The organism is Actinopolyspora lacussalsi subsp. righensis (genome assembly GCF_900116555.1).
GTDB classification, from domain to species: Bacteria; Actinomycetota; Actinomycetes; order Mycobacteriales; family Pseudonocardiaceae; genus Actinopolyspora; species Actinopolyspora lacussalsi.
In genome coordinates this window covers 57,672-173,014 of record NZ_FPAT01000009.1, presented here as the reverse complement: position 1 = coordinate 173,014, position 115,343 = coordinate 57,672, and the positions used below count along the sequence as shown (strand labels likewise).

Sequence of the window (115,343 nt, the reverse complement as noted above, 5' to 3'; positions counted from 1 at the left end):
CCGTTCCCGGTGTTGATGTGCCAGTTGCCGCCCGACTCGCACTCGGCCAGCTTGTCCCAGACACCGCTGTTCGGCGGCTGCTTGCCACCGACGCGCACGACCTTGGGCTCGGCCTCGGTGACCACTTTCTCGCCGACGGTCTCCCGCTTGACCTCTTCGCCGTTGCGGGTGGTCACCCGGGTGAAGACGATCTTCTCCCCGGCAGTGCCCTGTTTTTCGACCCTGCGCTCGCCCTTGAACATCGAGTCGTCGACGATCTCCTTGACCGGCGGCTCGATCTTCTCCCGGACGTTGACGGTCGAGATGCCGGTGCGGTCGATCCGCACCTCGGCACCTTCGCTGATCCGCTTCCCGGAGCCGGGCGTGACCTCGTCGTTCTCGTCGACCCGAAGGCCCTGCTTATCGAGCAGTTCCTCGACCGTGACGGCGGTGGTGGTCAGCTGCCTGGGCTTGTCGCCGCCGTCGACGATCGTGATCGACTTGGCGGTCTTGACCTCCAGGCTCATGCCCTCCTCGGGCACGGGCATGGTGCGCTTGGCGGAGACCGAGGCCCCGTCGGTGGGGACGCCGAGCTGACGCAGCGCCTGGCCCACCGTGACCGAACGAACCCATTCCTCCCGGGTCTGTCCGTCGACGGTGAGTTCGATCTTCCTGCCGCGGTCGAGCGAGATGGTCTCGCCGTGCTCGACCTTGGAACCGAGCGAGGGGCTGAGAGCGTCGTGCTTGTCGACCTCGATGCCCTCGTCCTCGAGCACCTCGCCCACTGTGGACTCGTAGGTGCTGACCTCGCGTTCCTTGCCGTCCACCTCGACGGTGACCGACTTGTCCATCGCGGCGGCCGCGCCGCCCGCACCGGTGATGGACAGGATCACGGCCGCCACCGCGCTCTTGAGGAAACGCCGTTTCCAGGTGCCGATCGCCTCGGACAGTTCCGGCGAGGGCGCTTCCAGGTCCTCGTAGGAGATCGAGTCGGACAACGGCAGCGGCGGCATCACCGTCGTCTCGGCGTTGAGCAGCCTGATCAGCTCGTCGACCTCGAGGTCGGCGTCGGCCATCAGGTCCTCGACGTCGGGACCGATGATCTCGTAGAGGTCCTGCGGGGTGATGCTCAGTGCGCCCGGGGGAAAACTCGGGTGATCCTGCGCCGGGTAGGGCGGTATGTTCCCGGTCCGTTCCTCGGGGGGTTCCAGCACGCCGACGGCGGTGTGCCGCTCGCCGGGAACCGCCGGGGTGAACCAGTCCGTCCCGTCGAGTGTGTTCTCCCGGCGGGCGTGCTGCCCGTGGCCCGAGGGCTGCTCACCCAAATAGCCGCGTTCGTTCACAGGGTCGTTACCTCCCGAAGGCGGGAAAGACGTGCCCGAGACGTCCGGAGGGAAACCGCCCCTTCGGCTTCCGACCGGCACGCGCGAGCGCGTTACCTTCGTGCTTCGTGTCCGTATCCGACTCCCGTAGCCAGCGCCGCCAGCCGACCATCGCGCCCGTAATTCGTGTTCCGAGCGGCGAGGGCAGGCTACCCCGACGTACACCGGCGAAGACTGCGGGCGTAATCCGTGACCGTGGTCATCGGTTTACGAGTTCGAGACTCTAGCGTGATGATCCGCGCGCTGCCAAGGATCACGAAATCGCTGTGACCTGAGTTACCGACACGAAATCGACTTCCCCAGCGCACAGGGCATCGATGAAATTCACACGATCGAACCGAAATATGTTCGGCCATTGGCCGCCACACGTCATAACGCGCAGATCTCGACACCGCGCGTGATCGTCAGTATCGGGTTCCTCGCACTATCGAGGGTTATCGATTACCCATACAGCGGTTTCCCGCCCGCACTGGGTTTCCCGCCCGCACGGGGCCGCGGAACGGCTCGCGGCCCCGCCGCGACATCCCACTAGTGCGGCAATCCCAGCCGGCGGGCGCAGGAGGGCCATGCTCCGTAATCGCCGCGGGCCTCGCGCAACCGACTCGCGACCTCGATCTGTTCGGCGCGCGCGGCTCGGTGGGGATAATGCGCGTAGCGCTCACCGCCGTAGGCGGCCCAGGTGCTGCGCAGGAACTGCAATCCACCGTAGTAACCGTTTCCGGTGTTGATGTGCCAGTCACCGCCCGATTCGCACCGTGCCAACCGGTCCCACACTTTTCCCGGGGTGCGCTGGTGCTCGGCCGCGGCGGCGGGGGAACCGGCCCCCATGCTCGCGGTCAGGGCCGCCGCCAACAGGATCGCGCCGCGTGGAACGTGTCGAGTTCTCATGACCACCTTCTCGGCCGTGGTTCCGGGCAGCGGAACGTCCCCGTGGAACCCCGTGACAGCGGCCCGCCCGAGCGGCTCGGCCGAACTCACGCCGAAGGCCCCGAACGGGGTTCACGGTGCGCCGATCGAACCGGCGAGCACCGTCGAACTCCCCATCCCGGCTTCCACTTCGGACGGTAGGAGGACGCGGAGTGGTCGCAAGCCGACATCACCGCGGCTGATCGAGAAGGTGGCCGGAGAGTTACCGAGACTCAGCCAGCTGCTACACGATCGAGTTGAAAAACTCGTTCGGTAGTGGCCGTCAGCGCGACCGCGAGTTCCGCGACACTCGTCTCACGCAGTTCAGCAAGGTCACGAACGGTGTAATTTACGCAGTACGGTTCGTTGGGCCTGCCGCGAAACGGGTGCGGTGTCAGGAACGGCGCGTCGGTCTCGACGAGCATCTGCTCCACCGGCACTAGGGCCGCCGCTTCCCGGAGACCGCGCGCGTTCGCGTTGCGGAAGGTGGCCGTACCCGCGAACGAGAGCACGTAACCGGCTGCCACGCAACGGCGGGCGAAGTCGGCGTCACCGGAGAAGCAGTGGAAGATCACCGTCTCGGGAGCGCCCTCCTCGTCCAGGATGCGCAGGATGTCCTCGTGCGCGTCCCTGTCGTGGATCATGAGCGGCTTGCCGATCCGCTTGGCGAGGTCGATGTGCCAGCGGAACGCCTCCTGCTGCGGTTCCGGCGGGGAGTAGTCCCAGTAGTAGTCGAGCCCGGTCTCCCCGACCGCGACCACCCTGGGATCACGGACCAGCTCGGCCAGCGTTTCCCGCTCGTACTCGCCGAAGTCCTTGGCCCTGGTGGGGTGCAGCGCGACCGCGGCGTGGACCCGCTCGTCCCAGCCCGCGGCGGAGAGCGTCCACTTCGCCGACTCGATGTCGTCGGCCACCGTCACCACCCGGCCGACCCCCGCGGCCTCGGCCCGGTCCACCATGCGGCGAACATCCGCCGCCTCGACCGCGCCACAGGCGTCGAGATGGGTGTGCGCGTCCACCACCGGAGCGGGCAACGGCTCCGGCTCCGGTGGCGGGGTTCGTTTGTCGCCCTTGCTCACTCCGCCCATTATTCCCGTGAGACGCCCGTCACACCCCGGCCCCCGGCGAACCGAGGGCGCGCGGGCGAAAGGCCCGGCCGCTCCGGTGGGAACGACCGGGCTGGGAACGATCGGGCTGGGAACGACCGGACTGGGAAGTCCACCGCCGGATCAGCTCTGGATCGGCGCCCACTCCGGTCCGGTCTCGGCCAGCTCGGGGTCGAGCTTGCCGAACAGCGGCGTCGGCTTGCTCAGCGGTGTGCCGACCCCGATCGGCCGGGACTCCCAGCTGGCCTGCTCGGAGCCGTAGTCACCGGTCAGGATCGGATAGGAACGGTCGGACACGTCCAGGTCGTCGACCTCCCGCAGCTGCGGCTGCGCCGCCCACGTTCCCGTACCGCCCAGCAGCTCGTGCACCCGCTGCGCCGAGTGCGGCAGGAACGGGGTGAGCAGGGTGTTAGCGTCCGAGACCAGCTGCAACGCGGTGTGCAGGATGGTGTCGCGGCGTTCCGGATCGTCCTTACGCTTCCAGGGTTCCTGCTCGGACAGGTACTTGTTGGCCGCCGAGACGACCCGCATCGCCTCCTGGGTGGCGGCGCGGAACCTGGAGCGCCGCAGGTGCCCGCCGACCACGTCGAAGGCGTCGCGGGCCATCGTCTTGAGCTCCTCGTCGGCGGCCTCCGGAACGCGGGGTTCGGGAACGGCGCCGACGTTCTTGGCAGCCAGCGAAACCGCCCGGTTTACCAGGTTCCCCCACTCGTTGGCGAGTTCGAAGTTGATCCTGCGGACGAACTCGTCCCAGGTGAAGTCGACGTCCTGGGTCTCGGGACCGGCCGCCGAGATGAAGTAGCGCAGCGCGTCCGGCCCGAACTCGCGCACGAAGTCACGCACGTAGATCACCGTTCCCCGGGAAGTGGAGAACTTGGACCCGGTCATGGTCAGGAACTCGCTGGAGGCGATCTCGGTGGGCAGGTTCAACTCGCCGTAGGGACCGGCGTTGCCGCCGCGATCCCCGGCTCCGTTGTGCCCCATCAGCAGGGTGGGCCAGATCTGGGCGTGGAAGGTGATGTTGTCCTTGCCCATGAAGTACACCCGCAGCGCCTCCGGGTCGTTCCACCAGGCACGCCACGCCTCGGGATCACCGGAACGCCTGGCCCACTCGACGCTGGCCGAGAAGTAGCCGATCACCGCGTCGAACCAGACGTAGAGTCGTTTCATCGACTGCTCGTCCCAGCCCTCCAGCGGGACCGGAACCCCCCAGTCGAGATCGCGGGTGATCGGCCTGGGCCGCATGTCCTCCACGAGGTTGCGGGTGAAGTTCAGGACGTTGGAGCGCCAGTCGGTACGCGTGGACAGCCACTTGCCCAGCGTCTCGGTGAAGGCGGGCAGGTCCAGGAAGAGGTGTTCGGTCTCCACGAAGCGCGGCACTTCCCCGTTGATCCGGGAGACCGGGTCGCGCAGCTCGGCCGCGTCGAGCTGGTTGCCGCAGTTGTCGCACTGGTCGCCGCGGGCACCGTCGTGATCGCAGATCGGGCAGGTGCCCTCGATGTAGCGGTCGGGCAGGGTGCGGCCGGTGGAGGGACTGACCGCTCCGGTGGTGGTCTTGGGGATGATGTAGCCGTTGCGGTACAGCGCCAGGAAGATCTGCCGCACCACCTGGTAGTGATTGCCGGTGGTGGTCCGGGTGTAGAGGTCGTAGCTTACCCCGAGCGATCCCATGTCCTCGGCGATCACCCGGTGATACTTGTCCACCAGCTCACGCGGGGTGATGCCTTCCTTCTCCGCCTGGACCTGGATCGGGGTCCCGTGCTCGTCGCTGCCGGAGACCATGAGCACCTTGTTCCCGGCCATTCGGTGGTACCGCGAGAAGACGTCCGAGGGGACACCGATTCCGGAGACGTGACCGATGTGTCGCGGCCCGTTGGTGTAGGGCCAGGCCACTGCGGTAAGGACGGGGGTACTCATGGTTCACAGCCTACGTAAACCCGCGTCGGGAACTCGAGCGGGTTTGTCGTGTGACGGCATCACCACTTTCCGGAGTCGCGGCAGGGCAGCCGGAACGCGCCACCGCCGGAACCGCTCGAAGCGCCACCGGGAGAGTCCGTAGGGGGAGCGTCGAGCAGGCGCGCCGTTGAGCGTGTCGGTGACGACGTGGAGCCACCGGGGCCGAACGCGGACCGCGCGGTGAACATTGGTCACGGCGGAGCGGCACCGTAGACTGCTCCGCATGGCCGATTCGCCGTCATCCAGCCCACCGAGAACGGGACCACCGGGCGAGCTGGCCGAGGCCACCCGCGACGAAGCCGCGTTGACGCGTTTCCTGCGCGGGCTGCCCGGCATCGACGCGGTGGGACTCGAACAGCGGGCCACCGCGCTGGCCGGGCGCGCCGTCAAGGGAGAGGCCAAGCTGCGCGCCATCGACCGCGCGGTGAGCATGGTGGACCTGACCACGCTGGAGGGTGCGGACAACGCGAGCAAGGTGCGTGCGCTTGCGGCCAAGGCCCGCACCCCGGACTCGCGGTTCCCGGACGTCCCCCGGGTCGCCGCGCTGTGCGTCTACCCTGATCTGGTCGCCGAGGCGGTGACGGCACTGCGCGGCTCCGGGGTCGGGGTCGCCTCGGTGGCGACCGCGTTCCCCTCGGGCCGCTCCACGCCGCGCGCCAAGCTGGCCGAGGTGGAGCTGGCGGTTGAGTCCGGCGCCGACGAGGTGGACATGGTCATCGACCGCGGTGCTTTCCTCGCGGGCGAGTACGGCCGGGTCTTCGACGAGATCGAACAGGTCCGGGCAGCGTGCGTGCCCGCCCACCTGAAGGTGATCCTGGAAACCGGCGAGTTGGGCGGCTACGACAACGTGTGGCGGGCGAGCTGGCTGGCGCTGCTGGCGGGGGCCGACTTCGTCAAGACTTCCACCGGCAAGGTCTCCCCCGCCGCGACCCTGCCGGTGACCCACGTGCTGTTGCGGGCGGTACGCGAGTGGCGGGAGCGAACCGGGCAGACGCGCGGTGTCAAACCGGCGGGCGGAATCCGCACCACCAAGGACGCGATCCGCTACCTCGTGGCGGTGCGGGAGGTGGCGGGACCTGACTGGTTGAGTCCCGAACTGTTCCGGTTCGGGGCGTCCGGACTGCTCAACGACCTGCTGATGCAGCGCGAAACGCAACTTCACGGCCACTACAGTGGCCCCGACCAGGTGACGGTGGATCTTTGACGGAGCCCGACGCGAATCCCCTGGAGTACGCGCCCGCCCTCGAATCCGCGACGGTCGCCGCGCTTCGGGAACGCTACCGCCCGTTCATCGACGGGGAGTTCACCGACGGCACCGGTGCGGTTTTCTCCAGCGTGAATCCGGCGACCGGAGAACCGCTGGCGGAGATCACGAGCAGCGCGGAGTCCGATGTGGACCGCGCGGTCGCCGCGGCCGAGAACGCCTTTCGGCACCGCTGGGCGGCGATCAGCGGTACCGACCGGGCCAAGTACCTGTTCCGGATCGCCCGGCTGCTGCAGGAACGTTCCCGGGAACTGGCGGTGCTGGAGACACTGGACACCGGCAAGCCCGTCAGGCAGGCGACGGAGTTCGACCTGCCCAACGCGGCGGCGTGGTTCCTGCACTACGCGGGCTGGGCGGACAAGCTGGACCACGCCGGATTCGGGCCCTCCCCCGCACCGCTCGGGGTGACCGGGCAGGTGGTCCCGTCGAACTTCCCGCTGCTGCTGCTGGCGCAGCGAATCGCTCCGGCTCTGGCCTGCGGGTCCACCGTGGTCGTCAAACCATCCGAACGGACACCGCTGAGCGCGCTGGTGTTCGGCGAGATCTGCGAGCAGGCCGGTCTACCCCCCGGCACGGTCAACATCCTGCCCGGCGACTCGGGGACCGGAGCGAGCCTGCTGACACATCGCGGGGTGCGGCACGCGGTTTTCACCGGTTCCACCGAGGTGGGCGAACGGGTGCGGCGCGACCTCGCCGGCCGGGGCAAACGAGTCACGTCCGAACTGGGCGGCAACGGGGTGAACATCGTGTTCGCCGACGCGGCGCCGGAGGAGGCGGTGCGGGGCGTGGTCGAGGGTGCCTTCTTCAACCAGGGACGGGTCCGCTGCGCGGGCTCGCGGCTGCTGGTGGAGGAGTCCGCGGCCGAGGAGTTCGTGGCACGGCTGCGCGACCGCATGGCGGAGCTGCGGGTGGGCGATCCGATGGATCGCAACACCGATGTGGGGTCACTCGGCTCGACGGCCGAGGTGGAGCGGCTCTCCGAGCTCGTGGAGCGTGGCGTCGCGGAGGGGGCGAGTCGTTGGACCGTGCCGGCGACGCTGCCACGGCACGGCGATTTCATGGCTCCCACCCTGCTGACCGACGTGCAGCAGTCCATGAGCGTGGCGCGAACGGAGGTTTTCGGCCCGGTTCTCTCGGTGCTGACCTTCCGCACCGCGCGGGAGGCCGTGACCAAGGCCGACAACACGCCGTACGGTCTGGCCGCGGGCGTGTGGAGCGAGAAGGGCTCCCGCGCGCTGTGGACGGCGCGCGGGCTGCGTACCGGTGTGGTGTGGGCCAACACGTTCCACCGGTTCGACCCGACCGCTCCGTTCGGTGGGCGCGGTGAGTCCGGGAACGGTCACGTCGGCGGTGCCGCGGGTCTGGAGGCCTATCTCGATGTCTGAAGACGAGGCGCGGGTGAGCACGCGGAAGAGGGTGACGGTGCCCAAGACCTACAAGCTCTACGTGGGCGGGTCCTTCGCCAGATCCGAGTCGGGCCGGGTCGTCGCGGTCGCCGACGCGGACGGGACGTTCCGGGCGAACGCGGCGAAGGCCTCGCGCAAGGATCTGCGCGACGCCGTGGCCGCGGCCCGCAAGGCGTTCGACGGCTGGTCCGGTGCCAGCGCCCACAACCGTGGGCAGGTGCTGTTCCGGGTCGCCGAGATGCTGGAGGGGACGCGGGACCGGTTCACCTCCGAGGTGGCGGCGACCGAGGGGCTGTCCGCGACGGAGGCGGAACGGGCGGTGGATACCGCCGTGGACCGAATGTTCTGGTACGCGGGCTGGACCGACAAGCTCGGCGTCCTGCGGGGCGGTGTCGGCCAGGTCGCCGGTCCGTACACCGTGCACAGCACGCCGGAACCCGTGGGCGTGGTGGGGGTGGTGGCGCCCCGGCGCTCCTCGCTGCTGGGTCTGGTCAGCGTGCTGGCCCCGGTGCTGGCGGCGGGCAACAGCGCGGTGGTACTCGTGGATGCGGAACTGGCGGTGCCCGCCGTGAGCCTGTGCGAGGCACTGGCCACTTCGGACGTACCAGGTGGGGTGGTCAACGTGCTCACCGGAGATCCCGCCGAACTGATCTCACGGCTGGCATCGCACTCCGATGTGGACGCGCTGGATCCGAGCGGGGCGGACGAAACCCTGCGTGGCGAGCTGGAGGAGACGGCCGCCGGGAGCGTCAAGCGGGTACTCGACGCTCCGCTCGTGGAACCGGACTGGAACACCGCGCCCGGCACGGGGCGGTTGCGTGCCTTCACCGAGCTGAAAACGGTGTGGCACCCACTCGGGGAGTGACCCCGGCGCTCCGCGATTTCTCGCGAAATCGCGGAGCGGGCGGTCGACTGGCGGGCGGTCGCTCGGGAGGACCGCCCGGCACGCTCAGGAACTCCCGACGACACCGGGCCTGGGATCCACGATCCGGTTGCCGCGAATGGTCCGGGCCAACAGGCCCACCGTGCCGAGCAGGAACACCGCGGCGAAGACGAAGGCGATCCAGCGCGGCATCGTGACCAGCACCGGCTCGGCGCCGACCACCCGCTCGATCCAGTTCGCCACGAACGGTGCGAGCACCAACGTCGCCAGCGCCCCCAGCCCGAACCACACTCGCCGCCCGACGCTGTGAAGCTCGGTCGCGGCACGCATCGCCAACAGCAGCGGCACCACCAACAGTGCCAGCAGGGCGACGATCCCGACGAGGCTGCCGGTCGTCAGCGTGACCTCGTTCGCGGTGGCGGCGGAAGTCGCCAGTTCCGCTCCGCACAGTGCCAACGCGGCGACCAGCAGCACACCCGGGCGCAGCACGGCCCGCCGAGGCGAACCACCGGTCGTGCCGAACTCCTCGGCCACCCGCACCGCGTACTCCCCCGGTGTGCCGAACGCCTCCACCGGATCCTGCCCCGTTTCGGCCACGTGGGACTCCACCTCGGCCAGCACGTCGCCGACCCGGTCCCCCGGCACCTCGCGCATCCGCAGCGCGAACATCAACTCGTTGCGGTACTTCTCCGACGATACCGCGGTCATGAACTCATCCCCCGTTCGAGTACAGCGGTGGCGTTCTCGGCGAACTCGGTCCACTGCGGCCCGTGTTCGGCCAGCACCGCACGGCCCCGCTCGGTGAGCAGGAAGAACTTCCGGCCCGGCCCACCGGAACCCGCACGCCACTCGCTGCGCACCAGCCCTTCCGAATCGAGGCGGTTGAGCAGCGGATACAGCGTTCCCGGTTTCATCCCCGGAAGTCCGGCCTCGTCGAGACGCCGAACCAACGTGTAGCCGTAGTCCTCCCCGCTCTCGGCCAGCAGTGCGAGCACGGCGAGATCGAGCACCCCGCGCAGCCACTGCGTCTGTCGTTCCACCGGTTTCCGCTCCGACACGACTAGAAACTAGCACTGACTAGTATGCCTCGCAAAGTAGTAAATCACGAAGCATACCGATCGGCACTTGACTTTGCGTCGCAAAGTAAGTGAAACTTTGCGCCACAAAGTTCGGCTACAGGGGGCAGGAAATGAGCGAGGAACACACCTCCGACACCTCGACTCCGTCACCGGCGGAGATGCTGGCCATCACCGAGCGGCAGCAACAACGCGCAGAGCGAGCCCTCGACATCAACCCCGGCCTGCTGTTCGGCGTCTGGGGCGCGGCCTGGATGCTGGGATTCGGCGAGCTGTACCTGACCATCGGGGACGATCCGGCACTGCTCGTCCCCCTCTGGCAGGCACTGGGCATCTTCTTCGGCTGCCTGGGCGTGGCGGGCTTCATCACCGTCTGGCACCTCGCGAACAGCCTGCGTGGGCTGCGCGGCCCCACACAGAAGTCCGGGGCGATGCACGGCTGGTCCTGGACGCTGGGCTTCGTCGCGCTGGGTGCGCTGATCGCCGCGACCTCGCGGATGGGCATCTCCGAGGAGGTCTACGCCATGCTCTGGGCCAGCGGCTCCGGCCTGCTGGTGGGAGTGCTCTACCTCAGCGGCGGCGCGCTGACCGGGAGCTGGACGCAGTACGGCGTGGGGCTGTGGATCCTGGCGATCAACGCGGCCGGCGCCTTCACCGGCATCCCGAACCACTACCTGGTCATGTCGCTGGCCGGCGGCGGTGGTTTTCTGGTGGCAGGAACGGTGCTGACGCTGCGCGCTCGCGCGAAACCGTCCCCCAGTCACGAACGCCTGCCCGGAGAACCGGAATGAACCCTGCCGACGTCCGACTCGATCCGGTCATCCACGCCCAGGCCAGGCTGCGGGTGATGACCACTCTCGCGGCACTGCCCACCGAGGACCGGATCGCTTTCGGCCGGCTGCGGGAACTGCTGGACATGACGCCGGGAAACCTGATCACTCACCTGCGCAAGCTCGACGAGGCGGGCTACACCGACAGCACCAAGACGGGCCCCGGCCGCGGCACCACCTACGTGTACCTCACCGAAGCGGGACGCACGGCCTTCGACCAGTACATGCGGCAACTGCGGGCCCTGTTGGAACCGGTCACCGACGAGGGGGACTCTTGACCCGATACCAAGCACGTGCCATCGGCGTGTCACGCCGATTCGGTTCGCTGAACGCGCTGGACGACATCGACCTCGACATCTCTCCCGGAGAGCTCCTGGGACTGCTGGGGCCCAACGGAGCGGGCAAGACCACCCTGCTGAGCCTGCTCACCGGTCTGCGCTCTCCCGGTGCGGGCCGCGTCGAGCTGTTCGGTGGTGATCCCCGCCAGCCACGCAACCGCGAACGGCTGGGAACCACCCCGCAGGAAACCGGCCTGCCGGACACGCTGCGCGTGGGCGAGATCGTGGAATTCGTCGCCAAGCACTACCCGGAACCGCTGCCGGTCGGTGAACTGCTGGAGCAGTTCGGACTCAGCGAACTCGCACGCAGGCAGGCCGGTTCGCTGTCCGGCGGGCAGCAACGACGGTTGAGCGTGGCGCTGGCCTTCGTGGGCGATCCCGCCCTGGTGGTGCTCGACGAGCCGACCACCGGGTTGGACGTGGCCGCGCGCGACTCGCTGTGGGAGGCGCTGCGCCATCACCATCAGCGCGGAACGACACTGCTGTTGACCAGCCACTACCTCGCCGAGATAGAGGCCCTGGCCGAGCGGATCGTGGTGATGGACCGCGGCAGGGTGCTGGCCGACGGGCCGCAGCGGGAGATCAAGTCGCGGGTGCACACCCGGACCGTGACCGTGCGGGGAACGAACCTACCGGAGCTGCCGGGGGTGGTGCGCTCCGAACTCGACGACGGGGCGCATCGACTGTTCACCCGCGACTCCGACCAACTGGTCCGCGACCTGGTGCGCAGCGGAGCGGACTTCGAGGACCTGACCGTGACAGGGGCTTCGCTGGAGGAAGCGTTCACCGCGCTGACCGCCGAGGCGAACCCGATCGACGAGCACGCCGGGGGAAGAGCATGAGCGCAGTCCTGCTTTACACGCGGTACCAGTTCCGCGAAACGGTCCGGATCCCGATGGCCGCGCTGGGTACCCTCGCGTTTCCCACGCTGTTCATGTTGCTGTTCGTCGTCTCCAACCGCTCGGTCTCCGGCAACACCGTCGCGGCCACCGAAGCGGCGGGGCAGATGTCGATGTTCGCGGTGATCAGTGCTTTCGTGTTCAACCTCGGCGCCGGGGTCGCCGAGGACCGCGCCAAGGCATGGCACAGCTACCTGCGGACGCTGCCCACCGGCCCGATGGCGCAGCTCGGCGGCAGGCTGTGCAACGCGCTGTGCTTCGCACTGCTGTCGCTGATACCGGTGGGGCTCACGGCGGTGCTGTTCACGGCGGCCGAGGCTTCGGTGGTCGAGGTGGGCGCGACGGTGTTCGCACTGGTCCTCGCGGGCGTACCGTTCGCCTTCCTCGGGCTCGCGGTTGGGTACTCCATGCCGCTCAAGGCGGCCATCCCCACTGTCCAGCTGATACTTTTCCCGCTGGCGTTCGCGGGTGGCCTGTTCCTGCCGCCGAGCGTGTTCCCGGACTGGCTGGACGGGATCTCGACCGTACTTCCGACCAGGGCCGCCCGCGAGCTCGTACTCGGCGCGCTGACCGGAGGCGGGCCGCCGCTGACCGCGTTGGCCGTCGCCGTGGGCTGGACGGCCGCGCTCGGAGCGCTGGCGGTGTTCACCTTCCGGCGCGACGAGGGAAGGCGGTTCCGCTGAGCCGGATCCGCTACCGCCCACCCGGGTGCGTGAATTTCGCGAGAAATCGCCGCGCCCCGGGTGGGCGTTCGGCGGGTTCAGCGGATCTGCCAGTCCAGTCTGCCGTCCTCGGTCACCGTCGGCCTGCTGTAACCGGCGGAACCGCCCTCGGTCAACGCGCGGTGCACATCGGCCAGCATCGAGGCCAGATCGGCCCACAGCGGTGGGCCGACACGGCTCATCTCCTGCTCCCACTCCAGTACACAGCCACGCAACGGGCCGGGACGCAGGTCCACCACCAGTTCGTCGGCGAACCCGTCACCCGCGATCGGGATCCAGGCCGGATGGAAGCTGCTTCCCGCCGAACCGGCGTAGTAGTCGCAGGCGGGCCGGTGCCACTTGGCCGCCCAGGTCTCACGGAACTCGCACCAGACCCGCCACGCCCCCGACGCGCCGTAAGGCGTGTAGAACGGCGGCAGCACATCGGTCAACGATCCGGATTCGGTTCCACCGCAGCAGGTCCACCACTCCTTGAGCTGCTGGGGAAGCGTGAGCTCGAACTCCGATTCGAACGCGGCCATGTCCGGGGGCGGTAGTGCCTGCTTGAGTTCGGAGGCGGTCGTCGGCGCGTACTCGGCGAGCCAAAGTGTGATTTTGGTCCACAGCAACGTGACATCCATTCACCTCATGCTCGGCGCGGAAACCGCTGAACGGTACCGCCGACCTTGAGGTGAGGGCGGTCCGTTCGGCGTGTTCGATCACGGTTGAACCGACCGCCCGATGCGGGAAGGAGTGTTGGGCCGAGCGGTTCCGCGGTTCCACCGCGCGGAGGAGAGCGGGAGGTAACTACCCGAGACCTCCGCACCAGGAGCGAGAGCCGGCTGGAGGTTCCGCCGAGCGAGCACCCCGACAACCCGACCGGAAAACCTCGATGAGGTAGCTTGGGGTTCCTTGCTTCGATGCGTCCCGGTTCGGACGCTCGGTGCGCCGAGCGTTCGGGCACCACCAGGGCGAGCCATTGAGCAGGGAATCCGGTGCGAGTCGGCTACACACGGTACGACACCGTATCGGCAATCGAATCCCCGTCCAGTAGGCTTCGGCAGCGTCCGCTTCGGCGACCGGAGGTAGCAAGATGGCGCAGGACATCGTCCCGATCGAGCTCGGGCTGCCGCAGGGCGATCTGGTCACCCTCTGGGCTCCCCGATGGCGCGAGGAAGGCGAGGAGTGGGAGGCCTTCCTCGGCCACGAAGAGAATCTGTACGCGTTCGCCGACCCGGCACACCTGGCCGCCTTCGTGCGATCCGGCGCGGCCAACGACCTGGATGATCACCCGGCCTGGCACGTGGTACCCGCCCTCTCCGCTGTCGACCTCAGCCCGGACGAGGACCATCAGTACGACCTGGTCGGTGTTCCGGAACTCATCGCCGAGCCCCCGGACACCTGGACCATCAACGAGCTCTCCGAGATCGTGGAGATGGCGCGTTCGCTGGCCGAGGTCTGCGAACTCGACACGGTCACCGAGGTGCTGCAGGACGCCGAGGGCTTCGATCTGCTCGGTGAGGGCACCTTGCCGTTCAGCGGCAAGGAGGGCCAACGGCGCTGGAACCGGATCTGCCGCGTGGTGGCCGACCGGTGGGACGAGCTGCTGGACGCGATCGACGGTGTGGTGGCGAGTCCCGAAGTGGATGCCACCGCCGTTTCCGAGGCCGAGAACGAACTGGCCGAGGAACTACCGGGTGAGGACGAGGACGCCGAATCGGACTCGGCCGCGGCATCAGAGCACGAGGAGCCCGGGGAGACCGAGGACAGCGGGGACACCGAGGACGACGAGCGGGAACAGGGCTTCTGGCGCGAGATCGGCATCGATCCGATCAAGATCGTCACCGGTGGCCGCGAGTACTACTCACTACGCTGCTTCCTGGGTGAGGACCCGGTCTTTCTCGGCTCGGACGGCAGCATCGACGTCTGCACCTCACCGAGGGCGCTGGCGCGCTACCTCGCCGAGGACAAAGTGGACAACACCGATCTGGCGCGGGTCGCGACGTGGCAGACGGTCAAGAACGCGGCCACCGCGGGCGAGCTGGAGATCGACGTCGAGCCGGACAACACCTACGTGTTGAGCGGACTGGACGACGACCTGGCCGAGGGACCGTCCGAGATAGACCCGAACCAGCTCGACCTGGCCGAGGAGCTGCTGACCGACGCTGCTTCCTGGGCCGGGGACGAGAGCGTGGAGAACGCGCTGGGTTCCTCGGAACGCCTGGGCTGGATGCTGTCCTACGTGCTGCGCCCCGACCCGAACCGGCTGCCCCCCACCCCGCCGTTCGACCAGGAGGTGGCCGCGTGGCGCGAATTGGTGGAGAGCTTCGAGGCGAGACTGCGGGTGCACTGAGCGGCGTCCTCCGATCCGTTCGCCCGTGGCGCGGTTGTCGAGCTCTCCCAACGGTTCTCGCTCCGAGAACCCGGTGATGAGTGGACACCCGCGCCACCGCGTTCCTCGCTCGTTGGAGTGCACCGTGGACGAACCCGCGGCGGCACGAGAACCGATGTGCTCGTCCCGTCGCCGGAAGGTGGCGGGACCACGCCTCGCTCGGCGAGCGACTCCAACCACACGAATGACTCCGCGCCATGCTTTCGGGGCGGCGACCCGGTTCCCCATCAGCTCGTCGGCATCGCCTGTCCGCTCCACTGTTGAGCCCGCGGCCACTTTCGTGCAAGAATTGATCACGCTGCGCGATCACAGCTCGTCGGAGATGTCGGGACAGGGGATCGTACAGCGCGAATCGGACTCACGATCGCCCTGGCGGAAAGCCGCGAAACTGGCGCAATTACTCCGTTCGAGGGAACAATCGCCACCGTATTCGTGGAAAATGCCGGGGGGCGTATGCCCAACTGACCCCCTACTCGCTACGCTCCAATAGTCCTCTCCCTCCCCCTCGACGAAGGACGACCTTTGCCGTGAACGAGAACAGCCAAGACACGGTGTCGTTCGACCGTATGCGGAACATGCTGACGCGGGCAGCGGAGATCCGCGAAAGCGAACAGCAGCAGATCTTCGACGCTCTCGACGAGATCAACGCCCGGATGTCGCCGCTGGAGTCCCTCGGCTCCGTACGCAAACGGCTGTCCGAGCTGCCGGATCGCACCGAAGTCAGCGTGCTCGCCGAACGACTCGACGAGGCACTGTCCAAACTGGAAGCCCAGGAGAACGCGATCTCCGGCCTGAACAGCCAGGTCGAAGGTCTCGCCGACAAGCTGGCCAAGCCGTTCGCGCAACTGGACGGCAGGTTGGACGGCATGGCGGGACGTTTCGACGGCGTCACGGGCCGCATGGACGGTCTGGAGGACAAGCTCTCCCACGTCCACAATCGACTCGAAGAGCTGGGGCAGCACCTGGACCAGCAGGATACCCGCCTGCAGGAGGTTCCCGGCTCGGTCCAGGAACCGCTCAGGGAGCGTCTCGACCAGATGGAGACCAGCCTGCGCGGTCGGTTCGCCGAGATCGACGAGGGTGTCCACGAACACCTCGACGGCACCAGGGAATCGTTGCAGCGCTCGGTGAGCGACGCGGCCCAGGAAGTCCGCAACGGGATCGGCGAGACCCTGTCCGAGAACGCCGAGAAGGTCAACGGCAAGCTCGACGCGCTCGCGGAGCGTCCGGCGGTCGACCCGACCGAGCGCCTGCAACAGCTCGCCGACCGACTGGAATCGCTGGCGAGCCGACTGGACCAGGTGTCCGGCCGGATCGACTCGGTCGAGGAGAACGTCAACACTCGCCTCGACTCCGTCGAGAGCGGTGTCACCGAACGGATCGGCGACGTCGGCAGCACCCTCGGCGAGGACCTCTCGCAGTTGCGGGGCACCCTCTCCGAGCGTCCGGACTCGGAATCGCTGGACTCGCTGGTGCGCAACGCCAACGAGGAGAGCGAGCGCAAGCACGCCGGCCAGCTGGACGAGGCCATGGCCACCTTCGCCGAACTGATCCTCGGCGGCGGTGCTCCCTCGAACAACAACGCGGTCTCGCCACCGACGACACTGCCCCGACAGCAACAGCAGCGTCGCAGTCGCTCCAAGAGCGCCAAGCGCGACTCGGACAAGGCGAGCGGTTCGGACGAGCCGGACGACGACTACACGGCCGACAGCGCCTGATCGCACGTGAGTACCGGCTTCCACCGGAGCACGCACCGGGTAGGCCCGTGGCATGCCCTAGGGGCGCCGCTCCGGCGATGTCGGCACAGTGAACGGGGATCGACGGGGACCACACGGTGTGGCGCCCAGCGGGGCGGAAGCGGCCCCGCGGGTGTCACACCGCCACGTCGGAACCGGTCACCCGCTCCAGCACCACCGGCTCGGTCCGGACCTCACCGCGGGTGATCTCGTAGGCATCGTGCAGTCGACGTGACGCGTCCTCGACCGTGCCCGGATCGTCGGTGTGCAGTTCGAACAATGGCTCGCCCCCGGACACCCGGTCCCCGGGTTTGGCCAGGCAACGTACGCCCGCGGCGTGCCGCACCTCGTCCTCCTTGCGTGCCCGTCCCGCGCCCAACAGCCACGCGGCGGCACCGACCGCACGGGCGTCCAGCGTGGCGAGGTTTCCGCTCCGCGGCGCGCGCAACGTGTGCACGTGCGCGGCGACGGGAAGGTCCGCGTCGGGATCACCGCCCTGCGCGGTGACGAGAGCACGCCACTTCTCGTACGCCGCCCCGGATGCCAGCACCCCGGCCGGATCCACATCGGACAACCCGCTGCTCGCCAGCATCTCGCGGGCCAGCGCGAGCGTGAGTTCGGTGACGTCGGAAGGGCCCTCTCCCCGCAGCACGCTCACCGCCTCGGTGACCTCCAGAGCGTTTCCCACCGCCACGCCCAACGGCGCCGACATCGAGGTCAACAGCGCACTTGTTCGCACCCCGTTGTCGTTGCCGGTGGCGACCAGCGTCCTGGCGAGACGTCTCACCCGCTCCGGTTCGGTCAGCAGGGCCCCCGAACCGCACTTGACGTCCAGCACCAGCGAGGCGGTGCCCTCCGCGAGTTTCTTGCTCAGGATGGAACCGGCGATCAGCGGCACCGACTCGATTGTGCCGGTCACGTCCCGGAGGGCGTACATCCTGCTGTCGGCGGGGGCGATCCGTTCCGTGGCGGCGCAGATCACCGCTCCCACCTCGTCGAGGTTGCGGTACAGCTCGGCGGTGCTGAGCCGAGCGCGCCAGCCGGGGATCGACTCCAGCTTGTCGAGCGTCCCTCCGGTGTGCCCGAGGCCGCGGCCGGACAGCTGCGGCACGGCGGCCCCGCAGGCCGCCACCAGTGGCGTCAGCGCGAGGGTGATCTTGTCCCCCACGCCGCCGGTGGAGTGCTTGTCCACCGTGGGACGGTCCAGAGCGCCGAGATCCAGCATCTCACCGGAGGCGGCCATCGCCGCCGTCCAGCGGACGGTCTCGGCGTCGTCCATCCCCCGCAGCAGGATCGCCATCGCCAGCGCCGACATCTGTTCCTCGGCGACCTCACCCCGGGTGTAGGCGTCGATCACCCAGTCGATCTGCGCCGCCGAGAGCCTGCCCCCGTCCCGTTTGGCGCCGATGATCTCCACGACACTGTGCGGCATGACACGCTCCGGTTCGGGCGTTGGTGCGATGGGTGAAGAGGTTACCGGCCGATTCAGGGCGGCGGCGCGAAGGGATGCGGCAGCAGCTGCCGTATCGGCAGGATGCCCTCCTGGGTGTCGACCAGGCACTCCGGCCCGCCCATCTCGTTGAGCAGTTGCCTGCACCGACCGCAGGGCATGAGCGGGTTGCCCTGCCCGTCCCGAACCGAAACGGCGACCAGACCGCCACCCCCGCTCATCCGGAGCTCGCCCACCAACGTGCACTCGGCGCACAACGTCACACCGTAGGAGGCGTTCTCGACGTTGCACCCCACCACCACGCGCCCGTCGGTACAGTTAGCCGCCGCCCCCACTGCGAGCCCGGAGTAGGGGCAGTAGGCGTGCTCGGCGGCGAAGGTGGCGGCTGCCCGCAGGGCGGGCCAGTCGACGGAGTTGGGTTCGACCAAGTTCCCCGATCACCACCCGTACTCACTCGTTCGGGCACTACTCAACGTAATCACCCTTCGTTCGTGTCCCAATCGCACCGCCCACTGCCCAAAAAGTGAAATATGTCAATGACGAACAATGGCGGACCTGCGCACACCGCTCGACACGTGCGTTAATACGATAAGGGTGACGCTAATCTCGGACCAGCCGGTTGACGCCCGCGCCACGACGAGGTGCCTGCCCGGGGCAGAACGGATCTACATCGATCAACCCACCCCCGGTAGTTGTCTGCTCGATCACAGCGGGCACATGCGAGTAGGACAGCCGGCGGGCGCGGGTCTAGCATCCGATGGGTCAAGGGTCCGTTCGGGTAATCGGCGCGGGCGCAGGGTGCTGCGGTTACGGGCCGTTCTCCGCGCAGCATCCGGAACGGGCCCAGAGTCCACCAGCGACGTTGGAGGCCTTCCGTCATGGCCAGCACAACCGCCACCGCGGCGGAGGGACGCCCTCGCGGGGAAGCACCTCGTGCCAAGGGCACCCTCTATCGCGGCGACCTGGGCATGTGGTCGTGGGTCGCCCACCGCATCACGGGCGTGCTCACCTTCTTCTTCCTGTTCGTACACGTCCTGGACACCGCGTTGGTGCGGGTCTCACCCAACGCGTACGACACGGTGATCGAGACTTACAAACATCCACTGATGATCGTGTTCGAGCTCGGGCTGCTCGCGGCGGTGCTGTTCCACGCGTTCAACGGAATCCGCGTGATGCTCGTCGACTTCTGGTCCAGGGGACCGGGGCTGCAGCGACCGATGCTGTGGACAGTCCTGGTGCTGTGGCTGGTGTTGATCATCCCGGCCGGCATCAGCATGATCACCCGCGCCGCCACGGAACTGTTCGGGGGTTAGTACGACCATGACCACTACCGAAGCACCACTGTCAGTCGACAAGCCGCGTTCCCCCGGGCGTCCCGCGGCCAGGCGCAGCAACTTCGAGCTCTACAGCTGGGTCTTCATGCGGCTGTCCGGAGTCGTGCTGCTGTTCCTCGTCCTCGGGCACTTGCTGATCATGCTCTTCCTGGACGGCGGGGTGCACCGGATCAACTTCGCCTTCGTGGCGGGCCGCTGGGCATCACCGTTCTGGCAGCTCTGGGACCTGACGATGCTGTGGCTGGCGGGTCTGCACGGCGGCAACGGGCTGCGAACCGTCATCAACGACTATTCACGTTCCGACCGTACCCGCTTCTGGCTGAAGATGCTGCTGTACTGCTCGATCGTGCTGACCGTGGTACTGGGAACGTACGTGCTGTTCACCTTCGATCCGAACATCAGCTGACGCGCGGCCCAGCAGGCGACGAGCCAAGGAGACCACCATGCAATTCCACAAGTACGACGTGGTCGTCGTCGGCGCGGGCGGCGCGGGAATGCGCGCCGCCATCGAGTCCGGCCAGCGCGCCCGCACCGCCGTACTCACCAAGCTCTACCCGACCCGCTCGCACACCGGTGCGGCGCAGGGCGGGATGTGTGCAGCACTCGCCAACGTCGAGGAGGACAACTGGGAGTGGCACACCTTCGACACCATCAAGGGCGGTGACTACCTGGTCGACCAGGACGCGGCCGAGGTGATGGCCAAGGAGGCCATCGACGCGGTGCTCGACCTGGAGAAGATGGGGCTGCCGTTCAACCGCACCCCGGAGGGCCGCATCGACCAGCGGCGCTTCGGCGGGCACACCAGGGATCACGGCAAGGCACCCGTGCGGCGCTCCTGCTACGCGGCCGACCGCACCGGCCACATGATCCTGCAGACGCTCTACCAGACGTGCATCAAGCACGGCGTGGAGTTCTTCAACGAGTTCTACGTGCTCGACGTCAACATGACCACCGACGAGGACGGGCAGCAGCGCTGCACCGGGGCCGTGGCCTACGAACTCGCCACCGGCGAGATCCACGTCTTCCAGGCCAAGTCGGTGATCTTCGCGACCGGCGGTTTCGGCAAGATCTTCAAGACGACCTCGAACGCGCACACCCTCACCGGCGATGGCATGGGCATCGTCTACCGCAAGGGACTGCCGCTGGAGGACATGGAGTTCTACCAGTTCCACCCGACCGGTCTGGCCGGACTGGGCATCCTCATCTCGGAAGCGGTGCGCGGCGAGGGCGGAATCCTGCGCAACGTCGACGGCGAGCGCTTCATGGAGCGCTACGCCCCCACCATCAAGGACCTCGCACCGCGCGACATCGTGGCACGGTCCATGGCGATGGAGGTGCTGGAGGGCCGCGGCGCCGGACCGAACAAGGACCACGTGCTGCTGGACGTCACACACCTCGGTGAGGACGTGCTGGAGAGCAAGCTGCCGGACATCACGGAGTTCTCCCGCACCTACCTGGGCGTGGAGCCGTTGCACGAGCCGGTCCCGGTCTACCCGACCGCGCACTACGCGATGGGCGGTGTTCCCACCAACATCGACGCCGAGGTGCTCGGCGACAACGACAACGTGGTTCCCGGCCTGTACGCGGCGGGCGAGGTCGCCTGCGTCTCGGTGCACGGCTCCAACCGGCTCGGCACCAACTCGCTGCTGGACATCAACGTCTTCGGGCGTCGTGCCGGTATCGCGGCCGCGGAGTACGCCCAGCGGCACGAGTTCCTCGAACTGCCGGAGAATCCGGCTCAGCTGGTCGAGGGAATGGTCGATCACCTCCGCACCGCGGAGGGCGGCGAGCGGGTAGCCAACATCCGCACCGCGCTGCAGGAGACGATGGACGCCAACGCCTCGGTCTACCGCACCGAGGAGACCCTCAAGCAGGCGTTGTCGGACGTACAGCTGCTCAAGGAGCGTTACGGCCGCGTAGCCGTGCACGACAAGGGCAAGCGCTACAACCACGACCTGCTGGAAGCGGTCGAGCTGGGCTTCCTGCTCGACCTCGCCGAGGCACTCGTCAACTCCGCGTTGGCGCGCAAGGAATCACGTGGCGGACACGCACGCGAGGACTACACGACCCGCGACGACACCAACTTCATGCGGCACAGCATGCAGTACAAGCAGCTGCCCGATGAACAGGATCCGAACGCGCCGCTGGGCCTGACCGGTTTCCTCTCGGACATCCGCTTGGACTACAAGCCCGTCACCGTAACCCGGTACCAGCCGATGGAGCGTAAGTACTGATGACCGCCCCCACCACCGACGCGAACAGCGACACGACCGCCGTCGACCTGCCCTCGGACGCTCCCCCGATCCCGGAGGGCGCGACGATGGTCACGGTCAAGATCGAGCGCTACAACCCGGAGGTCGACGACGACCTGCACTGGGAGTCGTACCGCATTCCGGCGCTGCCCAGCGACCGCGTGCTCAACCTGCTGCACTACATCAAGTGGTACATCGACGGCACGCTGACCTTCCGGCGTTCCTGCGCGCACGGCGTGTGCGGTTCGGACGCCATGCGGATCAACGGTGTCAACCGGCTGGCGTGCAAGGTCCTGATGAAGGACATGTTCGCCAAGAAGGGCGAGACCACCATCACGGTGGAGCCGATCAAGGGCCTTCCGGTAGAGAAGGACCTGCTGGTCAACATGGAGCCCTTCTTCGAGGCGTACAAGGCGATCAAGCCCTACCTCGTCGCCACCGGGAACGACCCGACGCGGGAGCGGATCCAGTCGGTCGCCGAGCGGGAGCGGTTCGACGACACGACCAAGTGCATCCTCTGCGCGGCCTGCACCACCTCGTGCCCGGTCTACTGGTCGGAGGGCTCCTACTTCGGACCGGCGGCGATCGTCAACGCGCACCGGTTCATCTTCGACAGCAGGGACGAGGCCGCCGAGGAGCGGTTGGACATCCTCAACGACATCGACGGGGTGTGGCGCTGCCGCACCACGTTCAACTGCACCGACGCCTGCCCGCGTGGTATCCAGGTGACCAAGGCGATCCAGGAGGTCAAGCGGGCGCTGATGTTCCGCAGGCGCTGATTCCGAGGCGCTGACCGGACTCTCCGCGGTGCCGCGTTCCGGTGGGCGGTCGATCTCGTGCGGGATCGACGGCTCGCCGGAACTTTCCGCACGCGGTTGATGGTCCGTACGGTCTCCCCCGACCGGGAGACCCCGTACCTCGTTGTACGGGGTCGTGGAACGTGTGTGCCGCGGCGAGTGGGAACACGACGGCGCACACTCCCGGGCCCCTGGACAGCGGGCGATCACCGCCGCTGCCTCGGCGCACGGAAACACGGAGCCACCGGCCCGGTGGCGTTCGTGACCCCGCGCGATCACGATAGCCGGATTCGTGGCGGAAGTCTCCTCCGGCTCACGAAGCCGGACCTAAGTCACAAATCGCACCGCCGCCGAGCGGCCGAGCGCGCTCGCGCGCACCCCTCACCGGTCCCGTTCGCCCCCCCGGTTCCCGGGGGACCCGCCCCGAGGAGTCAACCTCTCCTGCTCGCGAAGTAGGCGCGCAAACCGAACACGCCGATCACGGTTCCCAGCACGAGCGAGACCACCGCGATCACCACGTGCACCCACAGGAACGCCGTCGGCGCTCCGTCCGACCACGACTGCTCTTGACGTGCTCCCCGCCCTGAGGGGCTGGGATTCCGGCGCGGCTCACGCCGCGTGCGGAGCGGTGGCCCCTCGCGGGGTTCCGCTGCTTCCTGCTTCGTCCCCGTCTGCCCCGGTGTGGGGTCTTACGTCGGGTCCACAGGCGTTTTGCCTCTCCGCACGCCCTGCGGCGAGGATGTTCTTGGCGGCGTTGTGGTCGCGGTCGTGGGTCGCGCCGCAGGGGCATGTCCAGGTGCGCACGTCGAGCGGCTTGGGGCCGTCGATGCGCCCGCAGTCGGAGCAGGTCTGCGACGTGGGTAGCCACCGGTCGATAACCACCAGCTGGCGGCCGTAGCGGTGAGCTTTCTCGTCCAGCAAGCGCCGGAACGTGCCCCACGACGCGTCGTGCACGGACTTCGCCAACCGGGTGCGGGCCAGGCCGGAGACCGCGAGGTCTTCCAGCACGATCGTTTGGTTCTCACGAACGATGCTGGTCGTGGCCTTGTGCAGCCAGTCGGACCGAGTGTCGGTGACCTTCACGTGCTGACGCGCCAATTTGCGGCGCGCCTTGTTGCGGTTGTTCGATCCCTTTTTCTTCCTGCTGAGTTCCCGCTGTGCCCGTTTGAGTTTGCGTTCGGCGCGGCGCAGGAAGCGCGGGTTGTCGAGCACTCGGCCGTGCTGGTCGACGGCGAACGCGGACAAGCCCAGATCCAGGCCGAGTTCTACGTCCTGGCCGTGCTGGTCGACGGCAGCCGGGAGAGTTTCGTCGCCGACCTCGACCACGAACGAGCAGTAGTAGCGCTCGTCGGCGGTCTTGACGACGGTGACCGAGCTGGGCGCGCTCGGCAGGTCCCGCGACCAGGCGACCTTCACGTCCCCGATCCGGGCCAGACGCAGTTTCCCGTTCGGTCGGACCGAGAACCCGCCGGTGTGCAGCCGGATGGCCTGCTGCAACACGATGTTCGAGCACTGGCCGAGCCAGCCACGCTCGTCGGTGCGCTTGGCATCGGTGATCAGCCGCTTCTGAAGCACGGTGCCGGTCGGGAACTTCTCCCCCGCCGCGTGGGCGTCCTGCCGGGCACGCACCGCGTCGTTGAACACCACACGGGCGTTGCCGAACGCCTGCGCCAGCGCCCGACGCTGCCCCGGTGTGGGGTAGAGCCGGTAGCGGTACCGCAGCTGCATAAGCTGATCACCTCCCTCCGCCAGAGCACTGCACCATGTTGATCTATGGCAACCACCGAGAACTACCGCGCTGGCAGACACCGTGTTTTCGGAACGCACGTCCACTTAATCTTCGTGACGAAGTACCGCAGAAACGTGCTCACCGGCCAACACCACGACTTCCTGCATGAGGTGTTCTCCAAGGTCTGCACCGACTTCGGCGCGAGCCTGTCCGAATGCAACGGGGAAGACGACCACGTACACCCGCTCGTGGAATACCCACCACAGATAGCGGTATCAAAACTGGTGAACAGCCTCCAAAGCGTGACCTCGCGGCGACTGAAGCAGCACTTCCCGACGCGGACCTACCGAGGACACGTGTGGTCGCCGTCCTACTTCGCCGCCTCCTGCGACGGAGCGCCGCTGTCGATCACCCGACAGTACGTGGAAAACCAACGACGCCCCGCCTAGCGTGCCCAACCACGAACACTCCAGAACGGCCCACTCCGACCCGAAGGCCGGAACTCGCGCCGATTCCCCGGTCACCGAGGATGTTGCGGAGAAAGGTCGGCCACAACAGCCAGGACCAGATCCCGAAGACCAGCAGGAACAACGCCATACCACGGGTAATTCGCACGTCCCCAGTATCTACTGTGCCCGCGACCACAACGTCCTCGGGCGCACCCCGACTAATCCAGCACAACCGAGCTTCTCGAACACTCGGCGGATTCGCACCACCGTGCGAGTGCCCTAGGGTGGTCCGCGTGTCCACAGCAGCCACTCGCCTACCGGTCCGACTCGCCACGGCAGTGCTGGCGGCGATCCTGTCGATGGGACTGTTCGTGCCCACGGGCACGGCGACGACGAACCGGACGCGATCGAGCTGTCCGAACGCCACGCTGCCTCCCTCACCTGTGGACAGCTCGGAGGTCCCCGCGCCGGGAGAACCCACACCGAAGCCGCTTCCGGTCCCGGAGGCACCGATCGGCGGGCCCGGAATGGGGCACTGCGGCGTCGTGATCCCGCCGGAAGCCCCCGCACCGCCGAAGCGGGTGAGCTCGGCCACCTGGATCGTGGCGGAGCTGGACAGCGGGAAAGTGCTGGCTGCCAAGAACCCGCACGGCAGATACCGTCCCGCCTCGGTGATCAAGATCCTGACGGGGCTCGTCGCCGCACGCGAGCTGGAGCTCTCCGACACGATCACGGCCACCGAGTCCGACGCGGCGGTCGAGGGCAGCGCGGTGGGGCTGGAGCCGGGTGTCGACTACACGGTGCGCCAGGTGCTGACGGGACTGATCCTGCAGTCGGGCAACGACGCCGCGCACGCGCTGGCACGGAAGATCGGCGGCACCGAGGAAACCGTGCGGCGCATGAACGAACTCGCGGAACGGCTGCGCGCCCGGGACACCAGAGCCGCCACCACCTCCGGGCTCGACGGTCCGGGTATGAGCACTTCGGCCTACGACATGGCACTGATCCTGCGCGCCGCGCTGAACGATCCGGAATTCGCGCGCCCGGCGGGCACCAGACGCACCCGGCTCCCCGCGCCGTCCGGCCAACCGCCGGTGCGCATCGCCAGCGACAGCGACGTGATGCGCGACTACCCCGGGGCGGTTTTCGGCAAGACCGGTTTCACCAACGACGCCCGGCACACCAGGGTCGTCGCGGCGGAGCGGAACGGTCGCGAACTGGTCGCGGTGCTGCTGCGTGGCGAACACCGCCCGGTGGACCTGTCCGAGCAGGCTGCCGCGCTGCTCGACTACGGCTTTCGCCTGAACGGGGACCGAGTGGTCGGCAAACTCGTAGCACGACGGACACCCGAACCGAGCACCACCTCCACCGCCGACACCGCGGTCGAAGCGGCGCAGCGGACGTCGGAGCCGGAAAGCGACCGGTTTCCACGCACGGGGGTCGGTCTCCTGATACTGCTGGTGGTGGCGATGCTGCTGCTCGTGGCCGCACTGCGGCTCCAGCGCGCCCGCAGGAGGGCCGAGAGCGCTACCCGGCGGGACGATTCGGAAGACAGCGGCTGACGGCCGGTTGCCACGCCCGCAGCTTGCCACGCCCTCAGCGCCGCCCGCGCAGCAGCCAACCGAGCAGGGTGCCGAGCCCGAACACCCCCACGGCCGCGCCCGTGCCGCGTCGGGGCGGCACCACGGGGCGGATCACGGCCGGTGGTGGCGGCTCCGCGGCCGCCACGGGCTGGTTCTCCCTGGCGGAGGCGGTCCAGGCGGTGACGAACAGCAGGAACCGGGAAGTCAGGTAGGCGAACACCAGCAACCCGAGGATGGGGCCGAACGCGGCTGCCGCCGGTGAGCCGCTGAGGCTGTTCAGGTACACCACACCGACCTGTTTGAGCACCTCGAACCCGACAGCGGCGAACAGCGCCCCCCACACCGCGCTGCGCAGCGTCACGGGTTGTCTGGGGAGCCGGGCGAGCACCCACAGGAAGACGAGCCAGCTGGCCGCCAGCGACAGCAGCACGGCCAGCAACCACAGCACGAGGCCCACCCAGGCGTTGTTCTCGATGCCCGCCAGCCGGAACAGCATCCTACCCACCCCGCCGCCCAGCGCGCTGATCCCGAACGATACCGCCATAGCCACCCCGAGCCCGATCAGTGAGAGCAGATCGGCGAGGGTCCGCTTGAGGAAGGACAGGGCCGTCGGACCCTGTCCCCACTGGGCGGTGAGCGCCTCACGCAGGTTGGTCATCCATCCCAGACCCGAGTACAGCGCGGCCAGCAGGCCGATGATCCCGACCGCGCCCGCCTGCTTGATCGCCTCGTCGACGATGTCGTTGATCAACTGGCTCAGCTGTGGGCTGGGCACGGCTTCGGAGATGGCAGACTGGAGGCGTCGCAGCAGGTCGGGATCGCTGGTCAGCACGAAACCGGCCACCGCGAACACGATCATCAGCAGCGGCACGAGCGCCAGCACGCTGAAGTAGGTGATCGCGGCCGCGTAGTAGTCACCGTAGTGGCTCTGATACCGCTGCGCGGCCCGGACCAGCCGATCCAACCGGGGGTAACGCGCCCGCAGCAGCTCGAACCTGCCGGGGCTCGGCTGCTCCCGGGCGGTGCGTGCCGGTTGACTACGGTCGACCACCTGCTCCTACCTCCGCGGTGTCGCTCGTCGGTGGCAGCAGGTTACCCCGAAAGGATCAGTTCAGCCCGCCGGAGGTAGGAAACCCACGCGATCGTAGGCGTCCCGCAGGGTCCGCGAGGCCACCGCCCGAGCACGCTCGGCACCGCGCCGCAGGACCTTGTCGAGCTCGGCCGGATCATCCAGGTACTCGGCCACCCGCCGCTGGAAGGGGGTGAGGAAGTCGACGAGCACCGCGCCGAGGTCCTTCTTCAGGTCGCCGTAGCCGCTGCCCTCGTAGGCCGTCTCCAGCTCGGCGACGGACCTGCCGGTCATCCCCGAGTAGATCACCAGCAGGTTGCTCACCCCGGGTTTGTTCTCCGGGTCGTAACGGATGTCGCGTTCGTTGTCGGTCACCGCCGAACGCACCTTCTTGGCGGTGCGCTTGGGGTCCTCCATGAACTCCACGACGCCGGAGGGGATCGACTTGCTCATCTTCGAGGTCGGGTCCTGCAGATCGAAGATGCGGGCCGTGTCCTCGGGGATGTGCGCGTCGGGGACGACGAAGGTGGAGCCGAACCGGGAGTTGAACCGCTGCGCGAGCGTGCGGCTGAGTTCCAGGTGCTGGCGCTGGTCCTCACCGACCGGCACCACGTCGGTGCCGTAGAGCAGGATGTCGGAGGCCATCAGCGCCGGGTAGGTGAACAGCCCGACGCTGACGTGCTCGTCGTCCTGCCGCGCGGACTTGTCCTTGAACTGCGTCATTCGGGAGGCCTCGCCGAAGCCGGTGAGGCACTCCAGCACCCAGCCCAGCTGGGTGTGCTCCGCGACGTGGCTCTGCACGAACAGCGTGCTGCGTTCGGGATCGATCCCCAGCGCCAGCAGCTGGGCGGCCGCGTTGCGGGTGTTGGCGCGCAGTTCCTCGGGGTCCTTGGCGATGGTGATCGAGTGCAGATCCACCACGCAGTAGAAGGCGTCGTGGGTTTCCTGCAACGCTATCCAGTTGCGCAGCGCTCCGAGGTAGTTACCGAGCTGGAAGGAACCGGCCGTGGGCTGGATGCCGGAGAACACGCGGGGACGCGCGGTGGTCCCGCCGGATTCGGTGGTCACGGAGCCGGACTCGGTGGTAACGGAACTCTCGGTGTGCACGTGGTCGATTCTGGCAGAACCGCGTCCACGGCGGTCGGGCGAGGGTGGCGATCCGCGCTCTCGTGCGGACTCCCCGACGTCGCGCAGGTCGCCAACCGATGTCGCGGTCACGGAGCCGAAGCCGGCGGGAGGCCCCGCCGAACGAGCGACCCGCCAACCCGACCGGAAACTCCGATCAGCTCCGGCGCTGGTTCTCGGGCTGAACCGGGATCTTCTTGCGCCGCAACGTGCCCGCGATCATCCCGATCACGCCGATCACGACGGCGCCGAGGCCCACCGGAGTGCTCAACGCGTCGAGCGGGGTGGCCTGCGCCCGCACTGTTTCGGTGGCTGCCTGCGCCGGAGCACCGGTGATCAACAGCGTCATCGCGAGCATCGACGACCACGCGCCTGCGCGCACCACAAGTCTACGCACGAGCCGTGCCTTTCTGGTCGGACTTCGATCGTTGCATCCCACGGAGAACGCCGCGCGTTCCGTGCCGCCACCCGGACGCCCCACCGGTTCGGATCCGGTGCCGAGAACGTCCCACGATCGTGCGGTGACAGCGGAGAGCGTATTGGTCGACACGGGAACGGCGACAACGGGGCCGCACACCACAGCCGGCCATCGGACCGGACACCGGCCCGCCCCGATTCCCGGCCACACCCCGTGAGACGCGTGGCGGAATCCAGGGTTGCGAACGAACCCGAAAAAACGGGAACCGATACGTTGCGGACGCGGATGAACGCGTTCGGTGTTCAGAGTGAGGCCATCAATCGCGCCCGGGACAACCGACAGTCACCGAGCTGACCCATCGGCGAGAGTTTCTCGGAATTCGACGACTATGCTTCACAACTTCGCGAAACTCACTCCACGCCAGGTCCAACCACAATCGGTGACGGCTTTTCGGAGCGGATTCTTCATTTCCGAGGTCGAAAAGGTCGCCTGACGTTCCCAGCGTCGCTTTCCGTCCTCACCTTTCCGCAGCGCACACACGGCTTTGACGCTCTTGGCCTGTCCTCGTTCGAACTCGGCCCCGTGCACGACCTGTGGAACACCGCGGACCCAGTCGAACAACCCCATACTCACCTCCCGCCGACGACAGTTGGTTGCTCACCCTATCGAGCGAGTGCACCGCTCCGCCGGAAGATCGGTGAAAATCCGCCCACCCCGAAGAACGGGATGGGCGGAAATCACGCTTCGTGCGAAGTGCCCCGACAAGGTCAGTGTTCAATCATCCCCGGAGCCGTCGGAACCGCTTCCCGAACCACCACCGGGCGCGTTTCCGAAACCGCCGGAATCACCACCCTGGCCGCTGTTCCCGCCCCGACCGGGAAAACCGCCGTTTCCGGTGCTGTTCCCCGAACCGTTCCCGGACTGCTGACCACTGATCGTGATGGCCGTCGCGTCGTCCCCCGACAACGTCGCGACGACCGTGACGGACCGCCCCTGTTCCAGCTCGTCGAGCGAGGTCTGACCGCTGTCGACGACGGTCTCGGAGTTCACGGTGTAGTCACGCAGGTAGTCGTCACCGCTTCGCACCGTGATCTCCGTGTCGCCGACGGCGGTGAGCGTGCCACGCTGCAGCCGCTTCGTGCGGTAGCTCCCCTGCTCGGTCCGCACGGTGAACTCACCGTGCATCGCGTCCGACAGGACGGCCCCGGACCCCGCGGTGTCCCCGTTCCCCGCACTGCCCGGTTGGCCCATTCCCCCGAAGCCACCACCGCTGCTCCCGCTGAAGGCGGCACCACCTCCGGGACCACCCAGCTGCCCCGAAGCGGAGCCGGAAGTGATCGCGGTGACCGACAGACTGCCCGCGACCCCGACCGCGAGCGCGATCGCGACCACGGCGAGCGTACGGCGTGGCCCCCACCGCGCGGGGCCTTCCGCACGACGGGACGGTTCCGGCTCGGCGGTTTCGCGCCACTCCTCGTCCGCCGCGGCGCTGTCTGTCATGCTCTGCTCCCAACTCACGACTGGTCACGGAACCGTGGGTCTCACCCTGCCGTGCGCGACTGGGCACCCGCCGGGAGCGAGGTAAGAATTCGCCGGGAACCGGATCCGGGAGGGCGATACTCGGCGAACACCAAGGAAACACTCGGACTCTCGTAAGGTCGCGCTGCCAGGCTCGATCACGATGGACACACTCCTGGCAGGGCGGCTGTCGAGCCCGTCCCCGACCGAACCGACCCGGCGTTCACGCCCGTGGCGAGCACTGCGCGGCCGTTCGTCCGACCCGGTATGGGTTCGCCCGGCACTGCTGCTCCTGCTCGCGGCGGCGGCACTGCTCTACGCGTGGGGACTGGGCTCCTCGGACTGGGCCAACGGGTTCTACTCGGCCGCGGTGCAGGCGGGCACCCAGAGCTGGCAGGCATGGCTGTTCGGCTCCAGCGACGCGGCCAACGCGATCACCGTGGACAAACCGCCCGCCGCGTTGTGGCCGATGGTGCTCTCCGCACGGACATTCGGGCTGAGTTCGTGGAGCATCCTGCTGCCACAGGCGTTGGCCGGGGTGCTGACGGTGGGACTGCTCTACGCCACGGTGCGCCGTTGCGCGGGACCGACGGGGGGACTGCTGGCCGGTGCGGTGCAGCTGCTCACCCCGGTGGGGGTGTTGATGTTCCGCTTCAACAACCCCGACGCGCTGCTGGTGCTGTTGCTGGTCGCCGCGGCCTACTGCGTGGTGCGCGCCACCGAACGGGCGAGCCCGCGCTGGCTCTCCCTCGCCGGAGTCGCCATCGGGTTCGGCTTCCTGACCAAGATGCTGCAGGCGTTCGTGGTACTGCCCGTGTTCGCGGCCGTGTACCTGCTGGCGGCACCGACCGCGTGGTGGAAGCGGCTCTCGCACCTGGCGACCGCCGGACTGAGCGTGCTGGTCTCGGCGGGTTGGTACATCGCGCTCGTCGAATTCTGGCCGAGTTCGAACCGCCCCTACATCGGAGGGTCGCAGCACGACAGCCTGTGGGAACTGACCGTCGGTTACAACGGAATCGGGCGACTGACCGGCGAGGAGACCGGCGGGCTGGGCAACACCAATTCCGACATGGGCTGGAACCGGCTGCTGGGAGCCGAGATGGGCGATCAGATCGGCTGGCTGCTTCCCGCGGCGCTGATCCTGCTGGCAGCCGGGCTCTGGATGACCCGACGAACACCGCGCACCGAGCCGACCAGGGTGAATCTGCTGGTGTGGGGTGGCTGGCTGGTACTGACCGGGGCGATCTTCAGCTATGCCAACGGCATCATCCACTCGTACTATGCGGTAGCGCTGTCGCCCGCGGTCGCGGCACTCGTCGGAATCGGCGGCACCATGCTGTGGCACAACCGCGAGGACCCGAGAACGCGGATCACGCTGGCGGGAACCGTGCTGATCACGGTGACGGTCGGTGCGCTGCTGCTGCGGGAGAGCACCGAGCGGCACCAGTGGCTCGTCCCCGCCGTGGTCTTCCTCGGAACGGCGGCCGCCTGCCTGCTGCTGGTGGTGAGTCGAACCTCCCGCGCGGTGGCGCTGTCGGCCGTGGCCGCCGCGCTCGTGGCGTGCCTGACGCTGCCCACCGCCTACTCGGTGGCCACCGCGGCCACCCCGCACACCGGAGTACTGCCGGCGGCCGGTTTCGGTGGTTCCGGCGGCTTCGGAGGCGGCGGGGGCGCTCCCGGTCGCGGGGGTGGCACACCGTTCGGCAACGGCGGCAGCAACACCGCTCCCGGCAACAGCGGTTCCAACAACACGGGATCGGGCAACAACGGCTCCGGCAACAGCGGTGGAGCGGGCCGAGTGGGCGGCAACGGTGGCTTCGCCGGGGGCGGCGGCCCCGGCGGTGGCGGTGGCGGCGCGTTCGGCATCAGCACGCCGGGTGATCAGCTGCGCGAACTGCTGCTGGAGGACGCGGAGTCCTACAGCTGGGTGGCCGCGACCACCGGCTCCAGCAATGCCGCCGGGTATCAGCTCGCCACCCGCCAACCGGTGATGGCGATCGGCGGCTTCAACGGAACGGATCCCTACCCCACTCTCGCGCGGTTCCGGGAACTGGTCGAGGCGGGTCGGATCCACTACTACATCGACGCCTCGATCCTCGGCGGCATGGGCGGTATGACCACGGGGTCCGACAGCGGCTCCACCGGGACGGCGGACCGGATCAGCCAGTGGGTGGAGCGGAACTACGAGGCGCGGACCGTCAACGGAACCACCGTCTACGACCTGAGCGATTGAGCACGATCGGTCCGACGTGGACCCGTGGAACCGGTCCCGTCCACCACCGGAACGGGCGGGACCGGTTCGACCTGGTCAGCCGTGCGCCGAAACGCCCAACGACATCACGGGGACGGGACCGTAATCGGTGCCGCGTTGCCGTGCCCGCCTTCCGGCGGCGGCGGAGACCTCGTCCAACTGCTCGATGGTTCGCTGGGAGCCGTGCTCGGAACCGGCCATCCTGCTGATGGTCTCCTCCATCAGCGTTCCGCCGAGGTCGTTCGCGCCGCCGCGCAGCACCTCGACCGTGCCCTCGTCACCCAGCTTGACCCAGGAGCACTGCACGTTGTCCACCCTGCCGTGCAGTGCCAGCCGTGCCATAGCGTGCACCGCACGGTTGTCCCTGCGGGTGGGGCCGGGGCGGGCCAGCCCCGCGAGATAGATGGGTGCGTTGCGGTGCACGAAGGGCAGCGCGACGAACTCGGTGAACCCGGCCGCGCCGTTCTCGCGCGCGGTGTCCTGCACACCGGCCAGCGTGCGCAGATGCCCCAGCCAGTGCTCGGGGGTGTCCACGTGGCCGTACATCATGGTCGACGAGGAACGGATTCCCAGCCGGTGGGCGGTGCTGACCACGTCGATCCACTCGGCGGCGGGCAGCTTGCCCTTGGTCAGTATCCAGCGGACGTCGTCGTCGAGTATCTCGGCCGCGGTGCCGGGGATGGTGTCCAGCCCGGCATCGCGCAGCTCGGTCAGCCACTCCGCGACGCTCACGCCCGCCTTGGACGCGGCGCTTACTATCTCCATCGGGCTGAAGGCGTGCACGTGCATGTCGGGCACCCGGTTCTTGACCGCCCGCACCAGGTCCGCGTACGCCCCGACCGGCAGCCGGGGGTCGATACCTCCCTGCATGCAGACCTCGGTGGCACCGGCACGGCGGGCCTCCTCCGCTCGGTCCGCGACGTCCTCGGGCGAGAGCCGGAACGCGTCCGCGTCGCGTTCCCGCTGTGCGAAGGCGCAGAACCTGCATCCCACGTAGCAGACGTTGGAGAAGTTGATGTTGCGGTTGACCACGTAGGTGACGTCCTGCCCGACCACGTCGGCACGCAGCGCGTCGGCGAGTCGCGCCATCTCGTCGAGCGCGGCTCCGTCGCAGGTGAGCAGCGCCATCGCCGCGTCGGTGTTGCCCGGTTCCAGCAGTGCCGCCGGATCGTGCTCGGCCAGTCGGAGTCCCGCCGCGACATCCGAGTCGAGCCGTTCCGGCTCCCTGGCGGCGGGCAGCTTCTCCCGCAGTTCCTCCCAGTCGCCGTAGACACTGTCGAAGTCACTACGGCGGTCGGCGCTGCGTCCCTCGGTGTCGATGCTGCTGTTGAGATCGGTGCGGCCGATCGATTCGAGACCGCCGTCCGGCTCCTGCCACTCCCGACCGACCGGTTGCGCCTCCGGATCGGCCATGCCCTCCGAATCGGCCAGCTCGGCGACGTGGGTGGCGATCCTGGGATCCAGCCAGGCGGTGCTGTCGCCGGCCAGCCCGGCACGCACGTACTTCGGGTACGCGGTCAGCCGCTGCCGCAGCTCGAACCCGCCCGCCGCGGTCTGCTCCGCCAGTTCCTCCACCCTGGGCCAGGGGCGCTCCGGATTCACGTGATCCGGCGTCACGGGTGAGACCCCGCCCCAGTCATCGATCCCCGCGCGCAGCAGCAGGCCGTGCTCGTCCCCCACCAGGTTCGGTGGGGCCTGCACGCTCACCCCGGAGGGCATGAGCAGCCGGGCGACGGCCACCGTCGCCGCGAGTTCGTGCAGATCCGCGTCCGGCATGCCGCGCATGGCCGTGTCCGGTTTGGCCCGGAAGTTCTGCACGATGACTTCCTGCAGATGACCGTACTGCCTGGCGCTGGCACGCAGTTCCAGCAGCGAGTCGGCCCGTTCCGCGAGCGTCTCACCGATTCCGATGAGGATTCCGCTGGTGAACGGCACGGCCACCCGGCCCGCGTCGGCGAGCACCCGGAGCCGCACCGAGGGTTCCTTGTCCGGACTCGCGTAGTGCGGATTGCCCGGTCGGCTCCACAGTCGCTCCGATGTGGTCTCCAGCATCATGCCCATGCTGGGGGCCACCGGTTTCAGCCTGGTCAGCTCCGACCAGCCGAGCACGCCTGGGTTGAGGTGCGGCAGCAGACCGGTCTCCTCCAGCACCGCGATCGCGCAGGAGCGCAGGTAGTCGACCGTGGACGAGTAGCCGCGTTCGTGCAGCCAGTCGGCCGCGTCCTGCCAGCGCTCCTCGGGACGGTCGCCGAGGGTGAACAGGGCCTCCTTGCAACCGGACTCGGCCCCTCGTCTGGCGATGTCGAGAACTTCCTCCCGTTCCAGGAAGGGCGCGGACACCTTGTGCGGCACCGTGGCGAAGGTGCAGTAGTGGCACCGGTCCCGACACAACCGGGTAAGCGGAACGAAGACCTTGCGGCTGTAGCTGACGACGCCGAACCGTCCCTCGGCACGCAGATGCGCGTCGCGGACCCTGCCCGCTGCTTCCAGCAACGTCCCGAGGTCCTCGCCACGGGCGTGCAGCAGCACTGCGGCCTCGGTGCTGTCCAGCGCCACCCCTTCGGTAGCTCTGCGCAGCGCACGACGCATCGCGGACGGGCTGGGGGCTGGTTCGGGCGGTGGCACTTCGAGATCGACCGACACGCCAACACCGTAACCGTCCGGCGAGCACCGCCACACCGAGAACAACGGCGCGATGCGTCACAGCACCTACGCGCGGTGTAACTCGATTACTCCATAAAGGTCTATCCACTAGCCGTATCGGGGCGCAGACTCCCACATTCAGTAACCCTGTTCACCTGTTCGGGAGGCTCGGTGTCACCCAAACCTCTGAGACTCAAACCATTGCGGACTATCGGCTCCGCACTGGCCCTGACCCTGCTGGCGCCCGCGGTAGCCGCGGCCGGGCCGTCGGACTCCGCCGGCACCGGAGACCCCGCCCACTTCATCGTGGTCGGACCCCAGCACGGCGGTCTGGAACGCACCGCCGATTCGGTACGCGCCGCCGACGGCGAAGTCGTGCAGAGCTGGCCCGAGATCGGCGTACTGCTGGCCACCTCGCGCGATTCGGAGTTCGCCGAGGCCGTACGTGGTGATCCCGGCGTACGAGCGGCGGGGGCGAGCCGCAACCTCGCCGAACAGCTCCCCGAGAACAGCGGTGAATCCGACTCGGAGACGCTGGAGAAACGCCGGGGCACCCTCGCGGCCGACACCGCGACCCGCTCCAGCGAGGACGGCGAGGAGCCGCTCGCCGCCGAGCAGTGGGACATGCGGATGATCAACGCCGACGAGGCCCACGAGAACTCCGACAGCGGCAAGGGCGCGACCGTGGGCGTGCTCGACTCGGGCATCGACCCGGAGCACCCGGACCTGGCGGCCAATCTGGACACCAGCCGGTCGGTTGGCTGCACCGAGAACGGCACACCGGACCGTTCGCGGCAGGCTTGGGCCCCGACTACGAGCGGGCACGGTACGCACGTCGCCGGCACGGTCGCCGCCGCGAACAACGGCGTGGGCATCTCCGGGGTCGCCCCGAACGCGACGCTGGTGTCGATCAAGGTCGTCAACGACGAGGGCTTCATCTACCCCGGCTCGGCGATCTGCGGGTTCATGTGGGCCGCCGAGCACGGCATCGACGTGACCAACAGCTCCTACTTCATCGACCCCTGGTACCTGTGGTGCCAGCGTGACCGCGACCAGGCGGCCGTGGCGGAGGCGGTTCGCCGGGCGGTGAACCACGCCAGGGGCAACGACGTGCTCAACGTCGTCGCGGCGGGCAACAGCAACTGGAACCTGTCGAAGCGGATCCACGACACCAACAGTCCGAACAACGGCGGTCCCACCGAGGACCGCTGGGCGGGCAACGGATGCCAGGTGCTGCCCGGTGAGCTGCCCGGCATGGTGACGGTTTCGGCCGTGGGGCCGGAGTCGAGCAAGTCCTTCTACTCCAACTACGGCATCGGTTCGGTGGACGTGGCCGCACCGGGCGGCGACAGCAGGCAGACCGCCGACACACCCTCCGGCAACGGCAGCGTGCTGTCCACGCTGCCGGACGGCGAGTACGGCTTCTACCAGGGCACCTCGATGGCCTCGCCGCACGTCGCCGGGGTCGCCGCCCTGATCCGGGCGGAGCACCCGAGGTGGGACGCGCGGATGGTCGACGCCGCCCTGCGCTGGCAGGCCGACAGCGTGCCGTGCCCGAAGAGCTACGACACCGACGGTGACGGCGAGGACGACGCCAAGTGCCGCGGCGGCAGGACCGGCGCCGGCTTCTACGGCGCGGGCATCGTCGACGCGCTCAAGGCAGTGCGCTGACGAGCGGAGTTCGTTCGAAAAGCACGCACGCGGGGTCTTCTCGGGCCGATTCCGGGAAGACCCCGTTCGCGTCTCGGCCCGCCCCGACTTCCGCGGGGCGACTCCCGAGGCGAGCTGTCGCCGCCCCTCCACCGAGGTCTGTGGCGACGTTCGCGGTTTTTACCGGGGAGCCGAAGTTCACCGACGGGTTCGTCGCGGCATCGCGGCCGTTCGGAAGCGGACACCGATCCGGGCGCTCTTGTCCGGACAGATGCAGAAGTGCATCCCGCAGACGGGGCATCTCGGGGGCGTTCGGTGTTGCGGCATACCCTCTCCTCACTGCGCTGCTCGAGTTCCGAGCCGCTCGGCGTCCACGAGTACCGCTCGTCGTCCGGCTTCCCGAGGACTTCGGCCACGGTTCACGAACGGCTTTGATCAACGGTGCCACCGGTCGACCGAACGGATCGCTGCTCCGTTGGGACGCAGGGGGTACGGCGGAGGTTGCACCGGCCGGGCGTGGTTCCACGAACGGAGGTTCGGACGAGGGTTCGGACGCACCCCGGCGTCGATTTCTCGCGAAATCGACGCGCCCAGGGCCGCGGGTCAAAGCAACGATCAGTAGTACCAGGGGAACTCCGACCAGTCGGGGGTCCGCTTCTCCAGGAACGAGTCGCGCCCCTCGGCCGCCTCGTCGGTCATGTACGCGAGCCGGGTCGTCTCCCCCGCGAACACCTGCTGGCCGACCAGTCCGTCGTCGATGGCGTTGAAGGCGTACTTGAGCATGCGCTGCGCGGTCGGGGACTTGCCGTTGATCTCGCGGGACCACCGCAACGCCGTCTCCTCCAGCTCACCGTGGGGAACCACCTCGTTGACCATCCCCATCCGGTGGGCCTGCTCCGCGTCGTAGGGGCGACCGAGGAAGAAGATCTCGCGGGCGAACTTCTGTCCTACCTGGCGCGCCAGGTAGGCGGAACCGAACCCGCCGTCGAAGCTGCCGACATCGGCGTCGGTCTGCTTGAACCGCGCGTGCTCGGCGCTGGCGAGCGTGAGGTCGCAAACCACGTGCAGGCTGTGCCCGCCCCCGGCAGCCCAACCGGGAACCACCGCGACGACGACCTTGGGCATGAACCGGATCAGCCGCTGCACCTCCAGGATGTGCAGCCTTCCCGCCCGGGCGGGGTCGACGGTCTCGGCGGTCTCGCCCTCGGCGTACCGGTAACCGGAGCGCCCCCGGATTCGCTGGTCACCGCCGGAGCAGAAGGCCCAACCACCGTCCTTGGGGGACGGACCGTTCCCCGTGAGCAACACACAACCGACGTCGCTGGTCATCCGGGCGTGGTCGAGCGCGCGGTATAACTCGTCGACGGTGTGCGGACGGAAAGCGTTCCGTGACTCGGGGCGGTCGAACGCGATGCGGACGGTGCCCTTGCCCGGGCCGTCCTCGACGCAACGGTGGTAAGTGATGTCGGTGAAGTCGAAACCCGCCACAGGCTGCCACACGGCCGGATCGAACAGTTCGGAGATAGGCTGCATGTGTGTCGTCACGACCACGACGATAAGCCACCGCGTCCGTCACGGGCCGTCCGGTCACGCATCGAGGCCGTCCGGTCACTTGTCGATCGCGAGTGCTCCCTCGTGGGAGCCGGGACTTGCGCACCCACCAACGGAACTTCGTAGTATCGCAAAATCGGGCCGATCCCGGGCACCGGCCGGAGCGGAAGCACTTCGCGAGAGGAACACGAATGCCACTGTCCCGCATCAACGGACACGACCTGTACTTCGCGGACACCGGGGGCGAGGAACGTCCCGCCGTACTGCTGGGGCACGGCTTCTTCCTGGACCACACCATGTTCACCGCACAGGCCGACGCTCTCGCGGCCCGCGGCTACCGCGTGGTTACCTGGGACGCACGTGGTCACGGCGACAGCCCGGCCGGGGACGAGCCGTTCACCTATTGGGACATCGCTCGCGACCTGATCGGCCTGATGGATCACCTGGGCATCCAGGACGCGGTCGTCGGTGGTCTGTCGCAGGGTGGGTTCACCGCACTGCGTACGGCACTGCTCGCACCGCACCGGGTCACCGGCCTCCTGTTGCTGGACACCGAGGCGCACCCACTGTCCGATGCGGATTACCACGACTACACCGCCCTGTTCGGCGGACTGACCGAGCAGGGCCCCGTGGACGAGCTACTCGTTCCGCTGTCACAGCAGATCATCGGGGACCACCCGCGAGCGGCCCACTGGAGGGAGCGCTGGAAAACCCGCCCGCTCCCCCTCGGCCACCCCGTGCGGTGCCTACTCGAACGCGACGACATCACCGCTCGCGCCGGTGAGATCACGTCCCCCACACTGCTGATACGCGGTTCGAAGGACGTCTCCATCCCCCGGGAACGTATGGAGTTCCTCGCGTCCGCCATCCCGCGGGCGAGTTCGCCGCACGAGGTGGACGGGGCGGCCCACGCGCCACCCGTGACGCATCCCGGGGAAACCACCTCGCTGCTGCTGTCCTTCTTGGACTCCCTGGGTCGTCGGTAACGCCCTAGCGTGCCGGAATTCCCAGGTAGAGCTGCATTTCCTGGCTCGGGTCCGGAATCGGGTAGACCTGTGCCAACAACTCGACCCGTCGCCCGCGATCGAGGTCGTGGACCAGGAAATGCGGCTTGTGACGCCCCAGGATCACCTCCTGCAACTTCCACATCCGCACGAACTCCGTCGACCGCGAGAGCATGTCCAGAACCTCGTCGAACACCGGGTTACCGGGCCTGCGTGCCATGAGGGCACGTAGCCAGGCCACCGTCAGCCGCGCCTCGTGCTCCCACTCGACCATGACAGCCTTGGACTCCGGCATGAAGAAGAACCAGGTCAACACGTTGCCGACCTCGGTGATACGCCGAAACACCCGGCGGTACTCCGCGTTGGAGTACAACACGTTCCAGCCCTCGTCGACGTAGGCGGCCAAACTCGGATGCAGCCCGTCGGCCGCCTCGCGCTGCACCGACGTCACTTCCTGTAGCCGCGTCGGTTCCGTCTGGTCACCGCGCTGGACGCCGGCCAGGTCGTGGAGGTGCTGCCGTTCCACCGAGATGCTCCCCAGCGCGTCGGCCAGGCGATCCACCACCGCCGCGGAGGGATTGTCCGCGTGGCCCTGTTCCAGCTTCTGGACGTACCCCACGCTGGCGCGCGCGGCCGTCGCCAACTCCGCCCGGTTCATCGCGGGGCGCGGTGTCCGGTAAGCCGGGTCGGGCGCGAACTCTGCCGGTGGAGCACCTGATCTCAGGTGGCGTAAATAGCTACCGAAGCTCGGCGGTTCGATGATCACGTCACGATTCTATGCCGAAACCCGCCGTGCACGGTGACAGGTTGACTACCAGCAGTGGCCGAAATGAGGACCGTGCGGCGCGAGGCCGCTCCCGAACGGGCCGCTCGACCTCCACGAGGGCCACCTCCGGACCCATCAGGCAGGACGGACACCCACCGTGGCCGGTGTCCCTGGCAGGGATATCCCCGACGGGGGTATCCCCACTGGTCACAGTTGTCCGCCGGAGCCGCCACCGCCCAGAATCCAACACGTGGCAGGCGAACACGACACCGGGCGGAACTCCGACCACCGGGAGAACCGCCCAATGGGGTACTCGAACCGACCTCGGTCGGCGAGATACACGGGGTCACGGGTGTCACGGAAAACCTGCCCCTGGGGGAAAGGTCTCGGCACCATGTCACTGTCGAGACCGACGGCCGGGGAGTAACAGCTCCCCGGCCCTGGGGGATTCTTCGGCGCGGTTACGGCTTCGGCCAGTCGAAGGAGACAGTCACCGGTGCGTGATCGCTCCAGCGCTTGTCATAGCTCGGAGCCCGCTCGACCCTCGCCTCCGAGGCGCGCTCGGCCAGCCGCTCGGTGGCGACGTGATAATCGATCCGCCAACCGGAGTCGTTGTCGAAGGCCTTGCCCCGGTAGGACCACCACGAGTACGGCCCGGGCCCCTCCGGGAACCGGCGGCGTACCACGTCCGCGTACTCCGCCTCGTCGAACACCCTGCTCAGCCAGGTACGCTCCTCCGGCAGGAACCCCGCCGACTTGCGGTTGTTCTTCCAGTTCTTCAGGTCGATCTCCTGGTGCGCGATGTTCCAGTCACCGCAGACCAGCACTTCCTTGCCCCGCTGCCGCGCCCGGTCGCGCAACTGGTGCAGGTACGGCAGGAACTCCGCCATGAAGCGTTCCTTCTCGTCCTGCTTGGGCGTGCCCGCCTCCCCGCTCGGCAGGTACAGGCTGCCCACCACCAACCCGTCCAGCTCCGCCTCGGCGTAACGGCCGCTGTCGTCGAACTCCTCGGAGCCGAATCCGATCCTGGTGACCTCGGGTTCGGTACGGCTGTAGATGGCGACCCCGCTGCGCCCCTTGTCCGCGCTCGGCGCCAGCAGCGTGTACCAACCGGCGGGCGCACGCGCGGCCTCCGGAAGCTGGTCGTATTCCGCCCGCGTCTCCTGCATGCAGACCACGTCGGCGTCGGTGGCGGCCAGCCACTCGACGAAGCCCTTCTTGGCGGCGGCACGCAGGCCGTTGACATTCACCGTCGAGACAGTCAGCACGCGGCCGAGCATAACCACCGCCCGCTGCCGCGCTACCCCCGGCGGCCGTTCCGATTCGTCCGCATGGCCGGAGTCGGTGCTGCCGGAGAACCAACTTTCGGGGGCTCGACCTTCCTCCCACCGGATGAAAATACGTCCTCCGGACTGGTTATGGAGATCATGATCGGGGATCGTCGGCGGGTCGTGTGTGTCGTGCACGGCCCAGAGAACGACTTCCCCAGGGAGAATCTTTGATGAAGCCGCTCGGTGGGAGCGCACGCTCCCGGACGGCAGGAAGACGCCGACGCGCCACCGGCACGGGAGGCATCACGCTCGCGGTACTGCTCACCGCCGCCTCGCTTCCGATGCTGATGGCGCAACCGCGATCCGCCGAGGCGGAGACCACCCCGGGCGAGAAGGCCCCGGCGTGCGCACCGTGGGACCGGGAGTGCCGGGTTAACCGGTACCTGGACCGGATACGCGATCGCCCGGAGAAGCTCGACGAGTTCCTGCGCGGAATGCCGAAGGGAGGTGACCTGCACAACCACCTCTCCGGCTCGGTCTCCACCGAGTCGTTGATCCGCTACGCCGCCGAGGACGGACGCTGCATCGACGCCGAGACCATGCAGTCCTCACTCGCCCCCTGCACCGAGGGACAACGTCCCGCCTCGGACGCGATGAGCGATCCGAAGTTTCGCGAGCGGGTGATCGAGACGTGGTCGATGGCCGGTTTCGAGCCCGGCGGCGAGGAGTCGGGGCACGACCACTTCTTCGCCACCTTCGGCAAGTTCTGGGCGGCCACCGAGGGACGTGACGGCGACATGCTCGCCGAGGTGGCGGGTGACCTCGCCGAGCAGAACCAGTTCTACCTCGAAACGCTGCTGTCCAGGCAGTCCGAGGCCCGCGGGGAGCTCGTGGAGCGCGTCGGTTTCGACCCGCGTTCCGAACGGGATTTCCGGCGGCTGCGCACCACGCTGCTCCGCGAGGGCATGGCGGAGGTCGAACGCGACGCGCGGCGTGCGACGGATCGGGACTTCGCGCGCTACCGCGAGCTGCTGAACTGCGGCACCCCGAGTGCCCGCCCCGGATGCGATGTGGAGATCCGGCTGGACTACCAGGTGGCGCGGGCGAACTCCCCCGCGAGCGTGTTCACGCAGTTGCTGCTCGGGTTCGAGCTGGCGCAGAGCGATCCGCGATTCGTGGGCGTCAACATGGTCCAGCCCGAGGACCACGAGATCTCGCTGCGGGACTACACCCTGCACATGCGGATGATCGACTACCTGAGCGGGCAGTACCCCGGCGTGTCGATCACACTGCACGCCGGTGAGCTCGTTCCGGGGCTGGTCAAGCCCGAGGAGCTGACCTACCACATCGACCAGGCCGTGCGGATCGCCGGAGCCGACCGGATCGGCCACGGGATAGATCTGGTGCACGAGGACGACTGGCGGGCGCTGGCCGATCACATGGCCGCACGCGACATCGCGGTCGAGGTGCCGCTTACCAGCAACTGCCAGATACTGCGGGTCTGCGGCCCGGAGGAGCACCCGCTGCCCGAGTACATGGCGCACGATGTTCCCTTCGCACTGGCCACCGACGACCCCGGTGTCTCCCGCAGCGACATCACCGCCCAGTACCGGCGGGCCGCCACGGACTTCGGGCTGAACTACTCGCAGCTCAAGGCCAGTGCCCGGACCTCGCTGGAACAGGCTTTCGTGCAAGGGGAGAGTCTGTGGGCAGCCTCCGAGTCCCGGCGGATGAAACCGGCGTGCGCCTCGGACACGCCGGGCTTCGGCGAGCCGGACGCGGCGTGTGCCGAACTGCTGTCGAACAGCACGAAGGCGAAGTCGCAGTGGCGGCAGGAGGCCGCGTTCCAGGCGTTCGAGACCTACTACGCGTACAAGTGACAGTCCCGCGATGAGTAGCACTTCGTCGACTCGGTTTTCCGCCGCGCTCGCTCGGCGGAACCTCTCGCGGGCTCCCGCTCCGGCGAGGCCCGACATCGAATAGGTGCCTCCGGTGGCGACCGCCGTCGATGTCGAGTCCGCTGTGGACCAACCACGGCGGCGGTCGCCCCCTCACCTGTCCGTCCCCGTCGCCTGTCGGTCTCGGCGCCCCAAGCGGGCGGGCCACCAAATGGTTCTGCCGATGTCCAGGGACAGCGCGGGTACCAGCAGCGAACGTACGACCAGCGTGTCCAGCAGCACCCCGAACGCCACGATGAACGCGAGCTGGGCGAGGAACAGGATCGGCAGTACCGCCAGCGCCGCGAACGTGGCCGCCAGCACCACTCCGGCAGAAGTGATCACACCACCGGTGACCGACAGCGCACGCAGCACACCGGTCCGGTTGTCCGAGCGACGCACTTCTTCCCGCGCTCGAGTCATCAGGAAGATGTTGTAGTCGATTCCCAGGGCGACCAGGAACACGAAGCCGTACAGCGGGACGACCGGGTCCGCGCCGGGCATGTCGAAGACGTGGTTGAACACGAGCGCGGACACGCCCATCGTCGCCGCGAAGGAGAGCACCACGGTGGCGAGCAGCACCAGTGGAGCTACCAGGGCGCGCAACAGCAACGCCAGTACCACGAGGATGACCAGCAGCACGATCGGAATGATCACGGAGCGGTCGCGCTCGGCGGTCAGCCGGGTGTCGAGCTGGATCGCGCTCGTTCCGCCGACCAGCGCGTCGGCCCCCTCGACGGGGTGCACCGAGTCGCGGATCCGCTGGACGGTCGCGAGGGCCGCCTCCGAGTCGGCCGGATCGGTGAGCACGGCTTCGACGCGGACCCGCCCGTCGACCACCTTGGGGGTGCCCGCCGCTGTCCTGGTGACCGAGACTTCGGCCACGCCGGGAACGTCAGCGGCTCGCACCACGCGCTCGGTGCTGTCGGCGTCGGCGATGATCACGGTGGGGGCTCCCGATCCGGCGGGGAAGTGCTCGGCGAGCACTTCCTGTCCCGCGACCGATTCGACCGGTGTCAGGAAGACGTCCGACTGCGCGGTGCCACCGGCCCGCAGCTGCGGCAGTCCGAGCGTGCCGATGAGCAGGACCACCGTGGTGCCGATCCAGATCGCCCGGGGAGTCCTGCCCACCAGGGAACTGACCCGCTCCCAGAACGCCGCGCGACGTGGTTCGGGCTCCGCCACCGCGTCGTCCTGCCCCGCGGTTTCCCGTGGGGGCGGGAAGGGCCAGAAGGCGACGCGGCCGGACAGCGCGAGCACGGCGGGCAGGAAGGTGGTCGAGGCCAGCAGCGCGGCGGCGATGCCGATGGCCGCCACGGGGCCGAGGCTCTTGTTGGAGTTCAGGTCGCTGAACAGCAGGCACAGCAGGCCCAGGATGACCGTGCCCGCGGAGGCGAGGATCGGCTCCAGTGTGGCGCGCCAGGAGCGCAGGACGGCGCGGTACTTGTCGGGGCTCGCGCGCAGTTCCTCCCTGAACCGTGCGACGAACAGCAGTGCGTAGTCCGTGGCGGCGCCGACCACCAGGATGAACAGGATTCCCTGGCTCTGGCCGTTGAGGGTGAGGACGTCGGCCGCTGCCAGGAAGTAAACGGCGAGGCTGGCGACGCCGAGTGCGAAAACCGCACTGAGCAGCACCAGTACCGGCAGCAGCGGACTGCGGTAGACCAGGATCAGGATCAGGAGAACCACACCACCGGCGACGAGCAGCAGCAGTCCGTCGACTCCGCTGAACGCCTCGGCCAGATCGGCTGACTGTGCGGCGGGGCCGCTGACCAGGGTGGTCAGCCCGGTGGGTGACTGTTCCAGGAGGTTACGCATCTCCGAGACCGCGTTCGCGGGTTCGGCACCGGAGTCGATCGAGACGATCACCTGCACCGCCTGGTCGTCCCGGGGTGAGGGGATCGGGGGCGAGACGCGCTCGACCCCTTCGATCGACGCGATCCGCTCGGAGATCCCGGTCAGGTACTGGCGGTCGGAACCGGTGATTCCCCGAGTTCGCTCGGCCACGACGAAGGCCGGGATGCGCTGTCCGCCGGAGAACTGCCGCTGCAGTTCGTTGACCTTGGTGGCCTCGGCGGAGGCGGGCAGGAAGGTGGAGCTGTCGTTCTCGGAGACCTCGGCCAGCTTGCCCGCGAACGGCCCACCGATGCCGCCGAGACCCAGCCAGGCGATCACCAGCAGCGCCGGGACCAGCCATCGCAACCGCCGCACCTTCGGGGGATGCTGGTCCTCGTCGGAGGAGTGGCCGGTGGAGATCATGTGGGTTCCTAGTCGTCGAGGGTTCTCGGCGAAGCTCGAAGCGGAGCATTACTAGCGCCATAGAATAATTCGACTGTCGAAATACTGCGACAGCAGGGGCGACACGGAACGAAGGAGGAACCATGACCTCGGCGAACGACCAGGACAGCGAGGACCCGGCGAACACGGGAGAAACGGGCGAAACCGGCACCGGTTACGAGGGCAACGTGGTGCTGGGCAAGCTGTTGCGACAGCTCAACGTCGAGCTCGACCGGTTCAACGTGCTGTTCGGTGATGCCCACGGTCTGCACCAAACCGACCTGAACGCGCTCGTCACGATCCTCGACGCGGCCAACCGGCAGGAACCGATGACACCGAGCAGGCTCGCGGCGACCCTCGACATGAGCGTTTCGGCCACCACGGCACTGCTGGAGCGGCTGGAGTCGCTCGGCCACATCACCAGGGAGCGCAGCGAGGTCGACCGGCGCAGGGTAGACCTGGACATCCACGACACCGCCAGGCAGGTCGGTGGCGAGTTCTACCGGCCGCTGCTGCGGGAGCTCGGTGGCGCCTGGGACGGGTTCAGCGCCGAACAGCGGGAGACGATCAGGCAGTTCCTCGTCGCCACGATCGATGCCACGGAGCGTGCGCGCGAGACGTTCTCACCGCGGTGAGGAGGCGGAGCGAGCGAAGCGGAACTCGTACCGCTGCTCGCTCGGGGTCTCCTACCAGCGATCGTCGCGCAGGAAACTCTGATTCTCGAAGTATTCGTCGTCGGAGATCGGCTCCTCGACCGGAGATTTCTCAGCAGGGGTTTCCTGCGGCAGATAACGCTCGACGGGTTCTCCCTCGACCGCCGCACGCAGCAGGCGACCGCCTTCCTCGAAGGAAGCGTAGTAGGCTTCCGTCCATTCGGGATCGCACTCACCGCGTTTGATCTCGCCCCACGTAACCTCCCCCCGGTCCACCATGAGCTGGAGTCGACGCAACTCCGCCCCTGCCTGCCCGGAGCGGTAGTACTCGGTGATCTCCTCGTTCTGCCGTTCGGTCAGGGGCGGATAGTTCTCGCGCGCCTCCCGCAGGGAGCTCTCGTGTTCCTGCCTCATCCGCTCGAACTCGGCGGCGCCCTGTTGATAGCGGTCTTCGACCGCGCGCAGCCGTTCCGAAAAACTGCTCACCTTCGACCCTTTCCGGAGAGTTACGAACTAACTAGGAAGACGGTGCCACGTACCCCGAGTCCGGAAGCTCCACATTCACTACCGGAGTTTTGTCGTCGGCGATCTCCTGGACCGACTGGAAGAACTCGTTGGCGTATTTCACCAGGTTGATGAAAGCCGTCACCACTTTGCGGACGTCATTGATCAGTTTGACCGTGTCCCAAACCGCCTTGATGGCTTTGCCCTGCCCGTAGACCGGTATGGAGAACGAGGAAAGCGCCGCAGTGACGATACTCGCCACCGTCAAGATGGTCTGAATGACCATGTCAACGGTCTGCTGGGCGTTCTCGGCCAGGTCGATCAGTTTGTCCCGGATCGCGATACAGGCGTCGTGGTTCTGCTCGAACGCGGAATTCCACTGCCCCATGTGATCCTCGAAGGCCGTGGCCGCGTTTCCCTCCCAGAGCGGTTCGAGCGCACCCAATCCGGATTCGAGGTTCTCCTTGAGATCGAGGTTCGCCTTCGCGAGATTTTCCCACGTATCACGCAGGCTCAGTAGCTGTCCCCAGTTACCACCGACCCATTCGAGCAGTTCCTGAGCCGGACTCCAACCTACTATAGTCATGAAAGCGGAGTCGATCTCCCCGATCGCACCCAATGCTTCCTGCGCCGCGGCGCGAACCTCGGCCCCGTAGTCTCCCGGGGTGGTTAATCTCCTCGTAGGATCGACCACATCGGCGTATCCGGACATGATTTCCTCCCCAGTTCCGCTCCAAAGAATTTCAACCGTTCTCGAAGGAGCCGCCTCGGTAGCTCCGATCGAGGGTGGCCGAAGCCGAGTCGTCGTGCGAACGGTACACCCGCTCCGACTCCTGCAGCGCACCACCGGTTCGCTTCAGACCGCTGGCCATCTTTTCCAGAATTCCCAGCTGCCAGGCGACGAGCGGTTGGTACCCCTCGGCGATACCCGACAGAAGTCCCTGCATTTCCGATGTGTCGGAGCCGGGACCCGCCATGTAGCCACGGGCGGATTCCACGTGCCCCGCGTTCCTTTCCAGCTGTTCCGCGTAACCCGTTAGGGCCGACAACTCCACCCGGAACTTTTCACTCATTGGGTTCACCCCCCTCACGAGACGGCTGCACGGAACCGGCGTTTCCCGAGGGCGCGAAGCGGCGGCAAAGAAACAGTGCACACCGACCGTCCCACCACGCTCCACCCGACGGGCCGATCGAGCTACGGAGTGACGAGCACATAGGCACCCAACGGCAGTAAGAACACGGCGAGCACCGAGAGTGGAATCCCGATCGCCCGCTTCGGCCACACCGCCAGCACCGCCAACACCGCGGCCAGCAGGAACACTCCGGCCGCGAGGAGAGTCCGCCCGGAAAACGTCCCGAAAACGATCACCGCGACGGCGACCACCGAACCGACGATCCCGGTGAGTACCGCCCAGTCACGCCGCGAGGTCGGTATGATCAACCAATCCAAGAACCCTCTCCCAGCACTCGTTTTCCGGTTCGGCGCACTCTAGCACTCATCGCACCGCAGAAACCGGAGAACGCGAATACCGGAGGAAACCGATCCGGGAGGACGAATGAGAAGTTCGTCCCGGAACGACGCTCAGAAACGCGGCTGCCCGCCGTCGTAGACCAGCAGGCCGTCCTCCCGCGACCGCACACCGTCCATCGTGTGATGCTCGCGCGGGCTGCCGTCGTGCATCAGGTGCACGACCTCGACACCGCGAACCAGCGTCGCGTAATCGGCGATCATGCGGCGATGGCAGCGCCACCACACGCTCTCGGAACACATCACGGCCGTCCGGCGGTCAGCGGCTTCCGAGAGCAGCTCCTCGACCGCCTCGCCGAACTCCTCGGTACGCATGTGCGCGGCGTAGGCGCGGAATCCCTCGTTCCTGCAGGCCGTGTCCGGCGATTCGGCGGGCAGCTTGCGGAAGCCGCCGAGCCGCTTGTCCCAGCGATAGTCCACTCCTGCCTCGGGCAGCCACTCCCGGAGCTCGGAGTGATTGAAATCGGGGTTGTGCCTGCTGCCCGGCGCGGTGCGCACGTCCACCACCGCCTCGACCCCGGCCCCGTGCAGCAACGGGGCGAACTCGGCACGGGTGCTCGTGCCGTGCCCCACCGTGATCAACCGCGTCATTCCCCGAAACCGCCAGTACTTCGCCGAGTCCGAACACTTCTGTCGGACATGGTCTCCCGTACTTCTCGGCGCGGCAGCGCCGAACCGCCACGCACGCGGTCGGCGCCGCCGCGGACTCCCCGGGCGAGAGGTTCCGCCGAGTAACCACCCCGGCGATCCGACCGGAGAACTCGGATCACTCCGGCTGGGGGTCGCCCAGCCGCCCGGCCCGAACCGCTGCCACCACGCCACCGTCCACGAGCAGGTCGGTGCCGCTGACGAAGGTGGCCTCCGGTCCGAGCAGGAAAGCCGCCGCCGCGGCGATGTCCTCGGGAGTGCCGGGTCGATCGGCGGCGGAGGCGTCGACCATCGCGCATACCGCGCCGAGGTGTTCCGAGTTCAGTTCCTCCCGCGTCATGGGTGTCGAGATGACGCCGGGGCTGATCGAGTTGACCCGGGTTCCCCGCTCACCCCAGGAAACGGCGGCTCGCCGCACCCGCAGTTGGTTGGCGCGTTTGGAGAGCCCGTAGGCGTGACCGGGATCCGTAACCGCTTCCGGTGCGGTGAATGGCAGCCCCAGCAGCTCCTCGGCGGGAGTACCCGCCAGGGCCTCCTCCTGAGCCTCGCCCAGCGGCGGGTTCATGTGTCCGGCCATGCTGGAGATGACCACGCCCGCCCCGCCTTCGGCGACCACGCGCTCGAACTCCTCCAGGACCAGCGCCGCCCCGAGCAGGTTGACCCGCAGGATCACCGATGCCGAGGACCGCGCCGGGGAGAGTCCCGCCGTGTGCGCCAGCTTGGTGACAGGCCCCAGCTCGGCGGCGGTGCGGGCCAGTTCGGCCACGGACTCACGCGACGAGACGTCCACCCGCCGTGTGGTCACATCATGGCCGTCCGAGCGCATCGACTCGGCTGTCGATTCCAGTGTGTTCTCGTCGAGGTCGGCGAGCAGCACGCGCCTGCCGCTTCCCAGGCGGCGCGCGATGGCTCGCCCCATTCCGCCGCTGCCGATGACGACCAGCCCTTCCCCGCTCACCACTCACCCGTTCCTTCAGCGTCGATCTTCAGTAACTGCACGCTTCCTTCGCCGTTGGCGGCGAGCAGCAACGAGCCGTCCCCGGCGACCGCCAGATCGACGAACGAACTCGGACGACCACTACCGTCCGGTTCACCGTTCGAGCCGGTGCCACTCGCGCCGGGAAGCGTCTCCACGGCCAGCTCGCGGAACGCGACCGTGCTCGTGCCGGTAGCGGGATCGAACCGCCGCAGCCTGCGGTGTTCGACCTCGACCACGAACAGTTCGTCGCCGCTGACGGCGATTCCCTGCGGCGTGCCGAGCCCGTCCAGCACGACCACCGGCTCCTCGTCCAGACGCAGTACTCGCCCGAGCCGGTCGTCGCTGACGTAGCAACGCCCGTGGTGGTCCAGCGTCACGCCGACCGGATGTTCCAGCCCTTCGGCGAGCACCGTGACCGAATCGGTTTCGTCGACCGCCAGCACCTGCCCCCTCTCCGGGGCCGCGAGCACGACACGGCCGCTCGAGTCGGCAGCGATCCCTGCGAGCTCACCGAGTCCGGCGGCACGCCCACGGGAGACTCCCCGCACGGGGTCGTACGCGTGGAGCCCACCGCTGATGTCGACGAGCTGCAGCACATCGCCGGTGGCGACCACGTTCCGCGGCAACCCGGGAAGCGTTCCACCCACCACGTCCACCTGGTCGATCCCGTCGGACCCCGACACGCTCGACAGTCCGAAGTGGTCGGCCGCGTATGTCCTGCCGGCGGGGTCGACCGTGACGCCGAACGGCCCGTTCAGTCCCGGCGGCAGGACCGTGCGGGTGCGGCCTCGCTCACCGAGCTCGGTGATGCTTCCCCGGACGAAGCTGGACACGAACATGCGGTTGGCCGCGTCGAACGCGGCGTTGTCCAGGCCGGGAACCCCGGTGACCGTGCTCGACGTCCCACCCGTTTCCGGATCGACGTGCGTGATCGTTCCCGCCGCGTCGCAGGAGAGCACGAACAGCTCCCCTGCCCGGTCGAAGCGCACGGCGACCGGGATGGGCACCCCGCGCACGACGAGTTCGGGCTCGCCTCCCTCGGGCGGGATCCGCAGCACCTCGTCGGTCATCATGTGCGGGTAGTACAACCGACCGTCGGGACCGAACCGCATCGCGTTGCCGTACGCCAGTCCCTCGGTGAGTAGCACCGGTGAGCCACCGTCCGGGAAGAGCTCGAACAGCCTTCCACCGGAGCGCATCTCGTTGACGAAGAGGCGGTCACCGAGGCACGTGATCCCGTTCGGGACGACCACGGCATCGGTGACGAGGGCGAACTCCCCGTTCGGGGAGCGCTGCCACACCCGCCCGGGTGCCACGTCGGCGATGTACATCGTCCCGTCGGCACCGAACGCGATGTCGTCCGGTGTGCGCAGCGGACCGTCCGGCGGGACCACGAGCTCGACCTCGCCGGAGTCGATGTCGACCGCGCTGATCCGCCCGGTGAGGAACTGCGCCACGTACAGCAGCCCGTCGGGGCCGAAGGCGATGCCGTTCGCCCCCCGCAATCCGCTCGGCTCGTTCAACCGCACCGGTCGCGAACGACCGGTTCCCGGTTCCGGCGCTTCGAGGTCAGTTCCGTTCGTCGGCATCGTTCTCCCCGGTCCGGACGAGCACCTCGGTGAATCGGTCGTTCTCGCGCCACTGCCGCAGTGTTTCGGCGAATTCGAGCTCGTCCGGCCGGTAGAAGCTCCGCACGACCGAGGAGTGGCCCTCGTTGTTGTAGTAGCCCGGCGTGCACTCGTCCAGCGCCCGGTCGACACCGGCCTTGCGCCCCATCTCGTCGACCCACTCCTGCTCGGCCGTCTCGGTGGGTTCCACGTAGGCCGCGCCGCGCTTGGCGGACTCGGTGATCATCGCGGCGATGTGGACGGACTGGTCGTCGAGCACGTGGGTGAAGTTGGGGGCCACACCGTTCTGCGAGGGCCCCATGCAGAACAGGTTGGGGAAACCGTGGCTGGTGAAGCCGTGCAGGGTGCGCATACCTTCGCTGAAGTGCTGGGGCAGCGTCACACCGTCGCGGCCGTGGAGCGCGAGTCCGCTGGCCGCCGGGTGCGAGCCGCCGACCTGGAAGCCGGTGGCGAAGACGATGCAGTCGACCTCGTACTCGACGCCCTGGCTGACCAGTCCGCGCTCGGTGACGCGTTCCACGCCGCGCCCGTCGGTGTCCACCAGCGTCACGTTGGGGCGGTTGAAAGCCGGGTAGTACTCGTCGTTGAAGGTGGGGCGCTTGCACTCGTAGCGGTACCAGGGTCGCAGGGCACGGGCGGTCTCCTCGTCCTCGACGATGGACATGACCCGTTCCCGCACCTGGTTCATCTTGTGGAAGTCGGCGACCTCCCGCACGAGCTCGTGCTCCTCGGCGGTGAGCTCGTCCTTGCCGGTCTCGTCCGCCACCGCGTTGTAGTGGTGGGCGAGGTCGCTCCACCGGTCGCCCACCATGTCCTCGGCGGTCCGATCGCCGCCGAGCACGGCGAGGAAGTCGTCGCGCCTGCGGTCGTGCCAGCCCTCGGGCAGCTCAGCCGCCCATTCCGGGTCGGTCGGACGGTTACCGCGTTCATCCACAACGGATGGTGTGCGCTGGAAGACGTAGAGATGGCCCGCGTCCCGGGCCAGGTCGGGCACGCACTGGATACCCGTGGCGCCGGTACCGATGACCGCGACGCGCTTGTCCGCGAGCTCGTGCATCCCGCCGGTCTGGTCGCCTCCGGTGTAGGAGTAGTCCCACCGGCTGGTGTGGAAGGTGTGCCCGGCGAAGTCGTCGATCCCGGGGATGCCCGGCAGCTTCGGCCTGCTGAACGGGCCGCTGGAGAAGATCACGTACCGGGCGGTCATCTCGTCGCCCCGGTCGGTGGTCACGTTCCAGCGACGTAGGGACTCGTCCCAGGTCGCGCTGGTCAGCTCGGTCTGGAAGCACGCGTCCCGGTAGAGGTCGAACTTCCTGGCGATGTTGACGGTGTGCTGCCGGATCTCCTCGCCGCGCGCGTACTTCTCGGTGGGGACGTAACCGAGCTCCTCCAGCAGTGGCAGGTAGATGTAGGACTCGATGTCGCAGCGCACACCCGGGTAGCGGTTCCAGTACCAGGTCCCGCCGACGTCGCCGCCCTTCTCCAGCAAGCGGATCGAGTCGAACCCCGCCTGGCGGAGTCGTGCCCCGGCCAGCAACCCGCCGAATCCGGCACCGACGATCAGTACTTCCACGTGGTCGGTGAGCGGTTCACGGCTCGGCTCGGCCTCGGCGTAGGGGTCCGTCACGTAGTAGCCGAAGTCACCGGTCGGTGCGATGTACTGGCTCGCGCCGTCCGGGCGGAGCCGTCGGTCCCGCTCGGTCCGGTACCGGGCGCGCAGTTCCGCCGGATCGAAACCGAGCCTGTCCGGATCCAACAGCTCCGCTTCGAGTGACCGCTCGTCGTTGGTCATGCATTCGGTCCTTGCAGCTCGGAATTCTCATTTCTGTGCCGACCAGGGACGCTCCGGGGGAATCGGCCGCGCCGTCGCACCGGAGGTGCGGAATCGATTCCGAGGAATGTCGTGTTCACGCGGTCGCGGGAACCGCTCGGAGTCACCGGGTGCGGGTCGATCACGGCTGACGCGTCACCGGTGCCGACCAGAGGCCGGTGAGCGCGTCGACGAGGCCGGTGGCGAACTCGTCCCAGCTCGCGTGCGGAGTGGGCATGTCCTCGGCGAGAGCGCGCTCCCGTTCGACGCACATCTGCCTGGTCAGGTACAGCGCCATGTTCCAGCGTTCGGTCCGCACGCTCTCGGGCAGCTCGGGCAGGCACCGGTTCATCCCTTCCAGGGACAACCGCAACGAGTCGGAGCGCAGCGACTCCCCGGCGATGATCTCGTGGAGCACCGGATCGGCCATCACCTGCGCGGCGAACCGCGCGTACCACGACGGGGTACCCAACGACTCCAGGTACAGCGTCATCGGCCGCACCAGACAGGACACCCAGTCCCGCAGTTCGGTGGAACCCGCGGGCTCGGTGAACATGTTGACCCGGATGTACTCGATGCGTTCCCCGTGGTGGTGCGCTATCGCGCGCACCAGCTCGTTCTTCGTGCCGAAGTGATACCCGACCGCGGCACTGTTGCCCAGCTCCGCGACCTCGCTGATCCGGCGGTTGGACACCGCGTATATCCCGTGTTCCGCGAACAGCCACTCCGCGGTGCGCAGGATCGACTCCCGTGTCGCCACGCCGTGTTCGACCCGAGCCGTCCGTCTCGTCATGCTCACCCTCGCAGCCACCGCGCCCCGGCTCCTCCGAATCCTCGTGAGCCCTGGCACCACTCTTTTCAATCAGCTAATTTAATCAGCTGATTGAAATCAGTCAAACGACTGATTGATAGTGTGCTCCACAGCACAATCCGACCGGGCGGTTTTGCCGTGCCCACATCCGCCGATGACCGGCGCACAATTATCAGCACACTGTGCGCAACGAAGTACGATTATCCGTTGGGACGAAGCAACGAACGACTATTTGTCGCTCGATCGAGTAAAGCTACCGTATGTCACACCCACTCGCGGTGATCGGATTCATGCACCGTGTATTGGGGGTGCCCAGCGTGTGTTGGGAGTACCCAGCGGCTCCGACAATCTCCGCTACCGGCCTTCCACCACGGAAAGCCCCGGCCACCGCCCGAAAGGAACCAGATGACCGCGACGTGGCTGTCGATCCTGCCTCCGCTGCTCGCGATCGCCCTGGCGCTGTTGACCCGGCAGGTCATCCCCGCGCTGCTGGCGGGGATCTGGCTCGGGGCCTGGCTGCTGGAGGGTGCCACGTTCACGGGACTGGGCACTTCGCTGCTGGACACGGTGGGGGTGTACATCGTCGACGCGCTCGCGGACCGGGACCACGTGATGATCGTCGTGGCCACCATGATGATCGGCGGACTGGTGGGGGTGATCCGGCGCAACGGCGGCACCGACGGCATCGTGAAACTGGTGACTCGCTGGGCCGCCACACCCCGACGAGGTCAACTCGCGACCGGCGGCCTGGGGCTGGCGATCTTCTTCGACGACTACGCGAACAGCCTCGTGGTGGGCAACACGATGCGCCCCATCACCGACCGACTGCGGATCTCGCGGGAGAAGCTCGCCTACCTCGTGGACTCCACCGCCGCACCGGTGGCCGCGTGCGGTCTGTTCACCACCTGGATCGGTTACCAGGTCGGACTGGTCGACGACGCGGTCGGCAAGATCGGGCTCGAGCAGAGCGGCTTCGCCGTGTTCGTCAGCTCGCTGCGCTACGCCTTCTACCCGGTGCTGGCCGTGGTGCTGGTCTTCGCGATCGCCGGTACTCGGCGCGACTTCGGCCCGATGGCGCGGGCGGAACAGCGTGCCCGGCAGTCGGGCACGGTGCTGCGCCCGGGGTCCAATCTGGGGGCCGGCACCGACACCGAAGCCGAGCTGCGGCCCGAGGAACGGACCCCACGCCGCTTCCTGAACGCACTGGTGCCGATCCTCGCCCTGGTGGTGACGACCTTCGTCGGGCTGCTGGCCACCGGCAGCGGCAGCACCGTCCTCGAGATCATGGGTGCCGGGGATCCGTTCGCCGCGCTGGTGTGGGGTTCGTTCGTGGCACTGCTCGTCGCGGCGGTGCTGAGCTTCGGCCAACGGCTGCTCTCGCTGGGGCAGTTCGTGGACGCGTGGTTCGCCGGGATCAAGTCGGTGCTGTACGTGGTCATCATCCTCTCGGCCGCCTGGGCGCTGTCCTCGCTGACCGAGAAGCTCAAGACCGCCGAGTTCCTGGCGGGCGCCCTCAGCGAGGCGCTGCCCGCGCCGCTGCTGCCGGTGATCCTGTTCGTGCTCGCCGCCGCCGTGGCGTTCGCGACCGGGACGAGCTGGGGAACCATGGGGATCCTGACCCCGCTCGCCGTGCCGCTGGCCTGGTCGCTGCTGCAGGCACAGGGGGCCGAGACCGCGGGTGGGCACCCGATCATCTACGCCAGCGTGGCCACCGTGCTGGCCGGAGCGGTGTGGGGTGATCACTGCTCGCCGATCTCGGACACCACGGTGATCTCCTCGCTGGCCTCGCAGTGCGACGTGGTCGACCACGTGCGCACCCAGCTCCCCTACGCCCTCTACGCGGGCGCGGTCGCGGTGGTCATCGGACTGCTGCCGATCGGGTTCGGCTTCCCGTGGTGGGCCTCCTTCCTGGTCTCGATCGCGGTGCTGCTGCTCGGGCTGCGGCTGCTGGGCAGGCGCGTGCCGGACGATGCGCGGCACTCGGAAACCGAGGAAGCGGGCACCTGACGGCATCGCCCCCGCGCGGACCGGCAGCGGGAGCATCGACCACGACGGCGTCCGCGGGCCAACCGGCCGTGCCGCTGATCGCGACGGTCACGCGTGTCCGCGAGTCGTCGGACACCGCTCGCGGCGGAAGACTCGTCGGTCCCGGAGTGTCCAACCCGGACATCCCGAATCGGGACGAATGCGGAAAACCGCTCGTACCATGCGGGTGAGTTGTGGCAAGTTGCGACCAGTTGACGCGTGTCCCCACTCCCGCACGGAGCGAAACCCCATGAACCTGGCACTGTGGATCGTCGCCGGACTGCTGGCCGTCGTCATGCTCGTCGGCGGCATCACGAAACTGTTCGTGCCGAAGGAGAAGCTGGCCGCGACCTCCAACGGAGGGTGGACCGGCGACTTCGGCGTCGGCTTCGTCAAGACGCTCGGAGCGGTGGAGGTCCTGGCCGCCGTGGGGATCACAATGCCCGCCGTGGTCGACATCGCGCCGGTGATGGTGCCGGTGACCGCCGTCTGCTGGGTGTTGCTGATGATCGGCGCGATGATCACCCATCTCCGCCGTGGCGAGCGGACCGCCGTCGTCGCGAATCTGATCTACCTGGCGATGGCCGCCTTCGTGGCGTGGGGCCGCTTCGGCCCCGAGTCCTTCGGCGGTTGAATCCGGCACGGCCCTACCCTCCGGAACGAGCGAACCGCGCCGGGCTCGTGCCGATCACCCGCTTGAAGTGCCTGCCGAGGTGGGACTGGTCGTAGAATCCCGCCGCCGTGGCCGCGAACCGGGGTGCCATCCCGTCGAGCAGCAACCGGCGGGCGAGATCGACCCTGCGCCCGGTCAGGTACCGGTGCGGCGGGGTGCCGAACTCCCCGCTGAAAGCCCGGACGAGGTGGGCGGGGTGGGTGTGCAGCAGGTCCGCCGCTCGCCGGAGCGTGATTCCTTCGACGAGGTGTTCGTCCAGCAGCTCGCGCAGTCGCACGGCGGGTTTCGCGTGATCGACCGGTTCCGCCTTCCGGGTGCGCTCGCCCAGGTGGCGGCGCAGTCGCTCGGTTACCAGGGTCAACCTGCTCTCGGCTTCCAGACTGTCGCCGGGAAGCAGCAGCGAGTCGTGCAGCTGCCGAATGCGACGCAGTAGCAGCGGGTCGTCGATGGTGGGCGCGTCCACCGCGAGTCCCACGAGATCGTCGCCGAGCTGACCGGGATCCAGATAGAGCACCCGCTTCCTGACCCCCCGCGGGGTGACGGGCGTGCCGTTGTGCGGGACGTGCGGTGGGAGCAGGGTGACCAGGCTCCGCAGCGCGCCGTGCTCGTGGCGGTGCAGGTCGTAGCGCACCGTTCCCTCGTCCACCAGCAGCAGCGTCCACGAGTCGTGGGCGTGCATCGGATAGGCGTGCTCGACGAGGTGAGCGTGGTAGGCCTCCACGATCCCGGGCACGGGTGGACGCCACGCAGCCACTCCCGAACTGGTGACCATGCGAAGAACGTACAAGACTCGCTCGCGGGCGGCGGGACACGATCTCCCCATGACAGCGGAGAGCTCCCCGATACGATTCGACACGAAGATCGCCGTGCTGCTGCGCGAGGACCTGGCGGGCTGGCAACGGCTGAACGTGACCGCGTTCCTGGTGAGCGGACTCGGCACGAGGAGCCCGGAGGTGATCGGCGAGCCGTACCGCGACGCCGACGAAACCGAGTACCTGTCGATGTTCCGGCAGCCGGTGCTGATCTTCGAGGGCAGCGGGGAGGTGGTGACCCGAGCGCACTCCCGCGCCGTCGAGCGGAACACGGCCGTGTCGGTGTTCACCTCCGAGCTGTTCGGCACCGGCAACGATCGGGACAACCGCGCCGCGGTTCGGGCGGTTCCGAGGGAGAAGCTCGATCCGGTGGGAGTGGGCGTGTACGGACCGCGCAACGTCGTGGACAAGATCGTCAAAGGCGCGCGGATGCATCGGTGATCGTTCCGGCCGTGACTGCCCGGAACCAGTGCACCGAAGTTCGCCTCACCCGGTGAGAGCGAGACATGACGCGACGAATCCGACAGCGGCACGAATCCGTCCACGCACACCTCTACCTGCTGGTCACGATGATTTTCTTCGGCAGCGCGTTCACCAGCTCGAAAGTCGTCGTGAGCGAGCTGCCGCACGAAGTGGCGGCAGCGTTGCGGTTCGGCGGCGGGACGCTCGTGCTGTTGGTCCTGCTGGGCACGACTCGTGGGGATTCCGGCCTCGACCCCGCGATGTCGTGGGGCCGGTTCCTCCGCGCGGGAGCGGTGGGACTGCTGGTGGTCGCCCTGCCCGTGATTCCCGAAGTAGCGTGGACCGAGGTTTCCGCGAGCACCTGGGTGAACATCGGCTGTCTCGCGCTGGGGCCGACGGCCGTGGCCTATCTCTGCTACTACCGCGCGCTCCGAGTGGTCAGCCCGTCGACCTCGACGGTCATGATGTTCACCGTTCCGGTGTTCGGCACGACCTGCTCGATGCTCTTTCTCGGCGAGACCTTCACGACACCGCAACTGGTGGGAGCGCTGATCATGCTCGCCGGAGCGCTGCTGGCGGTGACGCAGGGGTGGTTCCGCGCGGGCCCCGAACGGGAGGTCACCACTGCTTCCGGCTCGGCGATCGGTACCGAACACGCGGAGAGCGAAGCGGGCTGAGCGAATCCGACGGGCCCGTCCGTCGGGGAAGCGCTCCGCCGGACACGGCACGCCCTGCGGGACGTGGTGTCGGGGAGAGCTCACCCGAGGCGTTGAGCCCGCTGGTGCTCGATGGCTGTTTGCGGCAACCGCGCGAAGGCACGCCACCATTACGAACGCACCCGCTGAGTCGTTCCGAGTTCGGTAACGTCGATCGAACGGGCACTCGGAACCGGGATGGTGCGCGATGCTGGGTTTGAACCAGCGACCTCTACCGTGTCAAGGTAGCGCTCTCCCGCTGAGCTAATCGCGCTCGGGTATTCGGCCGGTGGATGCTCCGTTCGGAGCATTGCCAGCTCATCGCCGAACACGAAACATCGTACCGGTCGTGACGGTCGTCCTTGACACGGGGTCCGCCCTTCACCGACGGGTTAGGCTGCCCGGCGTGTCCGACTTTCCCGATCCACCCCCGAAACGCGCCGACTTCAACGTGTTGTGGCCGATCACCACCCGTTGGGGCGATAACGACTCCTACGGCCACGTGAACAACGTGGTGCACTACTCCTGGTTCGACACCGCCGTGAACGGCTGGCTGATGCGGGCCACCGGAACCGACATCCGCGAGCTGCCCGCGATCGGCATGGTCGCCGAGACCGGCTGCCGGTACCTCTCCGAGCTGAGCTTTCCCGACGACGTCGAGGTGGGGATCGGGCTGCGGCGGCTGGGCAACTCCAGCGTCACCTACGGGCTGGCGGTGTTCGGCAACGGCAGCGAGCAGCCCGCCTCGCTGGGACGGTTCGTGCACGTCTACGTGGACCGCGAGACCCACACCACCCTTCCGGTACCGGAGGAGATCCGCGCCGCGCTGCGCTCGCTCTGACCACTCGCGGAACTCGTTCGGCGGCGAGTGCCCGGCCGGTGCGGCCGAGTGGCTCCGGAACCCGAGCCGGTTCCCGGGAAGTGCCGCACCAAACCTCGACGAAGCACCGGCAGCCGGGGCGGCGGGGAATCGTATTCAGTCGAGTTCGCGTGCGCCGTTCGATCCCGGCCACACCACGCGGGCACCGATGTGACTGCCGAAGCGGAACCGGCGCGCGGCCTGCTCCGGCCCGGCGACCCGCATCCGCACGGTGCCGTCGACGGCCACGACCTCGGCGTGATCCTCGAAGGCCATGCCCCACGCCGCGACGCGGGCGTCCACCCGCTCGCCGTACTCGCGCACCACCGCGAACACCCTGGGCGCGTTGTCGGTGACCATGCCGCTCATCAACTCCGCGAACTCGTCCTCCCCGCACAGCGGGGGCATGTCCGTCGGATCGACCACGTGGGCGTCCAACGGATGCGCGAGTGATCCGTTTCTGCCGTTTCGCCCCGCGTCCGGCGAGTCTCCCGTGGCTGGTTCCTCGAACTCCCGGCCGGTGGACGTCCCCGTCATACTGCGCACCCCTTCGATCACATATCGTGTAACTCGTTGCTTAGCAACTTACACCGGAAATTCCGATAGAAAAGTCCTTTGCGGCGGAATTACTCCGCACGAGGGACAGCTACGGACGACACGAGCGATGGGACAGACTGCTGACGTGACTGAGGAAGATCCAGGGCCGGTCGTGCAGCGGATCCTGCTGGGCGCCGAACTGCGCGAGGCCCGCGAGAACAGCGGTTTGTCCACATCGGATGCGACCAAGCGGCTCGGTTGGTACGCGGGCAAGCTCTCGAAGGTCGAGCAGGGCGACAAGAGCGTCACCGACAGGGAACTGTCGAAGGCGATCGACGTCTTCGGCATCACACGGGAACGCGCTGACGCCCTCAAGGAACTGGCCACGGAAGCGCGCCGCAGGCTGCCACCCGCACGTGTCCCCGAGTGGGCGACCAAGTACGTCAACCTGGTCGCCGCCGCGACCGAACTCAAGCTGTTCTTCCCCGACTCGTTCCCGGGAACCGTGCAGACGTTCGAGTACGCCCAAGCGATGCTGAGCAGCGCGGTCATAGTCGCCCCGGCGGATGTGGATCGCATGGCCGAAGAGCGTTCCAAGCGCGCGGAACGTCTGATGAACAGCGAGGCGACGCGACTCTGGCTGGTAATCGGTGAAGAGGCTCTACACCGCGAGATCGGCGGAAAGGCCGTGTTGCGCGGTCAGCTCGAACAGATGAGAAGTCTCGCTGAGACGCCCAACACCACCGTGCAAATCATTCCGTTCGACGGCGGCGCACACGCATGTCACGGCACGGCTTTCACGATCATCACATTGCTGGAGGGACGGCCCGGTATCGTCTACAGCGAAGGCTTGACCGGCAGCGACTACCTCGGACGCGAACACGTTCGGGTATATAACCTCGCTTATGACAAGCTGCGCGCAGCCGCGCTGAGCCCGCAGAAGACGCTCGAAGCCGTCGATCGACGCATCGGGGAACTGACTTAGAAGGGTGACGCATGTACGACAGGATGGCGTTGGAAACGCTTCACTGGGTCAAGAGCAGCTTCAGCGGCGGAGCGGAGAACTGCGTCGAGGTCGCCTACGACGCGACTGGCTGGCGGCTACGCGACTCCAAAAACCCCAACGGCCCCCACCACCACTTCACCCACACCCAGTGGACCAACTTCCTCCACCACCTCCACCACAACCGACTCGGCTGACTCCGGGCCGAACCTCCCGGACCGCCTCACGGACCGCCTCACGGACCGGGACTGTCGGTGCCGCGTGGTGGAATGCCCGCATGGCAGCGAGGTTCAAGGCGATCGCACTGGACGCGGTGGACCACCAGGCACTCGCCGACTGGTGGTGCACCGCGATCGGCTACCGTCGCGGGGAAGAACCCGGTTTCACGCCCGTGGTTCCGGCACCATCTTCCTCCGGCGCGCCCCGCGCACCACCAGACCGAAGCTCGCTGCGGCCAACAGCGCGAGCAACGGGATGTCGACCTCGTAGCCGGAAAGTACTCGCCACAGTTCCCACAGGCCCCACAGCGCCACACCGGACAGCACGGCCAGCACCAGCCAGCCGCCGAGCGCCAGCAACAGCACCGGCACGGGCCCGGCGGGGTGGATCAGTCGCATCATGCGGACCAGGAACCACCCCTGCACCAGCAGGAGCACGGCGAGCACGCAGTGGATGGCGACGATGAGGCTCGCGGGCTCCTGCCGGGGAGACATGCCGATACCGAGCCGGGCACCCCAGTAGTACATCCACACCGACCAGAGGAACAGCACGAAGCAGATCCCCAGCATCTCGGCTCCGAAAACCGCCGTCCTGAAAGTGGGGTGGGGTCTTCCCGAATAGCCGTGGCGGCCGAGTTCGAAGCGCACCACCGAGGCGTAGCCGAGCGCGCTCAGTGCCGGAAACAGCAGGAGCTCCGTCAACCAGCCCGCGTTCGAATCCAGCGTGTACCGCAGCAGCGCCCCCGTCGGCAGCACGAGCAGCGCGGCCACGCCGAGGCTCACCAGCGCGGTGGCGACCGGCCGGGCGAGCCCGCACAGCCACATCGCACGGGTCGTGAACCACAGGTATCCCGCCACCACCGCCGCGATGAAGCAGTAGATGAACCCCCGGAGCAGCACGTCGCTCACCCCGGGCCGCGAAGACGTGGTGATCATGTCGAGCAACGTGTCCTGCTGCCAGAGCAGTTGCAGCGAGCGGGCGAGCATCACGAGGCAGGCCCCCAGCAACGCCGCGGTCACCACCGCTCCCGTAGCGGGGCGACCGGGTCTCTCGGATCCGTCGTCGGAAATGTCGTGAACGCTCATCGCCGCCACCGGAACAGAACACGAACCGAATCGAACAGAGCGAAACTACTCAGCGAACCCCTGCTGCTCTCGGCGGGGTGCGCTCTCCGGGGCGAGGTGGATTTCGCGCGAAATCGACGGCCCCGGCCGGGGCCGGAGTGGAGCTCCGGAGAAACCGGTCCGGAAAAGGAGTGGCCCGGCGCCGAACCCCTCGGCGCCGGGCCACCCGGTCACTCACCAACCGTGCCTGGTCTCACGGACCAAACGGCACGGCCGGTATTCGGCTCACGGTCGGTCTCCGAATCACGAACCGATCCCGGCCCGCTGCTTCTCGTCGGAACCGCTCCCGTCGTCGGCCTCGCCGCTGTCGGTGATCGCGTTGCCCTCGACGTCGAGGGCGGGCAGCCACCCCAGCCAGCGGGGCAGCCACCACGCGGCCCTGCCGAGCAGCGCCAACGCCGCGGGCATCAGGACCATGCGGACCACGAAGGCGTCCACCAGGATGCCGATCGCCAGGGCGAAGGCGATGGATTTGATGGTGGCGTTGCCCGCCGGAACGAACCCGGCGAACACCGAGAACATGATCAGCGCCGCCGCGACCACGACAGGTGCCGCCTGCCGGAAGCCGCTCACGATCGCGTCGCGGGCCGCGTGTCCCTTGTGGTACGCCTCGTGCATCCGGGACACCAGGAAGATCTGGTAGTCCATCGCCAGTCCGAACAGGATGCCGATCATCAGGATCGGGGTGAGGCTGATCAGCGGCCCGGTGTCGTCGAGGTTGACCACGTCGCTCAGCCAGCCCCACTGGAACACCGCCACGGTCGCGCCGAGCGCGGCTCCCAGCGTCAGCAGGAAGCCGAGCACGCCGACCAGCGGCACCAGGATCGAACGGAACACCAGCACCAGCAGAATCAGGGCCAACCCCACGACCAGCACGAGGTAGATCGGCAGCGCCTGGTCCAGCGAGTGCGCGACGTCGACGCTGACGGCGGTGGTCCCGGTCACGTAGCTCTCGGCACCGTTGATGTCGGCCAGCTGGTCACGCAGGTCACCGACCAGTCGCTCGGTCTCCGCGCTGGCGGGACCGGACTCCGGGATGACGGTGACCATCGCGGCGTTGCCCTCGGCGTTGGGCGTGGGCGGTGTGACGGTGGCGACATCGTCGAGTCCGGCGATCGCCTTGGTGGCTTGCTGCGCGGTACGCGGCGCGTCACCGCCCTCGAAGTAGGCGACCAGCGGGCCGTTGACGCCCTCTCCGAAGCTGTCGGCCAGCATCTGCTGCGCTCGGGCCTGCGTGGTGCCCTCGGAGGGAGTCTGCACCAGCGTGGTCTGCATGGAGGCGGCCGGGACGGCCACCGCGCCGAGCGCGACGAGCGAGATCAGCAGCGCCGGGATCCGACCGCGGGTGACCGCACGGATCCAGCCGGGGTAGACGGCCCGTTCGGTCTTGGCGTCGGTGTCGGCCGGTGCGGTGCGCTGCTTGCGCGGCAGCACGAGCCGTCCCAGGTAGCTGAGCACGGCGGGCACCAGGGTGATGGCCACGAGGACGGCCACCACGATGGTCGCCGCCGCCGCCACACCCATCTGGGTGAGGAAGGGAATGCCTACGACCGACAGCCCGACCAACGCGATGAACACGGTGAGTCCGGCCGTCACCACCGCGGAACCGGCCGTGCCCACGGCGGTGGCGATGGAGGCCCTGATGTCGTTGCCCTGCCGCAGTTCCTGCCGGTGGCGGTTGATGATGAACAGGGCGTAGTCGATTCCGACCGCCAGCCCCAACATCGTCGCCAGGATGGAGGTGGTGGACTGCAGCTCCATGAAGCCGGTGGCGATGCTGACGCCGAGCGCGCCGATCCCCACACCGACACCGGCGGTGATCAGGTTCATCCCGGCGGCGACCAGCGAGCCGTAGGTGAGGCTCAGGACCACCAGCGCGGCGATGACGCCGATCGCCTCTCCCGGACCACCGACGGACGGGGTGGCGGTGACGGCCTGGCCGCTCACCTCGACGGTGAACGCGCCCTGATCGGCTTGCTCGACGGTGTCCAGCATCGCCTCGCGCTGTTGCTCGGTGATCTCACCGATGCCGCCGTCGTAGGTGACCGTGCTGTAGGCCGTGGTCCGGTCGGGGCTGACCGTGGGGGAGTTCTGGTTCAGCGGGTCGCTGGCCGAGACCACGCCGGGCTGTTCGGACAGTTCGGCGACTAGGCCCTTGATCTCGGCGGCGTTGGCGGGAGCGGTCAGCTGCTGCCCGTCCGGGGCCCGCATCACCACGCGGGCGGTGGCGCCACCGCCGGTGTCGAACTCCTCCTGGAGCTTGTCCTGGGCGATGGTGGACTCCTGCCCGGGGATGGAGAAGCTGTCCGAGGTGGGCCCGGAAAGCGTCGCCGCGCCCACGCCACCACCCGCGAGCGCTATCAACCAGATCACGACGACGAGCAGTCGGTGCCGTTGGGCACCGAGCCCCAGTCGGTATAACAGGCGTGCCATGTAGCAGTCAGTCCTCCAGCTGGTCGGAACCGGTCGAAGAATCACCGGGACGGAAGTGGCCGAGGGTGTCGAAACAGGTCGCGATGATCCGGGGACGCCAGGTGGTCTTGTCCCCCTTGTGGTTGGCCATGAGGCTGAGCACGGCCAACGCGCTCAGCGCGCCGATGACTCGGACGAGCCGTTCCGAACCGTGGTCCGCCGGATCGAGGGCGAATATCTCGTGGATGAGCACGTCCTCGGCGTCGAGTGCGTCGGCGTGATCATCGGGAGCGGTGATGGGCCGCAGGGCCAGGCTCACCAGCCCCGCTCGTTCCAGGGCGACGTCGGTGAGCAGCTCCAGCGCCCGCCGATCGCGTTCCGGCCCGGGCGCGAGCCGGGCGACGTCGGCGAGGACCAATCGGGCCTGCGCCCGTCCCGTCTCCAGCGCGGCCTCGTGGATCGCTTCCTTGCTCGGATAGTGGTGCAGCAGACCGGCCTTGGACAGGCCGACCGCCTCGGCCAGCGCCTTGAGGGACGTCTGCGCGAATCCGTGCTGCGCGAACAGCTCGGCGGCGCGGTCGAGGATCTCCTCGTCCACTTGTTCCCGGAACGGTCTTGTCACGCCACCGACGGTACCTGAGTTACCGACCGGTTCGGTCGGTAAAACTACCGGATCGGTCTGTGATGCTGCTCGCACCGCCGAACGAACTCGGCGCTGCAGGGCCGTCAATTTCTCGCGAAATCGCCGCACCGGGCTCCGGGGACGGGGAAGCCCACGCCGAGAACCGGAGCCGTACAACGGGAGTCGGGGCCGTGCCACGAAAAGGGCGCCGCCCCACCGCACGGTTGTCCGCGCGGCGGGGCGGCGCCCCATGACCTTCCGGCCCCGTGGCCTTCCGGTCTCCTGGCTTTACGGCCACCACTACCTTCCGGCGTGGCCGGGCGGCGTCAATTTCTCGCGAAATCGCCGCGCGCCCGGGGAGCACGAGCCCCGGGTGAGCGAGGTGAACCTCAGCGTTGGGCCATCTTCTTCTGCAGGTTCTCGTCCAGCGTGTTCAGGAAGTCCTGCGTGTTCTGGTGCGGCTGGTTGTCGCCGACCAACAGCGCGAGGTCCTTGGTCATCCTGCCGCTCTCGACGGTCTCGATGACGACCTGTTCCAGCGCCTTGGCGAACTCGACGACCTCGGGGGTCGAGTCCAGCTTGCCGCGCTGCTGCAACCCGCGCGTCCAGGCGAAGATGGAGGCGATCGGGTTGGTGGAGGTCTCCTGGCCCTGCTGGTGCCTGCGGTAGTGCCGGGTGACCGTGCCGTGGGCGGCCTCCGCCTCGACCGTGCCGTTCTCGGTCATCAGCACCGAGGTCATCAGGCCGAGCGAACCGAAGCCCTGCGCGACCGTGTCGGACTGCACGTCACCGTCGTAGTTCTTGCAGGCCCAGACGTAGCCACCCTCCCACTTCAGGGCGGTGGCGACCATGTCGTCGATCAGCCGGTGCTCGTAGGTGAGTCCGTTGGCCTCGAAGTCGGCCTTGAACTCGTTCTCGTAGACCTCCTCGAACACGTCCTTGAACACGCCGTCGTAGGCCTTCAGGATCGTGTTCTTGGTGGACATGTAGACCGGGTAGCCCCGCTCCAGGCCGTAGCGGAAGGACGCCCTGGCGAACTCCTCGATGGAGCGGCGGTAGTTGTACATGGCCATCGCCACGCCACCCTGCTCCGGGAAGTTCGCGACCTCGAGCTCCATCGGCTCGGAACCGTCGGCCGGGGTGTAGGTGACGGTCACGGTGCCCGCGCCGGGGACCTTGAAGTCCGTGGCCTTGTACTGGTCGGCGTGGGCGTGCCTGCCGATGACGATCGGCTTGGTCCAGGTCGGCACGTAGCGCGGGATGTTGGAGATGACGATCGGCTCGCGGAAGATCACACCGCCGAGGATGTTGCGGATGGTCCCGTTGGGACTGCGCCACATCTTCTTGAGTCCGAACTCCTCGACACGTGCCTCGTCGGGAGTGATGGTGGCGCACTTGACGCCGACGCCGTGCTTGGAGATCGCGTTGGCCGCGTCGACGGTGACCTGGTCGTCGGTGGCGTCCCGGTGCTCGACCCCGAGGTCGTAGTAGTCGAGGTTGATGTCCAGGTAGGGGTGGATCAGCTTGTCCTTGATGAAGGACCAGATGATCCGGGTCATCTCGTCGCCGTCCAGTTCGGCGACGGTGCCCTGTACTTTGATCTTGCTCATGGTGGCGGGGTGCTCCTCTCACGCGAGAAACGCAAACGGTACAAGCGTACTGCTAAACGGGCCGGCTGTGAGCCCCACCCTTTGCGAACGAGATTCACAAAACGCTCACCGCAGGCGTGCGTCGCAGCGCTACTCCCTCGCACAGGTGATACAGCTCCACGAAAGAGTGAGCAACAACACACTCGAATCGGCGTCACCCCGTCCATCGAGCCGGAACGGCGCGAGTCACGCACAGTCCGGCGATCACACCGGCTAAGCTCACCCGCGAGCCGTGACCTTGGAGGGACTTCTTGGCGACCGGACCCACCCACGCGATGAGCGGACTCGCGGCCTGGGCCGCCGTGACCGCGCTGGCGGGCGCGCACACCATCGGCCAACTCTCCCCCAAGACATGGGTCGTGGGGGCGACGCTGGCCACCGGCTCCGCTCTCCTGCCGGACATCGATCACCCGTCCTCCACGGTCGCGCGCACGTTCGGCGCGGTCTCGCGCGGTGTCTCCTCCGCCATGAGCGGGCTGAGCGGGTTCCTGTACAGGCTGACCCGCACCCAGCATGACAGCGACCGGGCGGGTACTCACCGCGGCTTCACGCACACGGTGGTCTTCGCGATCCTGGCCGGCCTGACCACCACGGCGATCGTGCAGAGCAGCAACGGCACCGCCGTGGGCATCGTGATGTTCGTCTTCGCGGGTCTGACGGTGCGGGGACTGCTGAACAACTGGTCGCCGCAGAGCGACGCGCTGCTGATCGCCGCCGTGTCACTGGTGCTGACGATCGTGTGCTGGGCGTGGGCGGGCGACCAGCCCCACGACGCCGCCGCCTTCGGAACGGCGGTGATGATCGGCTGCGTGGCGCACTTCATCGGCGACGCCATCACCGAACAGGGCTGCCCCATGCTGTGGCCGCTCCCCTTCGGCGGACAGACCTGGTACCCCGTCGCGCCGCCGAAGGCGCTGCGGATGCGGACCGGCGGCAAGGTGGAGCTGGCGCTGATCGGCCCCGGCCTGACGATCGCGGCGGTACTGCTGTCCACCGTGGTGCTCTACCGGGTGGGCGCGGTTCCGTGGCTCGAACAGCTCGGGCTGCCTCCGAGCGTCATGGCGTGGATCACCCCGCGCTGAGCCGATCCGGACTAATCCGACGACGACAGCCCCGGAAACCGCTCGCACGCCGGTAGGCTGCGGGTGCGGCGGACCGCTCGGCAGTCCGCGCCGACGACGGAGGAACCATGCGTATTCGCGGCAAACTGGCCGTACTGGCAATCTCCCTCCCCTTGTTCGCCGGTGTGGCGGCATGCGGCGAGCTGCAGGAGGCCCAGCAGGGAGTCGAGAACGCCCAGCAAGGCATCGAGAGCGCCCAGCGGGGCGTCGAAACCGCTCAGAACTGCGCGAAAGCCACCGGACTGGTCAATTTCGCACCGAACTTCTCCGACCAGCAACAGCTCCGGGAACAAGCACGCTCCAAGGCCGAGGAGGTCGGCAAACTCGCCGAGCAGACCTCGGACCAGGCACTGAGCGACGCGCTGCGGGACGTGGAGCGGTCGATGCGGCAGGTCTCGTCCGGCGAGGTCACGATCGAGAACAGCGCCGAGTGGACCCAGCACAAACTGCGGCAGACCGAAACCGTGCTGCGAATCTGCTCCGGCACCACCGGCTGACCCGGCGTCTCGAATATGCGGTGGTCAACGGCCCGAAGCGCTGCGCGCCGTGTCCTCGGTCACCTATCCTGGGAACGCGTTCCACAGGAGGTGACGACGATGAAGGCGACCACGGGAGAACGACTCCACATGCACAGCAGGACCATCGAACAACCGGACCGGGTGGGAGTCATCCTGGAGGTACGCGGTGAGGACGGGAACCCGCCGTACCTCGTACGGTTCGACGACGGGCACGAGCGGCTCGTCTACCCCGGAACGGACTGCGAGGTGGAGGGACACCCCGCCGGCGCGTGAGGCGCACACCGGGCACCCTCGGGTTCCGCGGGAGTTCGAGGGCGCCCCGAGACATCGCACCGAACTGCGCGACCCACGGGGCGAGCCGGAATGGCACACTGATCGCCACAGCGACAGTCCCGACTCGCCGCTAGCGGCGTGGGACCGCTTGGTGAGGAGGCAGTGCGGTGCTATGGGAAGAGCGGCAGGGTGAGGCCACTGCCGACCCAATGGCGATGCTTCGGATCGGGTTCGCGGGCAACCGGGAGTTGCCTGCCGGGGAGCTGCTGACCGAGCAGTCAACCAGGATCGGCGACGGGCAGGACGCCGGGCCGTTGTGCTGGATAAGCAAGGAACCCCCCTCGGCGCAGCTACTGGCCACGCTCCGCGCGGAGAGCGGCAACAACGGCCTCTGGCCGCTGCTGCTGGTCGACGACACCGAGATCTACGGGGAGCGCTGCACCGTGGGGGTGGTCGCCCCGGAACCGCGCGCGCACATCGACAAGTGGCACGTCGAGCAGGTGATGTCCCGGATCTGGGACGGGCTGTGCCAGGTCGACTCCGACCTGGGGCCCGCCTACGACCTGGAGAGCCTGGCCCCGTTCGACCACACCTGCCCCGGCCCCGCACCCGCGGGCGACCTGCTGGCGGACGCGAACGTGCTGGCCAACCAGCTCACCCAGCGCCTGTTGAACGAGCAGACGCGGCTCGGCCTGGTACCGGCGCCGCGCGGATCGGACGTTCTCACGGTGCTCGGCTGGTCCGGGGCCACGAATCACGTGTCTCGCTGTGCCGGGCTGTCGGCGATGTTGCGCAGCTGGGAGGAACGTTTCGGGGCACGGGTGCTGCGCCTGGGGCCGGATCGGCTGGATCTCAGCGTCGCCGCGCCACCCACCCGGCGGGGGCACGCGGCCGCGGTGGCCGCCGAGCACTGGACGTTCGCCCCCGACCGGGTCATGCAGGACAGCGGCAGCATCGCGTCCTACGCCGAGGAGATCCGGGGCGGACGCCAGTGGTCGTTCTGGTGGGACTGACCGGCAGTGGTGCCGTGGTTCCGGGACGGGGCTCGCGGGAGGTTCCGCGTACTCGACTTCCGGGCGGCGGCGATTTCGCGAGAAATGTACGCGGGGTGGGCGGCCGAACCGGGCACCGCCGCGAGAGGACGGCAGCCCGACTCACCCGGAGAGCGGACCACCGGTGATCGTTATGGCCACGAACACGATCACCAGCCCCAGCGCGCCGTAGAGCAGCACGTCCACCACCCGGCCGCGGATGGCCAGCAGACCGACCCGCTCGGCGGGAAGCGAACCGCGCAGCACGGCGGCGAGCAGCAGGGCTCCCCCGAGCAGTATGGCGCCCTCGCGCCAGTGCGACATCGCCACCCGCAGCCCGCCGAACAGGACGATCAGGATCACGAGCGCGAAGCACAGCCGCGCCGAAACGCGCTTACCGCCGAACCGGTCGATCATCGCCACTGGCACTTCAGTTCGCGGCGCGCTCGGCGGCCTCGACGACGTTCGTCAGCAACATGGCGCGCGTCATCGGCCCCACACCGCCGGGGTTGGGCGACAGGAAACCGGCCACTTCCGCCACGTCCGGGTGCACGTCCCCCAGCGGACCGGAGTCCCCGCGAGTGACACCCACATCGAGCACCGCCGCACCGGGCTTGATCATGTCCGGCGTCACCAGCCCGGGCTTGCCCGCCGCGGCGACCACGACGTCGGCCCTGGACAGCTCGGCGCCGATGTCCTTGGTCCCGGTGTGGCACAGCGTCACGGTGGCGTTCTCGCTGCGCCGGGTCAGCAGCAACCCCAACGGCCTTCCCACGGTGATCCCCCGACCGAGGATCGCCACGTGCGCACCGTTGAGTTCGACCCCGTAGCGGCGTAGCAGCTCGACGATCCCCCTGGGGGTGCAGGGAAGCGGTGCGGGTTCGCCGAGCACCAGCCTGCCGAGGCTGACCGGGTTCAGCCCGTCGGCGTCCTTGCGGACGTCGACACGTTGCAACAACGCTCCGGTGTCCAGGTGATCGGGAACCGGCAGCTGCACGATGTACCCGGTGCAGGCCGGGTCGGCGTTGAGCTCGTCGACGACGCCTTCGAGCTCGGCCTGCCCGATGTCGGCGGACAGCTCCTTGCGGATGGAATTGATCCCGACACGGGCACAGTCGTTGTGCTTGCCGCGCACGTAGGAGTGCGAGGCCGGATCGTCGCCCACCAGAACCGTAGCCAGACCCGGTGTACGACCCTGCTCCGCGAGCGCGGCCACCCGCGGCCGCAGCTCGTCATAGATGGCGTCCTTGGTGGCCTTACCGTCGAGAATCGTGGCGCTCACGGTTGGCTATCGTCGCAGACCGCGCGCGGGGAGACACTCCGCCCCTGCATGGAGGCGACCACGACCGCGAGCAGTGCCAGACAGATCCCGAGAACGGTGGCGAGATCGACCCGGGAGCCCGCCACCGGCAACAGCAGATCGAGCAGCAGCGCACCGGACAGCTGCCCGAAGACGATACCCATGCTCAGCAGCAGCACGCCCGTGTAGTGCACGAGTACCGCCGAGCCCGCCACCACGAAGATCCCGATCGGCCCACCGATGTACATCCAGGGCGCGGCGGGCCACTCCGACGGCAGCCCGTGCGGCACGCTGTCCACCGCGAAGGCGAGGAGCAGCACGGTGGTGCCGGTGCCGAAATTCAGGGTGGCGGCCGAGACGGCCGAGCCGGCGGTCTGCTTCACCAGACCGTTCATGGCCTGTTGCCAGGCCACTCCGACCCCGGCGACGGCGGGCAACAGCACCAGCCAGCTGGCGTGCGCGGCCCCGAGCCGCGCCGAGACGGCCATGACCACGGCGGCCAGCGCCAGCACGGCACCGGCGACCCGGTGGGCCGTGAAATAGCGCACCACCCCGGCTCCGAGCCCGAGACGGTCCACGATCAGCCCGCTGGCGATCTGCCCACCGACGGCTCCGACGGTGAACAGCGCGACGCCGAGCAGGTTCGCGGCCACGCTCTGGCTGAAAACCAGGAACGCACCGCAGACACCGCCGAGGCACTGCCAAGGCCGCGGCCCGGTGTCCCCGCGCACCGCACGGGCCAGCCGCCCCATACCGCGTCGCGCGTTCGAGTTGACGAGCGTGACCACCAGCAACAGCACCAGCCCGCCGCCGAACGAGATCACCGAGGCCGCCAGCGCGTCCTCCAAGCGGGTGCCGAGGACTCCGTTCACTCGGGACTGCGAGGCGAGCAGGAACCCCACGCCCGCCGCGCCGAGCAAACCGAACACGCGGGGCAGCATCCGCCTCCCGCGAGCGGGGGAACCGGCGGTTGTTTCGGTAGGCACGGAAACGACCGTATCCGGCCACCGGACGAGGGACCCGCCGCTGTGACTGATCCGGCCGCCGCGGCATCGAACACGGGGAGGGATCGGGAATCGCGCACCGCGGTCCCGTCGGGAAGAATGTCCACCAACGACTGGGCGCGCATCGCTGTTCACCGAGCTCGCACCCCGGCCGGAAGGCCGTCGTTCCGTTCCCGAGCGGACCGGATGCGTTGCGCGGCAACGGACACGGGAGACGGAAATCCGCACCGGGACCGCACGGCAAGCCGCTCGACCCGACCAGGCGAAACACCGGAACCGGGGGACATCGTCAGGGGCCGATCGAGTAACGTCGAGGTGGGGTGGAGTCGGAGGGCCCGGTTGAGAGGGGGAGGATGACACCCATGTCGCGCCCGACAGCGATCAGCCCGGAAGAGCAGGAACAAATAGCACGCAGGATCGGGGTCCTGCTGCTACAGGAGGCCCCCGAGGACTGGCAGCAGATAACCGTGGAATACCGCGCCACGGGTGAGTACCACGACCTGCTCGCGGAAGTGACCCTGCAGGACGGCGATAGCCGAGCGTGGGAGCCGCCGGAGGAACTCAACGGGATCTTCGGGCATCTCCGCGAGGGCATGTACCGGCCCGACGTCGGCACCTGGCTCAGCGCACTGTACACAGTGGAGCGTCCGTCGAGCTACCGCATCGACATCAACTTCGACGAGGAGCCCCAGTGGCAGCAGCCGCTGCCCGCCGAGGCCTACGTCGACGAACTGAACCGCTACCCGCGCTCCGAGGACAACATCCCGGACTGGATGAACGCCAGGCTGGGGCGCCCCGCGAACGCGGACACCGCGGCAGGCGAGCAGCAGGTACCGCCGAACGAGCCGGACTCCCCCACGCCGCCACCACCGGGCGCGGAAACCGCCGGAGTCGGGGACGAACCGGCCGAGCATCCCGGCCTGACCGTGGCCCGCGTGTTCGACGACGTCGACGAACAGGGGCGACCGCTGGTGCACGACAGGCCACCGCTCGCCCCCCAGGAGAGCGAGCCGCTGCGGCGTTACCTGGAGAACGCCCCGATCGTGCTGGCGGCCGAGTACAACATCGCCGACCGGTTGGACCCGAACCGGCCGGAGGCGATCCCGGACAGCTGGCACAGCGACGGTTCCTGGGTGTGGCCCACCGAGGTTCCCTACTATCTGTCGCAGTACGGCGTGCCGCCGCAACCCGAGCTGCTGCAGCACATCCGCTCCAACGGTTTCCGGTTCGGGGAGCTGGCACCCGGTGTGATGGAGGCGGCGGAGGAAGCCGCACGCGCGGCCGAAGAGGCCGAGCAGGCTGCGGAGTTCGACACCGCTGAGCAGGATCTCGGCTACGAACAGCGGCTCGGCGAAGCGGCCGACGACCGCCCGACCGGCTCCACCGAGGCCGTGACGGCGATGCCTGCCGAAGACCCACGCCCACCGGAGTCGTCCTTCGGCGAACACCCGGTGCACGGCGAGGGCGCGGGGCTGTACGACTACCCGGTGCTGGGGGATCCGAACGCCGGGACGCACGTGCCCGCCATGCCGGAGCCGAACAACGGAACGCCGTTCGAGCGCGACGACTCCCCCGAACAACGGGAGCACGAGGCCGACCTCGACAGCGGGAACCTCGACAGCGGGAACCTCACCGACGACGAACTCACCGGCGACGAACTCACCGGCGAGTACGGCAGCGAGCAACAGTCGGAGCCGGACCCGTTCGGCGAGGCGGTCACCGCTTCCCGGCACGGCATGACCGACGAGTCCGAGGAGAACCCCGAGATCATCTTCGGTCAGCTTCGGCAGCGACTCGACGAACTCGGGCTGGACACGGAGGAGTACCGGCTGGGGCAGCGTTCCGAGTCGGTGTGGTCGCTCTACGACGAGGGCGCTGACTGGGTGGTGACACCGCCCGGGACGAACGACGAGCCGATGCGGTTCGCGCGACCGGAGCAGGCCTGCGCCTACCTGCTGGGAAGTCTGCTGCTCAACGAGACCGACGAGCTGACGGGTTCGGCGCCGGAAACCGGGGCGCCGGCCGCGCCGGAGAAGACAGCGGTGGCGGAGACGGCTCCCGAGGAGACCGCGCCGGAAGAGACCGCGCCGGAGGGAACAGCGGCGGGTACTGTCGATCAGCCACTGTCCCCGGCGACGCCACTCGACTCCGACACGCCGCTTTCCACCGATGGAATCTCCGCCGAACCGGCCGTGACCGATCACGCGGTGGCGGACGAGTCGCGACAGGCGGAGCCCGGGCCGCTCGGCGATCTCCCCAGGCGCGCCTCCGGTACGGAGAGTGGGAGCGCGACGGCTCAGGAGGGCAACTTCCTGTTCACCGCCACCGAGCAGTGGCAGGACGAACCGCACGAACCCGCGGCGGATTCGGCAGCGGAGGCACCGGCACCACCGTCGGAGGAGGAGCCCTCGCACCCGGCGACGGAGCCCCCCGTCGGGGAGACACCCACCGGCGAAGGGGATCCCGGCGCGACCCCACCGCCGGGGCAGATGCCCCCGCCGTTGCCGAAGCGTCCTCCTCGCTCCGACCAGCCCGGCCCCGCCCCACAGCCCGGCGCTCCGGGACAGCCCGGCCACTCCGGCCAGGCCGAGCCTCCGCAGTACCCGGCGGGACCGCCGTCGGCACCGCAGCCGAACCAGGGCGCACCCGGCCAGGAGGGACAGCGTCCGAGTCCGATGCCGCCGGGAGGATCCCCGCCACCACCGGGAGCTCCGAACCCCCCGCGACCGCAACAACCCGGTGTCCCCGGTGGAGCGATGGGCCAGCCCGTCGCCGGTGGGCACGGCCAACCGCCCAACGGCCAGATCCCCGGTGGGCAACCGCCCGGTGGGCAACCACAGGCACCGCCGAACGGGCAGGTCCCCGGTGGACAGTCCCAGGCGGGCGCGGCACAGCAGGGGCGTCCCGGAACGGATCAGCCGATCCAGCCGTTGCGCGGCGAGCCGCCGCTGACCCTTTACCGGAGCAGGCAGAACACGGTGCTGCAGCCGGGGACCGAGCTGGACCGGTTCGGCGATCCGGACGGCAACGTCACGTACGCGATCCGCACGCCCTACAACCAGCGTTCGCTGCCGCCGCAGTGGGCTACCCGGAACTACTTCGCCTACCGGGTGCAGCGTCCCGTGCAGGTGCTGTCCGGAACCGCTGTGCCGTGGTTCGAACAGCCCGGCGGTGGAACGGCCTACGTGCTGCCCGTCTCGGTCAACGAGCTGCTCGGCGACGGCACGCTGGTAGCGCTGCAGGGCAACGAGGCCGCACTGCCTCCGATGGAAGGCTGACGCCGCGGTTCACGCGGTGTGACAGCGCGTCCGGTCGCCCGATCCACGGAGCCCGTGGTCCGGGCGACCGGATCGCTACCCGAGGTCGGGTCTCCCGGAGCGAGAGCCCGCGGGAGGTTCCGCCAAGCGCGTAGTACGAGAACCCGACCGGGGGACTCCGCTCAGGGAACGACGACCACCGGCCGCACGGCCTCCACGACCAGCGTGGCCGGCACGGTGCCCAGCAGACCACCGCGTCTGCGGGAACGGCCCACCACGATGAGGTCGGCCCGGTACTGCTCGGCCACCTGCTCCAGGCCGACGGCGGGATCGCCGCGGTGGTGCACGAAGTCCCAGTCGATGTCGACCCACTTCAGATGGTTGACGATCTCCTGCTTGAGATCCTCCACGAGTCCTTCGGCGGCTTCGCTGGCCACCGCCACCCCCATAGGTGACCAGTAGGCGACTCCGCCGACCGCCTCGACGTAGACGAGCACCAGACGAGCCCGTTCCCGCCGTGCCAGCCCGGCCGCCCAGGCGGCGGCGTGAAAACTCGCCGGGCTGCCGTCGAGTCCCACGACTATGCCGCCCAGCCCGTCCTTGCCGATCTCGAAACTCGGCTCCGGATGTTCCTTGGAGTCGCCTTCGGCCACGCTTGGATGGTAATTGCCGGACGCGCCCGGTTCGGCGCGGTGCGACACACTCGCGCGGCGGACCGGCCACCGCTGGGAGCGACACCGATCGATCGAAACGGTCGACAACTCCGACAGACCGGACGATCATGCGGAATCACGCGATATCCGCAGCGCAGGATACTGTCGTGCCGCGTGGGAAGCGCGATCGTGGCGCTGTCGTACGAGCCGCGAAGGGGAGTTCAGCGATCGCTCGACGGCGGGAACGGCATCGACGGCTCGCGCGAAACACCCGGAACCACGGTGTGGGCGACCACCCACGGCGCCCGGAACGGCGACAGGACTACCGACGAAGTGGGGAAAAACACACCCGATTTGGTGCGGTGTGGCCACCCCGATGTACTCCCCGCGGCCGAGACGAGTTCGGCACGGGCCCCGCGCGGAGACGCGAAGAGAGAAGAACGTCCGCTGTGGACGGATCGCCACGAACACCCCGGCAGTCGTGACGATCCGCCCCGCGGAACGGCGACACCCCGACGGAGACGAGCTCTCGCGTGCACGCACCGGGCTCCCGCTGCCCGGCACCGCGGTCACGCGAGGGAGGCGTTCCGCTCGCCTCGTGTCGAAACACGACACCGCGTCGTGGCGGTGGCCGACCCCCGACGCCGGCCACCCGTCACCGCGTTCGAACCGACCACGTTGGAATCACCCCGCGATCGAACCCCTGTTCGAACGGCTCCAGTAAACCGCGCCCGAAGCACCACGTCAATACGTTCATTCGAACAGGTGATCGAACAGCCTGTTCGATCGTGCGGCCGTCGAGCGCGCGGCGGTCGAAAGTGGAGCCGTCGGGTGTGCGGCCCGGAGAGCCTGGTTTTCCGCGCCGGAAGAGGGTATGGAGTACGGCACGACGTGCATCGCACCGCACGAGCGACGAGAGCGGCACCGGAAGGCGGGAGGAACATGCCCGAATCGGACAACTACCTGGTGATCGGTTCCAGCGGCTTCCAGGGAGCCGCCGTGGCGCGGGCGCTGCTGACAGCGGGCCACCGGGTTCGCGGTTTCGCACGGGGCACGGGCACGCCGGCTCCGGGAGCTCCCGAACCGGCAACCGTCCACGGCGATCTGGCCGATCCGGACAGTGTCCGCGAGGCCTTCCGCGACGTCACCCACGCCGTGGTGCAACTCCCGCTGCACTTCGACGCACGACTGATCGAGACCTACGCGCACAACGTCGTGACAGCGGCCCGCGAGGCGAACGTCCGTCGGCTGGTCTACAACACCAACACCCCGGTTCCGGACACCGACACCTCGTACGCGGCCTACGACACCAGGCGGATCGCGGAGGCGATCCTCCGCGACAGCGGACTACCCGTGGTCACCCTGCGTCCGCCGGTGTACCTGGACAACACGTTCAGCCCCTGGAACGGTCCCGAACTGGCCGAGGAGGGCGTACTGTCCTATCCGCTTCCCGCCGACCTGCGGGTCTCCTGGCTGTCGCACGACGACCTCGCCGCGGCCACGGTCGCCGCGCTGCACCGCGAGGGCCTGGAGCGAGCCACGCTGCGCATCGGCGGACCGGAAGCGGTCACCGGTGCCGAGCTCGCCGAGGAGTTCTCCAGGGGAATGGGCCGACCGATCGCCTTCCGGCCGCAGGAGGTCGGCGAGTTCGAGAGCAGGCTCGGCCGGGTGATCGGCCCGGAAGCCGCTTCCGGCGTCGGTGGTATCTACCACTGGCTGGCCGGGGAACCGGATACGGAGCTGTTCGTCGCCGATCACGACACCGTGCGACGCGAGCTCGGGATCAGCACGACACCGATCGCCCGGTGGGTCGCCGCCCAGCCCTGGCACGTCTGGCTCCAGGGGGCCGGCACATCCTGACAGCGGCGGTTTCGACTTCGGAAAATCCCGATTCCGTCGGGAACGGCCGCGAGAGCGGGCGAGAGCGAGCTCGGGCCGAGGAACGGGTTCCGCTCCGGACGAGTTCGACGACCTCCGAGTTCTCGCCCCTCGGCGCTGTCGGGACCGGCTCGACCCCGGTGCTGACCAGGTCCCGACAGCGGCGGAGGAAAGGGACGCGTCAGTGCGCGAAGTGCCTGGTCCCGGTCAGGTACAGCGGAACACCCGCGGCCCGGGCCGCCTCGGTGACCTCCTCGTCCCGCACCGAACCACCCGGCTGCACGACCGCACGCACCCCGGCGTCCAGCAGCACCTGGAGGCCATCGGGGAACGGGAAGAACGCGTCCGAGGCCGCCACCGAACCGGCGGCGCGTTCCCCGGAGCGGGAAACCGCCAGCCGAGCCGAGTCCACCCGGTTGACCTGTCCCATCCCGACACCGACCGTGGCCTCGTCGTCGGCCAGCAGGATGGCGTTCGACTTGACCGCTCGACAGGTGCGCCAGGCGAACTCCAGATCCCGCAGCGTGGCCTCGTCGACGGGGTCCCCGCAGGCGAGTGTCCAGTTCGACGGGTCGTCGCCGTCGGCGTCGATCTCGTCGGCTCCCTGCATCAGCAGTCCGCCCGAGATGGCCCGCATCTCGACACGCCCCGACTGCGGCGGCTGCGCGGTCAGGATGCGCACGTTCTTCTTGCGCTGCAGCACTTCGAGGGCGCCCTCGGCGTAGCCGGGAGCGACCACCACCTCGGTGAAGACCTCGGCGATCTGCTCGGCCATGCCCACCGAGACCTCCCGGTTGCTGGCGATCACACCACCGAAGGCGCTGACGGGGTCGCACTGGTGCGCCTTGCGGTGCGCCTCGGCCACATCACCCGCGTCGGAAACCGCGATACCGCACGGATTGGCGTGCTTGACCACCGCCACGCAGGTCCGCCGGTGATCGTGGGCGGCGCGCCACGCCGCGTCGGCGTCCACGTAGTTGTTGTAGGACATCTCCTTGCCGTGCAACTGCGCCGCGGCGGCGAGCCCGACGGCCTCGCCACCCGAGACGTACAGTGCCGCGGGCTGGTGCGGGTTCTCGCCGTAACGCAACGCGCTGCGGCGTTCCCACGTCTCACCAGCCCAGCCGGGGAAGGTCTCGCCCTCGGGGGCGGTGCGGCCGGTCATCCAGCCGGCGACGGCTACGTCGTAGGAGGCGGTGTGCCGGAACGCGGCTGCCGCGAGCTCGGCGCGCTCCGTCTCGTCGAAACCGCCCGCGCGAACCCGCTCGACCACCCACTCGTAGTTGTTCGGATCGACCACCACGGTCGTGTTCGCGTGGTTCTTGGCCGCTGCCCGCACCATCGCCGGGCCACCGATGTCGATGTTCTCCACTACCTCCTCCGGCTCCGCGCCGGAGGCGACCGTGCGGTTGAACGGATAGAGGTTGACCACCAGCAGATCGAAGGCGGCGATGTCGAGCTCGGCGAGCTGTTCGACGTGCTCCTGCTTGCGCTGATCGGCCAGCAGCCCGGCGTGCACCCTGGGGTGCAGGGTTTTCACGCGGCCGTCCAGGGCCTCCGGAAAACCGGTGAGCTCCTCCACCGGCGTAACCGGAACCCCGGCTGCCGAGATGGTCCGCGCGGTGCCGCCGGTGGAGACGATCTCCACACCGGCCGCGTGCAGCCCCGTGGCCAGCTCAAGCAGGCCGGCCTTGTCCGAAACACCGATCAACGCGCGATGCACGGCACGCCGTTGTCGCCCCGAGTTAGCGGTCACCCCGATACTCACCTTTCGTCCCCGCACGGTCCAACCGTGCACTGCCAGCCGTTCCAGCGTTCGCACCAGCGTTCGCCGCTCCACGGCCTTGATCCGCTCGTGCAGGCTCTCCTCATCGTCATCGGGCAACACCTCGACCGCCTGCTGCGCCAGGATCGGACCGGTATCCACCCCCTCGTCGACGACGAAGAGGGTACAGCCGGTCACCCGGACGCCGTAGTCCAGTGCGTCCCGCACCCCGTGCATTCCCGGGAACGACGGCAACAGCGCCGGGTGACTGTTGAGGTAGCGTCCGCCGAACCGAGCCAGGAACTCGGGGCCGACGAGTTTCATGAACCCCGCGGAGACCACGAGATCCGGCTCGTGAGCGGCGCACTCCTCGGCCAGTGCCCGATCCCAGTCCTCGCGACTCGAGAACTCCGGGAGTCGACAGGTGAAGGTGGGGATTCCGGCACTCTCGGCACGCTGCGATCCCGTGATACCGGGGCGGTCCGCCCCCACAGCCACGATCCGAACGGGATAGTCCGGATCGGCGGTGGCGTCCAGCAGCGCCTGCAGCAGACTGCCGGATCCGGAGACCAGCACGACCACGCGCACTGGCCTCGACGGTCGGAAACTTCTGACCGGGGACTGTGTTTCCGTCGAACTGTCGTGTTCCGCGGCGGTTGGGAGTGGGGAGCTCAGTGTGCACTCCTGATGACGGCCTGATGGATGTCGCGCTGACGAAATGTCACCCGCAGACTAGGCGCACCGCCCACGATCACGACCGGCAGGTCCCGATACGAGTGGCTCAGCACTCAGGATTCGAGCACGAGTTGTGCACAGCCGTGCGAACAGCGACACCACCGGCACCCCGGAACGCGTTCCGTTCTGCCTTGAACTGGGGTTTCGTCGCAGGCCGTCCGGAAGCGAGCCGGAGTTCCGGTCATCCCGACTGCTGGGAGGACAGCGCGGAAAGCTCCCGCTCCCGCTGTCCCTCGGCTTCGAGCAGCTCCCCCTCCTGTCGTGGGAAGTCCTGCCACTGGTCCTCCCGCTGCTCCGGTACCCACGGTTCGGACGAAGTTCCGGGATCATCAGCGGCGGATTCGGCGATCTCCCCGCCGTCCTCCGCTTGCTCGCCGTCCGGGAACCGTTCGTCCTCGGCGGTCGGGTCCCCACCGGTCGAGTCCTCGGCGGTCGAGTCCTCGGCGGTCGGGTCCTCAGCGGCCGGATCCCCGCCGGTCTTCGAATCCGCCTCGACGAGCCACGCGTCGGTCCCGGAGCCGGACGAAAGATCGGCGTCGTCGACGAGGTCGGTGTCACGTCGTCCGACCAGCCGGGAGGTCACCAGGGCAGGGACCGCCAACCAGGCGAAGGTGGTGGCGGCCAACGACAACGGACGCAGTGAGAGCGGACCGTACTCGCCGCCGAAGCGGCCTCCGGAGAGCACAGCGGGCACCGAGACCACCAGTGTGGTGACCAGTACGGCCAGCAGCACCAGGTGTTGCCTGTCCCGGCTCCGCTCGGCCAGGTTCCTGCAGCTGTGCCCTAGCAGCACACCCAGCGCCACTGGTAGGAGGAAGACCACGGGCGTCCAGCTCGGCAGCCCGGACGGCGGAACGACGGCGAACACCGGCAGTTCGGGTGGCAACGCGTCCGTCGCCGTTCGGAACGGCGTGCTCACCGAGGCACCGAACGAAACACCGGTTCCGGTAACGAACGCCCAGCACCCCAGGATGGCGTTCGGCAGGTACAGCAACGCGAGCAGCACGGCACCCGCGGCGTCCCCGAGGCCGGCCAGCTCGACCGACCGCTCGTACAACCGCGGCAGTGCGAGCAGCACGGCCGCCCCGCACACCGCCGCTCCGGTGCCGATCACAGCGGCGGTACCCAGCAGTCCCTTGCGCACGGCACGCCAGGCGCCGGACGGGACGTACTGCCAGAGTTGGTAGAGCATTCCACAACGGTCGGCGAGCCCCACGGTGGCGGCACAGGCGGCGAGCAGGCCGCAGCAACAGAACGCCTGCCAAGGACGGGCCTGCACCGGAACCTGCGTTCCGGTCAGCGCGATCGCCAGCACCATGCCGAACACCGCATGGCTCAGCGACATGACCAGCACCACCGGCAGCGCCTGCTCCGGTTTGCGCAGCCGGTTGCGCCGCGCCACCCGACGCGATGCGCGGGAGACGAGCAGAACGCAGAGCAGGGTCGGTAACAGCGGTAACGCGCTGAGCGGAGCTCCGGTGATCAGCAGTGGCACCTGGAACGCGGCCAACCACCCGGGAATCGCCGCCAGCAGCACACCGGCCGGGACGAACTCGGCGTCCGCGGCCGTGGAAACCACGAACGCCAGCAACGCGGCGACGAGCAGGTAGCAGGTCAGTATCACCGAAAGCGCGGAGAGGAGTGCCCCGCTGATCGCGCGGCACCACTGCCGAGTCGAGGACTCGGCGGTTTCGACCGTGGGGGACTCGAGTGCCGTCACGCGGTCGAATGTGACAGCGTGCCGGGTCTCTCGAAGTCACGACGCGCCGCTTGCTCACTCTTTCGGGCGACTGCCGCGAGTCACGAGCACTCGCGGGTCACCGCCCGCCGAGACCCTACCGGCGGGCGGCGAGAAACCAACCGCTGCTCACGAAGGAGGATTCTGGTTTGGGTGCGGCATCTGCTGCGTCCCCTGCGGCCCACCGTTGGTGTCACCCCACTGTTCCTGCTGAGCCTGCCCGGAGTGCTCCTGACCAGGCTGGGAGGGCTGCTCGTGGGGATTGGCCTGCGCGAACGAACCGGGCTGAGCCGGGTTCTCCTGCGAAGCGGACCCACCCTGCGGCGGCTGGGAATAGGGTTGTGCGGGCTGCTGGGGCGGCTGCCCCGGAACGAAACCACCCGCCTGCTGTGAGTTCCAACCGGGCTGGGGTTGGCCGGATTGCGGCTGGCCGGGCTGGGGCTGGCCAGGTTGTGGCGGCTGGCCCTGCTGCGGCTGCGGACCGGTGTACGGCTGCGCCGGGTAACCAGGTTGCGGGCCGCTCTGCGGGTTCCAACCACCCGCCTGGGGTTGACCGGGCTGCGGTTGGCCGGGCTGCGGTTGACCGGGCTGCGGTTGGCCCGGTTGTGGCTGGCCGGGTTGGGGATGTGCGGCACCGTAGGGTCCGGGTTGCTGTCCCGGATACGACGGCTGCACCTGCTGCGTAGCGGCCTGCGTCGCTCCCCTGCCGAACGAGGGTGCGGTGACGATCTCCTGCTCCAGCAGCAGCAACGCGATCACCGCCGCCGCCTGCAGCAACGACAGCAGCATGAACACGATGCCCCAGCCGGCGATGGAACCGCTCGAACCCGACACCCCGGCGACTATGACGTTCTGCAGCATCGACAGCGCCGTGTAACCGGCCAGCGGGGCCGCGACGAACAGCACGTTCGGCCCCTTGGGTAAGAACCGCATGGCCGCGAGCAGCGCCACCATGACGAAGCCCAGGCCGGGAAGCCCGCCGAGCAGCGAGTTCATCGCGGGTGCGAAGAAACCGAGGATCCAGCCGAGCGCTCCGATACCTGCCGCCGCGAGGGCGAGAATCGACTTCGCGTCCAGCTGGGAGCCACCGGCTCCACCCGGCTGCGCCGGTTGCTGGGGCGGCGGATAGGGCGCGGACATGGGAACTCCATCCTGACCGGGAATCGTGCGAACCGGCTCCGCTTGCGAATCGCCCGACGCGAAGAAGTGGCGGCGGAGCGCGGGAGTTCGACGTTACCGAATCGCGTCCTGACCGTCACGAGCGCGGCACACCACCGGGGGCGGCCCGGTGCGGAAAGACTTCCGCCCGGTCCCCTGGAACGGAAACCGGGCGGAAGCGGCCTGCCGTAGCGCGGGTCGATCAGCCGTTGATGATCGAGCGCATGAGCTTGGCGGTCTCGCTCGGCGTCTTGCCGACCTTGACCCCGGCGGCCTCGAGGGCCTCCTTTTTGGCCTGGGCCGTACCGGAGGAACCGGACACGATCGCACCGGCGTGACCCATCGTCTTGCCCTCGGGGGCGGTGAAGCCCGCGACGTAACCGACGACCGGCTTGCTGATGTTGGCCTTGATGTACTCGGCCGCGCGCTCCTCGGCGTCACCACCGATCTCGCCGATCATCACCACGGCCTCGGTCTCGGGGTCGTCCTCGAACGCGCGCAGCGCGTCGATGTGGGTGGTCCCGATGACGGGGTCGCCGCCGATGCCGACGCAGGTGGAGAAACCGATGTCACGCAGCTCGTACATCATCTGGTAGGTCAGCGTGCCGGACTTCGACACCAGACCGATCTTGCCGCCGGCGGTGATGTCCGCGGGGATGATTCCCGAGTTGGACTTGCCCGGAGAGATCACGCCCGGGCAGTTCGGCCCGACGATGCGGGTCCGGTTGCCGGTGGCATTGGCGTGCGCCCAGAAGTAGGCGGAGTCGTGCACCGGGATCCCCTCGGTGATGACCACCGCGAGCCCGATCTCGGCGTCGATCGCCTCGATCACGGCGTCCTTGGCGAACTTCGGCGGTACGAACACCACCGACACGTCGGCGCCGGTCTCCTTCATCGCCTCTTCGACGCTTCCGAACACCGGCAGCTGATTGCCCTCGATCTCGACGGACTGCCCGGCCTTGCGGGCGTTGACGCCGCCGACGATGTTCGTACCGGAACGCAGCATCCGAGCGGTGTGCTTGGTGCCCTCCGAACCGGTGATGCCCTGGACGATGACCTTACTGTTCTCGTTGAGGAAAATTGACACAGCGGATCGCCCCTTATTTGCCCGCAGCCAGCTCGGCGGCCTTGTCGGCCGCGCCGTCCATGGTGTCGACCAACGTGACCAGCGGGTGGTCGGCCTCGGCGAGAATTCGCCTGCCCTCCTCGACGTTGTTGCCGTCGAGGCGGACCACCAACGGTTTGGTGGCCTCGTCGCCGAGCATCTTCAGCGCCTGGACGATTCCGTTGGCGACCGCGTCACAGGCGGTGATACCGCCGAAGACGTTGACGAAGACGGACTTCACGTCCGGGTCGCCCAGGATGACGTCCAGCCCGGCCGCCATGACCTCGGCGGAGGCTCCACCGCCGATGTCGAGGAAGTTGGCGGGCTTGACGTTGTCGTGATCGGCGCCCGCGTAGGCAACCACGTCCAAGGTGGACATCACGAGACCGGCACCGTTACCGATGATGCCGACCTGCCCGTCGAGCTTGACGTAGTTGAGGTCCTTGGCCTTGGCCTTGGCCTCCAGCGGGTCCTCGGCGCCCTCGTCGACGTACTCCGCCTGCTTGGACTGCCGGAACGAGGCGTTGTCGTCGACCGCGACCTTGCCGTCGAGCGCGATGACCTTGCCCTGCGGATCCTTGACCAGCGGGTTGATCTCGAACAGCGTGGCGTCCTCGGCGACGAACGCCTCCCAGAGCTGGACCACGATGTCGCTGACCTGGTCGGCGATCTCGGCCGGGAACTTCGCGGCTTCGACGATCTCCCGCGCCTTGGCCTGGTCCACACCCTCGATCGGGTCGATGGGGATCCTGGCCAGTGCCTCGGGCTTGGTAGCCGCTACTTCCTCGATCTCCATGCCGCCTTCGACCGAAGCCATCGCCAGGAAGTTGCGATTGGCACGGTCCAGCAGGAACGAGAGGTAGTACTCGTCGGCTATGTCGGAGGCCTCGGTGACCAGCACTCGGCGGGTGGTGTGGCCCTTGATGTCGAGCCCGAGAATCGCTTCCGCCTTGGTTCGGGCCTCGTCCGGGTTCTCGGCCAGCTTGACACCGCCGGCCTTACCCCGCCCCCCGGCCTTGACCTGCGCCTTGACGACGACAGGTCCGCCGAGTTCTTCCGCCACTGCCTTGGCCCCGTTGGGATCGGTGGCCACGGAACCGGGCAGTGTCGGTATTCCGTGGGAGGCGAAGATCTCCTTCGCCTGGTACTCGTACAGGTCCACGCGACTCTCCTGCGACGTCGGTGTCGGACTCCGGTAACCATATCGACCTGCGAGAACGATCGGGGCGGCGCACCCGGTGAACTCGCTCACGCGGAACGGTCCCGAAACCGGCGATTTCCGCCGTGTTCACCCCCGACACCGTCGTCAGAGCGGTCAAACTCACATCATCCGGTGGGGCGGGCGGCCAGCACCGCCGTGGCGGCAGCGGCCACCACGGCCCCCAGCGCGCTCCAGAAGCCGAAACCGAGCGAGAAGCCCTCGGTCATGGCGGGGGCCGCGAGCGGCGCCAGCGACGCGCGGAAGGACAGCACCACCGCGCATCCCGCCAGCAGTGCCGCGGCCCGCTTCCCTCGGGAGACCGGCACCAGCACGAGGGCGGCCAGCACCACGAGCAGCGCGGTGAGCAACCCCCACGAAGCGATGCCGAATCCGTTGAACAACCCCGGTGAGACGTGGTCGGGCGTGCGGAACACCGGGAAGCCGAAGGCCGCCACGACCAGCAGGCCGGTGAGCGCTGTGGGCGGCAGCAGCGAACGGCTGGGGGTGATGTCGCTGAGATCCACCTCGTCGCGCTCGATGGCACCCGTGACGGCGGCGGACACCGCCGCGCAACAGGTGAGCACCACGGCGACGACGGTGCACCACACGCCGTAGGGCACGAGTTCCAGCCGGGTGCCACCGGCGAACCGCAGCACGGTGTCCAGGTCCGCGGCGGCGGTCAACGGGAGGATCGCCCAGGCGGTACCGAGCACGGGGCGCGGGGCGACCAGACCGGGGCGCAGCAGCGGCAGGCTGAGCGATAACTGCACGATCCCGGCCAGCAGCAACGGCAGCAGGTTGTAGTTGTCCCCGAAACCGATCACGCGTTCCGGGGCACGTAACTGCGGCACCAGCGCCGCGACGACCGCGAACGCCCCACCGAGCGCGCCAAGGGCCCCGGTCAGCACGGCGAGCCCGGTGTGGGCGGGTAACGAGATCTCGGAGGGGCTTTCTTCCGACCGTGCGACGGTTCGCCCCACCGGAATCGACAACGCGCCGAGTCCGACCAGTGCCACCAGAGCGAAGCCGATTCCCCACCCGATCAGCAGCTCGGAGTCCGACAGCACTGCCAACAGCACCGGCACCGTGGTTCCCGCCAGGTTCACCGCCAGGCCGACGAGGCCGCCCCGACCGACCTCGGGTTCCGCCGAGCTCACCGCGAGTCCGGCGGCGACAGGGATCACGACGGCGAGCAGCAGATCACCCGCGAACACCAGTGGTGGAGCGCTCAACAGCCCGTGGGAGACCACGAACGGGTCGAGCGAACGGAACGCGGCCGGCAGCGCCCCCGCCGCTCCGAGCGCGGCGAAGCACAGCACGAGCACGAACAGCGGCTGTCTGCCACCACTAGCGCCACTCGCGGCGCGCGAGGTCTCACCGGTGGATGTGCGAAGGGCCAGTATCCCGGCGAGGAACACCACGGCGTAGCCGGAGAGCAGCAGCCAGGTCCCGGGGGCCGGATCCAGCGGTCGCAGGCTCTCCCGCAGCATCAGTTCGGGCCGGGACAACAACCCCGGTTCGACGAGAAGCTGCGCCGATCCGATTCCCCTGGCGACGGCCACGGCGGCCGTGACGAGCAGCACCGCACGCGCGGCGCCCGGCCTGCGCGCGCGCAGGAAGCCGAACGCGGTAAGGGCGGGCAGGACGCCGAGCACGAGCAGCGGAGCAACGGAGGGATAGGCGGGTGGCGCGGCGGGGTTCACGACACCGAACAGCGGTGCCGTTCCGGAGGCGATCGCGCCGAGAAGAACGAGCAGACAGGCGAACCGCAGCCCGGGAAGGGGGTTCGCGCCGAGGGCGAAATCGTCCGATGTGGCCGTCTGGGGCGGCCGGTCCGCACGTTCGGGATCGGGGGTGGCGCCGGACTCGACTCCGGTTTCACTGCCGGGACGGGCGTTCACGTCGCGACGCTAGCAACTCGCCGCCGTGGGGCCGGGGCATACCCCGAATAACGCTGCGGACACGGACAAATCGAAAAGACTAGCTCAAGAACACGACAACTCACCTGAACAAGCGACACAACGAGGTTGAACAACCACTGAAAGTGTCATTTTCGCGAAGCCGTCACCCGTAAGACCTGGTTTCAAGAGCCCAGCACGGACATGATTCGATGTGACTTATGACACCGAAAGCTTCGGAGAGGCAACCCCCGAAGGTCCACTGTGTCCGGAAGCGAGCCACGTGGCGGACACCGAGGCGGGCGTCGAAATCGCAGGCAACGGCGACACGCACGCCAAGGAGCGAGTCCGGTGTCCCGGAAGTCCCGCGGCGACCCGCTCCACGGCATCGGAAAACGGGACGGAATCGATATCAAGATCGGGATTTGCCCCTAGGGGCGTTCCTTGGTTAATGTCCCGACGTCCGTTGTCACAGTCAGATCACGAACAGGGACACTTCCCGGTTAACCCCGACCAGTCCGGGTCCCCCGCCCGGCCCAGTGATCCGGCTCCCCGAGACGGAAGGTCAAGCATTGACTCGACACCGCTCCCCCGGCGGTCAGCACAACACCCCGGTTCAACAGCACACCTCGGACGAAGAGTCCACATCGGATAAACCGCGCCGACAACGTACCCCGACCCCGCCGTCGGTACTGCGGGGCCGGATCGTGGTCGCCGCCGTCGCGGCGGGTGCCTTCGCCGCCGCGGGCCAGGCCATGGCAGCCGAGCAGGACCAGTCCGACACCCCGCAGGAGGACCAGACCCCGCTGGCCTCCGGGCAGAACGCGGCGGCGTCGTTGGGCTCGGTCACGGACGGCTCCAAGACCGGAACGACCGAAGTCGGTGGAACGAACAAGGGCTCCGACGGTGCCAGCGTCGGCGGTGCCGTACCGGCGCCCGAGATCCTGCCGGTGGCACGGACCACCGACACCAATGACGAGGTGCGCAAGCTCGCCAAGAGCCAGCGGGTGGAGCAGGCACGCGAGGAGGCGCTGCGCGAGGCTCGCCAACCCGATTACGTCGCACCCGCGCTCGGCAGGTTCAGCTCCGGTTTCGGTGGCCGCTGGGGCACCACCCACTACGGGATCGACATCGCCAACGACAAAGGCACCAAGATCGTCTCCGTCGCGGAGGGAACCGTGATCGAGGCGGGCCCCGCCAGCGGTTTCGGCCTGTGGGTGCGCGTGCAGCACAACGACGGCACGATCAGCGTGTACGGCCACGTCAACAGCATCACCGCGAACGTGGGCGAGCACGTCGAGGCCGGTGAACAGATCGCCACGATGGGCAACCGTGGCTTCTCCACCGGAGACCATCTGCACTTCGAGATCTGGAACGCCAGCGGAACGAAGATCAATCCGTTGCCCTGGCTCAACGAGCGTGGTGTCTACATCAGCTGACCGAAACTCCCGTCCGTTGTGGACGGAACACGGCGATCCGTTCGCGAGGGGCGACGCCGCTCCTCGCGAACACGCGTGGTCTTCTCGCCGGTACCGGCGTCGATTTCTCGCGAAATCGCCGCGCCGCTCGCCACGTAGGTCGCTACCCGGGAGCCGGCCCAACGCTCCCAAGGCTCCGACTCACGTGCCGGCTACCAGGTCACGCACGAGGACTGATGTGGTTGTTGTCCGCAACGGCACTTGACCGGTCCGACAGCCGTTCGCCGCATCAGGGCAGGAATCCCGCATCAGGACGGGGACACCGTCATCGTCCGTCCGCGGCGGGCTGGTGCCCGCGGATCCCGTCCAGGAGGTACGTGGTGCGGCGGTCGTAGTCGTCCCGGGCAGGCAGGCCGCCGTGTTTGAGGGCGAGGGCGTTGTCGACGACAAGTGCGTGCAGGTCGCTCGCCGTGAACTCCGCCCGCAGTGCGCCGGATTCCCGCCCCGCTGCGACGAGCTCGTCGTTGACCTCGCTCCCGACTCGGCAGATCTCCATGAGCTGCCGCGAGTGCGGGTATGACTGCAACAGGACGTCGTTGACCGCGGGCTGGCGGTACTGGAGGTCGCGGAGCGCGGTGAGGTAGTACGCGATCCGCTCGCCGACGTCCTCGATCGTCCGCGTGTGATCGATGACGGCGAACAGCTCCGTCGCGACGACCTCTTCGATGACGGCCTCGATGAGGCCGACCCGGCCGCCGAACCGGTTGAAGATCGTGGCCTTACTCACCCCGGCGGCCCTGGCGACCTCCTCCAGAGGCACCGTCAGTCCCCGTCCCTGGAACGCACCGATCGCGGCGGACCGGATCTGTTCGGAGTTACGTCTGGCATCGGCCCGCAGCCGTGGCTGCGATGGCACCGCACCGGTCAAGGTTCTCACCGACTCTCACTGGCGCTCGGCATCGAAATTTGACTCCCCGGGTCAGTTTACCTACCGTTGCCTGCGAGGCATAAACTGACCCATAGGGTCAAGTTATGCCGCCGTCCTCCACCAGGGCGGACAAGGTGTGGGCAGACAGGAAGAGGCCACAAGCATGATCGTTGTCACCGGTGCCACCGGCGGGTTGGGTAGCGCCACCGTCGAGAACCTCCTCGAGCGCGTACCCGCGGACCGGATCGGCGTCAGCGTCCGTGACGTCGCCGGGGCGCGGCATTTCACCGATCGCGGCGTCCGTGTGCGGCAGGGCTCCTACGAGGATCCGGCCGCGCTGCGCCACTCGTTCGCCGGTGCCGAGCAGGTACTGCTGGTATCGGGCAACGATCCGGCGGCCGACTTGGTCGGCCTGCATCGCAATGCCATCGAGGCCGCAGTCGCCGCAGGCGCCCAGCGGATCCTCTACACGAGCCAGCAGGCCGCCGTCCCCGGCAATCCGTACCGGCCGTCGGAGATCCACATCGCCACCGAGGACGTCCTCGCCGAGTCCGGAGTCGCCTGGACCGCGCTGCGCAATGGCGCCTACGGCACGCTCGATCAGGTACTAGGCCCGTGGCGACGGACCGGGGAGATCGCCCGACCGGAAGACGGTCCCGTCCCGTATACCGATCGTGCGGACGTAGCCGAGGCCACCGCGGTCATCCTCGCCGGTGGCCGCTCCTTCGACGGCCCGATCACCCTCACCGCGCCGGTCGCCGTCACCTTCGACGATTTCGCCACGATCGCCTCCGAGCTGACCGGCCGCACCATCGAGCGCACCGTCCTGAACGACGAACAGTGGGTCGCCGACCAGATCACGAGCGGAGTCCCCGAGGAGGCGGCCCGGCTCATGCTCACCTGGTACCAGGCCAGCCGCGCCGGCTACTTCGCGGCAGCCGATCCCCTGCTGGCCGAGCTCCTCGGTCGCGAGCCCAACAGCGCTGCCGACCGGCTCGCGGCCCGACTCGCCGACTGAAGCGTTTCCAGCCGATCGCCTGCTCGCCTGATCCGGGTGTACGCCCCGGCAGGCAGCAGTGGATGCCTGTTACCGAAACGGCGGTTCCACGTGTCCTGAACGGCTGGACACTGGTCGAGCACGCAGGCACGCTGCTGTTCGAACCGGCGTCGCGGTACCAACCGTCGCGGTACTAACCGTAGTGGGCGTTGTCGCCGTATTTCTGCTGTCGCCACTTCGTCATGATTCGGGGTAGCTCGGCACGCAGGAACTCGAAGAACCTGCGGGTCTCGTCGAGACGCGCGCCCGCCCTGGTGTCCGGCCCGAGCGTGTCGGTGCCCGCCCGGAGCGTGTCCTCCCACTGCAGGAACTGGTCGTCGCGCTGCGCGAACGCCTCGTACCACATGTCGTCGCGCACCTGGTAGTGATCGTGGCGCTTGCCGGGCTCACGCTCGCGCGACAGCAGCCCCACGCGGATCAGGTAACGCACCGCGCCGGAAACGGCGGCGGCGCTCACCCGCAACGAGCTCGCCAGTTCGGCCGCGGTGCACGAGCCGTCGTCATCGACGAGCATCCGCGCGAACACACGGGCGGGCATGCGGGGAAACCCCGCCTCGGTCAGGTTGAGCGCGAACCGCTCGACGAACCGAGCCACCTCCTGCTCGTCACGGCCTGTCGCGTCCACCGGTTCCGGCGCGGGATCGGGTGCTGTCTCGGACATCCGGGACCTCCCGCACTCGTACCACGCATCACTCGCGCGACTGATTCATACATTTGCTAAGTTTCACAGCTCCGTGAAAACAGTCTATCGCAACGACTCCGAACCCCGGGAATCCCGCCGCCGCCTCGCGAAGTCGACCGCCTCACGATCCCGGCCGCCTCACGATCCCGGCCGCCTCACTGGCGCGGCCGGACATCCACTCCGCGATTCGGCTCCGCGCCGGCGGGCAGGACGCGGAACCGGACGGAGCCGGCAGCACGATTCATTCTGTTCACAGATTTATGAACGTTGTGTACTGTGTAAAACGTGGTACGCACGATCGCCAGCACCGGAGCCGACAGGGCGGACCGCCGCGTGAAGCGGCTGTACTCCTCCCGCGCGGGGGAACGTACGGCGGACTCCGATCCGCCGCGGTTGTGAAAGGCAGCCGAACCGCCCGAATCCGTTCCGAAGGAGTCACGTTGAACTCCGACCCCACGGCCGTGACGATCTCCGGCCTTACCAAGAACTTCGGTCCGACCCGTGCGCTGGATGGGCTGGACCTGAGCGTGCGAACCGGCGAGGTGCACGGTTTCCTCGGCCCGAACGGCGCGGGGAAGACCACCACGATCCGGATCCTGCTCGGGCTGCTGCGCGCCGACTCCGGCGAGGCGAGACTGCTCGACGGCGACCCGTGGCACGACGCCACCGAGCTGCACCGCCGCATCGCCTACGTTCCGGGCGACGTGACGCTGTGGCCGAACCTCTCCGGCGGCGAGGTCATCGACCTGCTCGGCCGGTTGCGCGGCGGCATCGACCAGCACCGCAAGGAGGACCTGCTGCGCCGGTTCGACCTCGATCCGCGCAAGAAGGCACGTACCTACTCCAAGGGGAACCGGCAGAAGGTCGGTCTGGTGGCCGCACTCGCCTCCGAACCAGAGCTGCTCGTGCTGGACGAACCGACCTCGGGGCTGGACCCGTTGATGGAGGAGACCTTCCGGGAGTGCGTTCGGCAACAGCAGCGCGAGGGACGCACCGTGCTGCTGTCCAGCCACATCCTCTCCGAGGTCGAGGCGCTTTGCGACCGGGTGACCATCGTCCGCTCCGGGCGCACCGTGGAGTCCGGCACCCTGGCCGAACTGCGGCACCTGACCCGCACCTCGGTCACCGCGGAACTCTCGGCGGCCCCGGAGGGGTTGGCCGAGCTGTCCGGCGTGCACGACCTGGAGATCACCGGCACCCACGTGCGCTGTGAGGTGGACACCCCGCACCTGGACGGGGTGCTGCGCGAACTCACCGCGGTCGGGGTCCGAAGTCTGACGAGTCAGCCCCCCACCCTGGAAGAGCTGTTCCTGCGGCACTACGAGCAGCGGTCGGAGACCTCCACCCCCGAAGGAGCGAACCGATGAGCACGTTGCGCGGAACGGGAGCGCTCATCCGGCTGATACTTCGCAGGGACCGGATACGCATCCCGGCATGGATCCTCGGAGTGGCGGTGTTCCTGCTGGGCAGCGTGGCCACCTTCCCGGTGGCACTCGACTCCGCCGCCGACCGGCAGGCACGGGCCGCCCTGATGGACAACCCGGCCACGGTGGTGCTGACCGGACCCGGTTTCGGCCGACAGGACTACACCTTCGGCGCGATGGTCGCCAACGAGATGGGCGGGATGACGGCGGTGCTCATCGCACTGATGAGCATCCTGCTGCTGGTGCGGCACAGCCGCCACGAGGAGGAGAGCGGCCGGGCCGAGTTGCTGCGCGCGGGAGTGGTCGGCAGGCACGCCCCGCTCACGGCGGCGCTGGTCACCGTCATCGGCGTGAACCTGGTGCTGGGCGCCCTGCTCGGTTTCGCACTGCCCGTGGTGCTGCCGGAGCTGAGCACGGCGGGTTCGCTGCTGTTCGCGGCGGGGCTGGCCATGGTGGGCACGGTCTTCACCGCGGTGACGGCGGTGACCGCACAGCTCATGGAGCACGGCCGAGCGGCGGTGGGGGCCGCGGCCTCGCTCCTCGCGCTGAGCTACGCGCTGCGCGGCGCGGGCGACCTGGGCGACGGCACACTATCCTGGCTCTCCCCGGTCGGTTGGTCACAGCGCACCCGTGCCTACGTCGACGGCACCGGCTGGCCGCTGCTGCTCGGGGTAGCGCTGACGGTGCTGCTGCTCCTCGGGGCGTTTCTGCTGCGTTCCCGGCGCGACGAGGGAGCGGGGCTGGTGCGGGGTCGCTCCGGTCGGGCGACCGCCTCGGCACTGCTGTCCGGCCCGTTCACGCTGGCACTGCGGCTGCAGCGCGGCGTGCTGACGGGCTGGACGGTCGGTTTCGTGCTGTTCGGCGCGTTCGTGGGCGCGATAGGTGAGCAGGCAGCGGTGTTCGCGCGGGAGAACGAGACGGCCCGGCGCTACTTCGAGCAGGCGGGCGGAGCCGACTCGGCCGAGACGATGATCGCCACCTACCTCTCGCTGATGGGCATGGTGGCCGGTGGGTTCGCGCTGCAGTCCGCCGGGCTGCCGCGTGCCGAGGAGTCGGCCGGACGGGTGGAACCCCTGCTGGGTGGCACCCCGCTGAGCCGGTCGCGCTGGGCGCTGTCCGGTCTGGCGGCCACGCTGTGCGGCAGCGTGCTGGTGATGGGCGGGGCCGGGCTCGGCGCGGGGCTGGTCTACGCGGGAACCAGCGGAGACCCGAGCAACGTCGTCCGAATACTGGGGGCGGCGCTGGCCTACCTGCCCGCGGTCTGGGTACTGGCCGGGCTCTCGACCCTGCTGTTCGGGGTGCTGCCCAAAGCCACCGGCCTGAGTTGGCTCGTCCTGACCGGGATCGTCTTCGTGGGGATGTTCGGGCCGCTGCTGCGAGTGCCGGACCGGATCTCGGACCTCTCGCCGTTCGCCCACGTGCCGACGCTGCCCACCGAGGAGTTCACCCCGGTACCGCTGCTCGTGCTGGCAGCCACGGCGGTACTGCTGACTGCGATCGGAGTCGCCGGATACCGGCGTCGTGACACGGCTTGAACCGTCTCACCCCGGACCTCGCGGCCGAACCGCGAGGTCCGGGACGTTCTACAGCTTTACCAGCGGCACGCTGCCGATGAGCATGAGCCGGATGGTGCCCGAGTCGCCGAAATCGATGTTGGCCGTGGCGCGCGCCCCCTCACCGTCGGTGGAGAGCACCGTGCCGAGCCCGTACTTGTCGTGGTTGACCCGGTCGCCCACCTCGAGCTTGATCGGAACGGAGTTCTTCCAGCTCGACGCACCACCACCGCGGGAACCGCGATCACCCGACCCGGAGGGACCTCCGGGCCCGGCCTCCGAACCACCGCGACCGCCCCAGCCGCCACGCTCGCGTGGTGCGGAACGCTCCGGCTCCAGCTTGCGCCACTCCACGAGATGTTGCGGAATCTCGGTGATGAACCGCGAGGCCGGATTGGTGACCGGCTGCCCCCAGGCGGAGCGCATCAACGCGCGGGAGAGGTACAACCGTCGCCGGGCGCGGGTGATACCGACGTAAGCCAGCCTGCGTTCCTCGGACAGCTCCTGCGAGTCCCCCAACGCCCGCATGTGGGGGAAGACGCCGTCCTCCCAGCCGGTGGCGAACACGACCGGGAACTCCAGTCCCTTCGCGGTGTGCAGTGTCATGAGCGTGACCAGGCCGTCGCTGTTCTCCGGCAACGCGTCGGCGTCGGCCACCAGCGAGACGCGTTCCAGAAAGGCACCGATCGAGTCGTCGGGCAGTGGGTTGTCGTCCTGTTCCGCGTTCGCGGAGTCACCTTCGCCGGAAACCTCGCCGTTCGAATCACCGCCGTCCGAATCACCGCCGCCGGAAGCACCATCCGATGTGGACTCCGACTCCCCGGTCGGGCGCGTGTCGCCGAACTCCCGGGCCACGCTGATCAGCTCGTCGAGGTTCTCCACCCGGGAGGCGTCCTGCGGGTCCTCGCTGCTCTCCAGCTCACCCCGGTAGCCGGTGCGTTCGAGCAACGTGCGCAGCACCTCGGCCACATCGTTGTTCGCGGCCACCTCGCGCAACTCGTCGAGCAGTTCGGTGAAACCGGCGACGGCGCGGGCCGCACGCGAGTTGAGCTGCCCGATCTCGCCCCGTGCCGCATGCCGTAGCGCGGCACCGAACGAGATGCGCTCCTGCTCGGCGTACTCGGCGAGCACCGTCTCGGCACGCTGTCCGATCCCGCGCTTGGGGACGTTGAGGATTCGGCGCAGGCTGACGGTGTCGTCGGGATTGTCCAGAACCCGCAGGTAGGCCAACGCGTCACGGACCTCACGGCGCTCGTAGAACCGCACCCCGCCGATGACCCGGTACGGCAGTCCCAGCCTGATGAACACTTCCTCGAACACCCGGGACTGGTTGTTGGTGCGATAGAAAACGGCGATGTCGTTGAAGGTGGCCTCTCCCGAGTCCACGAGCCGGTCGATCTCGGCGGCCACGAACGCGGCCTCGTCGTGCTCGTTGTCGCCCACGTAACCGACGAGCGGTTCCCCCTCGCCCGACTCGCTCCACAGCCGCTTCTCCCTGCGGCCGGTGTTGGAACGGATCACGGAGTTGGCCGCCGACAGGATCGTCTGGGTGGAGCGGTAGTTCTGCTCCAGCACGATCGTGTCCGCCTCGGGGTAGTCCCGCTCGAACTCCTCGATGTTGCGGATCGTGGCGCCGCGGAAGGCGTAGATCGACTGATCGGCGTCACCGACCACGCACAGTTCGGCGGGCGGGACCTCGCTCGCGTCCGACTCGGTACCGACCAGCTCACGCACCAGCGCGTACTGCGCGTGGTTGGTGTCCTGGTACTCGTCGACCATGATGTGCCGGAACCTGCGGCGGTAGTGCTCTGCCACGGCCGGGTGATCACGCAGCAGCGAGACCGTACGCATGATCAGGTCGTCGAAGTCCATCGCGTTGGAGTCCGCCAGCCGACGCTGGTAGGCGGCGTAGACATCGGCGACCTTGCGCTCCAGGTCGCTGCCGACACGTTCGGCGGCCGTCTCCGGATCGACGAGTTCGTTCTTCAGGTTCGAGATCTGCGCCGCGAGCGTGCGCACCGGATACCGCTTGGAGTCCAGTTCCAGGTCCCTGGCCACCAGCGTGACGAGCCGCCTGGAGTCGTCGGCGTCGTAGATCGAGAAATTGGTCGAGAGCCCCAGTGTTCTCGCTTCACGGCGGAGGATGCGCACGCACATCGAGTGGAAGGTGGATACCCACATCGCGTTGGCGCGCCTGCCCACGAGCTCGGCCACCCGTTCCTTCATCTCGGTGGCGGCCTTGTTGGTGAACGTGATCGCCATGATCTGGCCCGGATGCACACCGCGCTGGTCCAATAGGTGCGCGATGCGGTGGGTGAGCACCTTGGTCTTGCCCGATCCGGCCCCGGCGACCACCAGCAGTGGCGTACCGCTGTGCAGTACCGCGCGGCACTGCTGCGGATTCAGCTCCGAGACCAGCTGTTCGCTGGAGGGCAGCGGCGCGGCCCTCGCCGGGCCGTCCCGGCCATCGGGAGGGGGCATCCCGTCGGATCGGACGGGACCGTCGGCTGCGGCGTCGAACAGGGTGCTCATCGGTAATTCAGAGTACCGTTCCGGAACCGGCGTACCACGGGCAGCCGAGGCCGGACACCGCACCGACATCACTCGTTCGAACCAGTGAAGAAGTGGTGGTGCGACCCGGTTCGTTGTGGCAGACTGACCGCGTGCTTACACGTAGCCGCCAGTTTTTCTACGGGCCCGGGACTCCGGCGTCCGTAGCTGTGTAAGCTCCAAGAACGATGCCCCGGAGTTCCGAACCCGGGGCGGTGGCGCATCCGGGGCGGATTCCGGGACCGACGACCCGGAGGAAGAGTTGAGCGCGACCGTGGACAGCGATCAAACCGGTGCCGAAAGCCCCGACCCCGAGTGGCCCGCCGAGAACGGTTCGGTCGAGGAACTCAGGGACGAGATCGACTACCTCGACGAGGAAATCCTGCGTCTGATCAAACGTCGGGCCGAGGTATCCCGCCAAGTGGGCGCGGCGCGAATGGCCGAAGGTGGCACGCGCATCGTCTACAACCGGGAAATGGACGTGTTGGCGCGCTACCGTGAGCTGGGATCCGAGGGACGGGAACTGGCGATGATCCTGCTCAGGCTCGGCCGCGGCAAACTGGGGCACTGACCGGAGCTTCCGAACGGGTTCGGCCGAACGATCGCCCGGTGGGAGCCGGCGGACGACCGAGCGGTCCGGCCGGACCTCAATGGGCCGACCAACCACCGTCCATCGAGAACGAGGACCCGGTGACCGAGACGGCGGAAACACCGCACAACCACGCGGTCAGCTCCGCCACCTCCACCGGGTCCACCAACCGCTTGACCGGCGTGCGCGCGAGCAGCACGTCCTCGATCACCTGCTCCCGGGGAACACGGTGCCGCACGGAGTGCTCGGCGATCCGGCGTTCGAGAAGCGGAGTACGCACGTACCCCGGACAGATGCAGTTCGAGGTCACACCGTAACCCGCCGCTTCGACGGCCACGGTCTTGGACAACCCTTCCAGGCCGTGTTTGGCGGTGACGTACGCGCTCTTCAGGGGTGCGGCACGAATGCCGTGGACCGAGGAGATGTTGACGATCCTGCCCCATCCGTTGTGGTACATCCCGGGCAGCGCCGAACGGATGATCCGGAACGGAGCCTGCACCATGACCGCCAACAGCAGTTGGAACATGTCCGGCGGATACTGGTGCACCGGAGCCACGTACTGCAGCCCCGCGTTGTTGACCACTATGTCGGTGTCCTCGCCCAGTTCGGCGACGGCATCCGGTTCGGACAGGTCCGCGACGGTGTACCGCGCCCCTGTCTCCTCGGCCACCCTTTCCACCGATTCCGCGAGGCGGTCGACGAGCAGCAACCGGGCCCCGGAGACCGCCAGTTTCCGCGCGACCGCCGCCCCGATCCCGCTCCCCGCTCCGGTGACGAGCGCCCGTTTGCCCGTCAGATCCACCGCGACTTCGGCGGATGGCCCCGCCGCGGCAGCCGAACTGTCAGCCATACCGGCAACTTAAAGGTGGTCTCGGCCGCTATCCAACATCCGTACAGGGGCAATTCGCTGCGGAATCCGCCGACCGCCGGGCTTTTTCGGCGGTGGCCGGGCTCTTTCGACGGTAGCTGGGCTTTTCGGGTACTACGCTGTCGATCGGATTCGACGTCCTCACCGTTCTGAAGGGCGGTGATTCTCTACTGCGCCTATGCGGCGCTTCGGTGGGTTCCTGCTTCGTCCCCGTCTGCCCCGGTGTGGGGTCTCATGTCGGGTCCACAGGCGTTTTGCCTCTCCGCACGTCCTGCGGCGAGGATGTCGATAGCGGCGTTGCGGTCGCGATCGTGCAATGCCTCACACGGGCGTTCCCAGGTGCGTGCCGATAGCGGTTTGGCTCCGTCGATGCGACCGCAGGCGGGTAGCAGCGTTTCCTCTCCTGCCTCGACCACGAACGAGCAGTAGTAGCGCTTGTCGGCGGTCTTGACGATCGTTACCGACGACGGCCGCGACGGTAGGTCTCGTGACCAGGCGACCTTGATATCTCCAACTTTGGAGAGTCGGAGCTTGCCGGTGGGGCGGATGCTGAACCCGTCCGGCTGGTACCGGATGGCCTGCCGGTTGTCCTCGCGGGACTTAAACCGGGGTGCTCCCATCCGTTTCCCGGCGCGGTTGCCTTTCAGGCTGTCGAAGAAGTTCTTGTACGCGGCATCGCAGTCGCGGATGGCCTGGTGGCCGAACCGGCCACGATTGGGGGAAGATGGACATATGGGCACGATTATCGACGTGATCGCGTTCGTGGTCACTCTGCTCGCGTTGTTGGCGGCGCTGGGCCACGCTGGGTATCTGACGTTGTTGTCGACCGCGGCGCGGAAACGGCCCGGCGGACAACCGGCCATCAAGTTCGCCCGGAAACGGGCCCCCGTGGCGGGTACCGCGCTCGGCCTGGGACTGCTGGCCGTGCTGCTGTCCACGGGTGGCGTGGTCCCGGACGTGTTCGCGATCCTGCTCGGTGGTGGCGTGGGACTCGGTTCGACGCACGCGTTGCGGAGCACCCAGCAGGACTTTCGTGGTGGCAGGTACTGATCGGAGCTCTCCGCTCCCCGCATGAGGGCGTGCCCGCGTCCGGGCCGGAACCGCCCTCCCGCGGCTGCCCGCTCTCGCCCGGAAGTGGACGTCGAACGAACCGCCATGATCACTGATCGTGTCTTTCCGACCCGTTTCCGAGATGTCGGCGGGGCTGCCTAGGCTGTCCCCGTGATCGATTCACCGAACCCGCCCACCGGCGTCCCGGAACGCGTTCTCGTGGTGACGGCCCATCCCGATGACGTCGACTTCGGCGGTGCGGGAACCGTCGCGGGCTGGACGGCGGGCGGCACCTCGGTCACCTACTGCGTCTGCACCGCGGGCGAGGCCGGAGCGCCGGAGGACGCCACTCGGGAACGGGTGCGACAGCTGCGTATCGCGGAGCAGCGACGTGCCGCCGCACGGGTCGGGGTCGACGACGTACGTTTCCTCGACCACGAGGACGGCAGGCTGTCTCCGGACCTGACGTTGCGCCGCCGTATCACCCGGGTGATCCGTTCCGTGCGCCCGGAGATCGTCGTCACGCACTCCCCCGAGATCAACTGGTCCCGCATCGCGCTGGCCCATCCGGACCACCGTGCCGTTGGTGAGGCCACCCTGGCGGCGGTGTATCCGGACGCGCGGAACCCCTTCGCACACCCGGAGTTGCTCGACCGGGAAGGACTGCGGCCGTGGACGGTACGGCAGCTCTGGATCACAGAATCGCCGGAAGAGCGCGCCAATCACGCGGTCGACGTGACCGACCGGTTCACGGACAAGATCGCGGCACTGTCGGAGCACGCCTCGCAAGTGGCGGATTCACGGGATCTCGCCGCGATGCTGCGCGAGCACTTAGGCGACAACGCGCGACGACACGGACTGGTGGAGGGCCGGCTGGCCGAAGTGTTCCAAGTGGTCAACACCGAGTGAGCCGGCGCGGGGAGTACCGGACGGCACGGCAGAAGGGCGAGTCGCGATGGACGGTGGCGGGCCGAACCGCTATCCGGGCGAGGACGGCGAGGCCGCGGGTACACGAGTGAACCACGGTGGTCCGGAACGCCGCTGCGTAACCGGGACGAGTCGTGTCACCGGCACGAACCGTGTCACCGGGACGAACGACACGGCCGCGTCGGACGCACCGCCACGATCCCGTTGCCCGGAGGAACCGGAGGGCGGGCTGTGCGAGTTCGGACTCGGCATGATCCCCGCTTCGATCACCCCGCCGCGCACCTGGCGGCGGGCGGCATGGTTCGTGGTGGTGTCGGCGGCAGCGGCGTTGGGGGGAATCGTGCTGGTCACAGCGGTGGTGATGAGCAACGAACCCGCTCGGTTGGCCACGGACCCCCGACACCTGCCACGAGCCGGGGAGTACCCACCGCTGTACCGATCGGACGAGAACCCCGCCGGTTCGGGAATCGAATCCACCGCCGAAGACAACGGTGCACCGGAACCGAGTTCCTCCGGGGGGTCGCGACAGCCGATGGCGACCGGACGAACCGGCGACGGTGTTCCGCCCGTGCACGACCCCCCGACCGGCACACGACAGCGGAGTTCGACAGCCGCGCCGTCGGCGTCACGGCAGAGCACGGCTCCCACGCGCGAGATCCCATCCGGCGACACAGCGGGGAACGACCTCGCGGCGGACGATCCAGCGGTGGAGAGCTCTTCGCAGGGCACCACACCAACCAGCGACACCCCAACCAGCGATACCCCGGCCAGCGACACCCCGGCCAGCGACACCCCGGCCAGTGACGATCCGCCGGGCATCGCTTCCGCCGGGACCCTCCAGCAGAGCGCTACCCCCTGGCACACGAGCACGTCCGCCCCCACGGAGCGCCCGGAACAGCAGCACCAGACACAGCAGGGCACGACGATGCCGTCGTCCGTGATGCTCGGCCTCACGAAAAGCTACTTCCGCTCCCTCGATGCCGGGGAGCCGTACCTGGCGCACGAACTGACGGGCGGATCGCCGCATCGCACCGGTTTCACCGGTCTGCGACGACGGTACGCGGAGTTCGGCTCGGTCGAACTCGTCAGCAGCACCGTACGTGGTGACGGCACGGTGAACGAACTGCGCGTGAAGCCCGGGGGCGGTGAGTCGACCACGCGCTACCGGCGGCTGGAATTCGACGAGCACCCGCGGCGAGTGGTCGCCGACGAGCCCGTGGACGATCCGCCCGGGAACCGCTGACGGGTCGGGAGGAACGACATGTCGGAATCGACACGAAGCGGGGCCCCCTTCGAAGAGGTGTGGCCGGTGGACCACCACGGCGAGGCGGCGGAACCGCGGTCCGTCGCCGGCGCGACGAGCTCCGCACACCGAATCCCCGGTACCGGGACAGGACCGGTCCAGCTCGGTGGACGTTCGGTGTTGTGGACGGTAGGAGCGTTGGGGGCGCTGTTGGCGATGGGCGCTACGACGGCTCTCGGCGTGGTGTTGTCGGACTCGACGCCGCCGCGTTCGGAGCGGAAGACGCCGAACCGCACGGGATTGCCGATAACGGGTGCCGCGGCGCTGCGGGTGGACCTGCTGCTGGAACGAGCGGGTCGGTCGAGGGCCCTACCGGGAAGCTCCGCCGCACGGGCGGAACTCACGGACGAGTCAACCGTGACGAGCTCGGCCGACGGCCGCACCGGCAGTTCGCGGCTCGGCCCGCCCGGGGAGACGTCGGTTCCGTCGGTGCGTGTGGTGCGCGAGTTCCACAGGCTGTTGGGAGCGGAGCCGTCGAGCGCCGTACGGCTGCTCTCGGTGAGCATGACCGAGGCGCAACGGGCGGACATCGTGCGGAGCTGGCGCGCGCTGCGATCGATTCGCTCGGACGAGATCAGCGTGACCACGAGCGGACGAGTGGTGTCGACGGTCGCGGCGCGTGACGCCACGGGAACCAGAATCGCACTCCGCTACTCCTTCGCGGTCGACGACGGCTCGGATCCGCGCATCCCGCGTGTCCGGTTGGACGCGGCGCGGTTCCGGGAGCCGGAACGGTAGGACGCCTGGACGACACCACTTCCGTGACTAAGAACACCGGTAACCGCGGGACGGCCGTACCGACGGCTCTCCCCGGCCGGTATTCTCACAACGATGCGGCAACGAACTGCCACGTCGCCGGAATCCCGGGGACGGTTCGGGGCGAACCGCTTCGTCGACGGCGCGAGCGCAGGGCCGGTCACGCGGCCTCGGAGCGGTCGAAGACTTCCCCGCTCCGCCGGTTCCTCGGTGGGCTAGGGTGCCGTGTCACGGTCGTTCGGTTTCCGTGACCGAACGCGGTCGCACAGTGAACGTGTACATGTCGGAGGGCCACGCGGGGCCCGCAACAATCCACCGATCCCGACGACCCGGTGAACCGGTGTCCCCGGCGACGAGGTCGACCGGGATCGAGAGCAGTACGGGGAGACGTCGGTGAGCGACGAAGGTCGCCTGGTCGCCGGACGCTACCGAGTGCAGCGGCGCATCGGAAGCGGCGCAATGGGCGTGGTGTGGGAATGCGTCGACGAGCGCCTGCACCGCACGGTCGCGGTCAAACAATTGCTGACCCAGCCCGGTCTGGACCCGACCGAGGCGGAGGAAGCGCGACAACGGGCGATGCGCGAGGGACGTATCGCGGCACGGCTGCAACATCCGCACGCTGTCTCGGTCTACGACGTGGTGGAGGAGAACGGCGACCCGGTGCTGGTGATGGAGTACCTGCCGTCCACCAGCCTCGCGGCGATGATGTCCGAGCACGGCCCCCTGCCGCCGCGCGAGGTGGCACGGATAGGGACGCAGGTGGCGGCTGCGCTCGGGGCGGCGCATTCCGCCGGAGTGGTGCATCGCGACATCAAACCGGGCAACGTGCTGCTCGGCGACAACGGCACGGTCAAGATCACCGACTTCGGCATCTCCCGGGCGCAGGGCGACGTCGCCGTCACCAAGACCGGGATGCTCGCGGGAACCCCCGCCTACCTGTCACCGGACGTGGCCTGCGGCAAGGAGCCCAGCCCCGCGTCCGACGTGTTCTCGCTGGGAGCGACGCTCTACGCGGCCGTGGAGGGCAGACCCCCGTTCGGGCAGAGTGAGAACACGCTGGCACTGCTGCACTCCGTGGCGGCGGGCAAGGTGCAACCACCGCAGAACGCGGGACCCATGACCGATCCGCTGCTGGCGATGCTGCAGCCCGGCGAGGACGAGCGGCCGGACATGGCGCAGGTCCACGAGATGCTGCAGGACGTCGCCAACGGCCAGGCGGTGACCTCGGTTCCCACCAAGGCCGCTCCCATTCCGTCCGCGATGACTCCGGGCACGGCCGCCGCGACCGATCCGCCTTCCAACCCGCGTAACGGCGGAACGATGGTCGGGGGACCCCAGGAGCCGGAAGGCCGTTTCGGTGGCACCGCACGGGCGGAGGCCACCGGCCACGCCGGCTCGGGTCCGCCGCCCGAAACGGCCGCGCGCGGACGGCGAAGCAGGGTTCCGCTGGCGGTGTCCGGGGTGCTGCTCGTGGTGGCCGCGGTCGCGGGGATCCTGCTGGCGACCTCGCTGTTGAGCAACGACTCCGACGGTGGGAACCCGAGCGGTGAGGAGAGTACACAACCGGTGGTGCCGCCCGCGGCGGGCGAATCGAGCACCACCGAGACCACCGAGCCGGACTACCCGGAGGACGACGACTACCAGAACCAGGATCCGGACTGGGATCGTCCCCCCGAGCAGGACGAGCCCGCGACGGAGACCTCGGCATCGGAGAGTTCGGAACCTCCCGAGACTTCGGCGAACGAGCCGTCCGACCCGAGTTCCGATCCGGACGGGAACCCCGAGGAAAGCGACTCCAACAACTCGGGCGACAACGAGGGCGGGACCGACAGCGACCCGGAGGACGGGACCGGCGACGGTGAAGGGTCCGACAACGGTAGTGGGTCCGAGGGCGGCAGCGCCAGCGGTGGCGGTTCTGACAGCGGCGGCGAGTAGGCCGAGTAACAGCGAAGCGTCCGGTGGCGATGCGAACGGCGAGGGGTAACAGGTGGTTCCGCCGAGTGGTTCAGTACCCGGCCGCTCGGCCCCGGTGATCCCGACCGGCCCGCAGCGCGGCGGTCGGGACGCAGTACTGTTGTGCCCGTCGCGTGATGCCGTTCCGGCAGGAGTTCGGTCGGCACGTCCGGTCACCGACATCGCCAGGATCTGGGAGAACTGTGAGCGCCGAAGGTCGTCTGATCGCCGGACGCTACCGGCTGCACGAGAGCATCGGCAGCGGTGCGATGGGAGTCGTTTGGCGCGCGGTCGACGAACGGCTGCAGCGCACCGTGGCCGTCAAGCAGTTGCTGCTGCAGCAGGGCCACACCGAGGCCGAGACCAGGGAGGCCCGCGAGCGCTCGATGCGCGAGGGGCGAATCGCGGCTCGGTTGCAGCACCAGAACGCCATCGCGGTGTTCGACGTGGCCGAGGAGGACGGCCAACCGGTGCTGGTGATGGAGTACCTGCCCTCCGAGAGCCTCGCCTCGCGGATCTCCGAGCGGGGCCTGCTCTCGCCGATCGAGGTCGCGGGAATCGGGGCGCAGGTCGCGGCGGCGCTGGCGGCGGCCCACCTGGCCGGGATCGTGCACCGTGACCTGAAGCCGGGCAACATCCTGCTCGGCGGCGACGGCACCGCCAAGATCACCGACTTCGGCATCTCCCGGGCGGTCGGCGACGTCGCGGTCACCAAGAGCGGCATTCTCGCTGGCACACCCGCCTACCTCTCCCCCGAGGTGGCTCTCGGCAGGGATCCGGCCCCGGCCTCGGACGTGTTCTCGCTGGGCTCGACCCTCTACGCCGCCATCGAGGGCCATCCACCGTTCGGGGTGGACGACAACGCGATCAGTCTGCTGCACCGCGTTTCACGCGGACAGGTCGACCACCCGCGCAACGCCGGACCGATGACGCCCGCCCTGCTGGAACTGCTGCGGGCCGATCCGGTGGAACGGCCGACCATGGCCCAGGCCAGGGACATTCTGCAGGCGGTGCGGGACGGCAGACCCCTTCCGGGGCTCGGGGGCAGCCAGCAGCAGGGACAGGGTCCCGCCACCCCGGTCGGGCCGGTGAACCAGGCGGCTCCGGCCGCGGCGGCGCCGAGCGTGTCCGCACGACCGCCGAACCAGGGCATGCCGCCGGGCGGGACACCGGCAGCCACCGCTGCCGCGGGCAATCAGTCGAACCCCACGCGAGTGGGAGCGCCTCCGGCGGCGGCCAATCCGCCCACCAGGGTCGGTGCCGAGAGCGGAGCGGTCAGCACCGGCACGGTCAAGCGAGTGGCGGGCTGGACAGTGGCGGTGATCGCGGCGATCCTGCTGGGGATACTGGCGGCGAACGCCTTCACCGGAGGCGACGGCGGCGGCTCCGGCGCCTCGGACGCGGCCGCGGCTGCCACGAGCACCTCGGCGGGCGAACTTCCCCGTTCACGGGGTAGCTCGTCCGACTCGCCGAGTTCCGGGCGCTCGAACGAGGCGGCGACAACCACGAGTTCCACGACACCACCGTCCTCCGCCGATTCCTCGGAGAAGGATCCCGCTCCGAACTCGGTCGGTGACGACGAACTGGTCGGCACGGTTCGGACCTACTTCGACACGGTCACCGACGACACCGACGACGCGTGGCGGATGCTGGGGCCGGAGCTGAAATCGGTCGGGAAGGAAACCTACGAGGATTTCTGGGACTCGATAGAGAGCGTGGAGATCGTCAGCGGCCCGAAGGTGATCGGCGACAACCAGGTGGAGGCAGTGCTGCGCTACCAGAAGGAGGACGGTGGCAGCAGCACCGAGCGGCACGTCTTCGGCATGATCGTCAGAGGCGGAGAGCCGCTGGTCAACACCGACAGCGGCGCCACCTGATCCCGCCGTTCGCCCGCCGCGGGACCTAAGCCTGCGCGGTCTCGCGGAGGACCTGCAGCAAGGCCGCCGTGTTGGGGGCGTGCACCACCGACTCCCGTACGGCCACGTGGATCCGACGGACCGGTTCGGGATTGCGCAACGGCCGTACCTCCACACCCGGATGCACCGGATCCAGTCCCAGTCGTGGGACGAGCGATATCCCCATCCCCGCCGCGACGAATCCTTGTGACGACTGTGGACTGTCCGATTCGAGCGCCAGGTGCGGCGTGAATCCGGCGGCGGCGAACGCGTCGTAGAGCGACTCCGCGCACGGTCCAGACCCCACGGAGTCCTGGATCCAGGACTCCTCGGAGAGCCGGGCCAGGTCGATGTACTCCTCCGAGCAGAGCGGGTGCCCCACGGGCAGCACCACGCGGTAGGGCTCGTCGACCAGGTGCAGCAGTCGAACGCCGGAGACCGAGGGGACATCACGTCCCACCACGATCACGGCCAGATCCGCGTCGCCCTCGGCGACCCGATCCAGCATTCCCTCCTCCTGCATTCCCAGGTCCAGCCGAACCCGCGGATACCTGTCCCGGAAGGCGGCCACGGCGGGCGGGATCAGCGCGACGCTGGCGCTCTGGAAGAACCGCAGGCGCAGCACGCCGGAATCCCCGGCACGCATTCCCGCGAGCTCACTCTCCGTTTTGGACAACAGTTCGGAGAGGTCCCCGGCCCGTTCGGCCAGCATCGTCCCGGCCGCGGTGGGCCGGACGCCCCTGCCCACCTTCTCCAACAACGACAGTCCGGCCTCTCGTTCCAGCGTGCTGAGTTGCTGGCTGATGGCCGAAGGGGTGTAACCCAGGTTGTTCGCGGCAGCACTCACCGAACCGCTGTTGACCACGGCTCGCAGCACCTGCATCCGCCGGACATCCAACATGCCACGAATAGTACAGCAGAACTGAAAGGTGTGTGTAGAAAAATCTACTTGTGCTTATCCGACTCGGCGCCCATCGTGTTGGTGGTGACTGGTTCACCACGACGACCGGCCTGCTGTGGAGGACTTCCGTGTACAACCGCGCCAACTACGTGCGGCTGCTTACGCTCGCGCTGCTGTGGGGAGCGAGCTTCCTGTTCATCAAACTGGGGCTGGAGGCGATGTCGCCCACCCAGGTGGCGTTCTCCCGGATCACGCTCGGCGCGGTCGTGCTGGTGGGCCTGTGCCTGCTGAACGGTTTCCCTCTCGTCAACCCAGCATCGCCCGAGGGGCGACGGCTGTGGGGCAGCATCGCGGGCGCCGCGGTGTTCAGCAACGTGCTGCCGTGGGTGCTGTTCGGCCTGGGCGAGCGCACCGTCGACTCCGGCATCGCGGGGGTGCTCAACGCGACCACACCGTTGTGGACCGTGGTGTTCGGACTCGCGTTCGGAACGCAGCGTTCCCTGTCCCCACCGCGATTGTTGGGGCTGCTGCTGGGTTTCTCGGGGGTGGTGGTGATCCTGGCGCCCTGGAACGGTTCGAGCGGCCTGCTGGGATGGGGTGCGCTCGCCTGCCTGGGCGCCGCGATGAGCTACGGGCTCGGTTTCGTCTACATCGGGCGCGGTCTGAGCGGGCCCGGTCCCGACGGGCAGCGGCTGTCACCGCTGACGGTCGGCGCGATGCAGATGTCGGCGGCGACCGGGATCGCGGTGCTGACCCTGCCGCTGGGCGGTCTGGGGCCGGTCGAGCTCGCGCCGGTTCCGCTGCTGGCGGTGGGTGTGCTGGGAGTGTTCGGCACCGGATTCGCGTTCGCGCTGCAACTGCGGATCGTCTCCGACGAGGGAGCGACCACCGCCTCCACCGTCACGTACCTGATGCCCATCGTCTCGGTGCTGCTGGGCTGGATGGTGCTCGACGAGAGCTTCGGCCCGCGCGTGCTGCTCGGGATGCTGATCGTGCTGGTGGGAGTGGCCCTGAGCCGCACGAACGTGCGCGGCGACCGGAAGTCCCGGAACGGCGCCGAGCGGAAAACCCCGGAACCGGCGCGCGACTGAGTTCCCCCACCCCTTCGTACATTTCGCGAGAAATCGACGCACGGCCACGAGGCTCACCGGGCGGGGTCACCGCCGTGTGGCGGGGTCACCGACCCCTCGCTAGTGCGGCCACGGGCTTGGGAAGCTGATCGAGGGTGTCGGCCGTCTCCTCGGGGGCCCACTCGCCCAGCACGTTGAACACGGCGCCGGTGTGGTCCCGGACGACGTTCGGATCGGTCACGTCACTGCGCCGGGCGATCTCCGCCAGGAACCGATCGGTGTCGGTGTGCTGGGCGAATTCCCGCGTGTCGAGGAGTGCCCCGATCTCCGGCGGAAGAGCACCGGTGAGCCGGTCGACTTCACCCCGGCTGACGGCTTGCGCCGTCACCCCCAGCACCGCATGGGTCAGCTGCCGAGCCTGCTCCGTGTCGTCGAGCGCGGCGCGACGGCGCACCTCGGCCAGCATGGTGTCCGCCGTGGTGCTCAGGCCGCTGTCGCTGGGCAGCAGCGTCGCGTAGTCGTCGGGCAACTCGTGCAGCAGTCGGCGCAGCTGTACCGATGGAAGCGCTCGGCCGACGACGGCGAGTCCCGCCCGGCCGTACTCCTGGGCCCGCTCGGAGTCCGGGGCACCGCTCAACTGGCCGATGCGGTCGAGGAAAGCGTCCACCGAGAGCGGATCGCCGGGCCCGGCGGGCTGAACCTCCTGCAGCTGCCGCGGCAGGTGTGCTCGCAGCTCGGCAGCCACGTTCCAGGCACTTTCACCGAGGGCCTGAACCGTGGCGGCCAGCACCGTGTCGGGGTGCGTGACGCCGGGCTCCAAGCGCCGCTGGAGCGTGTTGATCATCTCTTCGTAGTCCATCCGCTGCCTCCCGGATACGGCTCCTCCCGGATACGGCTCCTCCCGGATACGGCTCCTCCCGGATACGGCTCGCCCGTCGAGGAACACGACTCGTCGCTCCACCGGCGGGTGACAACGTTCTGCCACGGCTACCGGGTTCTACCGCGGCTGTTGGAACAGCGGAGCGTAACCAGCGGGCAGTTGGGACCGCAGGTCGTCGATCTCACCGGCGGAGACGAACTCGGTGATGGTCCCCAGCACCGCCTGGGCATGGGTCAACGCCGTCTCGGGATCACAGCCGCGACCCTCGCGATCGGCGACCCGCCGCAGGAAGTCGTCCAGGTCGTCCCCGATCTCGTCACCCCCGGTGTGCTGCAGCAGTGGCTCCTGCAGTTCGGGAGGCAACTGACTGGCCAGATCCCTGGGCTCCTGTCCGACCAGGCGCTGACCGATGGTGGCGAGCACTATCTTGCTCGCCTGGTCGGCGTGTTCCCGTTCGGTCGGTCCGCCGTGCCTTTCCACGGCGCCGAGGAACTCGTGGTATCGCATCGTCGAGTCGACCGTCCTTTCCGGTCGGTTATCGGCGAGCTGACGCTGCTTGTCGGGTGCACGACGTGCTCACCGCTCTGGCGGGCGTGACTAATCGCCCCGGGTCACCCGGATTGCCGGTACCGGACGTGGTCAAACATGGCGGCACCATCGGTTCGCCCGCCTCACACCAGCCTGCGGTCGGAGGCCCACTTGGACAGCTCGTAGCGGTTGGACAACTGGGTCTTGCGCAGCACGCTGGAGACGTGGGTTTCGACCGTCTTGACCGAGATGAACAGCTCGGAACCGATCTCGCGGTAGGAGTACCCCCTCGCCAGCAACCGCAGCACGTCGCGCTCCCTGCGGGTGAGCTGGTCCAGCTCGGGGTCACCCACCTCCGCCGAGTTGGAGCCCTGCGAGAAGGCGTCCAGCACGAAACCGGCCAGCCGGGGTGAGAAGACCGCGTCGCCCGCCGCGACACGGCGAACGGCGTCGGCGAGTTCGCGCCCCGAGATCGTCTTTGTGACGTAGCCGCGCGCCCCACCGCGGATCACCGTGATGACGTCCTCCGCGGCATCGGAAACCGAGAGGGCGAGAAAGACGACACCGACCCCCCGCTCGCGCACCCGGCGCAGCACCTCGGCACCCCCGCCGTCGGGCATGTGCACGTCGAGCAGCACCACGGCGGGACGCAGGTGCTCGATGCCCGCCACGGCCTCGGCCGCCGATCCCGCCTCACCCAGCACCCGAACCCGGTCCTCGAACGCGGCGAGCTCGGCGCGGACGCCGGCTCGGAACAGCGCGTGATCGTCGACGAGGTAGACCCCGACCGGCCCCTGCTCACCGGCACCCGCGGCGCTCTCCCCCGTCGCGCTGTCACCCACCGTGCTGTCACCCATCGGGTCGGCCGCGCGCTCCGCCGGATTCCGCCGCTCGTCCTCTCGCTCTGCCATAACGGGCTCCTCAACCGGTGTTCACTGGTCTTCTCGCGGCAGGTCCAGATGTATCTCGGTTCCCGCCCCGGGCGAAGTGCGCAACCGCACCCGTCCGCCGTTGCGTTCCATCCTGCCCCGGATCGACTCGGTCAGTCCGTGCCGATCGGGATCCACCTCGTCGGGGTCGAATCCCACCCCCCTGTCCCGGACGAACAACTCCACCCGGTCGGGCTGAGACTCGGCGTAGACGCTGACCTCGTCGACCCCCGCGTGCTTGGCGGCGTTGACGATGGCCTCCCGCGCGGCGGCCAGTACCGCGCGCAGCGGCTCGTCCAGCGGACCGTCGCCCACGACGACGTGCTGCACCGTGATCGCGAAGGTGTCCTCGACCTCACCGCAGATCCGCGCCAGTTCGGCGGCCAGCGTCTCCTCCGGGAGCCGTTCGAACTCACCGGTCGTCGCCGCTTCCTCGCCCGGAGTTCCCGGCGAGGCCGTGGGGGCGTGGCTCATCGGCCGCGAGGAACCACTGTAACCACCGGGGCCGTACAACCAGCGGCGCAGCTCGCGCTCCTGACTCCGCGCCAGCCGACGCACCTCCCGCTCGGCCCCGGCCTGCTTCTGGATCAGCGCCAGGGTCTGCAGCACCGAGTCGTGCAGATGCGCCGCTAGCTCGGCGCGCTCCTCCGAACGAATCCGGGTGGAGCGCTCCACGTCGAGGTCCCCGCTCAACCGCATCCACCACGGCACGGTCAGCAGTGCCACGCCGATCAGCGTCGCCACCACGGCGGCGAGCACCACGGGCACCTCGCTACCGATGGTGGCGAGCACGAACGCGCACAACCCGAGGAAGACCAGCGCCACTCCCGCCAGCAGCCGCAGCACCCCGGCACGCCCACCGTCGCCGAACAGCCCCACGATGCTGGAACGGGCCCCCTCGCGCCACTGACCGCGCTGCGACTCGTCGGCCTCCCGCCAGATGACCGCACCGCCGACCAGCGTCGCCCCCAGCGCACCGACCAGCCACGGCGGTACGGCACTGACCGAGGCCACGACCGCGGCCAGTCCGACGCCGAGCAGCAGCAGCCCCACCCCCTGCCTGCGCTCGCGTTCCGACTCGGTACCGACGATGTCGGAACGCTGCCGCACGAAGATCCACAGCAGCCCGTAGCCGAGGATTCCCGCACCGCCGAGCGCGGCCAGCATCGCGAACACGGCACGCACCCACACCACCGGGAACCCCAGGTGATCCGAGATCCCGATCGCCACACCGGCCACCACCCGGCCGGAGCGGCGCCGGTAGAGCCGTGGGATGTCGGTCCCGGTGACGTACATCGGCCGGGTCCGTCGCTCGGACATCGCGCGCGAGTCCTCCCCCGTAACGCTCTCGCTGGAAAACTGCCTGGAACGGACCTGCACGGCATCGATAATCACACGCGCGCACCGACGGCGGCATCGGGGAACGGCACCGGATTGTCCGGGTGCGCTCAGGGGAACACCCTGACGACCGGGACTCGTAATACCGGCAGAGTGAGCGACATGAACGGCGGAACGACCGACGGCGGCGGGCAGTACGAGGGTGGCGGGCAGCACGACGACGGCCGCGCAGCCACCGGTCCGAGCGGTACCGGTTCGGGGGGTACCGCTCGGACCGGCGGTTCCAACGGTGCGCGGGGAACGTGGGCGGAGATCAAGGGAACCTTCCGCGATTTCTGGGAGACCAGGCCCACGCGCCCCTCCGAGGGGCGCAAGATCGCGGGTGTGGCCGCCGCGCTCGGCAATCGCTACGGCGTGGATCCGGTGCTGCTGCGGGTGGTGTTCGTGATCGGCACCTTCTACGGCGGTGCCGGACTGCTGTTCTACCTGCTCGGCTGGGCGACGTTGCCGAAGTCGAGCGACGCACCGGGCAACACCGCCGTTCGACTGGCGGTACTCGCCCTGATAACGGTGGTGTTCGTCCCGGTCTCGCTCGCCGCGTTCGACATGCCGGGCGTGTTCGGGCTGGCGCTGGGGGTGCTGGCGCTGTACCTGCTGCACCGGCATTTCGGCGATCGCGTCCCCCCTGGGCAGTCGTACGGCCCCGGGGGGCAGTACGGGACCGGGGGGACGGCGACGACCGACATGGCACCGCAGCCGGGGATGTCCGCGACGGGAGAATCCGGGACGTACGAAACGACGGTGTCCGGGCCGACGGGCGCGGAAACGGAACGGTACGCGATCGGCTCCTCCGGGACCACAGCGTCACCCGAGAGCGCAGCATCAGAGGAGCCCCCGTACGGGCCACCCGTGTCGGGACCACCCGCCCCGGAGCCACCCCGCTACCCGACCGAGCGGTTCGCTCAGCCGCCGAACCAACCACCACCCACCGGTTGGACGCCCCCTGCCAACGAACCGCGGCCTCCGGAGTGGGGATCGGCCGGAAGCCGCGGGCCGCGTTACTCGATCACACTGGCGACGTTGGGAATCGCGCTGCTGGTGGGCGGCTTCGGGATAGCCCTCGGGCTGGCGGCGGTGAAGATCTGGGCGCTGATGCTCGGGGTGATCGGCTGCGGAATGCTGGTGGGCTCCTTCCTGCGCCGGGGGCGCTGGCTCATCCTGTTCGCGATCCCCGTGGTGCTGGCGGCGATGCTGTCCACGGTGCTTCCGGAGCGACCGTGGGAGGGCTACACCAACGCGATCGAGGCCCCGGAGAACGCCACGGAACTGGCCTCGGAGTACTCCGGCTCGCTGGGAAACGTCACCCTGCGTCTGGAGAACATGCGGTTTCCCGCGGACAGGGAGGTGGCCACCGATGTGGCCCTGGGCATGGGCACGGTGACCGTCCACCTCCCACCGGAGACCGACGCGCGGGTCACCTGTGCCAGTGACCTGGGTCGGGTGGACTGCCTCGGCAACGAGCACTCGGGCAGGGACATCCGGGTCACCGAGAACGACCTCGGCACCGACGGTCCCGGCGGCGGTTCCGTCCGGCTGAACCTGATGACGGAGACGGGAAGCGTGGAGGTGATCCGTGGCTACTGAGCAGCACCAACCAGGGCCGGAGCCCGTGACCGAGAACAAGAACGGCGGAGCACGCCGGTTCAGCCCGGATCCGGTCACCCTGACCGCGGGAATCATGACCGTGGCGGCGTCGATCTACTTCCTCGTCGGCGGGGGCTGGTCCACGCAGCGCGTACTGGCCTTCGCGGCGGCGGCCATCGGAGTGATCATGCTGGTGGCCTCGCTGCGCAGGAGCTGATCCGGGTAGCCGCGCAGGCGCTTAGCCGAGCAGCGGGAGGGCGAACTCGGCGGGCACGCGCGTGCCCGCCGAGAAACGTGTCTCCGCCGAGGAAAGCGGTTCAGGCTGGTGAACTGCCCGTGGTCACTCCCACTCGATGGTGCCCGGGGGCTTGGACGTCACGTCCAGCGTCACCCGGTTGACGTCGGCGACCTCGTTGGTGATCCGGGTCGAGATCCGCTCCAGCGCCTCGTAGGGCAGCCTGGTCCAGTCCGCCGTCATGGCGTCCTCGCTGGACACCGGACGCAGCACCACCGGGTGACCGTAGGTGCGCCCGTCGCCCTGCACACCGACCGACTGCACGTCGGCGAGCAGCACCACCGGGCACTGCCAGATGTCGCGGTCGACGCCGGAGGCGGTCAGCTCCTCGCGGGCGATCGCGTCCGCCGCACGCAGCGTCGCCAACCGCTGCGGCGTGACCTCGCCGATGATGCGGATGGCCAGCCCCGGACCGGGGAACGGCTGCCGGTGCACGATGGTCTCGGGCAGCCCCATCTCCAGCCCGACCCGGCGCACCTCGTCCTTGAACAGCGCGCGCAACGGTTCGACCAGGTCGAACTGCAGGTCCTCGGGCAGCCCGCCGACGTTGTGATGGCTCTTGATGTTGGCCGTGCCGCTGCCTCCCCCGGAC

104 protein-coding genes, 1 tRNA gene and 2 pseudogenes (2 of these 107 cut by a window edge) are annotated in these 115,343 nt (G+C 68.5%); 48 read left to right on the top strand and 59 right to left on the bottom strand.

What is annotated here, in order from left to right; genetic code table 11:
- From BM394_RS23545 to metG, 4 genes are all read right to left on the bottom strand, one after another.
- Nucleotides 1-1,322 carry the 5' portion of a resuscitation-promoting factor gene (locus BM394_RS23545; RefSeq protein WP_092979545.1) on the bottom strand. Its footprint begins 181 nt before the window's first position, so the window shows 1,322 of its 1,503 coding nt (coding positions 1-1,322); the start codon lies at nt 1,320-1,322; its stop codon lies off the left edge, out of view.
- Between the two features lie 567 nt (nt 1,323-1,889).
- Nucleotides 1,890-2,249: a transglycosylase family protein gene (locus tag BM394_RS16635; protein ID WP_092979599.1), complete on the bottom strand. Its 360-nt coding sequence runs from the start codon at nt 2,247-2,249 to the stop codon at nt 1,890-1,892.
- 251 nt (nt 2,250-2,500) lie between these two features.
- On the bottom strand, nt 2,501-3,346 hold the full coding sequence (locus tag BM394_RS16630; RefSeq protein WP_092979598.1) for a TatD family hydrolase: 846 nt from the start codon (nt 3,344-3,346) through the stop codon (nt 2,501-2,503).
- Between the two features lie 150 nt (nt 3,347-3,496).
- A complete protein-coding gene (gene metG, locus BM394_RS16625) occupies nt 3,497-5,290 on the bottom strand; it encodes a methionine--tRNA ligase (protein WP_092979544.1) in 1,794 nt (597 codons plus the stop codon).
- A 262-nt stretch (nt 5,291-5,552) separates the two neighbouring features.
- On the opposite strand from metG, the gene deoC reads away from it, so the two are divergent.
- From deoC to BM394_RS16610, 3 genes are read left to right on the top strand one after another with little or no spacing between them, the layout of a single operon-like run.
- Nucleotides 5,553-6,533 (top strand): deoxyribose-phosphate aldolase, encoded by a 981-nt coding sequence (gene deoC, locus BM394_RS16620; RefSeq protein WP_092979597.1) that lies wholly within the window; start codon nt 5,553-5,555, stop codon nt 6,531-6,533.
- Complete coding sequence (locus BM394_RS16615) at nt 6,530-7,978, top strand: aldehyde dehydrogenase family protein (RefSeq protein WP_092979543.1); 1,449 nt, start codon at nt 6,530-6,532, stop codon at nt 7,976-7,978. The genes deoC and BM394_RS16615 overlap by 4 nt, the downstream gene beginning before the upstream one ends.
- Nucleotides 7,971-8,864 carry an aldehyde dehydrogenase family protein gene (locus BM394_RS16610; protein WP_092979542.1) on the top strand — a complete coding sequence of 298 codons (894 nt, stop codon included), beginning with the start codon at nt 7,971-7,973 and terminating at the stop codon, nt 8,862-8,864. The genes BM394_RS16615 and BM394_RS16610 overlap by 8 nt, the downstream gene beginning before the upstream one ends.
- Nucleotides 8,865-8,948: 84 nt before the next feature.
- On the opposite strand, the gene BM394_RS16605 is transcribed toward BM394_RS16610, so the two are convergent.
- Together BM394_RS16605 and BM394_RS16600 are read right to left on the bottom strand one after the other, a co-directional pair.
- Nucleotides 8,949-9,590, bottom strand: coding sequence for an HAAS signaling domain-containing protein (locus tag BM394_RS16605; RefSeq protein WP_092979541.1), 642 nt, complete (start codon nt 9,588-9,590; stop codon nt 8,949-8,951).
- Nucleotides 9,587-9,940 carry a PadR family transcriptional regulator gene (locus tag BM394_RS16600; protein WP_092979540.1) on the bottom strand — a complete coding sequence of 118 codons (354 nt, stop codon included), beginning with the start codon at nt 9,938-9,940 and terminating at the stop codon, nt 9,587-9,589. The genes BM394_RS16605 and BM394_RS16600 overlap by 4 nt, the downstream gene beginning before the upstream one ends.
- Nucleotides 9,941-10,071: 131 nt before the next feature.
- Between BM394_RS16600 and BM394_RS16595 the strand changes: the two genes are divergently transcribed.
- Genes BM394_RS16595 through BM394_RS16580 form a run of 4 tightly spaced genes read left to right on the top strand, consistent with a single transcriptional unit; the run spans nt 10,072 to nt 12,708 of the window.
- Entirely contained in the window at nt 10,072-10,749 is a 678-nt protein-coding gene (locus BM394_RS16595) for a hypothetical protein (RefSeq protein ID WP_130468212.1), read from the top strand.
- Nucleotides 10,746-11,066 carry a transcriptional regulator gene (locus tag BM394_RS16590; RefSeq protein WP_092922745.1) on the top strand — a complete coding sequence of 107 codons (321 nt, stop codon included), beginning with the start codon at nt 10,746-10,748 and terminating at the stop codon, nt 11,064-11,066. Before BM394_RS16595 ends, BM394_RS16590 begins: the two co-directional genes overlap by 4 nt.
- Complete coding sequence (locus BM394_RS16585; RefSeq protein ID WP_092979538.1) at nt 11,063-11,968, top strand: ABC transporter ATP-binding protein; 906 nt, start codon at nt 11,063-11,065, stop codon at nt 11,966-11,968. Before BM394_RS16590 ends, BM394_RS16585 begins: the two co-directional genes overlap by 4 nt.
- Nucleotides 11,965-12,708: an ABC transporter permease gene (locus BM394_RS16580; RefSeq protein WP_092979537.1), complete on the top strand. Its 744-nt coding sequence runs from the start codon at nt 11,965-11,967 to the stop codon at nt 12,706-12,708. The genes BM394_RS16585 and BM394_RS16580 overlap by 4 nt, the downstream gene beginning before the upstream one ends.
- 77 nt (nt 12,709-12,785) lie before the next feature.
- On the opposite strand, the gene BM394_RS16575 is transcribed toward BM394_RS16580, so the two are convergent.
- Nucleotides 12,786-13,367: an SMI1/KNR4 family protein gene (locus BM394_RS16575; RefSeq protein ID WP_092979536.1), complete on the bottom strand. Its 582-nt coding sequence runs from the start codon at nt 13,365-13,367 to the stop codon at nt 12,786-12,788.
- A gap of 452 nt (nt 13,368-13,819) precedes the next feature.
- Between BM394_RS16575 and BM394_RS16570 the strand changes: the two genes are divergently transcribed.
- Complete coding sequence (locus tag BM394_RS16570) at nt 13,820-15,079, top strand: primosomal protein (RefSeq protein WP_092979535.1); 1,260 nt, start codon at nt 13,820-13,822, stop codon at nt 15,077-15,079.
- Between the two features lie 566 nt (nt 15,080-15,645).
- Complete coding sequence (locus tag BM394_RS16565) at nt 15,646-16,836, top strand: coiled-coil domain-containing protein (RefSeq protein ID WP_207227420.1); 1,191 nt, start codon at nt 15,646-15,648, stop codon at nt 16,834-16,836.
- A gap of 154 nt (nt 16,837-16,990) precedes the next feature.
- Here the strand turns inward: BM394_RS16565 and BM394_RS16560 are convergent, their stop codons facing one another.
- On the bottom strand, nt 16,991-18,286 hold the full coding sequence (locus tag BM394_RS16560) for a thymidine phosphorylase (protein WP_092979534.1): 1,296 nt from the start codon (nt 18,284-18,286) through the stop codon (nt 16,991-16,993).
- Between the two features lie 53 nt (nt 18,287-18,339).
- Nucleotides 18,340-18,732 carry a cytidine deaminase gene (locus BM394_RS16555; RefSeq protein ID WP_092979533.1) on the bottom strand — a complete coding sequence of 131 codons (393 nt, stop codon included), beginning with the start codon at nt 18,730-18,732 and terminating at the stop codon, nt 18,340-18,342.
- Between the two features lie 450 nt (nt 18,733-19,182).
- On the opposite strand from BM394_RS16555, the gene sdhC reads away from it, so the two are divergent.
- The 4 genes from sdhC to BM394_RS16535 are packed head-to-tail and all read left to right on the top strand — an operon-like array spanning nt 19,183 to nt 22,669.
- Entirely contained in the window at nt 19,183-19,617 is a 435-nt protein-coding gene (sdhC, locus tag BM394_RS16550) for a succinate dehydrogenase, cytochrome b556 subunit (RefSeq protein ID WP_092979532.1), read from the top strand.
- 7 nt (nt 19,618-19,624) lie between these two features.
- Nucleotides 19,625-20,044, top strand: a complete 420-nt coding sequence (locus BM394_RS16545; protein ID WP_092979531.1) for a succinate dehydrogenase hydrophobic membrane anchor subunit — start codon at nt 19,625-19,627, stop codon at nt 20,042-20,044.
- A 37-nt stretch (nt 20,045-20,081) separates the two neighbouring features.
- Entirely contained in the window at nt 20,082-21,872 is a 1,791-nt protein-coding gene (gene sdhA / locus BM394_RS16540) for a succinate dehydrogenase flavoprotein subunit (protein ID WP_092979530.1), read from the top strand.
- Nucleotides 21,872-22,669, top strand: a complete 798-nt coding sequence (locus BM394_RS16535) for a succinate dehydrogenase iron-sulfur subunit (RefSeq protein ID WP_092979529.1) — start codon at nt 21,872-21,874, stop codon at nt 22,667-22,669. Before sdhA ends, BM394_RS16535 begins: the two co-directional genes overlap by 1 nt.
- A 449-nt stretch (nt 22,670-23,118) precedes the next feature.
- On the opposite strand, the gene BM394_RS23950 is transcribed toward BM394_RS16535, so the two are convergent.
- The gene (locus tag BM394_RS23950) at nt 23,119-23,202 is read right to left on the bottom strand and encodes a hypothetical protein (RefSeq protein WP_425427667.1); all 84 of its coding nucleotides are present in this window, start codon (nt 23,200-23,202) and stop codon (nt 23,119-23,121) included.
- Between the two features lie 94 nt (nt 23,203-23,296).
- Nucleotides 23,297-24,415: an RNA-guided endonuclease InsQ/TnpB family protein gene (locus tag BM394_RS16525; protein ID WP_092979528.1), complete on the bottom strand. Its 1,119-nt coding sequence runs from the start codon at nt 24,413-24,415 to the stop codon at nt 23,297-23,299.
- A 45-nt stretch (nt 24,416-24,460) separates the two neighbouring features.
- Between BM394_RS16525 and tnpA the strand changes: the two genes are divergently transcribed.
- The gene (gene tnpA, locus BM394_RS16520; RefSeq protein ID WP_092979527.1) at nt 24,461-24,865 is read left to right on the top strand and encodes an IS200/IS605 family transposase; all 405 of its coding nucleotides are present in this window, start codon (nt 24,461-24,463) and stop codon (nt 24,863-24,865) included.
- On the opposite strand, the gene BM394_RS24005 is transcribed toward tnpA, so the two are convergent.
- Complete coding sequence (locus BM394_RS24005) at nt 24,825-25,031, bottom strand: hypothetical protein (RefSeq protein ID WP_139235246.1); 207 nt, start codon at nt 25,029-25,031, stop codon at nt 24,825-24,827. The two genes, tnpA and BM394_RS24005, sit on opposite strands and share 41 nt — an antisense overlap.
- A 127-nt stretch (nt 25,032-25,158) precedes the next feature.
- On the opposite strand from BM394_RS24005, the gene BM394_RS16510 reads away from it, so the two are divergent.
- The gene (locus BM394_RS16510) at nt 25,159-26,427 is read left to right on the top strand and encodes a D-alanyl-D-alanine carboxypeptidase (protein WP_245780252.1); all 1,269 of its coding nucleotides are present in this window, start codon (nt 25,159-25,161) and stop codon (nt 26,425-26,427) included.
- 34 nt (nt 26,428-26,461) lie between these two features.
- On the opposite strand, the gene yhjD is transcribed toward BM394_RS16510, so the two are convergent.
- The 4 genes from yhjD to BM394_RS23405 all read right to left on the bottom strand — a co-directional run bounded on the left by yhjD (nt 26,462) and on the right by BM394_RS23405 (nt 30,560).
- The gene (gene yhjD / locus BM394_RS16505) at nt 26,462-27,499 is read right to left on the bottom strand and encodes an inner membrane protein YhjD (protein WP_092979526.1); all 1,038 of its coding nucleotides are present in this window, start codon (nt 27,497-27,499) and stop codon (nt 26,462-26,464) included.
- Between the two features lie 60 nt (nt 27,500-27,559).
- Entirely contained in the window at nt 27,560-28,585 is a 1,026-nt protein-coding gene (trpS, locus tag BM394_RS16500) for a tryptophan--tRNA ligase (RefSeq protein ID WP_092979594.1), read from the bottom strand.
- Between the two features lie 214 nt (nt 28,586-28,799).
- The gene (locus tag BM394_RS16495) at nt 28,800-29,039 is read right to left on the bottom strand and encodes a hypothetical protein (RefSeq protein WP_245780251.1); all 240 of its coding nucleotides are present in this window, start codon (nt 29,037-29,039) and stop codon (nt 28,800-28,802) included.
- A gap of 795 nt (nt 29,040-29,834) precedes the next feature.
- Complete coding sequence (locus tag BM394_RS23405) at nt 29,835-30,560, bottom strand: hypothetical protein (RefSeq protein WP_092979524.1); 726 nt, start codon at nt 30,558-30,560, stop codon at nt 29,835-29,837.
- A gap of 181 nt (nt 30,561-30,741) precedes the next feature.
- On the opposite strand from BM394_RS23405, the gene BM394_RS16480 reads away from it, so the two are divergent.
- Nucleotides 30,742-32,811 (top strand): ArnT family glycosyltransferase, encoded by a 2,070-nt coding sequence (locus BM394_RS16480; RefSeq protein WP_092979523.1) that lies wholly within the window; start codon nt 30,742-30,744, stop codon nt 32,809-32,811.
- 75 nt (nt 32,812-32,886) lie between these two features.
- On the opposite strand, the gene BM394_RS16475 is transcribed toward BM394_RS16480, so the two are convergent.
- Nucleotides 32,887-35,472: a bifunctional FO biosynthesis protein CofGH gene (locus BM394_RS16475; RefSeq protein ID WP_092979592.1), complete on the bottom strand. Its 2,586-nt coding sequence runs from the start codon at nt 35,470-35,472 to the stop codon at nt 32,887-32,889.
- 201 nt (nt 35,473-35,673) lie between these two features.
- On the opposite strand from BM394_RS16475, the gene BM394_RS16470 reads away from it, so the two are divergent.
- Nucleotides 35,674-37,143, top strand: coding sequence for a S8 family peptidase (locus BM394_RS16470; RefSeq protein WP_092979522.1), 1,470 nt, complete (start codon nt 35,674-35,676; stop codon nt 37,141-37,143).
- A gap of 594 nt (nt 37,144-37,737) precedes the next feature.
- Here BM394_RS16470 and BM394_RS16465 read toward each other — a convergent pair.
- Entirely contained in the window at nt 37,738-38,655 is a 918-nt protein-coding gene (locus BM394_RS16465; protein ID WP_092979521.1) for a 1,4-dihydroxy-2-naphthoyl-CoA synthase, read from the bottom strand.
- Between the two features lie 209 nt (nt 38,656-38,864).
- On the opposite strand from BM394_RS16465, the gene BM394_RS16460 reads away from it, so the two are divergent.
- A complete protein-coding gene (locus BM394_RS16460) occupies nt 38,865-39,659 on the top strand; it encodes an alpha/beta fold hydrolase (protein WP_092979520.1) in 795 nt (264 codons plus the stop codon).
- A gap of 4 nt (nt 39,660-39,663) precedes the next feature.
- Here BM394_RS16460 and BM394_RS16455 read toward each other — a convergent pair whose 3' ends face one another.
- Both BM394_RS16455 and BM394_RS16450 read right to left on the bottom strand, forming a co-directional pair.
- Nucleotides 39,664-40,443 carry a helix-turn-helix domain-containing protein gene (locus tag BM394_RS16455; protein ID WP_092979519.1) on the bottom strand — a complete coding sequence of 260 codons (780 nt, stop codon included), beginning with the start codon at nt 40,441-40,443 and terminating at the stop codon, nt 39,664-39,666.
- Nucleotides 40,444-40,904: 461 nt separating this feature from the next.
- Entirely contained in the window at nt 40,905-41,711 is an 807-nt protein-coding gene (locus BM394_RS16450; RefSeq protein WP_092979591.1) for an exodeoxyribonuclease III, read from the bottom strand.
- A 233-nt stretch (nt 41,712-41,944) separates the two neighbouring features.
- Between BM394_RS16450 and BM394_RS16445 the strand changes: the two genes are divergently transcribed.
- Nucleotides 41,945-43,594, top strand: a complete 1,650-nt coding sequence (locus BM394_RS16445; RefSeq protein WP_092979518.1) for an adenosine deaminase family protein — start codon at nt 41,945-41,947, stop codon at nt 43,592-43,594.
- Nucleotides 43,595-43,765: 171 nt separating this feature from the next.
- On the opposite strand, the gene BM394_RS16440 is transcribed toward BM394_RS16445, so the two are convergent.
- On the bottom strand, nt 43,766-45,910 hold the full coding sequence (locus BM394_RS16440) for an MMPL family transporter (RefSeq protein ID WP_217643546.1): 2,145 nt from the start codon (nt 45,908-45,910) through the stop codon (nt 43,766-43,768).
- A 122-nt stretch (nt 45,911-46,032) separates the two neighbouring features.
- On the opposite strand from BM394_RS16440, the gene BM394_RS16435 reads away from it, so the two are divergent.
- Nucleotides 46,033-46,563, top strand: a complete 531-nt coding sequence (locus BM394_RS16435) for a MarR family winged helix-turn-helix transcriptional regulator (protein WP_092979517.1) — start codon at nt 46,033-46,035, stop codon at nt 46,561-46,563.
- A gap of 51 nt (nt 46,564-46,614) precedes the next feature.
- On the opposite strand, the gene BM394_RS16430 is transcribed toward BM394_RS16435, so the two are convergent.
- The 9 genes from BM394_RS16430 to BM394_RS16390 all read right to left on the bottom strand — a co-directional run bounded on the left by BM394_RS16430 (nt 46,615) and on the right by BM394_RS16390 (nt 54,468).
- Complete coding sequence (locus BM394_RS16430; RefSeq protein ID WP_092979516.1) at nt 46,615-47,067, bottom strand: hypothetical protein; 453 nt, start codon at nt 47,065-47,067, stop codon at nt 46,615-46,617.
- 31 nt (nt 47,068-47,098) lie between these two features.
- A complete protein-coding gene (locus BM394_RS16425; protein ID WP_139235245.1) occupies nt 47,099-47,797 on the bottom strand; it encodes a WXG100 family type VII secretion target in 699 nt (232 codons plus the stop codon).
- A gap of 31 nt (nt 47,798-47,828) precedes the next feature.
- Entirely contained in the window at nt 47,829-48,158 is a 330-nt protein-coding gene (locus BM394_RS16420) for a hypothetical protein (RefSeq protein WP_092625317.1), read from the bottom strand.
- Between the two features lie 122 nt (nt 48,159-48,280).
- Nucleotides 48,281-48,535: a hypothetical protein gene (locus tag BM394_RS16415; RefSeq protein ID WP_092922821.1), complete on the bottom strand. Its 255-nt coding sequence runs from the start codon at nt 48,533-48,535 to the stop codon at nt 48,281-48,283.
- 132 nt (nt 48,536-48,667) lie between these two features.
- On the bottom strand, nt 48,668-49,204 hold the full coding sequence (locus BM394_RS16410) for a DUF488 domain-containing protein (RefSeq protein ID WP_092979514.1): 537 nt from the start codon (nt 49,202-49,204) through the stop codon (nt 48,668-48,670).
- Nucleotides 49,205-49,379: 175 nt separating this feature from the next.
- Nucleotides 49,380-50,219 carry an SDR family oxidoreductase gene (locus tag BM394_RS16405; protein ID WP_092979589.1) on the bottom strand — a complete coding sequence of 280 codons (840 nt, stop codon included), beginning with the start codon at nt 50,217-50,219 and terminating at the stop codon, nt 49,380-49,382.
- The gene (locus tag BM394_RS16400; protein WP_245780248.1) at nt 50,216-51,829 is read right to left on the bottom strand and encodes an NHL repeat-containing protein; all 1,614 of its coding nucleotides are present in this window, start codon (nt 51,827-51,829) and stop codon (nt 50,216-50,218) included. Before BM394_RS16400 ends, BM394_RS16405 begins: the two co-directional genes overlap by 4 nt.
- Nucleotides 51,810-53,657: a flavin-containing monooxygenase gene (locus BM394_RS16395; RefSeq protein ID WP_092979513.1), complete on the bottom strand. Its 1,848-nt coding sequence runs from the start codon at nt 53,655-53,657 to the stop codon at nt 51,810-51,812. Before BM394_RS16395 ends, BM394_RS16400 begins: the two co-directional genes overlap by 20 nt.
- A gap of 160 nt (nt 53,658-53,817) precedes the next feature.
- Entirely contained in the window at nt 53,818-54,468 is a 651-nt protein-coding gene (locus BM394_RS16390) for a TetR/AcrR family transcriptional regulator (protein ID WP_092979512.1), read from the bottom strand.
- Nucleotides 54,469-54,891: 423 nt separating this feature from the next.
- Here BM394_RS16390 and BM394_RS16385 point away from each other — a divergent pair, with 423 nt between their 5' ends.
- On the top strand, nt 54,892-56,493 hold the full coding sequence (locus BM394_RS16385) for a Na+/H+ antiporter NhaC family protein (protein ID WP_092979511.1): 1,602 nt from the start codon (nt 54,892-54,894) through the stop codon (nt 56,491-56,493).
- A 268-nt stretch (nt 56,494-56,761) separates the two neighbouring features.
- The gene (locus tag BM394_RS16380) at nt 56,762-57,145 is read left to right on the top strand and encodes a DoxX family protein (RefSeq protein WP_092979510.1); all 384 of its coding nucleotides are present in this window, start codon (nt 56,762-56,764) and stop codon (nt 57,143-57,145) included.
- Between the two features lie 13 nt (nt 57,146-57,158).
- On the opposite strand, the gene BM394_RS16375 is transcribed toward BM394_RS16380, so the two are convergent.
- On the bottom strand, nt 57,159-57,956 hold the full coding sequence (locus BM394_RS16375; protein WP_092979509.1) for a helix-turn-helix domain-containing protein: 798 nt from the start codon (nt 57,954-57,956) through the stop codon (nt 57,159-57,161).
- Nucleotides 57,957-58,005: 49 nt separating this feature from the next.
- On the opposite strand from BM394_RS16375, the gene BM394_RS16370 reads away from it, so the two are divergent.
- The 3 genes and pseudogenes from BM394_RS16370 to BM394_RS23755 all read left to right on the top strand — a co-directional run.
- A complete protein-coding gene (locus BM394_RS16370; RefSeq protein WP_092979508.1) occupies nt 58,006-58,437 on the top strand; it encodes a DUF2000 domain-containing protein in 432 nt (143 codons plus the stop codon).
- A 65-nt stretch (nt 58,438-58,502) separates the two neighbouring features.
- Entirely contained in the window at nt 58,503-59,135 is a 633-nt protein-coding gene (locus BM394_RS16365) for a DMT family transporter (protein ID WP_092979507.1), read from the top strand.
- Nucleotides 59,136-59,231: 96 nt separating this feature from the next.
- Nucleotides 59,232-59,303, top strand: a pseudogene (locus BM394_RS23755) (CGNR zinc finger domain-containing protein); the annotation flags it as partial.
- Nucleotides 59,304-59,352: 49 nt separating this feature from the next.
- On the opposite strand, the gene BM394_RS16355 reads toward BM394_RS23755, so the two are convergent.
- Nucleotides 59,353-59,427: transfer RNA gene (locus tag BM394_RS16355), tRNA-Val, on the bottom strand.
- Nucleotides 59,428-59,559: 132 nt separating this feature from the next.
- On the opposite strand from BM394_RS16355, the gene BM394_RS16350 reads away from it, so the two are divergent.
- Nucleotides 59,560-59,994 carry an acyl-CoA thioesterase gene (locus tag BM394_RS16350; RefSeq protein WP_092922852.1) on the top strand — a complete coding sequence of 145 codons (435 nt, stop codon included), beginning with the start codon at nt 59,560-59,562 and terminating at the stop codon, nt 59,992-59,994.
- A 135-nt stretch (nt 59,995-60,129) separates the two neighbouring features.
- Here BM394_RS16350 and BM394_RS16345 read toward each other — a convergent pair whose 3' ends face one another.
- On the bottom strand, nt 60,130-60,549 hold the full coding sequence (locus tag BM394_RS16345) for a hypothetical protein (protein ID WP_217643545.1): 420 nt from the start codon (nt 60,547-60,549) through the stop codon (nt 60,130-60,132).
- A gap of 145 nt (nt 60,550-60,694) precedes the next feature.
- Here BM394_RS16345 and BM394_RS16340 point away from each other — a divergent pair, with 145 nt between their 5' ends.
- On the top strand, nt 60,695-61,534 hold the full coding sequence (locus tag BM394_RS16340; RefSeq protein WP_175530128.1) for a helix-turn-helix domain-containing protein: 840 nt from the start codon (nt 60,695-60,697) through the stop codon (nt 61,532-61,534).
- A gap of 11 nt (nt 61,535-61,545) precedes the next feature.
- Nucleotides 61,546-61,749, top strand: coding sequence for a DUF397 domain-containing protein (locus tag BM394_RS16335; RefSeq protein WP_245780247.1), 204 nt, complete (start codon nt 61,546-61,548; stop codon nt 61,747-61,749).
- Between the two features lie 186 nt (nt 61,750-61,935).
- On the opposite strand, the gene BM394_RS16330 is transcribed toward BM394_RS16335, so the two are convergent.
- The 4 genes from BM394_RS16330 to BM394_RS16315 all read right to left on the bottom strand — a co-directional run bounded on the left by BM394_RS16330 (nt 61,936) and on the right by BM394_RS16315 (nt 67,539).
- Complete coding sequence (locus BM394_RS16330) at nt 61,936-62,856, bottom strand: hypothetical protein (RefSeq protein ID WP_092979505.1); 921 nt, start codon at nt 62,854-62,856, stop codon at nt 61,936-61,938.
- A 282-nt stretch (nt 62,857-63,138) separates the two neighbouring features.
- Complete coding sequence (locus tag BM394_RS16325; RefSeq protein WP_092979504.1) at nt 63,139-65,328, bottom strand: MMPL family transporter; 2,190 nt, start codon at nt 65,326-65,328, stop codon at nt 63,139-63,141.
- A gap of 7 nt (nt 65,329-65,335) precedes the next feature.
- Nucleotides 65,336-65,929, bottom strand: coding sequence for a TetR/AcrR family transcriptional regulator (locus BM394_RS16320; protein WP_245780246.1), 594 nt, complete (start codon nt 65,927-65,929; stop codon nt 65,336-65,338).
- 389 nt (nt 65,930-66,318) lie between these two features.
- Nucleotides 66,319-67,539, bottom strand: coding sequence for an NADP-dependent isocitrate dehydrogenase (locus BM394_RS16315; protein ID WP_092979503.1), 1,221 nt, complete (start codon nt 67,537-67,539; stop codon nt 66,319-66,321).
- Nucleotides 67,540-67,829: 290 nt separating this feature from the next.
- On the opposite strand from BM394_RS16315, the gene BM394_RS16310 reads away from it, so the two are divergent.
- From BM394_RS16310 to BM394_RS16295, 4 genes are all read left to right on the top strand, one after another.
- On the top strand, nt 67,830-68,660 hold the full coding sequence (locus BM394_RS16310) for a metal-dependent hydrolase (protein WP_092979502.1): 831 nt from the start codon (nt 67,830-67,832) through the stop codon (nt 68,658-68,660).
- A 107-nt stretch (nt 68,661-68,767) separates the two neighbouring features.
- The gene (locus BM394_RS16305) at nt 68,768-69,196 is read left to right on the top strand and encodes a hypothetical protein (RefSeq protein ID WP_092979501.1); all 429 of its coding nucleotides are present in this window, start codon (nt 68,768-68,770) and stop codon (nt 69,194-69,196) included.
- 99 nt (nt 69,197-69,295) lie between these two features.
- On the top strand, nt 69,296-69,490 hold the full coding sequence (locus BM394_RS16300; protein WP_092625265.1) for a DUF1918 domain-containing protein: 195 nt from the start codon (nt 69,296-69,298) through the stop codon (nt 69,488-69,490).
- A gap of 167 nt (nt 69,491-69,657) precedes the next feature.
- Nucleotides 69,658-70,503: a DUF4253 domain-containing protein gene (locus BM394_RS16295; RefSeq protein ID WP_092979500.1), complete on the top strand. Its 846-nt coding sequence runs from the start codon at nt 69,658-69,660 to the stop codon at nt 70,501-70,503.
- Between the two features lie 141 nt (nt 70,504-70,644).
- On the opposite strand, the gene BM394_RS16290 is transcribed toward BM394_RS16295, so the two are convergent.
- Genes BM394_RS16290 through BM394_RS16280 form a run of 3 tightly spaced genes read right to left on the bottom strand, consistent with a single transcriptional unit; the run spans nt 70,645 to nt 72,762 of the window.
- Nucleotides 70,645-70,938, bottom strand: coding sequence for a DUF3017 domain-containing protein (locus BM394_RS16290; RefSeq protein WP_092979583.1), 294 nt, complete (start codon nt 70,936-70,938; stop codon nt 70,645-70,647).
- A 13-nt stretch (nt 70,939-70,951) separates the two neighbouring features.
- Complete coding sequence (locus BM394_RS16285) at nt 70,952-71,803, bottom strand: bifunctional methylenetetrahydrofolate dehydrogenase/methenyltetrahydrofolate cyclohydrolase (protein WP_092979499.1); 852 nt, start codon at nt 71,801-71,803, stop codon at nt 70,952-70,954.
- On the bottom strand, nt 71,800-72,762 hold the full coding sequence (locus BM394_RS16280; protein WP_175530135.1) for a DMT family transporter: 963 nt from the start codon (nt 72,760-72,762) through the stop codon (nt 71,800-71,802). The genes BM394_RS16285 and BM394_RS16280 overlap by 4 nt, the downstream gene beginning before the upstream one ends.
- Before the next feature lie 425 nt (nt 72,763-73,187).
- Between BM394_RS16280 and BM394_RS16275 the strand changes: the two genes are divergently transcribed.
- Entirely contained in the window at nt 73,188-76,103 is a 2,916-nt protein-coding gene (locus BM394_RS16275; RefSeq protein WP_092979498.1) for a glycohydrolase toxin TNT-related protein, read from the top strand.
- Between the two features lie 161 nt (nt 76,104-76,264).
- Here BM394_RS16275 and BM394_RS16270 read toward each other — a convergent pair whose 3' ends face one another.
- The gene (locus BM394_RS16270; RefSeq protein WP_245755197.1) at nt 76,265-76,735 is read right to left on the bottom strand and encodes a universal stress protein; all 471 of its coding nucleotides are present in this window, start codon (nt 76,733-76,735) and stop codon (nt 76,265-76,267) included.
- Between the two features lie 942 nt (nt 76,736-77,677).
- Between BM394_RS16270 and BM394_RS16260 the strand changes: the two genes are divergently transcribed.
- Nucleotides 77,678-78,595, top strand: a complete 918-nt coding sequence (locus BM394_RS16260; protein WP_092979496.1) for an SDR family oxidoreductase — start codon at nt 77,678-77,680, stop codon at nt 78,593-78,595.
- Between the two features lie 199 nt (nt 78,596-78,794).
- Here the strand turns inward: BM394_RS16260 and purH are convergent, their stop codons facing one another.
- The 7 genes and pseudogenes from purH to BM394_RS16230 all read right to left on the bottom strand — a co-directional run bounded on the left by purH (nt 78,795) and on the right by BM394_RS16230 (nt 88,216).
- Entirely contained in the window at nt 78,795-80,369 is a 1,575-nt protein-coding gene (gene purH / locus BM394_RS16255; protein WP_342752730.1) for a bifunctional phosphoribosylaminoimidazolecarboxamide formyltransferase/IMP cyclohydrolase, read from the bottom strand.
- A gap of 48 nt (nt 80,370-80,417) precedes the next feature.
- Nucleotides 80,418-80,954 (bottom strand): annotated as a pseudogene (gene purN / locus BM394_RS23750) (phosphoribosylglycinamide formyltransferase); the annotation flags it as partial.
- A gap of 340 nt (nt 80,955-81,294) precedes the next feature.
- On the bottom strand, nt 81,295-82,833 hold the full coding sequence (locus BM394_RS16250; protein ID WP_092979494.1) for a cell division protein PerM: 1,539 nt from the start codon (nt 82,831-82,833) through the stop codon (nt 81,295-81,297).
- A 147-nt stretch (nt 82,834-82,980) separates the two neighbouring features.
- Nucleotides 82,981-83,991: a DUF5336 domain-containing protein gene (locus BM394_RS16245; protein ID WP_175530127.1), complete on the bottom strand. Its 1,011-nt coding sequence runs from the start codon at nt 83,989-83,991 to the stop codon at nt 82,981-82,983.
- 220 nt (nt 83,992-84,211) lie between these two features.
- Nucleotides 84,212-85,096, bottom strand: coding sequence for a succinate--CoA ligase subunit alpha (sucD, locus tag BM394_RS16240; RefSeq protein WP_092979493.1), 885 nt, complete (start codon nt 85,094-85,096; stop codon nt 84,212-84,214).
- A 13-nt stretch (nt 85,097-85,109) separates the two neighbouring features.
- Nucleotides 85,110-86,276, bottom strand: coding sequence for an ADP-forming succinate--CoA ligase subunit beta (gene sucC / locus BM394_RS16235; RefSeq protein ID WP_092979492.1), 1,167 nt, complete (start codon nt 86,274-86,276; stop codon nt 85,110-85,112).
- 164 nt (nt 86,277-86,440) lie between these two features.
- Nucleotides 86,441-88,216, bottom strand: a complete 1,776-nt coding sequence (locus BM394_RS16230) for a hypothetical protein (protein ID WP_092979491.1) — start codon at nt 88,214-88,216, stop codon at nt 86,441-86,443.
- A gap of 569 nt (nt 88,217-88,785) precedes the next feature.
- Between BM394_RS16230 and BM394_RS16225 the strand changes: the two genes are divergently transcribed.
- A complete protein-coding gene (locus BM394_RS16225; protein ID WP_245780244.1) occupies nt 88,786-89,652 on the top strand; it encodes a M23 family metallopeptidase in 867 nt (288 codons plus the stop codon).
- A 304-nt stretch (nt 89,653-89,956) separates the two neighbouring features.
- Here BM394_RS16225 and BM394_RS16220 read toward each other — a convergent pair whose 3' ends face one another.
- Nucleotides 89,957-90,559 (bottom strand): TetR/AcrR family transcriptional regulator, encoded by a 603-nt coding sequence (locus tag BM394_RS16220; protein WP_092979490.1) that lies wholly within the window; start codon nt 90,557-90,559, stop codon nt 89,957-89,959.
- A gap of 163 nt (nt 90,560-90,722) precedes the next feature.
- Here BM394_RS16220 and BM394_RS16215 point away from each other — a divergent pair, with 163 nt between their 5' ends.
- Entirely contained in the window at nt 90,723-91,577 is an 855-nt protein-coding gene (locus BM394_RS16215) for an NAD(P)H-binding protein (RefSeq protein WP_092979489.1), read from the top strand.
- A 172-nt stretch (nt 91,578-91,749) separates the two neighbouring features.
- Here BM394_RS16215 and BM394_RS16210 read toward each other — a convergent pair whose 3' ends face one another.
- Nucleotides 91,750-92,277 carry a GbsR/MarR family transcriptional regulator gene (locus BM394_RS16210; protein WP_092979488.1) on the bottom strand — a complete coding sequence of 176 codons (528 nt, stop codon included), beginning with the start codon at nt 92,275-92,277 and terminating at the stop codon, nt 91,750-91,752.
- Between the two features lie 461 nt (nt 92,278-92,738).
- Here BM394_RS16210 and BM394_RS16205 point away from each other — a divergent pair, with 461 nt between their 5' ends.
- Nucleotides 92,739-93,665 carry an ABC transporter ATP-binding protein gene (locus BM394_RS16205; RefSeq protein WP_092979580.1) on the top strand — a complete coding sequence of 309 codons (927 nt, stop codon included), beginning with the start codon at nt 92,739-92,741 and terminating at the stop codon, nt 93,663-93,665.
- Nucleotides 93,662-95,257, top strand: a complete 1,596-nt coding sequence (locus tag BM394_RS16200; RefSeq protein WP_092979487.1) for an ABC transporter permease — start codon at nt 93,662-93,664, stop codon at nt 95,255-95,257. Before BM394_RS16205 ends, BM394_RS16200 begins: the two co-directional genes overlap by 4 nt.
- Before the next feature lie 48 nt (nt 95,258-95,305).
- Here the strand turns inward: BM394_RS16200 and BM394_RS16195 are convergent, their stop codons facing one another.
- Nucleotides 95,306-97,807, bottom strand: coding sequence for a UvrD-helicase domain-containing protein (locus BM394_RS16195; protein WP_092979486.1), 2,502 nt, complete (start codon nt 97,805-97,807; stop codon nt 95,306-95,308).
- Between the two features lie 280 nt (nt 97,808-98,087).
- On the opposite strand from BM394_RS16195, the gene BM394_RS16190 reads away from it, so the two are divergent.
- A complete protein-coding gene (locus tag BM394_RS16190; protein WP_092625234.1) occupies nt 98,088-98,396 on the top strand; it encodes a chorismate mutase in 309 nt (102 codons plus the stop codon).
- Nucleotides 98,397-98,472: 76 nt separating this feature from the next.
- Here BM394_RS16190 and BM394_RS16185 read toward each other — a convergent pair whose 3' ends face one another.
- On the bottom strand, nt 98,473-99,264 hold the full coding sequence (locus tag BM394_RS16185) for a 3-hydroxybutyrate dehydrogenase (RefSeq protein WP_092979485.1): 792 nt from the start codon (nt 99,262-99,264) through the stop codon (nt 98,473-98,475).
- A 194-nt stretch (nt 99,265-99,458) separates the two neighbouring features.
- Nucleotides 99,459-100,022 (bottom strand): transposase, encoded by a 564-nt coding sequence (locus BM394_RS22870; RefSeq protein WP_245780243.1) that lies wholly within the window; start codon nt 100,020-100,022, stop codon nt 99,459-99,461.
- On the opposite strand from BM394_RS22870, the gene BM394_RS16175 reads away from it, so the two are divergent.
- The 6 genes from BM394_RS16175 to BM394_RS16150 all read left to right on the top strand — a co-directional run bounded on the left by BM394_RS16175 (nt 100,015) and on the right by BM394_RS16150 (nt 107,148).
- Nucleotides 100,015-100,332, top strand: coding sequence for a hypothetical protein (locus tag BM394_RS16175; RefSeq protein WP_092979484.1), 318 nt, complete (start codon nt 100,015-100,017; stop codon nt 100,330-100,332). The genes BM394_RS22870 and BM394_RS16175 overlap by 8 nt on opposite strands.
- A 171-nt stretch (nt 100,333-100,503) precedes the next feature.
- On the top strand, nt 100,504-101,241 hold the full coding sequence (locus BM394_RS16170) for a PIG-L deacetylase family protein (RefSeq protein ID WP_092979483.1): 738 nt from the start codon (nt 100,504-100,506) through the stop codon (nt 101,239-101,241).
- A 46-nt stretch (nt 101,242-101,287) separates the two neighbouring features.
- Entirely contained in the window at nt 101,288-102,502 is a 1,215-nt protein-coding gene (locus BM394_RS16165; RefSeq protein WP_092979482.1) for a hypothetical protein, read from the top strand.
- A gap of 18 nt (nt 102,503-102,520) precedes the next feature.
- Entirely contained in the window at nt 102,521-103,300 is a 780-nt protein-coding gene (locus tag BM394_RS16160; protein WP_092979481.1) for a hypothetical protein, read from the top strand.
- Nucleotides 103,301-103,711: 411 nt separating this feature from the next.
- Nucleotides 103,712-105,253 (top strand): serine/threonine-protein kinase, encoded by a 1,542-nt coding sequence (locus tag BM394_RS16155; protein ID WP_092979480.1) that lies wholly within the window; start codon nt 103,712-103,714, stop codon nt 105,251-105,253.
- Between the two features lie 221 nt (nt 105,254-105,474).
- A complete protein-coding gene (locus BM394_RS16150; RefSeq protein WP_092979479.1) occupies nt 105,475-107,148 on the top strand; it encodes a serine/threonine-protein kinase in 1,674 nt (557 codons plus the stop codon).
- Nucleotides 107,149-107,173: 25 nt separating this feature from the next.
- Here the strand turns inward: BM394_RS16150 and BM394_RS16145 are convergent, their stop codons facing one another.
- Nucleotides 107,174-108,067: a LysR family transcriptional regulator gene (locus BM394_RS16145; protein WP_092979478.1), complete on the bottom strand. Its 894-nt coding sequence runs from the start codon at nt 108,065-108,067 to the stop codon at nt 107,174-107,176.
- 128 nt (nt 108,068-108,195) lie between these two features.
- Between BM394_RS16145 and BM394_RS16140 the strand changes: the two genes are divergently transcribed.
- Nucleotides 108,196-109,158, top strand: a complete 963-nt coding sequence (locus BM394_RS16140) for a DMT family transporter (RefSeq protein WP_092979477.1) — start codon at nt 108,196-108,198, stop codon at nt 109,156-109,158.
- An 85-nt stretch (nt 109,159-109,243) separates the two neighbouring features.
- Here BM394_RS16140 and BM394_RS16135 read toward each other — a convergent pair whose 3' ends face one another.
- The 4 genes from BM394_RS16135 to BM394_RS16120 all read right to left on the bottom strand — a co-directional run bounded on the left by BM394_RS16135 (nt 109,244) and on the right by BM394_RS16120 (nt 112,794).
- Nucleotides 109,244-109,996 carry a DUF2267 domain-containing protein gene (locus tag BM394_RS16135; RefSeq protein WP_092979476.1) on the bottom strand — a complete coding sequence of 251 codons (753 nt, stop codon included), beginning with the start codon at nt 109,994-109,996 and terminating at the stop codon, nt 109,244-109,246.
- A 138-nt stretch (nt 109,997-110,134) separates the two neighbouring features.
- Nucleotides 110,135-110,524 carry a DUF2267 domain-containing protein gene (locus tag BM394_RS16130; RefSeq protein ID WP_092979475.1) on the bottom strand — a complete coding sequence of 130 codons (390 nt, stop codon included), beginning with the start codon at nt 110,522-110,524 and terminating at the stop codon, nt 110,135-110,137.
- Between the two features lie 164 nt (nt 110,525-110,688).
- A complete protein-coding gene (locus BM394_RS16125) occupies nt 110,689-111,402 on the bottom strand; it encodes a response regulator (protein WP_092979579.1) in 714 nt (237 codons plus the stop codon).
- Nucleotides 111,403-111,477: 75 nt separating this feature from the next.
- Nucleotides 111,478-112,794, bottom strand: a complete 1,317-nt coding sequence (locus BM394_RS16120) for an ATP-binding protein (protein WP_092979578.1) — start codon at nt 112,792-112,794, stop codon at nt 111,478-111,480.
- 180 nt (nt 112,795-112,974) lie between these two features.
- Here BM394_RS16120 and BM394_RS16115 point away from each other — a divergent pair, with 180 nt between their 5' ends.
- On the top strand, nt 112,975-114,456 hold the full coding sequence (locus BM394_RS16115; RefSeq protein ID WP_092979577.1) for a PspC domain-containing protein: 1,482 nt from the start codon (nt 112,975-112,977) through the stop codon (nt 114,454-114,456).
- The gene (locus tag BM394_RS16110) at nt 114,446-114,673 is read left to right on the top strand and encodes a hypothetical protein (RefSeq protein ID WP_245780240.1); all 228 of its coding nucleotides are present in this window, start codon (nt 114,446-114,448) and stop codon (nt 114,671-114,673) included. Before BM394_RS16115 ends, BM394_RS16110 begins: the two co-directional genes overlap by 11 nt.
- A gap of 123 nt (nt 114,674-114,796) precedes the next feature.
- On the opposite strand, the gene guaA is transcribed toward BM394_RS16110, so the two are convergent.
- Nucleotides 114,797-115,343, bottom strand: the final stretch of a protein-coding gene (gene guaA, locus BM394_RS16105; protein ID WP_175530132.1) for a glutamine-hydrolyzing GMP synthase. The gene runs 1,055 nt beyond the window's last position; only the last 547 of its 1,602 coding nucleotides appear in the window; its start codon lies beyond the right edge, outside the window; its stop codon occupies nt 114,797-114,799.

Coding starts and splice junctions, on each gene's coding strand:
- BM394_RS16635 (WP_092979599.1), bottom strand. CDS start 2,249: ATGAGAACTCGACACGTTCCACGCGGCGCGATCCTGTTGGCGGCGGCC.
- metG (WP_092979544.1), bottom strand. CDS start 5,290: ATGAGTACCCCCGTCCTTACCGCAGTGGCCTGGCCCTACACCAACGGG.
- deoC (WP_092979597.1), top strand. CDS start 5,553: ATGGCCGATTCGCCGTCATCCAGCCCACCGAGAACGGGACCACCGGGC.
- BM394_RS16610 (WP_092979542.1), top strand. CDS start 7,971: ATGTCTGAAGACGAGGCGCGGGTGAGCACGCGGAAGAGGGTGACGGTG.
- BM394_RS16605 (WP_092979541.1), bottom strand. CDS start 9,590: ATGACCGCGGTATCGTCGGAGAAGTACCGCAACGAGTTGATGTTCGCG.
- BM394_RS16595 (WP_130468212.1), top strand. CDS start 10,072: ATGAGCGAGGAACACACCTCCGACACCTCGACTCCGTCACCGGCGGAG.
- BM394_RS16590 (WP_092922745.1), top strand. CDS start 10,746: ATGAACCCTGCCGACGTCCGACTCGATCCGGTCATCCACGCCCAGGCC.
- BM394_RS16580 (WP_092979537.1), top strand. CDS start 11,965: ATGAGCGCAGTCCTGCTTTACACGCGGTACCAGTTCCGCGAAACGGTC.
- BM394_RS16575 (WP_092979536.1), bottom strand. CDS start 13,367: ATGGATGTCACGTTGCTGTGGACCAAAATCACACTTTGGCTCGCCGAG.
- BM394_RS16570 (WP_092979535.1), top strand. CDS start 13,820: ATGGCGCAGGACATCGTCCCGATCGAGCTCGGGCTGCCGCAGGGCGAT.
- BM394_RS16560 (WP_092979534.1), bottom strand. CDS start 18,286: ATGCCGCACAGTGTCGTGGAGATCATCGGCGCCAAACGGGACGGGGGC.
- sdhC (WP_092979532.1), top strand. CDS start 19,183: ATGGCCAGCACAACCGCCACCGCGGCGGAGGGACGCCCTCGCGGGGAA.
- BM394_RS16545 (WP_092979531.1), top strand. CDS start 19,625: ATGACCACTACCGAAGCACCACTGTCAGTCGACAAGCCGCGTTCCCCC.
- sdhA (WP_092979530.1), top strand. CDS start 20,082: ATGCAATTCCACAAGTACGACGTGGTCGTCGTCGGCGCGGGCGGCGCG.
- BM394_RS16535 (WP_092979529.1), top strand. CDS start 21,872: ATGACCGCCCCCACCACCGACGCGAACAGCGACACGACCGCCGTCGAC.
- BM394_RS16525 (WP_092979528.1), bottom strand. CDS start 24,415: ATGCAGCTGCGGTACCGCTACCGGCTCTACCCCACACCGGGGCAGCGT.
- tnpA (WP_092979527.1), top strand. CDS start 24,461: ATGGCAACCACCGAGAACTACCGCGCTGGCAGACACCGTGTTTTCGGA.
- BM394_RS23405 (WP_092979524.1), bottom strand. CDS start 30,560: ATGACAGACAGCGCCGCGGCGGACGAGGAGTGGCGCGAAACCGCCGAG.
- BM394_RS16480 (WP_092979523.1), top strand. CDS start 30,742: ATGGACACACTCCTGGCAGGGCGGCTGTCGAGCCCGTCCCCGACCGAA.
- BM394_RS16465 (WP_092979521.1), bottom strand. CDS start 38,655: ATGCAGCCTATCTCCGAACTGTTCGATCCGGCCGTGTGGCAGCCTGTG.
- BM394_RS16460 (WP_092979520.1), top strand. CDS start 38,865: ATGCCACTGTCCCGCATCAACGGACACGACCTGTACTTCGCGGACACC.
- BM394_RS16445 (WP_092979518.1), top strand. CDS start 41,945: ATGAAGCCGCTCGGTGGGAGCGCACGCTCCCGGACGGCAGGAAGACGC.
- BM394_RS16440 (WP_217643546.1), bottom strand. CDS start 45,910: ATGATCTCCACCGGCCACTCCTCCGACGAGGACCAGCATCCCCCGAAG.
- BM394_RS16435 (WP_092979517.1), top strand. CDS start 46,033: ATGACCTCGGCGAACGACCAGGACAGCGAGGACCCGGCGAACACGGGA.
- BM394_RS16425 (WP_139235245.1), bottom strand. CDS start 47,797: ATGTCCGGATACGCCGATGTGGTCGATCCTACGAGGAGATTAACCACC.
- BM394_RS16420 (WP_092625317.1), bottom strand. CDS start 48,158: ATGAGTGAAAAGTTCCGGGTGGAGTTGTCGGCCCTAACGGGTTACGCG.
- BM394_RS16410 (WP_092979514.1), bottom strand. CDS start 49,204: ATGACGCGGTTGATCACGGTGGGGCACGGCACGAGCACCCGTGCCGAG.
- BM394_RS16400 (WP_245780248.1), bottom strand. CDS start 51,829: ATGCCGACGAACGGAACTGACCTCGAAGCGCCGGAACCGGGAACCGGT.
- BM394_RS16395 (WP_092979513.1), bottom strand. CDS start 53,657: ATGACCAACGACGAGCGGTCACTCGAAGCGGAGCTGTTGGATCCGGAC.
- BM394_RS16390 (WP_092979512.1), bottom strand. CDS start 54,468: ATGACGAGACGGACGGCTCGGGTCGAACACGGCGTGGCGACACGGGAG.
- BM394_RS16385 (WP_092979511.1), top strand. CDS start 54,892: ATGACCGCGACGTGGCTGTCGATCCTGCCTCCGCTGCTCGCGATCGCC.
- BM394_RS16380 (WP_092979510.1), top strand. CDS start 56,762: ATGAACCTGGCACTGTGGATCGTCGCCGGACTGCTGGCCGTCGTCATG.
- BM394_RS16375 (WP_092979509.1), bottom strand. CDS start 57,956: ATGGTCACCAGTTCGGGAGTGGCTGCGTGGCGTCCACCCGTGCCCGGG.
- BM394_RS16370 (WP_092979508.1), top strand. CDS start 58,006: ATGACAGCGGAGAGCTCCCCGATACGATTCGACACGAAGATCGCCGTG.
- BM394_RS16365 (WP_092979507.1), top strand. CDS start 58,503: ATGACGCGACGAATCCGACAGCGGCACGAATCCGTCCACGCACACCTC.
- BM394_RS16345 (WP_217643545.1), bottom strand. CDS start 60,549: ATGACGGGGACGTCCACCGGCCGGGAGTTCGAGGAACCAGCCACGGGA.
- BM394_RS16335 (WP_245780247.1), top strand. CDS start 61,546: ATGTACGACAGGATGGCGTTGGAAACGCTTCACTGGGTCAAGAGCAGC.
- BM394_RS16330 (WP_092979505.1), bottom strand. CDS start 62,856: ATGAGCGTTCACGACATTTCCGACGACGGATCCGAGAGACCCGGTCGC.
- BM394_RS16325 (WP_092979504.1), bottom strand. CDS start 65,328: ATGGCACGCCTGTTATACCGACTGGGGCTCGGTGCCCAACGGCACCGA.
- BM394_RS16315 (WP_092979503.1), bottom strand. CDS start 67,539: ATGAGCAAGATCAAAGTACAGGGCACCGTCGCCGAACTGGACGGCGAC.
- BM394_RS16305 (WP_092979501.1), top strand. CDS start 68,768: ATGCGTATTCGCGGCAAACTGGCCGTACTGGCAATCTCCCTCCCCTTG.
- BM394_RS16300 (WP_092625265.1), top strand. CDS start 69,296: ATGAAGGCGACCACGGGAGAACGACTCCACATGCACAGCAGGACCATC.
- BM394_RS16290 (WP_092979583.1), bottom strand. CDS start 70,938: ATGATCGACCGGTTCGGCGGTAAGCGCGTTTCGGCGCGGCTGTGCTTC.
- BM394_RS16280 (WP_175530135.1), bottom strand. CDS start 72,762: ATGCTGCCCCGCGTGTTCGGTTTGCTCGGCGCGGCGGGCGTGGGGTTC.
- BM394_RS16275 (WP_092979498.1), top strand. CDS start 73,188: ATGTCGCGCCCGACAGCGATCAGCCCGGAAGAGCAGGAACAAATAGCA.
- BM394_RS16260 (WP_092979496.1), top strand. CDS start 77,678: ATGCCCGAATCGGACAACTACCTGGTGATCGGTTCCAGCGGCTTCCAG.
- BM394_RS16245 (WP_175530127.1), bottom strand. CDS start 83,991: ATGTCCGCGCCCTATCCGCCGCCCCAGCAACCGGCGCAGCCGGGTGGA.
- BM394_RS16215 (WP_092979489.1), top strand. CDS start 90,723: ATGATCGTTGTCACCGGTGCCACCGGCGGGTTGGGTAGCGCCACCGTC.
- BM394_RS16210 (WP_092979488.1), bottom strand. CDS start 92,277: ATGTCCGAGACAGCACCCGATCCCGCGCCGGAACCGGTGGACGCGACA.
- BM394_RS16200 (WP_092979487.1), top strand. CDS start 93,662: ATGAGCACGTTGCGCGGAACGGGAGCGCTCATCCGGCTGATACTTCGC.
- BM394_RS16195 (WP_092979486.1), bottom strand. CDS start 97,807: ATGAGCACCCTGTTCGACGCCGCAGCCGACGGTCCCGTCCGATCCGAC.
- BM394_RS16185 (WP_092979485.1), bottom strand. CDS start 99,264: ATGGCTGACAGTTCGGCTGCCGCGGCGGGGCCATCCGCCGAAGTCGCG.
- BM394_RS16175 (WP_092979484.1), top strand. CDS start 100,015: ATGGGCACGATTATCGACGTGATCGCGTTCGTGGTCACTCTGCTCGCG.
- BM394_RS16165 (WP_092979482.1), top strand. CDS start 101,288: ATGGACGGTGGCGGGCCGAACCGCTATCCGGGCGAGGACGGCGAGGCC.
- BM394_RS16160 (WP_092979481.1), top strand. CDS start 102,521: ATGTCGGAATCGACACGAAGCGGGGCCCCCTTCGAAGAGGTGTGGCCG.
- BM394_RS16145 (WP_092979478.1), bottom strand. CDS start 108,067: ATGTTGGATGTCCGGCGGATGCAGGTGCTGCGAGCCGTGGTCAACAGC.
- BM394_RS16135 (WP_092979476.1), bottom strand. CDS start 109,996: ATGGACTACGAAGAGATGATCAACACGCTCCAGCGGCGCTTGGAGCCC.
- BM394_RS16130 (WP_092979475.1), bottom strand. CDS start 110,524: ATGCGATACCACGAGTTCCTCGGCGCCGTGGAAAGGCACGGCGGACCG.
- BM394_RS16125 (WP_092979579.1), bottom strand. CDS start 111,402: ATGGGTGACAGCACGGTGGGTGACAGCGCGACGGGGGAGAGCGCCGCG.
- BM394_RS16120 (WP_092979578.1), bottom strand. CDS start 112,794: ATGTCCGAGCGACGGACCCGGCCGATGTACGTCACCGGGACCGACATC.
- BM394_RS16115 (WP_092979577.1), top strand. CDS start 112,975: ATGAACGGCGGAACGACCGACGGCGGCGGGCAGTACGAGGGTGGCGGG.